At 70.4% G+C, this 115,343-nt stretch carries 94 protein-coding genes, 4 pseudogenes and 1 riboswitch (1 of these 99 running past the window's edge); of the genes and pseudogenes, 63 read left to right on the top strand and 35 right to left on the bottom strand.

Features of this window, described 5'->3' with window-relative positions; all coding sequences use genetic code 11:
• From lepB (ACFXKG_RS27605) to ACFXKG_RS27560, 10 genes and pseudogenes are all read left to right on the top strand, one after another.
• Positions 1-532 (top strand): annotated as a pseudogene (gene lepB / locus ACFXKG_RS27605) (signal peptidase I); its annotated part reaches 549 nt to the left of the window's first position; the annotation flags it as partial.
• A complete protein-coding gene (lepB, locus tag ACFXKG_RS27600) occupies positions 438-1,358 on the top strand; it encodes a signal peptidase I (protein ID WP_384844535.1) in 921 nt (306 codons plus the stop codon). The pseudogene lepB (ACFXKG_RS27605) and the gene lepB (ACFXKG_RS27600), both read left to right, overlap by 95 nt.
• 43 nt (positions 1,359-1,401) lie before the next feature.
• Positions 1,402-2,163 carry a signal peptidase I gene (gene lepB / locus ACFXKG_RS27595; protein ID WP_384844532.1) on the top strand — a complete coding sequence of 254 codons (762 nt, stop codon included), beginning with the start codon at positions 1,402-1,404 and terminating at the stop codon, positions 2,161-2,163.
• The gene (locus ACFXKG_RS27590; protein ID WP_384844529.1) at positions 2,153-2,674 is read left to right on the top strand and encodes an NUDIX hydrolase; all 522 of its coding nucleotides are present in this window, start codon (positions 2,153-2,155) and stop codon (positions 2,672-2,674) included. Before lepB (ACFXKG_RS27595) ends, ACFXKG_RS27590 begins: the two co-directional genes overlap by 11 nt.
• A gap of 54 nt (positions 2,675-2,728) precedes the next feature.
• Complete coding sequence (locus ACFXKG_RS27585; protein WP_014675276.1) at positions 2,729-3,037, top strand: DUF2469 domain-containing protein; 309 nt, start codon at positions 2,729-2,731, stop codon at positions 3,035-3,037.
• 193 nt (positions 3,038-3,230) lie between these two features.
• Entirely contained in the window at positions 3,231-3,608 is a 378-nt protein-coding gene (locus ACFXKG_RS27580; protein WP_384844524.1) for a YraN family protein, read from the top strand.
• Positions 3,608-5,233 (top strand): YifB family Mg chelatase-like AAA ATPase, encoded by a 1,626-nt coding sequence (locus tag ACFXKG_RS27575; protein ID WP_384844521.1) that lies wholly within the window; start codon positions 3,608-3,610, stop codon positions 5,231-5,233. Before ACFXKG_RS27580 ends, ACFXKG_RS27575 begins: the two co-directional genes overlap by 1 nt.
• Positions 5,230-6,405 carry a DNA-processing protein DprA gene (gene dprA, locus ACFXKG_RS27570; protein WP_384844518.1) on the top strand — a complete coding sequence of 392 codons (1,176 nt, stop codon included), beginning with the start codon at positions 5,230-5,232 and terminating at the stop codon, positions 6,403-6,405. The genes ACFXKG_RS27575 and dprA overlap by 4 nt, the downstream gene beginning before the upstream one ends.
• Positions 6,406-6,665: 260 nt before the next feature.
• The gene (whiG, locus tag ACFXKG_RS27565; RefSeq protein WP_384844515.1) at positions 6,666-7,502 is read left to right on the top strand and encodes an RNA polymerase sigma factor WhiG; all 837 of its coding nucleotides are present in this window, start codon (positions 6,666-6,668) and stop codon (positions 7,500-7,502) included.
• Between the two features lie 79 nt (positions 7,503-7,581).
• The gene (locus ACFXKG_RS27560; protein ID WP_384844598.1) at positions 7,582-8,121 is read left to right on the top strand and encodes a TetR/AcrR family transcriptional regulator; all 540 of its coding nucleotides are present in this window, start codon (positions 7,582-7,584) and stop codon (positions 8,119-8,121) included.
• 283 nt (positions 8,122-8,404) lie between these two features.
• Here ACFXKG_RS27560 and ACFXKG_RS27555 read toward each other — a convergent pair.
• A pseudogene (locus tag ACFXKG_RS27555) lies at positions 8,405-8,983 on the bottom strand (peptidoglycan DD-metalloendopeptidase family protein); the annotation flags it as partial.
• Between the two features lie 403 nt (positions 8,984-9,386).
• Between ACFXKG_RS27555 and rpsB the strand changes: the two are divergent.
• From rpsB to ACFXKG_RS27510, 9 genes are all read left to right on the top strand, one after another.
• Positions 9,387-10,304, top strand: coding sequence for a 30S ribosomal protein S2 (gene rpsB / locus ACFXKG_RS27550; RefSeq protein ID WP_384844512.1), 918 nt, complete (start codon positions 9,387-9,389; stop codon positions 10,302-10,304).
• A gap of 93 nt (positions 10,305-10,397) precedes the next feature.
• Entirely contained in the window at positions 10,398-11,234 is an 837-nt protein-coding gene (gene tsf / locus ACFXKG_RS27545) for a translation elongation factor Ts (protein ID WP_384844509.1), read from the top strand.
• A 179-nt stretch (positions 11,235-11,413) separates the two neighbouring features.
• Complete coding sequence (gene pyrH, locus ACFXKG_RS27540; protein ID WP_382892533.1) at positions 11,414-12,178, top strand: UMP kinase; 765 nt, start codon at positions 11,414-11,416, stop codon at positions 12,176-12,178.
• 130 nt (positions 12,179-12,308) lie between these two features.
• Positions 12,309-12,866, top strand: a complete 558-nt coding sequence (gene frr / locus ACFXKG_RS27535; RefSeq protein ID WP_351393766.1) for a ribosome recycling factor — start codon at positions 12,309-12,311, stop codon at positions 12,864-12,866.
• Entirely contained in the window at positions 12,866-13,933 is a 1,068-nt protein-coding gene (locus ACFXKG_RS27530; RefSeq protein ID WP_384844505.1) for a phosphatidate cytidylyltransferase, read from the top strand. Before frr ends, ACFXKG_RS27530 begins: the two co-directional genes overlap by 1 nt.
• 246 nt (positions 13,934-14,179) lie before the next feature.
• A complete protein-coding gene (gene rlmN / locus ACFXKG_RS27525) occupies positions 14,180-15,286 on the top strand; it encodes a 23S rRNA (adenine(2503)-C(2))-methyltransferase RlmN (RefSeq protein ID WP_384844502.1) in 1,107 nt (368 codons plus the stop codon).
• A 38-nt stretch (positions 15,287-15,324) separates the two neighbouring features.
• Positions 15,325-15,450, top strand: a riboswitch (TPP riboswitch).
• Positions 15,451-15,540: 90 nt separating this feature from the next.
• Positions 15,541-16,656 carry a thiamine ABC transporter substrate binding subunit gene (locus tag ACFXKG_RS27520; RefSeq protein ID WP_384844499.1) on the top strand — a complete coding sequence of 372 codons (1,116 nt, stop codon included), beginning with the start codon at positions 15,541-15,543 and terminating at the stop codon, positions 16,654-16,656.
• Between the two features lie 170 nt (positions 16,657-16,826).
• Entirely contained in the window at positions 16,827-18,440 is a 1,614-nt protein-coding gene (locus ACFXKG_RS27515) for an ABC transporter permease (protein ID WP_384844594.1), read from the top strand.
• Positions 18,440-19,531, top strand: coding sequence for an ABC transporter ATP-binding protein (locus tag ACFXKG_RS27510; protein ID WP_384844495.1), 1,092 nt, complete (start codon positions 18,440-18,442; stop codon positions 19,529-19,531). The genes ACFXKG_RS27515 and ACFXKG_RS27510 overlap by 1 nt, the downstream gene beginning before the upstream one ends.
• A 229-nt stretch (positions 19,532-19,760) precedes the next feature.
• Here ACFXKG_RS27510 and ACFXKG_RS27505 read toward each other — a convergent pair whose 3' ends face one another.
• Complete coding sequence (locus ACFXKG_RS27505) at positions 19,761-20,456, bottom strand: response regulator (protein ID WP_384844492.1); 696 nt, start codon at positions 20,454-20,456, stop codon at positions 19,761-19,763.
• Positions 20,450-21,748, bottom strand: coding sequence for a histidine kinase (locus ACFXKG_RS27500; protein ID WP_384844489.1), 1,299 nt, complete (start codon positions 21,746-21,748; stop codon positions 20,450-20,452). The genes ACFXKG_RS27505 and ACFXKG_RS27500 overlap by 7 nt, the downstream gene beginning before the upstream one ends.
• Before the next feature lie 166 nt (positions 21,749-21,914).
• Here ACFXKG_RS27500 and ACFXKG_RS27495 point away from each other — a divergent pair, with 166 nt between their 5' ends.
• The gene (locus tag ACFXKG_RS27495) at positions 21,915-22,661 is read left to right on the top strand and encodes a hypothetical protein (RefSeq protein ID WP_384844486.1); all 747 of its coding nucleotides are present in this window, start codon (positions 21,915-21,917) and stop codon (positions 22,659-22,661) included.
• 160 nt (positions 22,662-22,821) lie between these two features.
• On the opposite strand, the gene ACFXKG_RS27490 is transcribed toward ACFXKG_RS27495, so the two are convergent.
• A complete protein-coding gene (locus ACFXKG_RS27490; RefSeq protein WP_384844483.1) occupies positions 22,822-22,953 on the bottom strand; it encodes a hypothetical protein in 132 nt (43 codons plus the stop codon).
• A gap of 119 nt (positions 22,954-23,072) precedes the next feature.
• On the opposite strand from ACFXKG_RS27490, the gene ACFXKG_RS27485 reads away from it, so the two are divergent.
• A complete protein-coding gene (locus tag ACFXKG_RS27485) occupies positions 23,073-24,260 on the top strand; it encodes a glycosyltransferase family 4 protein (protein WP_384844480.1) in 1,188 nt (395 codons plus the stop codon).
• A gap of 18 nt (positions 24,261-24,278) precedes the next feature.
• Here ACFXKG_RS27485 and ACFXKG_RS27480 read toward each other — a convergent pair whose 3' ends face one another.
• The 5 genes from ACFXKG_RS27480 to ACFXKG_RS27460 all read right to left on the bottom strand — a co-directional run bounded on the left by ACFXKG_RS27480 (position 24,279) and on the right by ACFXKG_RS27460 (position 30,069).
• Positions 24,279-25,406, bottom strand: a complete 1,128-nt coding sequence (locus tag ACFXKG_RS27480) for an LOG family protein (RefSeq protein ID WP_384844476.1) — start codon at positions 25,404-25,406, stop codon at positions 24,279-24,281.
• Positions 25,407-25,748: 342 nt separating this feature from the next.
• Positions 25,749-27,140 carry a hypothetical protein gene (locus ACFXKG_RS27475; protein ID WP_384844473.1) on the bottom strand — a complete coding sequence of 464 codons (1,392 nt, stop codon included), beginning with the start codon at positions 27,138-27,140 and terminating at the stop codon, positions 25,749-25,751.
• Entirely contained in the window at positions 27,122-27,850 is a 729-nt protein-coding gene (locus tag ACFXKG_RS27470) for an ABC transporter ATP-binding protein (RefSeq protein ID WP_384844470.1), read from the bottom strand. Before ACFXKG_RS27470 ends, ACFXKG_RS27475 begins: the two co-directional genes overlap by 19 nt.
• A 303-nt stretch (positions 27,851-28,153) precedes the next feature.
• Complete coding sequence (locus tag ACFXKG_RS27465) at positions 28,154-29,533, bottom strand: aspartate aminotransferase family protein (RefSeq protein ID WP_384844467.1); 1,380 nt, start codon at positions 29,531-29,533, stop codon at positions 28,154-28,156.
• Positions 29,518-30,069, bottom strand: a complete 552-nt coding sequence (locus ACFXKG_RS27460) for an Lrp/AsnC family transcriptional regulator (protein ID WP_384844464.1) — start codon at positions 30,067-30,069, stop codon at positions 29,518-29,520. The genes ACFXKG_RS27465 and ACFXKG_RS27460 overlap by 16 nt, the downstream gene beginning before the upstream one ends.
• 179 nt (positions 30,070-30,248) lie before the next feature.
• Between ACFXKG_RS27460 and ACFXKG_RS27455 the strand changes: the two genes are divergently transcribed.
• On the top strand, positions 30,249-31,688 hold the full coding sequence (locus ACFXKG_RS27455; RefSeq protein WP_384844461.1) for a gamma-aminobutyraldehyde dehydrogenase: 1,440 nt from the start codon (positions 30,249-30,251) through the stop codon (positions 31,686-31,688).
• A 168-nt stretch (positions 31,689-31,856) separates the two neighbouring features.
• On the opposite strand, the gene ACFXKG_RS27450 is transcribed toward ACFXKG_RS27455, so the two are convergent.
• Both ACFXKG_RS27450 and ACFXKG_RS27445 read right to left on the bottom strand, forming a co-directional pair.
• Positions 31,857-32,618 (bottom strand): glycerophosphodiester phosphodiesterase, encoded by a 762-nt coding sequence (locus ACFXKG_RS27450; RefSeq protein WP_384844458.1) that lies wholly within the window; start codon positions 32,616-32,618, stop codon positions 31,857-31,859.
• Positions 32,619-32,635: 17 nt separating this feature from the next.
• Positions 32,636-33,661 (bottom strand): adenosine deaminase, encoded by a 1,026-nt coding sequence (locus ACFXKG_RS27445; protein WP_384844455.1) that lies wholly within the window; start codon positions 33,659-33,661, stop codon positions 32,636-32,638.
• 189 nt (positions 33,662-33,850) lie between these two features.
• Here ACFXKG_RS27445 and ACFXKG_RS27440 point away from each other — a divergent pair, with 189 nt between their 5' ends.
• Positions 33,851-34,615 carry a DUF4190 domain-containing protein gene (locus tag ACFXKG_RS27440; protein ID WP_384844452.1) on the top strand — a complete coding sequence of 255 codons (765 nt, stop codon included), beginning with the start codon at positions 33,851-33,853 and terminating at the stop codon, positions 34,613-34,615.
• Between the two features lie 242 nt (positions 34,616-34,857).
• Here the strand turns inward: ACFXKG_RS27440 and ACFXKG_RS27435 are convergent, their stop codons facing one another.
• Positions 34,858-35,430, bottom strand: a complete 573-nt coding sequence (locus ACFXKG_RS27435) for an NADAR family protein (protein ID WP_384844591.1) — start codon at positions 35,428-35,430, stop codon at positions 34,858-34,860.
• 272 nt (positions 35,431-35,702) lie between these two features.
• On the opposite strand from ACFXKG_RS27435, the gene ACFXKG_RS27430 reads away from it, so the two are divergent.
• From ACFXKG_RS27430 to ACFXKG_RS27400, 7 genes are all read left to right on the top strand, one after another.
• Positions 35,703-37,223 carry a gamma-aminobutyraldehyde dehydrogenase gene (locus ACFXKG_RS27430; protein WP_384844449.1) on the top strand — a complete coding sequence of 507 codons (1,521 nt, stop codon included), beginning with the start codon at positions 35,703-35,705 and terminating at the stop codon, positions 37,221-37,223.
• A gap of 103 nt (positions 37,224-37,326) precedes the next feature.
• Positions 37,327-38,592 (top strand): PotD/PotF family extracellular solute-binding protein, encoded by a 1,266-nt coding sequence (locus ACFXKG_RS27425; RefSeq protein ID WP_384844446.1) that lies wholly within the window; start codon positions 37,327-37,329, stop codon positions 38,590-38,592.
• A 202-nt stretch (positions 38,593-38,794) separates the two neighbouring features.
• Positions 38,795-40,087 carry an ABC transporter ATP-binding protein gene (locus ACFXKG_RS27420; RefSeq protein WP_384844443.1) on the top strand — a complete coding sequence of 431 codons (1,293 nt, stop codon included), beginning with the start codon at positions 38,795-38,797 and terminating at the stop codon, positions 40,085-40,087.
• Positions 40,084-41,028, top strand: a complete 945-nt coding sequence (locus tag ACFXKG_RS27415; protein ID WP_384844441.1) for an ABC transporter permease — start codon at positions 40,084-40,086, stop codon at positions 41,026-41,028. The genes ACFXKG_RS27420 and ACFXKG_RS27415 overlap by 4 nt, the downstream gene beginning before the upstream one ends.
• Positions 41,029-41,186: 158 nt before the next feature.
• Positions 41,187-42,020 (top strand): ABC transporter permease, encoded by an 834-nt coding sequence (locus tag ACFXKG_RS27410; RefSeq protein WP_384844438.1) that lies wholly within the window; start codon positions 41,187-41,189, stop codon positions 42,018-42,020.
• A gap of 95 nt (positions 42,021-42,115) precedes the next feature.
• The gene (locus ACFXKG_RS27405) at positions 42,116-43,540 is read left to right on the top strand and encodes an NAD(P)/FAD-dependent oxidoreductase (protein WP_384844435.1); all 1,425 of its coding nucleotides are present in this window, start codon (positions 42,116-42,118) and stop codon (positions 43,538-43,540) included.
• A gap of 272 nt (positions 43,541-43,812) precedes the next feature.
• Positions 43,813-44,328, top strand: a complete 516-nt coding sequence (locus tag ACFXKG_RS27400) for a hypothetical protein (protein WP_384844432.1) — start codon at positions 43,813-43,815, stop codon at positions 44,326-44,328.
• A gap of 252 nt (positions 44,329-44,580) precedes the next feature.
• On the opposite strand, the pseudogene ACFXKG_RS27395 reads toward ACFXKG_RS27400, so the two are convergent.
• A pseudogene (locus ACFXKG_RS27395) lies at positions 44,581-45,372 on the bottom strand (phosphatase PAP2 family protein); the annotation flags it as partial.
• A 298-nt stretch (positions 45,373-45,670) separates the two neighbouring features.
• The gene (gene gabT, locus ACFXKG_RS27390; RefSeq protein ID WP_384844429.1) at positions 45,671-47,005 is read right to left on the bottom strand and encodes a 4-aminobutyrate--2-oxoglutarate transaminase; all 1,335 of its coding nucleotides are present in this window, start codon (positions 47,003-47,005) and stop codon (positions 45,671-45,673) included.
• A 315-nt stretch (positions 47,006-47,320) separates the two neighbouring features.
• Between gabT and ACFXKG_RS27385 the strand changes: the two genes are divergently transcribed.
• The 5 genes and pseudogenes from ACFXKG_RS27385 to ACFXKG_RS27365 all read left to right on the top strand — a co-directional run.
• Positions 47,321-49,438, top strand: a complete 2,118-nt coding sequence (locus ACFXKG_RS27385) for an ATP-binding protein (protein ID WP_384844426.1) — start codon at positions 47,321-47,323, stop codon at positions 49,436-49,438.
• A gap of 226 nt (positions 49,439-49,664) precedes the next feature.
• A complete protein-coding gene (locus tag ACFXKG_RS27380; protein ID WP_384844423.1) occupies positions 49,665-51,323 on the top strand; it encodes a PucR family transcriptional regulator in 1,659 nt (552 codons plus the stop codon).
• Between the two features lie 389 nt (positions 51,324-51,712).
• Positions 51,713-53,158, top strand: a complete 1,446-nt coding sequence (locus ACFXKG_RS27375; protein WP_384844420.1) for an aldehyde dehydrogenase family protein — start codon at positions 51,713-51,715, stop codon at positions 53,156-53,158.
• A gap of 442 nt (positions 53,159-53,600) precedes the next feature.
• Positions 53,601-55,610, top strand: a complete 2,010-nt coding sequence (locus tag ACFXKG_RS27370; RefSeq protein WP_384844417.1) for an acyl-CoA dehydrogenase family protein — start codon at positions 53,601-53,603, stop codon at positions 55,608-55,610.
• Between the two features lie 123 nt (positions 55,611-55,733).
• Positions 55,734-56,122 (top strand): annotated as a pseudogene (locus tag ACFXKG_RS27365) (3-phosphoshikimate 1-carboxyvinyltransferase); the annotation flags it as partial.
• Positions 56,123-56,222: 100 nt separating this feature from the next.
• Here ACFXKG_RS27365 and ACFXKG_RS27360 read toward each other — a convergent pair.
• Entirely contained in the window at positions 56,223-57,455 is a 1,233-nt protein-coding gene (locus ACFXKG_RS27360; protein ID WP_384844414.1) for a glycoside hydrolase family 64 protein, read from the bottom strand.
• 483 nt (positions 57,456-57,938) lie between these two features.
• On the opposite strand from ACFXKG_RS27360, the gene dxr reads away from it, so the two are divergent.
• The 6 genes from dxr to ACFXKG_RS27330 all read left to right on the top strand — a co-directional run bounded on the left by dxr (position 57,939) and on the right by ACFXKG_RS27330 (position 65,557).
• Entirely contained in the window at positions 57,939-59,258 is a 1,320-nt protein-coding gene (gene dxr / locus ACFXKG_RS27355; RefSeq protein WP_384844411.1) for a 1-deoxy-D-xylulose-5-phosphate reductoisomerase, read from the top strand.
• Positions 59,255-60,556, top strand: coding sequence for a M50 family metallopeptidase (locus ACFXKG_RS27350; protein WP_382892593.1), 1,302 nt, complete (start codon positions 59,255-59,257; stop codon positions 60,554-60,556). Before dxr ends, ACFXKG_RS27350 begins: the two co-directional genes overlap by 4 nt.
• 163 nt (positions 60,557-60,719) lie before the next feature.
• Complete coding sequence (ispG, locus tag ACFXKG_RS27345; protein WP_384844406.1) at positions 60,720-61,874, top strand: flavodoxin-dependent (E)-4-hydroxy-3-methylbut-2-enyl-diphosphate synthase; 1,155 nt, start codon at positions 60,720-60,722, stop codon at positions 61,872-61,874.
• A 478-nt stretch (positions 61,875-62,352) separates the two neighbouring features.
• Positions 62,353-63,195 (top strand): GNAT family N-acetyltransferase, encoded by an 843-nt coding sequence (locus tag ACFXKG_RS27340; protein WP_384844403.1) that lies wholly within the window; start codon positions 62,353-62,355, stop codon positions 63,193-63,195.
• 15 nt (positions 63,196-63,210) lie between these two features.
• Entirely contained in the window at positions 63,211-63,792 is a 582-nt protein-coding gene (locus tag ACFXKG_RS27335; RefSeq protein WP_384844400.1) for a GNAT family N-acetyltransferase, read from the top strand.
• Between the two features lie 73 nt (positions 63,793-63,865).
• Positions 63,866-65,557 (top strand): proline--tRNA ligase, encoded by a 1,692-nt coding sequence (locus ACFXKG_RS27330; RefSeq protein ID WP_384844397.1) that lies wholly within the window; start codon positions 63,866-63,868, stop codon positions 65,555-65,557.
• Positions 65,558-65,771: 214 nt separating this feature from the next.
• Here ACFXKG_RS27330 and ACFXKG_RS27325 read toward each other — a convergent pair whose 3' ends face one another.
• The 3 genes from ACFXKG_RS27325 to ACFXKG_RS27315 are packed head-to-tail and all read right to left on the bottom strand — an operon-like array spanning position 65,772 to position 67,313.
• Complete coding sequence (locus ACFXKG_RS27325) at positions 65,772-66,674, bottom strand: aminoglycoside phosphotransferase family protein (protein WP_384844394.1); 903 nt, start codon at positions 66,672-66,674, stop codon at positions 65,772-65,774.
• Between the two features lie 43 nt (positions 66,675-66,717).
• Entirely contained in the window at positions 66,718-67,140 is a 423-nt protein-coding gene (locus ACFXKG_RS27320) for a DUF4439 domain-containing protein (protein WP_384844391.1), read from the bottom strand.
• Positions 67,137-67,313: a hypothetical protein gene (locus ACFXKG_RS27315; RefSeq protein WP_384844388.1), complete on the bottom strand. Its 177-nt coding sequence runs from the start codon at positions 67,311-67,313 to the stop codon at positions 67,137-67,139. The genes ACFXKG_RS27320 and ACFXKG_RS27315 overlap by 4 nt, the downstream gene beginning before the upstream one ends.
• A gap of 421 nt (positions 67,314-67,734) precedes the next feature.
• Here ACFXKG_RS27315 and ACFXKG_RS27310 point away from each other — a divergent pair, with 421 nt between their 5' ends.
• The 9 genes from ACFXKG_RS27310 to ACFXKG_RS27270 all read left to right on the top strand — a co-directional run bounded on the left by ACFXKG_RS27310 (position 67,735) and on the right by ACFXKG_RS27270 (position 76,684).
• Positions 67,735-67,941 carry a hypothetical protein gene (locus tag ACFXKG_RS27310; RefSeq protein ID WP_384844385.1) on the top strand — a complete coding sequence of 69 codons (207 nt, stop codon included), beginning with the start codon at positions 67,735-67,737 and terminating at the stop codon, positions 67,939-67,941.
• Positions 67,942-68,094: 153 nt separating this feature from the next.
• Positions 68,095-68,592, top strand: a complete 498-nt coding sequence (gene rimP / locus ACFXKG_RS27305) for a ribosome maturation factor RimP (RefSeq protein WP_384844382.1) — start codon at positions 68,095-68,097, stop codon at positions 68,590-68,592.
• Positions 68,593-68,594: 2 nt separating this feature from the next.
• The gene (nusA, locus tag ACFXKG_RS27300; protein ID WP_384844379.1) at positions 68,595-69,740 is read left to right on the top strand and encodes a transcription termination factor NusA; all 1,146 of its coding nucleotides are present in this window, start codon (positions 68,595-68,597) and stop codon (positions 69,738-69,740) included.
• 154 nt (positions 69,741-69,894) lie between these two features.
• A complete protein-coding gene (locus tag ACFXKG_RS27295; protein WP_382892611.1) occupies positions 69,895-70,173 on the top strand; it encodes a YlxR family protein in 279 nt (92 codons plus the stop codon).
• A gap of 149 nt (positions 70,174-70,322) precedes the next feature.
• Positions 70,323-73,436 (top strand): translation initiation factor IF-2, encoded by a 3,114-nt coding sequence (gene infB / locus ACFXKG_RS27290; RefSeq protein ID WP_384844376.1) that lies wholly within the window; start codon positions 70,323-70,325, stop codon positions 73,434-73,436.
• Positions 73,437-73,575: 139 nt separating this feature from the next.
• On the top strand, positions 73,576-73,872 hold the full coding sequence (locus ACFXKG_RS27285; protein ID WP_382892616.1) for a DUF503 domain-containing protein: 297 nt from the start codon (positions 73,576-73,578) through the stop codon (positions 73,870-73,872).
• A 233-nt stretch (positions 73,873-74,105) separates the two neighbouring features.
• Positions 74,106-74,585, top strand: coding sequence for a 30S ribosome-binding factor RbfA (rbfA, locus tag ACFXKG_RS27280; RefSeq protein ID WP_384844372.1), 480 nt, complete (start codon positions 74,106-74,108; stop codon positions 74,583-74,585).
• The gene (truB, locus tag ACFXKG_RS27275) at positions 74,582-75,481 is read left to right on the top strand and encodes a tRNA pseudouridine(55) synthase TruB (protein ID WP_384844369.1); all 900 of its coding nucleotides are present in this window, start codon (positions 74,582-74,584) and stop codon (positions 75,479-75,481) included. The genes rbfA and truB overlap by 4 nt, the downstream gene beginning before the upstream one ends.
• A gap of 249 nt (positions 75,482-75,730) precedes the next feature.
• Complete coding sequence (locus ACFXKG_RS27270) at positions 75,731-76,684, top strand: bifunctional riboflavin kinase/FAD synthetase (protein ID WP_384844366.1); 954 nt, start codon at positions 75,731-75,733, stop codon at positions 76,682-76,684.
• A 169-nt stretch (positions 76,685-76,853) separates the two neighbouring features.
• Here the strand turns inward: ACFXKG_RS27270 and ACFXKG_RS27265 are convergent, their stop codons facing one another.
• From ACFXKG_RS27265 to eccE, 8 genes are all read right to left on the bottom strand, one after another.
• Positions 76,854-77,873 carry an oligopeptide/dipeptide ABC transporter ATP-binding protein gene (locus ACFXKG_RS27265; protein WP_384844363.1) on the bottom strand — a complete coding sequence of 340 codons (1,020 nt, stop codon included), beginning with the start codon at positions 77,871-77,873 and terminating at the stop codon, positions 76,854-76,856.
• Positions 77,874-78,247: 374 nt separating this feature from the next.
• A complete protein-coding gene (locus ACFXKG_RS27260) occupies positions 78,248-79,270 on the bottom strand; it encodes an ABC transporter ATP-binding protein (RefSeq protein WP_384844360.1) in 1,023 nt (340 codons plus the stop codon).
• 14 nt (positions 79,271-79,284) lie between these two features.
• Positions 79,285-80,346 carry an ABC transporter permease gene (locus ACFXKG_RS27255; RefSeq protein ID WP_384844357.1) on the bottom strand — a complete coding sequence of 354 codons (1,062 nt, stop codon included), beginning with the start codon at positions 80,344-80,346 and terminating at the stop codon, positions 79,285-79,287.
• Positions 80,343-81,419: an ABC transporter permease gene (locus ACFXKG_RS27250; RefSeq protein ID WP_384844354.1), complete on the bottom strand. Its 1,077-nt coding sequence runs from the start codon at positions 81,417-81,419 to the stop codon at positions 80,343-80,345. Before ACFXKG_RS27250 ends, ACFXKG_RS27255 begins: the two co-directional genes overlap by 4 nt.
• Positions 81,420-81,422: 3 nt before the next feature.
• Positions 81,423-83,330 (bottom strand): ABC transporter substrate-binding protein, encoded by a 1,908-nt coding sequence (locus ACFXKG_RS27245; RefSeq protein ID WP_384844351.1) that lies wholly within the window; start codon positions 83,328-83,330, stop codon positions 81,423-81,425.
• A gap of 196 nt (positions 83,331-83,526) precedes the next feature.
• Complete coding sequence (locus tag ACFXKG_RS27240) at positions 83,527-87,327, bottom strand: SCO5717 family growth-regulating ATPase (RefSeq protein WP_384844348.1); 3,801 nt, start codon at positions 87,325-87,327, stop codon at positions 83,527-83,529.
• Between the two features lie 393 nt (positions 87,328-87,720).
• A complete protein-coding gene (locus ACFXKG_RS27235; RefSeq protein ID WP_384844345.1) occupies positions 87,721-88,461 on the bottom strand; it encodes a hypothetical protein in 741 nt (246 codons plus the stop codon).
• A gap of 116 nt (positions 88,462-88,577) precedes the next feature.
• Positions 88,578-89,858 (bottom strand): type VII secretion protein EccE, encoded by a 1,281-nt coding sequence (gene eccE, locus ACFXKG_RS27230; protein ID WP_384844342.1) that lies wholly within the window; start codon positions 89,856-89,858, stop codon positions 88,578-88,580.
• A gap of 201 nt (positions 89,859-90,059) precedes the next feature.
• Between eccE and eccB the strand changes: the two genes are divergently transcribed.
• The 4 genes from eccB (at position 90,060) to ACFXKG_RS27210 (ending at position 94,128) form a co-directional block, all read left to right on the top strand.
• A complete protein-coding gene (gene eccB / locus ACFXKG_RS27225; RefSeq protein WP_384844339.1) occupies positions 90,060-91,601 on the top strand; it encodes a type VII secretion protein EccB in 1,542 nt (513 codons plus the stop codon).
• A gap of 26 nt (positions 91,602-91,627) precedes the next feature.
• The gene (gene mycP / locus ACFXKG_RS27220) at positions 91,628-92,914 is read left to right on the top strand and encodes a type VII secretion-associated serine protease mycosin (protein ID WP_384844588.1); all 1,287 of its coding nucleotides are present in this window, start codon (positions 91,628-91,630) and stop codon (positions 92,912-92,914) included.
• A 493-nt stretch (positions 92,915-93,407) separates the two neighbouring features.
• On the top strand, positions 93,408-93,755 hold the full coding sequence (locus ACFXKG_RS27215; RefSeq protein WP_384844336.1) for a WXG100 family type VII secretion target: 348 nt from the start codon (positions 93,408-93,410) through the stop codon (positions 93,753-93,755).
• A gap of 64 nt (positions 93,756-93,819) precedes the next feature.
• On the top strand, positions 93,820-94,128 hold the full coding sequence (locus tag ACFXKG_RS27210; RefSeq protein WP_384844333.1) for a WXG100 family type VII secretion target: 309 nt from the start codon (positions 93,820-93,822) through the stop codon (positions 94,126-94,128).
• Positions 94,129-94,257: 129 nt separating this feature from the next.
• Here ACFXKG_RS27210 and ACFXKG_RS27205 read toward each other — a convergent pair whose 3' ends face one another.
• From ACFXKG_RS27205 to eccCa, 7 genes are all read right to left on the bottom strand, one after another.
• Positions 94,258-94,491, bottom strand: coding sequence for a DUF397 domain-containing protein (locus ACFXKG_RS27205; protein WP_384844330.1), 234 nt, complete (start codon positions 94,489-94,491; stop codon positions 94,258-94,260).
• A 115-nt stretch (positions 94,492-94,606) separates the two neighbouring features.
• Positions 94,607-94,936 (bottom strand): hypothetical protein, encoded by a 330-nt coding sequence (locus ACFXKG_RS27200; RefSeq protein ID WP_384844327.1) that lies wholly within the window; start codon positions 94,934-94,936, stop codon positions 94,607-94,609.
• A 284-nt stretch (positions 94,937-95,220) separates the two neighbouring features.
• The gene (locus ACFXKG_RS27195; RefSeq protein ID WP_384844324.1) at positions 95,221-96,045 is read right to left on the bottom strand and encodes a hypothetical protein; all 825 of its coding nucleotides are present in this window, start codon (positions 96,043-96,045) and stop codon (positions 95,221-95,223) included.
• Between the two features lie 23 nt (positions 96,046-96,068).
• Positions 96,069-96,635 (bottom strand): hypothetical protein, encoded by a 567-nt coding sequence (locus ACFXKG_RS27190; RefSeq protein ID WP_384844322.1) that lies wholly within the window; start codon positions 96,633-96,635, stop codon positions 96,069-96,071.
• A 35-nt stretch (positions 96,636-96,670) separates the two neighbouring features.
• Positions 96,671-98,095, bottom strand: a complete 1,425-nt coding sequence (locus ACFXKG_RS27185; RefSeq protein WP_384844319.1) for a hypothetical protein — start codon at positions 98,093-98,095, stop codon at positions 96,671-96,673.
• 29 nt (positions 98,096-98,124) lie between these two features.
• Positions 98,125-98,562, bottom strand: coding sequence for a hypothetical protein (locus ACFXKG_RS27180; RefSeq protein ID WP_384844316.1), 438 nt, complete (start codon positions 98,560-98,562; stop codon positions 98,125-98,127).
• 100 nt (positions 98,563-98,662) lie between these two features.
• Positions 98,663-102,613 (bottom strand): type VII secretion protein EccCa, encoded by a 3,951-nt coding sequence (gene eccCa / locus ACFXKG_RS27175; protein ID WP_384844313.1) that lies wholly within the window; start codon positions 102,611-102,613, stop codon positions 98,663-98,665.
• A gap of 163 nt (positions 102,614-102,776) precedes the next feature.
• Between eccCa and eccD the strand changes: the two genes are divergently transcribed.
• From eccD to ACFXKG_RS27145, 6 genes are all read left to right on the top strand, one after another.
• Positions 102,777-104,273, top strand: a complete 1,497-nt coding sequence (eccD, locus tag ACFXKG_RS27170; protein WP_384844310.1) for a type VII secretion integral membrane protein EccD — start codon at positions 102,777-102,779, stop codon at positions 104,271-104,273.
• Between the two features lie 183 nt (positions 104,274-104,456).
• Entirely contained in the window at positions 104,457-104,747 is a 291-nt protein-coding gene (gene rpsO / locus ACFXKG_RS27165; protein ID WP_319685150.1) for a 30S ribosomal protein S15, read from the top strand.
• 428 nt (positions 104,748-105,175) lie between these two features.
• Positions 105,176-107,401 carry a polyribonucleotide nucleotidyltransferase gene (locus tag ACFXKG_RS27160; protein WP_382892659.1) on the top strand — a complete coding sequence of 742 codons (2,226 nt, stop codon included), beginning with the start codon at positions 105,176-105,178 and terminating at the stop codon, positions 107,399-107,401.
• Positions 107,398-108,774, top strand: coding sequence for a M16 family metallopeptidase (locus ACFXKG_RS27155; protein ID WP_384844306.1), 1,377 nt, complete (start codon positions 107,398-107,400; stop codon positions 108,772-108,774). The genes ACFXKG_RS27160 and ACFXKG_RS27155 overlap by 4 nt, the downstream gene beginning before the upstream one ends.
• Before the next feature lie 49 nt (positions 108,775-108,823).
• Positions 108,824-109,576 (top strand): 4-hydroxy-tetrahydrodipicolinate reductase, encoded by a 753-nt coding sequence (gene dapB, locus ACFXKG_RS27150; RefSeq protein ID WP_384844303.1) that lies wholly within the window; start codon positions 108,824-108,826, stop codon positions 109,574-109,576.
• Positions 109,577-109,581: 5 nt separating this feature from the next.
• Complete coding sequence (locus ACFXKG_RS27145) at positions 109,582-110,034, top strand: hypothetical protein (RefSeq protein ID WP_384844300.1); 453 nt, start codon at positions 109,582-109,584, stop codon at positions 110,032-110,034.
• Positions 110,035-110,178: 144 nt separating this feature from the next.
• Here the strand turns inward: ACFXKG_RS27145 and ACFXKG_RS27140 are convergent, their stop codons facing one another.
• Entirely contained in the window at positions 110,179-110,727 is a 549-nt protein-coding gene (locus ACFXKG_RS27140) for a hypothetical protein (protein WP_384844297.1), read from the bottom strand.
• A 94-nt stretch (positions 110,728-110,821) separates the two neighbouring features.
• Complete coding sequence (locus ACFXKG_RS27135; protein WP_384844295.1) at positions 110,822-111,061, bottom strand: hypothetical protein; 240 nt, start codon at positions 111,059-111,061, stop codon at positions 110,822-110,824.
• A gap of 252 nt (positions 111,062-111,313) precedes the next feature.
• On the opposite strand from ACFXKG_RS27135, the gene thyX reads away from it, so the two are divergent.
• From thyX to ACFXKG_RS27120, 3 genes are all read left to right on the top strand, one after another.
• Positions 111,314-112,051 (top strand): FAD-dependent thymidylate synthase, encoded by a 738-nt coding sequence (gene thyX / locus ACFXKG_RS27130; RefSeq protein WP_384844292.1) that lies wholly within the window; start codon positions 111,314-111,316, stop codon positions 112,049-112,051.
• A gap of 276 nt (positions 112,052-112,327) precedes the next feature.
• On the top strand, positions 112,328-113,227 hold the full coding sequence (gene dapA, locus ACFXKG_RS27125; RefSeq protein ID WP_365819778.1) for a 4-hydroxy-tetrahydrodipicolinate synthase: 900 nt from the start codon (positions 112,328-112,330) through the stop codon (positions 113,225-113,227).
• Between the two features lie 178 nt (positions 113,228-113,405).
• Positions 113,406-115,091 carry a ribonuclease J gene (locus tag ACFXKG_RS27120; protein WP_384844289.1) on the top strand — a complete coding sequence of 562 codons (1,686 nt, stop codon included), beginning with the start codon at positions 113,406-113,408 and terminating at the stop codon, positions 115,089-115,091.
• Positions 115,092-115,343 lie beyond the last annotated feature (252 nt).

The raw sequence follows: 115,343 nt of genomic DNA, 5'->3' as shown, positions 1-115,343 counted from the left end.
ACCGAGCAGTACCTGAACCCCGGCAATGCGCCCTCGACCATTCCCTTCGAGGTGCAGGTCCCCGTGGGGCGCATCTTCGTCATGGGTGATCACCGCTCCAATTCGGCCGATTCACGCTTCCATCTCCAGGAGGAGTACAACGGGACGGTCTCCGAGGCGGGAGTCGTGGGCCGCGCGGTGGTCATCGCCTGGCCGCTCGACCACTGGAGCGGGCTGGAGCAGCGGTCGACCTTCGCTTCCGTACCCGACGCGCGTGCCGCGCCGACGACGGCGACGGGACCGTCGAATAGTCTGTCGTCCCAGGATCGAAACGGATTGGTCCGGCTCCCGACCCCTGCGGAACTCCCGCTCGTTATGGGAGTGGTGGGCCTGTCCCTCCTCCGGGGCAGGCGATCACACAGAGTATTCGCGCGGAGTAAGGAGTGGATGTGGGGGATGTGGCGGTCGGCGCACGATCCGGACACGACGATCCCGAGGAGGGACGCGAGCAGCTCGCCGAGTCGCCCGAAGCCGTGACGGACAAGCCGGCGGAGCAGCGGGGCGACAGCGGGGACGGGCCGGACGGAGACGGTGCGACGGCGCCGAGGAAGCCGCGTTCCTTCTGGAAGGAACTGCCCCTCTTGATCGGGATCGCGCTTCTGCTGGCCTTCCTGATCAAGGCTTTTCTGGTCCAGGCGTTCTCGATCCCCTCGGACTCGATGCAGGACACCCTGCAGCGCGGTGACCGGGTGCTGGTGGACAAGCTCACGCCGTGGTTCGGTGCCGAACCGCAGCGCGGCGAGGTGGTCGTCTTCAACGACCCGGGCGGCTGGCTGGACGGCGCCGAGACCCCCGAGCCGAACGCGGTGCAGTGGTTCCTCGGCCAGATCGGCCTGATGCCTTCTTCCGACGAGAAGGACCTGATCAAGCGGGTCATCGCGGTCGGCGGCGACACGGTTGAATGCAAAAAGGGCGAAAAGGTCCATGTCAACGGCCAGGCGCTGAACGAGACGGACTACATCTACCCCGGCAACACACCGTGCGACGACGAGCCGTTCGGCCCGATCAAGGTGCCCAAGGACAGCATCTGGGTGATGGGCGACCACCGGCAGAATTCGCTGGACTCCCGCTATCACCAGGAGCTTCCCGGCAACGGCACGGTCCTGAACAAGGACGTCGTGGGCCGTGCGGTCGTCGTCGCCTGGCCGGTCAACCGCTGGTCCCTGCTGCCGGTGCCCGACACGTTCGACCAGTCGGGGCTGAGCGCCGCGGCCTCCGTCGCGACGGCCGCCACACCCGGGGCGCTCGCTCTGGTCGGAGCCGTTCCGATCGTGCTGTGGCGCAGAAGGAGGCTGACCCGCCGGAGTACCGCCGGGTAGGGTGCCGTCCCAGATCGTTCTCCGAACCGGGGGGAGTGCTGGGATGAGCACAACAGAACGTAGGAACAGCGGCCACGGTCGGCTCGGCAGCGTGCTGTCGGGGCTGGCCGTGGCCGTCGGCTGTGTGCTCTTTCTCGGAGGGTTCGTCTGGGCCGCGGTCGAATACCGGCCCTACACCGTGCCCACCAATTCGATGGACCCGACCGTGAAGGCGGGGGACCGGGTGCTGGCCCAGCGGATCTCCGGCGGCGACGTGCGCCGCGGGGACGTGGTCGTCTTCAGGGACTCCGAGTGGGGCGACCTGCCGATGGTCAAGCGCGTGGTCGGCATCGGCGGCGACACGGTCGCCTGCTGCGACGCCTCCGGTCGTCTGACGGTCAACGGCAAACCGGTCGAGGAACCGTACGTGCAGGGCATGCTCGGCGGACGCGCTTCCACGACCGACTTCGACGCAACCGTGCCCAAGGGACAGCTCTTTCTGCTCGGCGACGAGCGCAGCGGCTCGCTGGACTCCCGTGTACACCTCCAGGACCCCACACAGGGCTCGGTACCGCGCACGGCCGTGGACGCGCGCGTGGACGCCGTGGCCTGGCCGCTGGGCGGCATGATCGGCCGGCCCGCGGCCTTCGCGGTGATGCCGGGCGGCGTGTCCGCGCCCGGGCCGCTGGAACCGCTTGTGGTGGCCGTGGTGGGCGGCACGTTGCTGATCTTCGGCGGTGCGGCGTACGTGCCGGTCGTGCGGTGGATCTCGCGTCGGCGCCGGAGTGAGCCCCGTGGCGAGGGGGCGTCCGCACATGCCGTCTGACGGCCGGCCCGGGGCGGAGGCGGACACACACCCGGTCAGGAAGGTGGCGCGGGTGGTGCTGCTCGACCCTGATGACCGCATCCTGCTGCTGCACGGATACGAGCCGGACCATCCCGACCGGCAATGGTGGTTCACGCCCGGCGGGGGCCTGGAGGGCGGCGAGAGCCGGGAGGAGGCCGCGCTGCGCGAGCTGGCAGAGGAGACGGGGATCACACGGGCGGAGCTGGGGCCTGTGCTCTGGCGCAGGGTCTGCTCCTTCCCGTTCGACGGCCGGCGCTGGGATCAGGACGAGTGGTACTTCCTGGCACGTACGGCGCAGACCGAGGCCGCTCTCGGCGACCTCACCGACCTGGAGCGACGCAGCGTCGCGGGGCTGAGGTGGTGGACCTCCGCCGAACTGTCGGCGGCGCGTGAGACGGTGTATCCGACCAGGCTCGCCGAGCTGCTGCGCACGTTGCTCGACGAGGGTCCCCCGGGCACGCCGGTAGACCTCGCGCCCGAGCACGTCTAGCGGCGCGGGGGCCGGAGCACAATAGGGGCACGTACGGCTGAAGGGGAACATGCCATGAGCGCCGAGGACCTCGAAAAGTACGAGACCGAGATGGAGCTGAAGCTCTACCGGGAGTACCGCGATGTCGTCGGTCTGTTCAAATACGTGATCGAGACCGAGCGTCGTTTCTATCTCACCAACGACTACGAGATGCAGGTGCACTCGGTTCAGGGTGAGGTTTTTTTCGAGGTCACGATGGCGGATGCGTGGGTCTGGGACATGTACCGGCCGGCCAGGTTTGTCAAACAGGTGCGGGTCCTCACGTTCAAGGACGTGAATATCGAGGAGCTGAACAAGAGCGATCTCGAACTGCCCGGCGGCTGAGACGCGCGAGTCGTCCCGTCGTCGGCGCTGCTCCGTGCCGTGCCGCTTCGTCCGGGGCTGATCATTCGGAACTGATTATTCGGAACTGATCACTCTGACGGGTGAGCGAGTTATCCACATCCCATAGGTTTTCCACCAAGATCCACTCGTATCGGGAGATCGCGTCAGAGTCGGTGCCGGAGGTGGTGCCGAGATGAACGCGACGGGGGCACTCGGAAGGTACGGCGAGAATCTGGCGGCGCGGCGGCTGGTCGATGCGGGGATGATCGTGCTGGCCCGCAACTGGCGGTGCGGCAGGACGGGCGAGATCGACATCGTCGCCCAGGACAACGACACGCGGGGCCGGGAGACGCTGGTCGTCTGTGAGGTGAAGACCCGCAGGGCGGGTTCGTTCGAACATCCGATGGCGGCGGTCACACCGGAGAAGGCCGACCGGCTGCGGCGGCTGGCCGCCTGCTGGCTGGACCGTCATGGCGGTCCGCCGCCCGGCGGCGTACGGATCGACCTGATCGGTGTGGTGCTGCCCCGGCGGGGCGCCCCCGAGGTCGAGCACGCACGGGGGGTGGCCTGATGGGGTTCGCACGCGCGTGTTCGGTCGCGCTGGTGGGTGTCGAGGGCGTGGTCGTCGAGGTCCAGGCCGATCTGGAGCCCGGTGTGGCCGCCTTCACCCTGGTCGGGCTCCCGGACAAGAGCCTGGTGGAGAGCCGCGACCGGGTGAGGGCCGCTGTCGTCAATTCCGGCGCGGAGTGGCCGCAGAAGAAGCTCACGGTCGGGCTCAGCCCCGCCTCGGTACCCAAGGGCGGCAGCGGCTTCGATCTCGCCGTGGCCTGCTCCGTGCTCGGCGCGGCCGAGCGTATCGATCCCAAGGCCATCGCGGACCTGGTGCTCATCGGAGAGCTGGGCCTGGACGGGCGGGTCCGGCCGGTGCGCGGAGTCCTCCCCGCGGTGCTCGCCGCGGCGGAGGCCGGGTACCACCAGGTCGTCGTCCCCGAGCAGACCGCGGGAGAGGCCTCACTGGTGCCGGGAGTCTCCGTCCTCGGCGTACGGAGCCTGCGCCAGCTCATCGCCGTGCTGACCGGCGAGGCGGTCCCGGAAGAGCCGCAGGAGCCCCGGCAGGGCCGTCCTGACGCCATGCTGGCGGGGCTCATGATGCCCGGAGCCGGAGTGGGCACCGGTCTCGCCGCGTGCGGGCCGGGAGGCGGGCACCGGTCGGACCTCGCGGACGTGGCGGGCCAGACCGCTGCCCGTACGGCGCTGGAGGTGGCCGCGGCGGGCGGACACCATCTGCTGCTCCAAGGGCCGCCGGGCGCGGGGAAGACCATGCTGGCGGAACGGCTGCCCGCCGTTCTGCCGCCGCTGACCAAACAGGAATCCCTGGAGGTCACCGCGGTCCACTCGGTCGCGGGCATCCTCCCGCCGGGCGAACCGCTCGTCCACACACCCCCGTACTGCGCACCGCACCACTCGGCGACCATGCAGTCACTGGTCGGCGGCGGGAACGGGCTGCCACGCCCCGGCGCGGTCTCGCTGGCCCACCGTGGGGTGCTTTTTCTGGACGAAGCGCCGGAATTCTCCGGGCGGGCGCTGGACGCCCTGCGGCAGCCCCTGGAGTCGGGCCATGTGGTCGTGGCGCGCAGCGCGGGGGTGGTGCGGCTGCCGGCGCGCTTCCTGATGGTGCTCGCGGCCAACCCGTGCCCTTGCGGTCGGCACACCCTGAACGGCGCGGGATGCGAGTGCCCGCCCTCGGTGATCCGCCGCTACCAGTCGCGGCTCTCCGGGCCGCTGCTCGACCGGGTCGACCTGCGGGTGAACGTCCAGCCGGTCACCCGGGCGGATCTGCTGGGGCAGGGCGGCCGGGGCGAGTCGACCGCCGCGGTCGCGGCGCGGGTGCAGGAGGCCAGAGCGCGGTCGGCTGCGCGGCTGGACACCACGCCCTGGTCGGTCAACAGTGAGGTACCGGGCCATGAGCTGAGAACCCGCTGGCCGGTCTCCGCCGGAGCGCTGGCCGCCGCGGAACGGGATCTGGAGCGCGGACTGCTCACCGCACGCGGTATCGACCGGATTCTGAGAGTGGCCTGGACGGTCGCGGACCTCGCCGGGTGCGACCGGCCGGAAGCCCGCCACGTGGACCTCGCCCTGGAACTGCGCACCGGCATCGCCCGAGGTGCCGGTGCCGTGGCGGGAGGTGCCTCATGACGCCCGTCAGCCCCCAGGAGCGACTGGCGCGCGCCGCACTCACCCGGATCCTCGAACCGGGAGACGAACAGGCCGGCCACTGGCTGCGCACCTGGGGCGCCGCGGGGCTGCTCGACCTGCTCTCGTCACCGGCCGGAGCCCGGGACGCCGCGCGCGGGCAGCTCACCGGAGCCACCGAGCGCCGGCTCGACGGCTACCGGGCCAGGGCGGCGCGGGCCGTCCCCGAGCGCGATCTCTCTGCGATCACCGCGGTCGGCGGCCGGTTCGTCTGCCCGGGTGACGCGGAGTGGCCCAGCCAGCTCGACGACCTCGGCGCGGCCCGGCCCATTGGCTTGTGGATCCGCGGCCGACCGGATCTGCGGATCTGGTCCCTGCGCTCCGTCGCCGTCGTCGGCGCCCGCGCGTGTACTCCATACGGGGCACATATGGCGGCGAGTCTCGGCTCCGGTCTCGCCGAGCGCGGCTGGGTGGTGACCTCGGGTGCCGCGTTCGGTGTCGACGGCGCGGCCCACCGCGGCGCCCTGTCGGCCGACGGGGCGACCGTGGCCGTCCTCGCCTGCGGCGTCGATGTGGTCTACCCGCCGGGCCACGCCGAACTCGTCAGCCGGATCGCGGAACAGGGCCTGGTCATCGGCGAATTGCCGCCGGGCGACCATCCGACCCGCAGCAGATTCGTGCTGCGCAACCGCGTCATCGCCGCGCTCACCAGAGGCACCGTCGTGGTGGAGGCGGAGTACCGCAGCGGCTCGCTGGTCACGGCGCGCTGCGCCCAGCGGCTGGGGCGGTTCACGATGGGGGTTCCGGGACCCGTCACCAGCGGGCTCTCGGCGGGCGTGCATGAACTGCTGCGCGGTGAAGGCGTGCTGGTCACGGACGCCGCCGAAGTGGCCGAACTCGTCGGGGACATCGGGGAGCTGGCTCCGGCCCGCCGGGGTCCGGTACTCCCCAGGGATCTGCTCGATCCGGTCAGCGCGCGGGTCCTGGAGGCGTTGCCGGCTCGGAGCGCCGCCGACGGGCGGGAGATCGCTCGGGACGCGGGCACGACGACGGACGAGGCACTCGGCAGGCTGTACGAACTCCACTCGTTGGGGTTCGTCGAACGGCACGGCGACCGGTGGCAGTTGGCCTCCCGGACCACACCGGGGACCGCCGCGCGGCGAGGCGGTGCTTGACCGGGGGCATTCGGGTGAAAAGGTGAGAGGGATGATCCTCGTACCGCTCTCGGTGGCCCCCGTCAGGTCGGCACCCGGACAGGTCCTGGCAGGGTCGGCACTCGATCGAATGCGTGGCCGACGGCATCCACCGGCGAGGGCCCGGCCGTCCGCTCCTCGCGCAGCGCGACGCTTCAGTCACGCTACGCTCACCTGGAATCAGGTCCAGGTCCAGCGAGATGTCCCCCCGCACTTCACGGCAGAACGGCTCAAGGCGACGCATGCCCCAGCACACCTCCGGGTCTGACCGCGCGGCAGCGCCCCCGGCTGCCCGGAGCGCCGTGCGTTCCCCCGCACCCTCGTCGCTCGACGAGTTGTGGCGGTCGTACAAGACCACGGGCGACGGCCGGCTGCGCGAGCAGCTCATCCTGCACTACTCGCCGCTGGTGAAATATGTCGCGGGCCGGGTCAGTGTCGGGCTGCCCGCCAACGTCGAGCAGGCGGACTTCGTCTCCTCCGGGGTCTTCGGGCTCATCGACGCGATCGAGAAGTTCGACATCGAGCGGTCGATCAAGTTCGAGACCTACGCGATCACCCGGATCCGCGGGGCCATGATCGACGAACTCCGGGCGCTGGACTGGATCCCGCGCTCCGTGCGGCAGAAGGCGCGAGCCGTCGAGCGTGCCTATGCCACCCTGGAAGCCCAGCTCAGGCGCACCCCTTCCGAGGGGGAGGTGGCCGCCGAGATGGGGATCGCCCTGGAGGAACTACACGCGGTTTTCAGCCAGTTGTCCCTGGCGAATGTCGTGGCACTGGAGGAGCTGCTCCACGTCGGCGGTGAGGGCGGCGAGCGGCTCAGCCTCATGGACACCCTGGAGGACACCGCCGCCGACAATCCGGTGGAGGTCGCCGAGGACCGTGAGCTGAGACGGTTGCTGGCGCGCGCGATCAACACCCTCCCCGACCGGGAGAAAACCGTGGTCACGCTCTACTACTACGAGGGACTGACCCTTGCCGAGATCGGCAACGTGCTCGGCGTGACCGAGAGCAGGGTCAGCCAGATCCACACAAAATCCGTCCTCCAGCTGCGGGCCAAGCTGGCCGACCTCGGACGCTGAGGCTGTGCCGCCGCAGCCTCATCCGTAAAGTGGAGGCGTGCCCAGGATTCGAGCGGCCTCCGTGGCCGAGCACCGGACCATGCAACGCGGCGCCCTGCTGGACGCCGCGCGCTCCCTCCTGTCCGAAGGCGGTACGGAAGCGCTGACCTTCCCCGCCCTCGCCGAGCGCACGGGCCTCGCCAGGTCCTCGGTCTACGAGTACTTCCGCTCGCGCGCCGCCGTCGTCGAGGAACTGTGCGCCGTCGACTTCCCCGTCTGGGCGGCGGAGGTCGAGGCGGCCATGGCCGGTGCGGACACCCCCGAGGCCAAGATCGAGGCGTACGTACGGCAGCAACTCGCCCTGGTCGGTGACCGGCGCCACCGTGCGGTCGTCGCCATCTCCGCGAGCGAGCTGGACGCCGGCGCCCGGGAGAAGATCCGCGCCGCGCACGGCGGCCTGATCGCCATGATCGTCGAAGCCCTGGCCGAACTGGGCCACGAGCAGCCCCGGCTGGCCGCGATGCTGCTCCAGGGCGTGGTGGACGCGGCGGTCCGCCGTATCGAACTCGGTGCTGCCGAAGCGCCCCCGGAGATCGCCGAGGCCGCGGTCTCCATGGCACTGCGAGGCGTACGGGGCTGAACCCGGCGAGCGCCTGGTGCCCCCGTACGGCGCGGCGGATGCTTGCCCCCGTACGCGCGAGCCGTACATGGCGGGGCGCGAGCTCACCTCGATCGCCGGGCGACCGGTGGTGCCCCCGGCGACGTGCCACCACCGCCGCCAGCAGGGCCAGCGCGAACAGCCCGTACGCCGGGTATGGCCCGTAGGAGGCGCCGTACGCACCGACCGGGACCGACTGCCCAGCCGACCGTGCGGGCCGCGTCGGCCGCGGTGTCCCGGCCGCGGTCCGGACCGTCGTCGCGAGCGGTTCCGGCACTCCCAGCACCGGCAGCAGCCGGGCAGGGCCCCGGCGGAGCAGGCTCGGGGGCAGCAGCGACAGCGGGTCCAGATAGGTCTCACCCCGAAGCAGTCCCCAGTGGAGGCACGTCGTCGGGCAGTGGGAAGGACCGGCCGCCAGCACTCCGACCACTTGGCCGGCCACGACCTGGTCGCCCTTCTTGACCAGCGGCTCCACCGGTTCGTAGGTGGTACGCAGCGGTGGGTCGCCCGTGCCCGGCAGGGTGATCGAGACCACCCCACGCCCCGCCACCGGGCCCGCGAAGGAGACCTGCCCCGACGCCGCCGCCCGTACCGGGGCACCCGCGGACGCCGCGAGGTCCACGCCGCGGTGACCGGGCCCGTACCCCGTGGCCGGAGGCTGCCAGCCGCGCAGCACGGTGGGGCGCGTCCCCACCGGCCAGGACCGGCGGCCGTCGGGAACGGCGGAGGAAACGCCGACCGGAACACCGGGCCGTACATCGGCGGGCGGCTCGGCCGGGGAAGGTGTCCCGGCCGGAGCGGGTGCCGAGGCGGGCGAGGCGGGAGTGGCCCAGACCAGCCCCACGACGAGGGAGAGCGCCAGCGTGAGGGCAGGGGTGAAGGACGGCTTGAGGACATGCGCGCCGGCGCGGGCGAGCAGGCGCGGGAACAGCGGACGGCGTGTGACGCGACGATTGATCATGCATACACGGTGGACCCGGCCAGCCCGACCGCGCTGATCATGAACCGGATCTGTGGACAACTGACCGGTTGTGGATAACGCCGTCACCCGAGGGTGCGAAGGTCCCGTACACTTCTTGTGGCGATCCGGGTCACCGGGTCGACTTCGCACGCCCCGTCATCGGCCTCTTCGTGCCGGTGCCAGCGCTTCTCGGTCTCGGACTGTCCCGTGGCACAGCGCAATCGGGGCGTCAGGCGCGACTGCCGTCCGGCGGACGCGACAACCGAGTACCTCAAGGAGTACGGCCATGGCCGTCGTCACGATGCGGGAGCTGCTGGAAAGCGGCGTCCACTTCGGTCACCAGACCCGTCGCTGGAACCCGAAGATGAAGCGTTTCATCTTCACGGAGCGCAACGGCATCTACATCATCGACCTGCTCCAGTCGCTGTCGTACATCGACCGCGCCTACGAGTTCGTCAAGGAGACCGTCGCCCACGGCGGTTCCATCATGTTCGTCGGTACGAAGAAGCAGGCGCAGGAAGCCATTGCCGAGCAGGCGACGCGCGTGGGCATGCCCTACGTCAACCAGCGCTGGCTGGGCGGCATGCTCACCAACTTCTCCACCGTCTACAAGCGCCTGCAGCGTCTGAAGGAGCTTGAGCAGATCGACTTCGAGGACGTGGCCGCCTCCGGCCTTACCAAGAAGGAGCTGCTGGTTCTCTCGCGCGAGAAGGCCAAGCTGGAGAAGACCCTCGGTGGTATCCGCGAGATGCAGAAGGTGCCCAGCGCCGTCTGGATCGTCGACACCAAGAAGGAGCACATCGCCGTCGGTGAGGCGCGCAAGCTCCACATCCCGGTCGTCGCGATCCTCGACACCAACTGCGACCCCGACGAGGTCGACTACAAGATCCCGGGCAACGACGACGCGATCCGCTCCGTCACCCTGCTCACCCGCGTGATCGCCGACGCCGTCGCCGAGGGCCTCATCGCCCGCTCGGGCGTCGCCACCGGTGACTCGAAGCCGGGGGAGAAGGCCGCTGGCGAGCCCCTCGCCGAGTGGGAGCGCGACCTGCTTGAGGGCGAGAAGAAGGACGACGCCGAGAAGCCGGCCGAGGCTGCTGCCGCTCCGGCCGCCGAGGCCGAGAAGCCGGCCGAGACGCCCGCCGAGAAGCCGGCCGAGACGCCCGCCGCCGACGCCCCGGCCGCGGACACCGAGCAGGCCTGACCCTCACCAGGTTCGGCAGTTGACGGCGGGGGCCCATCGGCCCCCGCCGTTCACCCGTAGATCTTTCAGACCTTCGAAAGAGAATTACAGATCATGGCGAACTTCACCGCCGCTGACGTCAAGAAGCTCCGCGAGCTCACCGGCGCCGGCATGATGGACTGCAAGAAGGCCCTGGAAGAGGCCGACGGCAGTGTCGACAAGGCCGTCGAGACGCTCCGCGTCAAGGGCCAGAAGGGCGTCGCCAAGCGCGAGGGCCGTTCGGCCGAGAACGGCGCCGTCATCTCTCTCATCTCCGACGACAAGACCTCCGGCGTCCTGCTTGAGCTGAAGTGCGAGACGGACTTCGTGGCCAAGGGCGACAAGTTCCAGGCCGTGGCCAACACGCTCGCCGCCCACGTCGCCGCGACGTCCCCGGCCGACCTCGCCGCGCTGCTCGCCTCCGAGATCGAGGCCGGCAAGACCGTCCAGGCATACGTGGACGAGGCGAACGCGAACCTGGGCGAGAAGATCGTCCTGGACCGCTTCGCGCAGTTCACCGGCGGCTACGTGGCCGCGTACATGCACCGCACCATGCCCGACCTCCCGCCGCAGGTCGGCGTTCTGGTCGAGCTGGACAAGGAAGACGCCCAGGTCGCCAAGGACGTCGCGCAGCACATCGCCGCCTTCGCGCCGAAGTACCTCAACCGCGACGAGGTCCCGGCCGAGACGGTCGAGAAGGAGCGCCGCGTCGCCGAGGCCACCTCGCGCGAGGAGGGCAAGCCCGAGGCCGCCCTTCCGAAAATCATCGAGGGTCGCGTCAACGGCTTCTTCAAGGAGAACGTCGTTCTGGAGCAGGCTTTCGCGAAGGACAACAAGAAGTCCGTCCAGAAGATCCTGGACGAGGCCGGCGTCACCCTGAAGCGCTTCTCGCGCATCAAGGTCGGCGTCTGAGTCCGTACGCGATCAACCAAAGACCCCGATAGGGTCGGAGGCAGTCGCTCGCGTGTGCCTGACGGCATTACTTCGCAGGCGGCCGGGCGACCGCAGATCTGACGAGGAGGCCATTGCCGCACAGGGAACCGTAAGGACCCCGGCAATGGCCTTCTTCGTATGTGCACGAGGAGATCTCCATGGAACAGGCCGACAAGAGCGTCGAGAAGAGCGACGACGGCAAGAAGCGACGCTTCATGCTGAAACTGTCCGGTGAGGCGTTCGCCGGCGGAGGGGCGCTCGGAGTCGACCCCGACGTCGTCCACGCCATCGCCCGCGAGATCGCCGCCGTCGTCCGTGACGGCGCCCAGATCGCGGTCGTCCTGGGCGGCGGAAACTTCTTCCGCGGCGCCGAACTCCAGCAGCGCGGCATGGACCGGGCCCGCTCCGACTACATGGGCATGCTCGGTACCGTCATGAACTGTCTGGCTCTCCAGGACTTCCTGGAGAAGGAAGGCATCGACTCCCGCGTCCAGACGGCCATCACCATGGGCCAGGTCGCGGAGCCGTACATCCCGCTGCGCGCCGTACGCCACCTGGAGAAGGGCCGCGTGGTCATCTTCGGCGCGGGTATGGGCATGCCGTACTTCTCCACCGACACCACAGCCGCCCAGCGCGCCCTGGAGATCGACGCGCAGGCGCTGCTGATGGGCAAGAACGGCGTGGACGGGGTGTACGACTCCGACCCCAAGACCAACCCCGACGCGGTCAAGTTCGACGCGCTCGAATACAGCGAGGTCATCGCCGGGGACCTGCGTGTCGCCGACATGACCGCGATCACGCTGTGCCAGGACAACCGGCTGCCGATCCTGGTTTTCGAATTGCTGAAGGAAGGCAATATCGCGCGCGCGGTCAAGGGTGAGAAGATCGGCACACTCGTGAGCGACCAGGGCACCCGGAGCTGATCCCGGGCTGCCCAGCACGGGGAGGATGGACAAAGCCCTGCCGGTCGGACACCGTGCAGGACAAGACGCGACGCAGGTTCCGCCGGCCGGCAAGCATGCCGGGCCCACTCAAGACACGCAGGAGCAAGTGGTGATCGAAGAGACCCTCCTCGAGGCCGAGGAGAAGATGGAGAAGGCCGTCCTGGTCGCCAAAGACGACTTCGCCGCGATCCGCACCGGGCGTGCGCATCCGGCGATGTTCAACAAGATCGTGGCGGACTACTACGGTGCCCTCACCCCGATCAACCAGCTCGCCTCGTTCGCCGTACCCGAGGCGCGGATGGCCGTGGTGACCCCGTTCGACAAGAGCGCGCTGCGCAACATCGAGCAGGCCATCCGGGACTCCGACCTCGGCGTCAACCCGAGCAACGACGGCAACATCATCCGGGTGGTGTTCCCCGAGCTGACCCAGGACCGCCGCAAGGAGTTCATCAAGGTCGCCAAGACCAAGGCGGAGGACTCGAGGATCTCGATCCGCGCCGTGCGCCGCAAGGCCAAGGAGACGATCGACAAGCTGATCAAGGACGGCGAGGTCGGCGAGGACGAGGGACGCCGCGCCGAGAAGGAGCTCGACGACACCACCGCGAAGTACGTCGCGCAGGTGGACGAGCTGCTCAAGCACAAGGAAGCCGAGCTGCTCGAGGTCTGATGAACGACTCTTCCCGGGGGGCCTCGCCGACAGCCGGTTACTGGGGACCGACCGACCAGGGGGCTGCCCCGGCGGGTCCCGCATACGATGAGCATCCCGCACAGCAGACTCGGCCCATGCCCATCGTGCCCGACGAACCCGCGAACGGCGGGGACCAGAATGACGACCGGGGGGCTGCTCGGCCGGGCGGCCCCCTGTTCCGTGACGAGACTCCGCAGGAGCCCATGGCCGCCCCCCCGCCGTCCCCGCCGAAGAAGCGGGCCGGTCGTGATCTGCGTGCGGCCATAGGGGTCGGTGTCGGGCTCGGCGCGGTGGTCGCCGCGTCGCTCTTCATCGTCAAGGCCGTGTTCGTCGGTGTCATTGCGATCGCCGTGGTCGTGGGGTTGTGGGAGCTCACCTCACGGCTCGACGAGAAGAAGGGCATCAAGGCACCGCTCGTGCCGCTGGCGGTGGGTGGCGCCGCGATGGTCGTCGCCGGATACGCGCGCGGCGCGGAGGGGGCCTGGGTCGCGATGGCCCTTACCGCGCTCGCCGTGCTGATCTGGCGGATGACGGAGCCGCCCGAGGGTTACCTCAAGGACGTCACCGCGGGGGTCTTCGCCGCGTTCTACGTACCATTCCTGGCGACCTTCGTCGCGATGATGCTCACGGCGGGGGACGGCTCGCAGCGCGTGCTGATGTTCCTCGTGCTGACCGTCGTCAGCGACACAGGCGCGTACGCCGTCGGCTGGCGCTTCGGTACGCACAAGCTCGCGCCGCGCATCAGCCCCGGCAAGACCTGGGAGGGGCTCGGCGGCGCCGTCACCTTCGCGATGGTGGCCGGCGCGCTCCTGATGGAGTTCCTGATCGACGGCGGCGCCTGGTGGCAGGGGCTGCTGATCGGCCTGGCCGTCGCGGCCAGCGCCACGCTCGGCGACCTCGGCGAGTCCATGATCAAGCGCGACCTGGGGATCAAGGACATGGGCACGCTGCTGCCGGGGCACGGCGGGATCATGGACCGGCTGGACTCGCTGCTGCCCACGGCGCCGGTGGTCTGGCTGCTCCTGGTGCTCTTCGTGGGGTCCTGACAGACAGCGGTCCAGGCAGAGCACAGGGGGCATCCTGGCAAGGCACACGGGCTTGCCAGGTGCGGCGCCGGGCGTGGCACCGGAGCCGGGCGCCCCGTACGGGGCCGGACGGCTCGGGGCTCGTGCGGTCGCGGAGCGCGCAGTAGAGGAGGGGGTAGGTCGCCCACGGGGCGGCGTACCCCCTTTCCCATGCCACCGAATACGGGGAACGGGCCACGGTGCGCCGTCTGCGACACTGGACGGACCATGCCTGCACCCGGAGAACTCACTTTCGTCGCGCCCCGCGGAGCCAAGAAGCCCCCGCGGCATCTCGCCGACCTCACCCCCGCCGAGCGCCGCGAGGCCGTCGCCGCCATCGGGGAGAAGGCGTTCCGCGCCAAGCAACTGTCGCAGCACTACTTCGCGCGGTACACGCACGACCCCGAGCAGTGGACCGACATCCCGGCCGCCGCGCGGCAGAAACTCGCGACGGAACTGCTGCCCGATCTGATGTCGGTGGTGCGGCACATCTCGTGCGACGACGACACGACCCGTAAGACGCTCTGGCGGCTGCACGACGGCACCCTCGTCGAGTCCGTGCTGATGCGCTATCCCGACCGGGTCACCATGTGTATCTCGTCGCAGGCGGGCTGCGGGATGAACTGCCCCTTCTGCGCGACCGGCCAGGCCGGTCTGGACCGGAACCTGTCCACCGCGGAGATCGTCCACCAGATCGTCGACGGGATGCGTGCCCTGCGCGACGGTGAGGTCGCCGGCGGCCCCGCGAGACTCTCCAACATCGTCTTCATGGGCATGGGCGAGCCGCTCGCCAACTACAAGCGCGTCGTCGGGGCGATCCGCCGGCTCACCGATCCCGAGCCGGACGGTCTGGGTATCTCGCAGCGCGGGATCACCGTCTCGACGGTCGGGTTGGTGCCCGCGATGCTGCGCTTCGCCGACGAGGGCTTCAAGTGCCGGCTCGCGGTCTCCCTGCACGCTCCCGACGACGAACTGCGCGACACCCTCGTGCCGGTCAACACACGCTGGAAGGTGCGGGAGGTGCTGGACGCCGCGTGGGAGTACGCGGAGAAGTCCGGCCGCCGGATCTCCATCGAGTACGCCCTGATCCGCGACATCAACGACCAGGCGTGGCGGGGCGACCGGCTCGGCAGGCTCCTCAAGGGCAAGAGGGTGCACGTCAACCTGATCCCGCTCAACCCCACTCCCGGCTCGAAGTGGACGGCGTCGCGCCCGGAGGACGAGAAGAAGTTTGTCGAGGCGATCGCGGCACACGGCGTACCGGTGACCGTACGCGACACACGGGGCCAGGAGATCGACGGTGCGTGCGGACAGTTGGCTGCCACGGAGCGCTAGTGCGGGCTGGGGGTAACCTTGGCCCGAAACACATTGCATTTTTCCGACAGGGGAGCGCCACAGCGCTGAGAGTGCGGCACATGTCCGTGAGAACGGGCAACGGCCGCAGACCCTCTGAACCTTGCCCAGGTCATTCTGGGTAGGAAGTTCGGACATCACTCAAGCTGTTGCGCCCTGCCCGGGGACCGGTCCGTGCCAGCGGCCCGCCCCGGGTGGGGCCGCGTCTTCTCCTGGACATCCCAGGAGGAAAACCAGTGGGCACCATCCGTACCCGTACCGGCGTCAGAAGCGCGGCGTCCGCCGCGATCGCCGCAGCGATCGGCGTCGCCACCCTTGCCGCGTGCGGCGGCTCCGCGTCGTCCGATGACGGGGGGAGCGGCGGCACGAAGTCCAAGACCGTCACCCTTGTCAGCCACGACTCGTTCAACGCCTCCCCCGCGGTGCTGAAAGAGTTCACCAAGGAGACCGGCTACACCGTCAAGGTCCTGAAGAGCGGTGACGCCGGCGAAGCGCTCAACAAGGAGATCCTCACCAAGGGGTCGCCCCAGGGCGACGTCTTCTTCGGCGTCGACAACACCCTGCTCTCCCGCGCACTCGACAATGGCCTGTTCACGCCGTACGAGGCGAAGGGCTTGAACCGCGTCGACGTGAGCGCGCGGCTCGACCAGGAGAAGCACCGGGTGACACCGATCGACACCGGTGACATCTGCGTGAACTATGACAAGAAGTACTTCGCGGACAAGAAGCTCGCTCCGCCGCAGTCCTTCGACGACCTGATCAAGCCCCAGTACAAGAACCTCCTCGTCACCGAGAACGCCGCGACGTCCTCGCCCGGCCTCGGCTTCCTCCTGGGCACCGTCGCGCGCTACGGGGATGGCGGCTGGCAGGACTACTGGAAGAAGCTCAAGGCCAACGGAGTCCAGGTCGTCGACGGCTGGGAGCAGGCGTACAACGAGAGCTTCTCCGGCTCTGCGGGCGGCCAGAAGGCCAAGGGCGACCGGCCGCTGGTCGTCTCGTACGCCTCCAGCCCGCCGGTCGAGGTGCTGTACGCGAAGCCGCAGCCTCAGCAGGCCCCGACGGGGGTCGCCACCGGGACCTGCTTCCGGCAGACCGAGTTCGCCGGGCTGCTCGACGGCGCGAAGAACCAGGCCGGTGGCAAGGCGCTGCTGGACTTCCTGATCAGCGAGAAGTTCCAGACGGACATGCCGCTGAACATGTTTGTCAATCCGGTGGTCGAGGGCGTCGCGCTGCCCGAGCTCTTCACGAAGTTCGGCGCGACGGTCGACCGGCCCGAGACCGTGGCGCCCGACCGGATAGCCGCCAACCGTGAGCAGTGGATCCAGTCGTGGTCCTCACTCGTAGTGAAGTAACCGCCGAGGACGAGGGCCGGGCCGTGGAGGACGGCCGGACCCGGCGGGGCGTTCTGCGACGACGGGGCGGCACACAGGGCGACGTACGGGGCGGTCTGTTGGGCAGCCTGTTGAGCCCTTCGCGGTGCCGGCGGCGGCGCGGGCACGGAGGCGCCGTACGCCTCGCCCTCATGGCCGGGCCTTTCGCCTTCTTCGCCGTCTTCTTCGCCTACCCCGTGGCCGCGATCGTCGGGCGCGGCCTCACGACGGACGGTGCGTGGCAGCTCGGCCGCGTCGGCGACGTACTGAGCCGCCCGGACATTCTCGGCGTCCTGCGGTTCACCACCTGGCAGGCGCTCGCCTCCACCGCCCTCACCTTGCTGATCGCCCTGCCGGGCGCCTATGTCTTCGCGCGGTTCGCCTTCCCGGGCAAGCAGCTTCTGCGCGCCGTGGTCACCGTGCCGTTCGTGCTGCCCACAGTCGTCGTCGGCACCGCCTTCCTGGCGCTGCTCGGACGCGGTGGACTCCTCGACGAACTGTGGGGCGTGCGGCTCGACACCACTGTCTGGGCGATCCTGCTTGCTCATGTCTTCTTCAACTACGCGGTGGTCGTACGCACCGTGGGCGGCCTGTGGTCACAGCTCGACCCTCGCCAGGAGGAGGCCGCGCGCGTACTGGGCGCCGGGCGTCTCGCGGCGTGGTGGCGCGTGACGCTGCCCGCGCTCGCTCCCGCCGTCGCGGCCGCCGCGCTGATGGTCTTCCTCTTCACGTTCACGTCTTTCGGCGTCGTGCAGATTCTCGGTGGCCCCGGCTTCGCCACCCTTGAGGTCGAGATCTACCGGCAGACCGCGCAACTCCTCGACCTGCCCACCGCCGCCGTGCTGACGCTGGTGCAGTTCGCGGCGGTCGGCGCCATCCTCGCCGTACACGCCGGAACCGTACGGAGGCGGGAGGCCGCCCTCAGGCTCGTCGACCCCGAGCAGACCGCGCGTCGGCCACGCGGCGCCGGGCAGTGGGCGCTGCTGGGCGGCGTACTCGTGACCGTTGCGCTGCTGATCCTGCTGCCGCTGGCGGTGCTCGTCGAGCGCTCCCTCGACAGCCCCGGCGGCTACGGCTTCGCCTACTACCGGGCGCTCGCCTCGGTGGACGCGAGTGGCGGCACCTTCCTCGTGCCGCCGCTGGAGGCCATCTGGAACTCGCTGCGGTACGCGCTGGTCGCCACGGCCATCGCGGTGGTGGTCGGCGGCACGGCCGCAGCCGCGCTGACCCGCCGCGCCGGACGCCTCGTACGGGGCTTCGACGCGCTGCTGATGCTGCCGCTCGGCGTCTCCGCCGTGACCGTCGGCTTCGGCTTCCTGATCACGCTCGACAAGCCGCCGCTCGATCTGAGGGCCTCCTGGATCCTCGTGCCGCTCGCCCAGGCGCTGGTGGGCGTTCCCTTCGTCGTACGGACCATGCTGCCGGTGCTCCGTGCGGTGGACGGGCGGCTGCGCGAGGCGGCGGCCGTCCTCGGAGCGTCCCCGCTACGGGTCTGGCGGGAGGTCGATCTCCCGCTGGTACGGCGGGCCACGCTCGTGGCGGCAGGGTTCGCCTTCGCCGTCTCGCTCGGTGAGTTCGGCGCGACGGTCTTCATCGCGCGCCCCGACCGGCCGACACTCCCGGTGGCCGTGGCGCGGCTGCTGGGCCGGCCCGGCGAGCTCAACTACGGGCAGGCGATGGCGCTGTCCACGGTTCTGATGGTGGTGTGCGCCGTGTCCCTGCTGGCGCTGGAACGTATCCGTACCGACCGCGCGGGAGAGTTCTGATGTCCTTGCTGACCCTGTCGGACGTCACCGTACGGTTCGGCGCCGCGGCGCACGCCGCGCTCGACGCGGTCGATCTGGAGATCGCCGAACACGAGATCGTCTGCGTTCTCGGGCCGAGTGGCAGTGGCAAGTCGACCCTGCTGCGCGTTGTGGCGGGTCTCCAGGCACCGGACGGCGGGCGAGTGTCCCTCGACGGTGCCGACCAGACCGGCGTGCCGGTGCACCGGCGTGGCGTCGGCCTGATGTTCCAGGACCACCAGCTTTTCCCGCAGCGCGACGTGGCGGGCAATATCGCCTTCGGCCTGCGGATGCGCGGCGCGTCACGCGACGAGCAGGCCCGGCGGGTCGAGGAACTCCTCGAACTCGTGGGTCTGCCAGGGGCCGGACGGCGGGCCGTCGCGGCACTCTCCGGCGGCGAACAGCAACGGGTCGCCCTGGCCCGGGCGCTCGCGCCGCGGCCGCGGCTGCTGATGCTGGACGAGCCGCTCGGCCAGTTGGACCGGAGCCTGCGCGAGCGTCTCGTCGTCGAACTGCGTGGCCTCTTCGGACGGCTGGGAACGACCGTACTCGCCGTCACTCATGACCAGGGAGAGGCGTTCGCCCTCGCCGACCGCGTCGTGGTGATGCGCGACGGCCGTATCGCGCAGAGTGGCACACCTCTGGAGGTCTGGCAGCGGCCCGCCTCCGCGTTCGTGGCGCGGTTCCTCGGCTTCGACAACATCGTGAGCGCGACCGTGGGCGACGGGGCCGCGGACACGGCGTGGGGCAGGATCCTTGTGCCGGACGGATCCGCACAGGGAGAACACCTGCTCCTGGTGCGCCCGGCCGGGGTACGGCTGGTTGACGCGGCGCAGGGCCTGCGCTGCACCGTCGAGGCCCGTACCTTCCGGGGCAGCCGCGTCGCCGTACTGCTGCGCCCCGAACGGCCCGGGGACGGACCCGTCCTGGAGGCCGAGTGCGGGCTGCACACCGCTCCCGCGGAGGGCGCCACGGTGGGGGTCGTCTTCACCCGCGAGGACGTGGTGGTCCTGGAAGGGCGGGAGGGACACCCCGTACCGGGGGAGCGCCCCGTACCGGGGATCCACGCGTAGAGCAGGCGCGCCCCGTACGGGGCGCGCGGGGCGTGAAAGCCGCGCCTTGAGGCTTTGGCCACGGAGTGCGGGCGGTCGGCGACGGCGAGGCTGTTCCCGTGAACGCCGTACCAGATGATCAAGCCGTACCAGGTGTTCAAGAGCCCTCCGCGGCCAGCCCTTTGGCGAGCGGCGAATGGAGCCCTTGGAGCCTGTCGGCCTCTGCCGCGTGTCCGCGGTGTCGACCACTTCACAGCCCAGGCCGACGCACCGTGGGTGGAGCGGCGGACGTGCCCGCCCGCACCAGGCCGAGTTCGTACGCCAGGATCACCGCCTGAGCCCGGTCTCGCAGCCGCATCTTCGCGAACAGCCGGTTGATATGTGTTTTGACCGTGTGATCCGAGATGGTGAGCCGTCCGGCGATCTCGGCGTTGGACAGACCGCGGGCGATCAGCACGAGGACCTCGGCCTCACGCGCCGTCAGCCCGTCCAGCGTGCGTACCGGCAGAACAGGGGGCCGCTGGCGTGCGAACTCCGCTATCAGCCGTTTGGTGACCTCCGGAGCGAGCAGCGCGTCCCCCCGCGCCACGATCCGTACGGCATGCAGCAGTTCGGGAAACGTTGCGTCCTTGAGGAGGAAACCTCCTGCCCCGGCGGCCAGCGCGTCGTACACGTACTCGTCGAGGTCGAACGTGGTCAGCATGAGGACCTTCGTCGCGCCGCCGGAGGCGGAGAGGATCTCCCGGGCCGCTTCGATGCCGTTCTTGCGTGGCATCCGGATGTCGAGCAGTGCCAGGTCGGGCCGGCGCTCGGCGGCGACACGCACCGCTTCCACGCCGTCCGCGGCCTCGCCCACGACGGAGATGTCGCCCTGCGTGGCCAACAGATTGACGAATCCGGTCCGTACGACCGCCTGGTCATCCGCCACGATCGCTCTGATCACCAAGGGAGTTCCGCCTCCACGAGAAAGCCGCCGTCAGGCCCTGGCCCGGCCGTGAGCCGCCCGCCCAGCAGCGCGGCGCGCTCCTCCATCCCCACCAGGCCGTGCCCCCGGGAACCGCCCGCCGCGGGACCAGGGCCGTCATCGCTGACCCGGATCGACAGCCGGTCGGCGAGATACCCGATTTCGACCAGGGTACGGGCGCCGGGCGCGTGCCGCCGCGCGTTGGTCAGTGCCTCCTGCACGATGCGGTACGCCGACAACTCCCAGGAGGCCGGCAGGCCGCCCCGTTCAGCGGCGTGTCCCCGCTCGCCGGTGACACGCAGGTCTGCCTCGCCGCCCACCGCACGGTGCTGCTCCAGCAGTTCGTCCAGCCGGTCGAGTGTCGGCTGCGGGGCGGTCGCCGCCTGTTCCTCGGGACGGGTACGCAGCACACCGAGCAGCCGGCGCAGTTCCGCCATCGAGGTGCGTGCCGTCCCGGCGATGTCCTGGAAAGCGGTACGGGCTTGGGGAGAGAGCCCCGGTGTGGTGTATGAGGCGCTCTCCGCCTGCACCGCGATCATCGAGACCGAGTGGGAGACCACGTCGTGCAGTTCACGGGCGATCGCCGCGCGCTCGGCCTCCGCGGCGCGGCGGCGTTCCATCGCGATCAGCCGCTCGTGCGCGAAGGTCCGTTCGCGCCGGGTCTCCTCCCTGGCGCGTACCGCGTCCCCGGCGCTGACGGCCCCCAGGATCATCGCCGTCACCACAAAGGTCTCGGCGAACAGACCGGGAGAGAGACCGGAGGCGAGCGCGGCGGAGAGCGGGCCGTCGGACCGCACCGCCGGGATGACATCGGGGGCGGTGCTCTGCCAGGCGCGGATATGGACCAGATTGACCGCGAGGCCCGCCAGCGCTCCGCCCCCGACGATCAGCGCGGGGTGCTGGACCCGTTGCCGGCCGAGGGTGTAGCAGCCAATCAGGAAAGCCGCCAACGTCGTGTAAGGGACATTGGAATGGGCGCTCGCGGCAAAGCTGATCAGAGTCGACGCCACGGTCACGATCGCCACCGCGGGCAGTGCCCGGCGCCACATGAGGGTCGCAGTGGAGACCAGCACCCCTGCGGAGATCGTCGTCCCTGTCGAGACCGTCGGACCGTTGGGCAGCACCCACAGCTCCACCGCCGCGCATCCCGTCAACGCGGCGCCGGTGACCCAGGGATAGGCGGCGGAGTCCACCGTACGGCGCAGACCCGCCCGCCGGGACCCTGCGGCCGGCGGTTCTCCCGTGACATTCGGGATCCGGAGATGGTCGCTCATGCCGCCGATTCTTCGGCACGGGGCGGTACGGCGCGTCGGAGCACGGGTTGATACGCCGCACGCGCCTCGTGCCACGGATTGACCTCCAGGACCGGAGCCACGGTTGACGTACCTCGGCCCGGTCCCTCCTAGCCTCCTGATCACAGTGGGAGAGGGGGCAGAGAGTATGACCGGCGAGGAGACGACGGCCGGGCCGACGGCGACGCGATCGGATCTCGCGGCGCGTGTACGTCGCGGCGTACGGGGCGTGCGTCCCGGCGTGCGGGTCCTGGCGGCGTGCGGCGTGGTGGCGCTGATCTTCGGCATGGTTTCCGGTCCCGCGCCGCACCGGACGTGGGGCATCACCGCTGCGCTCGGATACGGGGCAGCCGCGCTGGTCGCCGGGCGGCCGGCCGCGCGGATATCACCCGCCGTCGTAGCGGCGACCGGGGCGGTGGCACTGCCGCTTCTCCTCCTTGTCGCCACGGACCGAGCCCAGTTGGAAGCCGACGTCGTGCGGCGCTCCGGGGAACTGCTGACGGCCACTGGTAACCCGTACGTGCCGGAGCCCCGCGAACTCGCCGACTACAACCCGTATCTGCCCGGCATGGCCCTGTTGGGTGCCCTCCCGGGGGATGTCCGCTGGTGGCTCGGGGCCGCCTTTCTCGCGGCTCTGAGCCGCGCCGTACGCCGCGGGCCGATGGTGGTTGCCATCGCCGCCTGCCCCCTGGTGGCGCTGCCTCTGGCCGTCGGCAGCGCCGATCTGCCGGTCACCGGACTGATGTGCCTGGGCCTGGCACTCGCCGGTCAGGCCGGGCGGGCCGCGCAGGGTTGGTCCTCGGGGCGGCTGCCGCGCTCAAGTGGACCGCCTGGCCCGCGCTGCCCGTGGCCGTCGCCCTGCTCACCGTACAGGACGGCCGACGCCGCGCACTGACCTGCGGGGGCCTGGCACTCGCGGTCTGCGGGGCCCTTGTCGCTCCCGTCGCGCTCGTCGACGGCGACGGGCTCCTCCGGAACGTCGTCTCCTTCCCTCTGGGTCTCACCGCCACCGCGTCGCCCGCCGCCACACCGTTTCCAGGCCGGCTGCTGGCCGATCACGCGCCGGGCGGCGCCGTCGTCGCCACGGTGCTGCTCGCGATCAGTGCCGCTCTGCTCGCCGTGTCGCTGGTGACGCGCCCACCGCGCACCGTCGACGCGGCGGCCGGACGCCTCGCGCTGGGGCTCACTCTCGCCATCGCGTTCATGCCGGCGACCCGGTTCGGCTATCTCGTCCATCCACTGGTGCTGCTGGCCTGTTTCCCGGGCCCCGTTCTGCACGCCGCGCTCCACAAAGGAATGGGTTCTCATGCCCCGTACGCTCGTCATCACCAACGACTTTCCGCCCCGGCAGGGCGGCATCGAAACCTTCGTCCAAGCGATGACGGACCGCTGTCCCACGGACGAAGTGGTGGTGTTCACCTCGTCCGAGCCTGGAGGGACCGCGTTCGACGCCGCACTGCCCTATCCCGTCGTCCGTGACCGTGCAGGAATGCTGCTCCCGACGCCGCGCGCCACGTCCCGCGCCGTACGGCTCGCTCGGCGGTACGACTGCGATCGCGTGTGGTTCGGTGCCGCCGCGCCCTTGGGGCTGATGGCGCAGCGGCTGCGGCGCGAGGCGGGGATACGGCGATTGGTTGCCACAACTCACGGCCACGAGGTGTGGTGGGCACGCACACCGGGCGCGCGAGGGTTGTTGCGGCGCATCGGCGTGAGCGTCGACACCCTGACGTATCTGGGCCCGAGCACTCGCGAGCCGATTGCCGCGGCGCTCGGTCACAGCCGCTTTCGAGGGATGCCTCGCCCTGGAGCCCAGAAGATCCCGGCAACCGAGCGAACGGCCCGGCTGGAGCGCCTCGTACCGGGCGTGGACGCCACCGCCTTCCACCCCGGCGCCGCTGCGGGGGAGCGCGACGCTCTCCGGGAGAGGTACGGGCTGGGCGGCCGGCCCGTGGTGCTGTGCGCCGCGCGGCTCGTCGCACGCAAGGGCCAGGACGCACTGATTCAGGCACTGCCCCGCGTGCGCGCAGCAGTGCCGGGGACCCAACTGCTGCTGGTCGGGTCGGGCCCCTACGAGCGCGCGCTGCGCCGTACCGCGGCGGCGGAGCGAGTGCAGGACCATGTCGTTTTCGCCGGTGGGCACCCCCACGGTGCGATGCCGCGCTTCTACGCCGCGGCCGATGTCTTCGCCATGCCCTGCCGCACACGAAAGGGCGGCCTGGAAGTCGAGGGCCTGGGCATCGTCTACCTGGAGGCCGCGGCGGCGGGACTGCCGGTGCTGGCCGGCGACTCGGGCGGCGCGCCTGACGCGGTGCGCGACGGCGAGACGGGACACGTCGTGGACGGCCGTCGTGTCGGCGAAGTGGCCGACCGGCTCGTACGACTGCTCCGTGACCGCGAAACCGCCCGTGAGATGGGACGGCAGGGTCGCGACTGGGTTCGTACGGAGTGGGACTGGGATCGTTCGTACGAGCGGCTTGCCGCCTTCCTGGAGTGATCCGGCGGCGCCCTGCCCTCAGCTCGCGGAGAGCCTGGCGAGCGCTGCGGGGGCCTCGTCCACCGAGTCGACGAGCGCGATCCGAGCCTCCATCGGGCGTTCCTTCGCCAGTGCTTGGAGCAGCGGCCACGTCGGGAACCGCTCGGTCCAGTGGGCGCGGTCGACCAGGACCATCGGGGTCGGTTCGCCGCGCGACTCGTAGTAGTTCGGCGTCGCGTTGTCGAAGATCTCCTGGACGGTGCCCGCCGCGCCGGGCAGAAACACGACACCCGCGTTGGAACGGGCCAGCAGGCCGTCCTCACGGGTCGCGTTGGCGAAGTACTTCGCGATGTGGCCCGCGAAGGCGTTGGGCGGCTCGTGTCCGTAGAACCAGGTGGGGATACCGATAGAGTCCTCGCCCTCAGGCCAGCGCGCCCTGACGTCGAAGGCGGCCCGTGCCCACGCCGAGACGGAGGGAGCGAACGACGGCACCTCGGAGAGCACTTCGAGAGCCTTGTCCAGCATCTCGTCCGGGTGCGAGGCGGCGTACGCGCCGAGGTTCGCGGCCTCCATGGCGCCGGGGCCGCCACCGGTGGCCACGGTCAGTCCCGTACGGGTGAGGGCGCGGCCCAAGCGCGCCGCGCCGGCGTACGCGGCGGTGCCCCGTGCCATGGCGTGGCCTCCCATGACGCCGACGACGCGCGCGCCGGCGACCAGTTCGTCCAGGGCGTCCGAGATCGCGTCGTCGTGCAGCGAGCGCAGCATGGACGCGAATATGTCGCCGTCGGCCTTCGTCCGCTGGAACCAGGCGTAGGCACGGGCGTCGGGCGTAGCCTCGTACCCGCCCTCCGTCAGGCCCTCGAAGAGCTGGTCGGGCGAGTACAGGAACCCCCGATAGGGATCGAACGGCAGGTTGGGCACGGGCGGGAAGACCATGGCACCGTCGGCGCGCACCTTCTCCGCGGCGTCGGGCTCCATCGGGCAGCCGAGGAAAACGGCATCGGTGGTATCGGTACGGAGAAGCTCCGGCGTACGAGCCGTCAGATCGACGGACTGCACACGGTATCCGCGGAGCGTCCCCGCGGACTGCACGGTGCGGTCGAACTCGTCGAGGGACTCAATCTCGCGGTCCTGGCGGTACGCGGTGCGCTGCTCGTCGTTCGACATGGGCTCACGATAGGGGATCCCTCCGAGCCCGGTCCGGGATGTCGGTGAGACGGCTGCCGAGGCGAGCCCAGCGAGACGGTGCGGTGCGACGGGGCGGGATCGCGGACGCAACGTGGGGTCCGTGCGCGCCGTACGGGGCGGCGTCGCGGGGTGCTCGGCCGCACCGTACGCCGCGGTGGGCGGCCGCGCGCCCGCGGACCGGGCCCGGCGGCAAGGGCGCCTCCCTTGCCGCCGGGGCACGCGTGAGATGCCTGCCCCGCCCACTTCTCTCGCGCCGCCCACTTCCCCCTGCCAGCCCGTGCCCCGTGGCCCGGCCTGCCCGTCGGCCTTGCGCCTACTGGACTATCTGGACAGCGGAATCGCGGCGAGCGCCGCCACGGCCCAGGTCAAGGGCGTGAAGACCGCGACCACTGCGGCCGTCCTCACCACCACCGCGGTGCGCAGCAGTGAGGCCGGCGTACCTACGAGGCGGAGGTTTTCGGTAACAGATGTCCGCGCCTGCCGGGCTTCCAAGGCCGCGATCAGCACAGTGGCCGCCGTACAGCCGATGACAAGGGTCGCGCCGAGAGCGGTGAGCGGGCCGAAGGGGCGCGCGTCGGCAGGGCCGTACAGGGACGCCGCGGCGAACGTACCCGACAGCACGGCGCACAGCACGCCCAGTGGGCGGCCGATACTTCGGGACTCCGCCATCAGGGTCCGACCCGCGAGCAGCCGGAGCGCGCCGGGGCGCATGGCCTGGAGCAGCCAGCCGCAGAGGTACATCACGCCTGGACCTGCCAGCGCCAGGCCGACGGCGGTCAGCGACCAGCCTGCCAGGACCGCGGCGGGGCTGCCGTCGAACTGGCCGGGCAGTGGCAGCGCGGAGCCGCCTCCGGCCTGGCTCGCGTATGTCTCGACCGCGAGGCCGACCGCCGTGAGCGCGACGCCCCAGGGCAGTCCGCTCGGCGCGGTCACGGGATATGGCGCGATGACGAGCGGGGGCACCGCCATGGGCGCCGGTACGGACACTGGCGCCGACGTGGAAGCAGGCGCAGGCGCAGGGGAGGTCGTGGAGGTGGACGGGGACGTGAGCACCGCTACGGAGCCGTCCGCGGCGGCTGAGACACCATCCACGTCCGGTGTGTCCGAGACGGAGACGGCCACGGGGGAGGCACCGACGCCGACGCCGACGCTTGCCCCCACCCGGACTCTCGGAGCGGCCCGTACGGCCCCCGCGGCCTTCGCCTCGACGTATCCGCGGCGCCGTAGCGCGAGAGCTGTCGCCACGACCGCCACGACCGGAGTGGCCCCCAGCAGGGTGAACACCGCGCCGAGCGGCAGCGGCCGCCCCGCTGCCAGCAGTTCCGCCGCTTCGCCGTCGAAGGGCATGCCCGTCAGATCGCCGCGCAGATGCAGGAAGAACAGCAGCGCCACCGAACTGCCCAGCGTGCAGGAGATCGCTGTGGACGTCGCCGCCAGTACCGTGAGCCGCGCCGGGCCGAGGCCCACCGCCGACAGTCCCGACCGCGCGCGGGTGCGTGGCTCGGCGCGCGCCACCGCCACGGCCAACTGCACCGCCGCCGCGAGCGGGATCAGACACCAGACCAGCCGGATCGGCGACCCCGCCGGGTGGCCCATCGCCCAGCCGAGTGTGCACAGCAACAGGAAGCCGACACCCGCCGAGGCCGCGACGACCAGCAGCCGCCGGAACAGGACGACGGGGTGCGTGCCGCGGCCTAGACGGAGAGCGAGCACGCCGCCCGGCCTTCCGCCTCGGACGACCGCGGCGAGTTGTCGCGCCGTCCGTCGATCAGGGTGACCGTGCGGTCGGCGACCGTCGCGATCTCCGCGTCCAGAGTGGCGAGGACAACGGTGATCTGGTGCGAACGCGCCGCAGTGGTCAGCGTGCGGAGCACCTGTGCCCGGTCCGTACGGTGCAGCGGCGCGGTCGGTTCGTCGGCGAAGACCACCGAGGGCTCGGTGACCAGGGCACGCGCGACGGCGACGCGCTGCTGCTGCGCCCGGAAGAGGGCGTACGGACGCTTGCGGGCGCAGGCGCCGACGTCGAGGCGCTCCAGCCACTCCAGCGCGGCGGTCTTGGCGGCACGGTGCGGCGTACCGCGCATCAGCAGGGGCAGGGCCGCGTTCTCCCACGAGGTCAGTTCGGGAACGAGCGCCGGCTCGGGGCCGATCCAGCCGAAGCGGTCGCGGCGCAGCCGTTCCCGCAGCACCGGGCTCATGGTGTGCACCGGCGAGCTGTTGAACCAGACCTCGCCCTCCTGCGGGACCAGCTGCCCCGACAGGCACTGGAGCAGCGTCGTCTTGCCGCTGCCGCGCGGACCGTTCACGGCGAGGATCTCACCCTCGCGCACGCCGAGCGAGACCCCGTCGAGGGCGGGTGATCCGTTGTGGGAGTAGTTCAGGGAACGCGCCCAGAGCACGTCGTTGTCCGGCGGGGCCACCATGGCGTACACCTCGTGTTCTGATCGGATGTGGGTGCGCCTCGGCGCTTCCCTGCCATCCGTCGTCCGGCGGAACGAGGACGGCGACGATCGGTCATGGGGCACGCTAGGTTTTCGGAGCGGGGAGTGCGGACAGCACAGGCCCAGGTGCCGCCCTATCTCACCCGAAAGGGGGCACACCCGGCTGCTTGTTCGGCGCCGTACGGGTTGTGCGGCGCCGTACGGAGCGAGCACGGCGGACAGGGCGAGCACGGCGGACAGGGCCTCCGGATTCCTCATGCTCCGGGCAGGCCCCGTACCGTCCGCTCAGAGCTTCGTCCACGCCTCCGTCAGCACGGACCGGAGGATGCCCTCGATCTCGTCGAACGTGGACTGGTCGGAGATCAGTGGCGGCGCGAGCTGCACCACGGGGTCGCCCCGGTCGTCGGCGCGGCAGTACAGCCCGCTGTCGTACAGCTTCTTGGAGAGGAAGCCGTACAGGACACGCTCCGTCTCCTCGTCCGTGAACGTCTCCTTCGTGGCCTTGTCCTTCACCAGTTCGATGCCGTAGAAGAAGCCGTTGCCGCGGACGTCGCCCACAATGGGCAGGTCGTGGAGCTTCTTCAATGTGTCGAAGAACGCGCCCTCGTTGTCGAGCACATGCTGGTTGAGGCCCTCCCGCTCGAAGATGTCGAGGTTGGCGAGGCCGACCGCCGCCGAGACCGGGTGACCGCCGAACGTGTAGCCGTGCAGGAACGTGTTGTCGCCCTGGTAGAACGGCTCGGCGAGCCGGTCGGAGACGATGCAGGCGCCGATCGGGGAGTAGCCCGACGTCATCCCCTTGGCGCAGGTGATCATGTCGGGTATGTAGTCGAACTTGTCGCAGGCGAACATCGTGCCGAGCCGGCCGAAGGCACAGATGACCTCGTCGGAGACGAGCAGGACGTCGTACCGGTCACAGATCTCGCGGACCCGCTGGAAGTAGCCGGGCGGCGGGGGGAAGCAGCCACCCGCGTTCTGCACCGGCTCCAGGAAGACCGCCGCGACCGTCTCGGGCCCCTCGAAGAGGATCTCCTGCTCGATCTGGTCGGCCGCCCAGCGTCCGAACGCCGCCGGATCGTCCCCGTACAGCGGGGCGCGGTAGATGTTGGTGTTCGCGACCTTGTGCGCGCCCGGGACGAGCGGCTCGAACGGTGCCTTCAGGGCGGGCAGTCCGGTGATGGACAGTGCCCCCTGCGGCGTGCCGTGGTAGGCGACGGCGCGCGAGATGACCTTGTACTTGGACGGCTTGCCCGTCAGCCTGAAGTACTGCTTGGCCAGCTTCCAGGCGGTCTCGACGGCCTCGCCGCCGCCGGTGGTGAAGAAGACCTTGTTGAGGTCGCCGGGGGCGTGGTGTGCGAGCCGCTCGGCGAGTTCGACGGCCTTCGGGTGGGCGTACGACCACACCGGGAAGAAGCCGAGGTCCTGGCCCTGCTTGTAGGCGGCCTCGGCCAGTTCGTGCCGGCCGTGGCCGGCGTTGACCACGAAGAGCCCCGAGAGGCCGTCCAGGTAGCGCTTGCCCTGGTCGTCGTAGATGTAGGTGCCCTCGCCCCGCACGATGGTGGGCACGGGTGCGTTCTCGTACGACGACATGCGGGTGAAGTGCATCCACAGATGGTCGTACGCGGTCTTGGAGAGGTCCTTGCTCACGGCTATCGGGTTCCCCACATGTAGGTCTGCTTCTTCAGCTTCAGGTAGACGAAGCTCTCGGTGGAGCGCACGCCGGGGAGTGCGCGGATCCGCTTGTTGATCACTTCCAGCAGGTGGTCGTCGTCCTCGCAGACGATCTCCACCATCAGGTCGAAGGAGCCCGCGGTCATCACCACGTACTCGCATTCCGGCATCTCCGAGAGCGCGTCCGCGACGGTGTCCAGGTCGCCCTCGACATTGATGCCGACCATTGCCTGGCGCCGGAAACCGACGGTGAGCGGGTCGGTGACCGCGACGATCTGCATCACTCCCTGATCGAGCAGCTTCTGGACGCGCTGGCGTACGGCCGCCTCGGAGAGGCCGACCGCCTTGCCGATCGCGGCGTACGGGCGGCGTCCGTCCTGCTGAAGCTGTTCGATGATCGCGAGCGACACGGAGTCGATCGACGGCGAGGAGCCGTTCCCGGTCCTGGGCTCCGGCCCGGAGTGTGCCTGTGGGGGTGTCCGGGAGTCCGTCTTCGAGTTTTTTCTGGAGTCTGTGCTACGGCTGGCCACGCGCTTCACTGTGCACCGCGAGTCGTCCGTATCGCAACCCTGGATCGATGAAATTCGTTGTTCAAGAGGTTCAATCTCACCGAATCCGAAGTTGCGGGAGGTCGGGTCTGTTGAAAGCGTCGATCGAGCGATTAGGGTGGGTGTCTCACCCATCGGACATCTGACAGGGAGGGGTGGCAGTGACCACCGAGCTGCGCCGGCTGCGTAACTACATCAACGGGGAGTTCCGGGACGCCGCTGACGGGCGGACCATCGAGGTGACCGACCCGACGACGGGCGACGCGTACGCCACGTCCCCGCTCTCGGGGAAGGCCGACGTCGACGCGGCTATGGAGGCCGCGGCCGCCGCCTTCCCGGCCTGGCGGGACACCACACCGGCCGAGCGTCAGAAGGTCCTGCTGAAGATCGCGGACGCCTTCGAGGAGCGCGCGGAGGACCTGATCGCCGCCGAGTCCGAGAACACGGGCAAGCCGATCGAGCTCACCCGCACCGAAGAGATCCCGCCGATGGTGGACCAGATCCGCTTCTTCGCGGGCGCCGCCCGCATGCTCGAAGGCCGGTCGGCCGGGGAGTACATGGATGGTTTCACCTCCATCGTGCGACGTGAGCCGGTCGGTGTCTGCGCGCAGGTCGCGCCGTGGAACTACCCGATGATGATGGCCGTGTGGAAGTTCGCGCCGGCGCTCGCCGCGGGCAACACCGTCGTGCTCAAGCCGTCGGACACCACCCCCGCGTCGACGGTGCTGATGGCCGAGATCATCGGTGCGATCGTCCCCAAGGGTGTCTTCAACGTCATCTGTGGCGACCGCGACAGCGGCCGCGCCATGGTCGAGCACCCGACGCCCGCGATGGCCTCCATCACCGGCTCCGTACGGGCCGGGATGCAGGTCGCCGAGTCGGCGGCCAAGGACGTCAAGCGGGTCCATCTGGAACTGGGCGGCAAGGCGCCGGTCGTCGTCTTCGAGGACGTCGACCTGGCGAAGGCCGTCGAGGACATCGCGGTGGCGGGGTACTTCAATGCGGGGCAGGACTGTACGGCGGCTACGCGCGTTCTCGTCCACGAGTCGATCCACGACGAGTTCGTGACGGCGCTGGCGAAAGCGGCGGCCGACACGAAGACGGGCGCGCCGGACGACGAGGACGTGCTCTACGGGCCGCTCAACAACGCCCAGCAGCTTCAGCAGGTCTCCGGCTTCATCGAGCGGCTGCCGGCGCACGCGCGGGTCGAGGCGGGGGGCCACCGGGTCGGTGAGAAGGGCTACTTCTACGCCCCGACCGTCGTCTCCGGCCTCAAGCAGGACGACGAGATCATCCAGAACGAGGTGTTCGGCCCGGTCATCACCGTCCAGTCCTTCACGGACGAGGCGCAGGCTCTGCAGTACGCCAACGGTGTGGAGTTCGCCCTGGCCTCGTCCGTGTGGACGAAGGACCACGCGCGGGCGATGCGGATGTCGAAGGCTCTGGATTTCGGCTGCGTGTGGATCAACACGCACATTCCGCTGGTCGCGGAGATGCCGCACGGAGGCTTCAAGAAGTCGGGTTACGGCAAGGACCTCTCGGCATACGGCTTCGACGACTACACACGCATCAAGCACGTGATGACGTCGCTGGACGGCTGACGGCTGGCCCTCTCCACCATGGATGCGGGGCGCAGGGGTGCCGGCCCCCCGGCGTGGGCCCCGTACGCCGCGTAGGTGCCGTTGCGGCGAGGGCCCCGTACGCCGCGTCAGCCGACGGCGTCGCGTGCGCCGTCACGGCGCGTACGTACACCTTCGAACCGCTCCTGTTCAGCGGCGGACGGCTTCCGGCGCGCCGGGCGTTCCGTGGAGCAGGCCGGACAGTACGTCGATGCGGTTCGTGGTGATCGAATCCGCCCCGCGTTCGATCAGTCTGCGCATGCTGCGCCGCGTGTCCACGGTCCAGGCGGAGACCAGCAGCCCGTCCCGGTGGTTCCGGTCCGCCAGCTCACGGCTGACCAGTGCGAAGCGGTAGTTGAGCCAGCGTGGCCGAACCGCCGCGAGCAGTGCGGGGCGTGGCGGTGCGAGGGTCGTCCATGTCATCGCGATCTCGGCGTGCGGGTCGGCGGCGCGTACGGCGAGCATGGTGTCCGGACCGGCGCAGTAGTACACACGGTCCGCGGCGCCGCACTCTCGTACGGTGCCGACGACCGTGTGTACGGATGCCGCGGTGGCCCCCGGCAGATCGATCATGAGCCGGCCTTCCGCCGCACCGTCCGGGGGCGGGAGGAGCGCGTCGCGCAGGGGCGGTACCTGCCCGCGCGTCAGCTCGCGCAACTCGTCGTACGTCACCTCGGCCAGCCGCCGGTCATGGCCCCAGAGCCGAGCCAACGTGGCATCGTGCAGCAGTACGGGTACGCCGTCGCGGGTGAGCCGCACGTCGATCTCGACCGCGTCCGCGCCCCGTTGACGCGCGGAACGGACCGAGGGAAGCGTGTTCTCCCGTTCGCGGTACGGGTCGCCCCGATGACCCACGGCGACGACCCCCCGGCCCGTACCCGCATCGTGGCCACGGTCGCCGCCGTCACTCATGGCGCCGTCACTCATGGTCAGCGCGCGAGCCACTGGGCGGTGTACGTGTCGATCTCCTCGGCGAGCCGCTTCTTGCCCGCCGCATCGAGGAACGACGCCTCGACCCCGTTCTTCGCGAGATCCGCGATACCGCGCTCGTCCAGGCCGAGCAGCCGCGCCGCGACTCCGTACTCCTTGTTCAGGTCGGTGCCGAACATGGGCGGGTCGTCGCTGTTGACCGTCACCAGCACGCCCGCCGACACCATCGCCCTGATGGGATGCTCTTCGAGATCCGCGACGGCGCGGGTGGCGATGTTGGAGGTGGGGCACACCTCCAGCGGGATCCGGTGCTCGGCGAGATGCGCGAGCAGCTCCGGATCCTGGACGGAGCTGGTGCCGTGGCCGATGCGCTCGGCGCGCAGTTCGCGCAGCGCGTCCCAGACGGTCTCGGGTCCCGTCGTCTCGCCGGCGTGTGGTACGGAGCGCAGCCCCGCCGCGATAGCCCGGTCGAAGTACGGCTTGAACTGCGGCCTGGGCACACCGATCTCCGGGCCGCCCAGGCCGAAGCCGACCAGCCCCTCGGGGCGCAGGTCCACCGCGAGCCGGGTGGTCTCCTCGGCCGCCTTCAGCCCTGCCTCCCCGGGGATGTCGAAGATCCAGCGCAGTACGACGCCCAGCTCGGCCTCGGCGGCCTTCCGCGCGTCCTCGATGGCTTCCATGAAGGCGTGGTCGGGGATGCCGCGGCTGGTCGAACTGAACGGTGTGATCGTCAGCTCGGCGTAGCGGATGTTCTGCCGGGCCATGTCGCGGGCGACCTCGAAGGTCAGCAGCCGCACATCCTCCGGCGTCCGGATCAGATCGACGACGGAGAGATAGACGTCGATGAAGTGGCCGAAGTCGGTGAACGTGAAGAAGTCGACGAGCGCACCCGGGTCGGTGGGTACGGTGGAATCCGGGTGCCGGGACGAGAGTTCGGCGACGATGCGCGGCGACGCGGAGCCGACATGGTGGACGTGGAGCTCGGCCTTGGGCAGACCGGCGATGAAGGCGCTCGGATCGGTCATCGTGATCCTCCAGGGATGGGGCGGTACGGGGCGGGTACCGGCGGTACGGATACGGGAAGCGCGGCTTGGCCGGGGCCGCCCTGCGAGCCGCCTGCCGGACGGTTTCCGGGGCAGGGGTCATCGTAGGCCGGGCCGGTTCCGCGCGGTACGGAGGCCGTAGCATGACGGAATTACGAGTGGGGGAGGCCCATGTCAGACAAGAGCGAGCAGCCGTCGGGTGGCTACGAGCCGAGCGATCCCTGGGCGCCGCCGGAGCGCGGGGGACCGCTGGACAAGGCGTCGTCCGGGCAGTCGCACACCCCACAGGGCTCGCAGGCGCCACCGTCCGCCAGATCCGTGCACGATCAGCCGACGGTCACCGGGATGCCGGCCGCCGGCCCGGCCTCCGGCGGGAACGCCGGACCCGGCGCGGGCGTAGGACCGGGTGCCGGTGAGGGCGCCGTACCGCCGCCGCCGACCGCTCCCGGAGGACCTGCCAGGCCCACCCCGGGGCCGTACGGCTACCCCGGGGCCCAGGAGCCGGGCGCCTCGTACGGGGCCGGCGCGGGGGCGGGAGCGGGTGCCGGGTACGGCTATCCCGGCTACCCCAGCGGCGCGTATCCCGGTTACGGCCAGACCGGCTGGCAGCAGGGATCGTCGAACGGCATGGGGATCACGGCGCTCGTGCTCGGGATCCTCGCCGTTGTGACCTTCTGCTTCTGGGGTCTCGGCATCGTCCTCGGCGTGCTGGCCCTGATCTTCGGCTTCGTGGGCCGTGGACGGGCCCAGCGGGGCGAGGCGAACAACGCGGGGATGGCCTTGGCGGGCATCATCCTCGGTGCGATCGGCACCTTGATCAGCGCCGCGTTCCTCGGCTTCCTGATCTGGGCGCTTGTGAAGGGCGAGGAGCTTTCCGACAACACGGAGGATCCGTTCGCCACCTCACTCGTCGTCGGCGCCGCGTCCCACCGTTAGACCTGTCGGTCCCGACAGGCCCACGGGTCTACAGGGCTATGGGGCTATGGGACTAGCGACGGGGCTACGGGGCCGAAGTACCGGTTCTGTCAGACCTGCTGCCCGTCCCGATGGCCTGCGGGTTCTGATGGATCTGGGGGTTCCTCCCACCGCCCCGAGTTCCGGCCCGGACCTCGGACCTGGGCCGGGGCCTGAGGTTTACTCAAGGCGGGAAGCGCCCCGTACGGCGCGCGCTCCGGCCGTTACCGCCGGTCCGCGCGGAGCCGGTCGCGCGCCTCCATGAGTGCGAACCCCAGCAGATTGAGCCCGCGCCAGCGCGCCGGGTGCGCCGCCCGTTCGTCGTCCGAGGCGAGCCCGATGCCCCAGATCCGGTCCATCGGGCTGGCCTCGACGAGAACCCGCTCGCCCGTGGTCAGCAGATAGGTGCGCAGCGCCGCGTCACGCCCGAATTTGTGGACACTGCCCGCCACCACGATTCCGTACCGCTCGCGCTCCCAGACGGTCTGGTCGAACTCGCGCACCAGCCGCCCCGCCTTCTTGGCGAGTGCCGGATTCGTGGCGCACAGAGCCGCGCGCTCGGCCTCCTCGTCCCCGAAGAGCCGGGCCTTGTTCGCCATCATCCAGTGCTCGGCCGTCGCGTACTCGACCCCGTCGACCGTGAACGGAGAGGGCCACCACTGGCTCAGACAGCTCGGACCGAGCGCGCCGTCACGCCGTGGGGTGTGCCCCCAGAAGTGCAGATACTTGACAGTCTCGCCGCCCTGGATCCACTCGGCCAACTCGGCTGCGGTGCGTACGGAACTCCCCGATTTCATCCCCATGCCCGTGAGTCTGCCAGCCGCCACTGACAAGGCCCGTCGGCCGGCTCGCACAGCAACCGGCAGTGTGCGCCGCACGGAACCGGAATTCATACGGCGCAGGTTCGGATACGGTGCACAGCCGACCGATTCCGTCGCGTAACCAAAAGGAAACAACGGAATCCCTTGTTGAGATGGATTCGCTCTGTCAGGATCTGCACTCACATCAAGCCGGGACAACAGTTCGTACAAGGGTCGGCGCCCCGTCGGCCGGGACATCGGAGAGCGTCATGGGCAACCGCTTCCAGGTGCGGGACCGTTTCGCGGACGGCGCGCAGTTCATCGGCGGGCGGTCGTGGCCGGGTACCTCGGGACGTACGCACGCCGTCGTGGACCCGGCGACCGGCGAGGACGTGTACACGTACGAACTGGCCGGCCCGGCGGACGTGGATGCCGCCGTAGCCGCCGCGCGGGACGCCTTCCCAGACTGGGCCGGCACCACACCCGGTGAGCGCTCCGACGCCCTCCACCGCCTGGCGGACGTCCTCGCCGCCCAGGCCGACGACCTCGCGTACGCCGAATCACTCCAGTGCGGCAAGCCGATCAAGCTCTCCACCGAGTTCGACGTCCCCGGGACCGTCGACAACACCGCCTTCTTCGCGGGCGCCGCACGCCGCCTCGACGGCGCCTCGGCCGGTGAATACAGCGGCGGCCACACCTCCTCCGTACGCCGCGAGCCGATCGGTGTCGTCGGCTCCGTCGCACCATGGAACTACCCGCTCCAGATGGCCGCCTGGAAGATTCTCCCCGCCGTCGCGGCGGGGAATACGGTCGTCCTGAAGCCCGCCGAACTCACCCCCTTCACCTCACTGATGTTCGCGCGCGCCGCCCAGGAGGCCGGACTGCCCGACGGCGTGATCAACATCGTCACCGGTGCCGGCCCCGACGCGGGCGAACGCCTTGTCGGCCACCCGGATGTCGCCATGACGTCGTTCACCGGCTCCACCGCCGTCGGGCGGCGCGTCGCAGGGATCGCCACCGCCGCCGTACCCGTCAAGCGCCTCCACCTGGAACTCGGCGGCAAGGCGCCCTTTCTCGTCTTCGACGACGCGGACCTGGAGGCCGCCGTCCACGGCGCCGTCGCCGCGTCGCTCATCAACGCCGGGCAGGACTGTACGGCCGCCACCCGTGCGTACGTCCAACGCCCGCTGTACGACGCCTTCGTCAGCGGAGTCGCCGACCTCATGGCGAGCGTCCGGCTCGGTGACCCGTTCGACGAGGCGACCGACCTTGGACCGCTCATCTCCCACGCCCACCGCGACCGCGTCGCGGGCTTCGTCGACCGGGCCCGCGGCTACGCCCGCGTCGTCACCGGCGGGGAGTCGCCGGGAGGCGACTGGAAGAACGGCGCCTACTACCGCCCCACACTTGTCACCGACGCCGCGCAGAACAGCGAGATCGTGCAGTCCGAGGTCTTCGGACCCGTCCTCGTCGTGCTTCCCTTCGACTCCGACGGCGAAGGCATCCGGCTCGCCAACGACACGCCGTACGGTCTTGCGGCCTCCGCGTGGAGCCGAGACGTCTACCGCACCGGCCGCGCGGTGCGTGAGATCAGGGCCGGCTGTGTGTGGGTCAACGACCACATCCCGATCATCAGCGAGATGCCCCACGGCGGCTACAAGGCCAGCGGGTTCGGCAAGGACATGTCCGCGTACTCCTTCGACGAGTACACGCAGCTCAAGCATGTGATGTACGACAACACTGCGGTGGTCAGGAAGGACTGGCACCGCACCGTCTTCGGCGACCGGTAGCGCCGCTTTCCTGGCGCCCCGTACGGGGCGGTGAGCGCTGGGCCGTGTGGCCCCCCTTATACGCAGCAGAAGCCGTCGAACCATCAGCCGAAGGGCACAGTGCATGGATCAGGTGGAGCAGACGGAGCCGTACGAGCCCGGCCGCCCGTCCGCGGCACAGTGGGCCGCGATACGTCGCACCATGACCAGCGGGAGGGGCGTCCTCACCCGCCGCTCGATGCTGCGGGCCACCGGGGCCGGTGGCCTCGCGCTCGGCGGGCTCGCCGGACTGGGTGGTTGCGGTATCCCTCCCGCGAAGCGGGAAGGCGCGGGGCCCGCCTCCACCGACCGCTCGGCAGAGGAGAAGCGCGTCGTCTTCTCCAACTGGACCGAGTACATGGATGTCAGCGACGACGAGAAGCACTATCCGACGCTTGAGGCGTTCACGAAGCGCACCGGTATCACGGTCAAGTACACCGCTGACATCAACGACAACGTCGAGTTCTTCGGCAAGATCCAGCCGCAGCTCGCGGCCGGCCAGGACACCGGGCGCGACCTCATCTGCGTCACCGACTGGCTGGCCGCCCGCATCATCAGGCTCGGCTGGGCGCAGAAACTCGACCCGTCCCACCTGCCGCACGCGTTCGCGAACCTCTCGGAACCGTTCCGTTCGCCCGACTGGGACCCGGGCCGTGCCTATACGTACCCCTGGACCGGGATCCCGACCGTCATCGCCTACAACGCCAGGGCGACCGGCGGGCGCACCGTCGACTCGGTCTCCCAGCTCCTGGACGACCCGAAGCTCAAGGGGCGTGTGGCCTTCCTCTCCGAGATGCGCGACACCGTCGGGATGACCCTTCTGGACCTCGGCAAGGACCCCGCGGCCTTCACCGACGACGACTTCGACGCCGCCCTCGCCCGGATTCAGAAGGCCGTCGACCGGAGGCAGATACGCCGCTTCACCGGCAACGACTACACCGCGGACCTCGACAAGGGCGACATCGCGGCGTGCGTCGCCTGGGCGGGGGACATCGTCCAGCTCCAGAACGACAACCCGGACATCAAATTCGCCATCCCGCGGGCTGGCTACATGCTGTCCAGCGACAACCTGCTCGTCCCGGCCGAAGCGCGGCACAAGGCCAACGCCGAGCAACTCATCGACCACTACTACCGGCCTCCGATCGCAGCCCGGCTCGCCGCGTACATCAATTACGTCTGCCCGGTCGACGGAGTGCGCGCCGAGCTTTCCAGAATCGACAAATCGATGGCGGACAACACCCTGATCCTCCCGGACCCGGCGATGGCCGCCGCCTCGCACGCCTTCCGTTCTCTCAGCGCGAAGGAAGAGACGGCGTACGAGCAGAAGTTCGCCAAACTCATCGGCGCCTAGGGCTGTACAGGCCGCACCGTACGCCGCGGAGTGAAGTGCATTGGAGTGCTGGGGGAGTGGGGTGCTGGGGCAGGGCCTGATCCGAACGGCAGGCCCTACGCCCCGCCTCGTACATCCTTGCCCGCGTGGCTCCTTACGCCCCGTTGAGCTCCGCGCAGTACGCCCCGTCCGTCCACCTCTCTCATCCCCGGGACCGTGACCCATGACAGAGACCGCATCCACCAGCCGGGGCGGCGGCGACGTCCGCCTGACCGGGATCAGCAAGACGTACGGCTCCTTCCGGGCCGTACGGCCGCTCGACCTCACCGTGCCGCAGGGCTCCTTCTTCGCCCTTCTCGGCGCGTCGGGCTGCGGCAAGACCACCACCCTGCGGATGATTGCCGGCCTGGAGGAACCCACCTCCGGGACGGTCTTCCTGGGCGACACGGACGTTACGGGGCTCCCTCCGTACAAGCGCCCCGTCAACACCGTGTTCCAGAGTTACGCGCTCTTCCCGCACCTCGACATCTACGAGAACGTCGCCTTCGGGCTGCGCCGCCGCGGCATCAGGTCCGTACGCAAGCAGGTCGGCGACATGCTCGACCTCGTCCAGCTCGGCGATCACGCCAAACGCAAACCGCACCAGCTCTCCGGCGGACAGCAACAGCGCGTCGCGGTGGCCCGCGCGCTGATCAATCATCCGCGGGTCCTCCTTCTCGACGAGCCGCTCGGCGCGCTCGACCTCAAGCTGCGCCGCCAGATGCAGTGGGAGCTCAAACGCATCCAGACCGAGGTCGGCATCACTTTCATCCATGTCACCCACGACCAGGAGGAGGCCATGACGATGGCCGACACCGTCGCGGTGATGAACGCGGGGAGGGTCGAACAACTAGGCAGCCCCGCCGACCTCTACGAGAACCCGCAGACCACCTTCGTTGCCAATTTCCTCGGAACGTCCAACCTCATAGAGGCCGAGATCTGCGCCGTACGGGGCGACGAGATGGCGGTTACGGCGGGCGGCGCCACGCTCGTGCTCCCGCGCAGCCGGTGCTCCGCGCCGGCCACGCGGGGCGGCAGGCTGCTGGTCGGCGTACGCCCCGAGAAGATCTCCCTGACCCACGCGGACGACGCCGACTCGATCCCCGAAGGACGCAACCGCGTATCCGGCCGGATCGCCGACTCGAGCTTCATCGGCGTCTCCACGCAGTACGTGGTCGACAGCGCCGCCTGCCCCGAGCTGGAGGTGTACGCGCAGAACATCGAACGCGACAGCCGGCTCGCCCCCGGCGCCGACGTCGTTCTGCACTGGAACCCGGCGCACACCTTCGGCCTGGACGCCGCGCAGTCGCCCCTGGCCGGAGCAACGGGCGACGACGGCGTCAGCACGGCCCTGGACGGCGTCAGCATGGCTATCGACGGCGTCAGCGGAGCCCTCGACGGCGCCAGCACGGCCCTCGACGGGGGCGCCGCGCGCCCAGGTGCCGAGACGCGCGCTCCCGGAGGGGCAAGCGCATGACCGCCACGGCTGTCCCGCCCGGCGCGCCCGTCCCGCCGTCCGCCGGGGAGGCGGGACCCATTGTGGGCAAGTCCTCCATACGTCGGCGCCTCGTTCCGTACTGGCTGCTCCTGCCCGGCATTCTCTGGCTGCTGGTCTTCTTCGCGCTGCCGATGGTCTACCAGGCGTCGACTTCTGTGCAGACCGGATCCTTGGAGGAGGGATTCCAGGTCACGTGGCACTTTCCGACGTACTGGGACGCGCTTCGCGAGTACTCCCCGCAGTTCGTCCGCTCACTGTTGTACGCAGGCACCGCCACGCTCCTGTGTCTGCTGCTCGGGTACCCCCTTGCGTACCTCATCGCCTTCAGAGCGGGCCGCTGGCGCAATCTGCTGCTGGTCCTGGTCGTCGCGCCGTTCTTCACCAGCTTCCTGATCCGTACGCTCGCCTGGAAGACGATCCTGGCCGACGGCGGCGCTGTTGTCGGCGTACTGGACACCTTGCACGTCCTCGACGTGACCAGTTGGCTGGGCTGGACCGAGGGCAACCGCGTCCTGGCAACGCCCATGGCAGTGGTCTGTGGTCTGACGTACAACTTCCTTCCCTTCATGATCCTGCCGCTGTACACGTCGCTGGAACGCATCGACGGCCGGCTGCACGAGGCCGCCGGGGATCTGTACGCCAGGCCGCTGACGACCTTCCGGACGGTCACGTTCCCGCTCTCCATGCCTGGTGTCGTCTCCGGCACGCTGCTCACCTTCATCCCCGCCAGTGGGGACTACGTCAACGCGGAGCTGCTCGGTTCGACCGACACCAAGATGGTCGGCAGCGTCATCCAGACGCAGTTCCTGCGCGTCCTCGACTACCCGACGGCCGCCGCGCTCTCGTTCATCCTCATGGCGGTCGTCCTGCTGATGGTCACTTTCTACATCCGCCGAGCCGGGACGGAGGACCTGGTCTGATGAGTCCGAAGAGTTCGAAGGGTGTGAGGGCCCCGGAGGCGACCGGCTCGACGGGTTCGACGGGGGCAACTGGGCCCGCGGGGGCGACGGACCCTGCGCGGTGTACGGGGCGTATGCGGCGTACGGGGCCTTCGGCGCCGCCGGAGCCCGTGGCGCCGATGGGTGGTGCCCCGAGGGATGTCGTCACGGCTATGACGCGCTGGGTACGGCGCAATCTTGTCGTCATCGCGGGTGTGCTGACGCTCGGCTACATGGTCGTCCCCAATGTCGTCGTGATGGTCTTCTCCTTCAACAAGCCGAACGGCCGCTTCAACTACGCGTGGCAGCGATTCTCTTTGGACGCGTGGAAGGATCCGTGCGGCGTCGCCGACCTGTGCGGCTCGCTGTCGCTGTCACTGCGGATCGCCGCCTGGGCGACGCTCGGTGCCACTGTCCTCGGCACCATGATCGCCTTCGCTCTCGTCCGCTACCGCTTCCGGGCGCGGGGGGCGATCAACTCCCTGATCTTTCTGCCGATGGCGATGCCCGAAGTGGTGATGGCGGCCTCCCTGCTGACGCTCTTCCTCAACCTGGGTGCGCAACTCGGATTCTGGACGATCTTGATCGCTCACATCATGTTCTGCCTCAGCTTTGTCGTGACGGCCGTCAAGGCACGCGTCATGTCGATGGACCCGCGCCTCGAAGAAGCAGCGCGCGATCTCTACGCCGGGCCCGTGCAGACCTTCGTACGGGTGACCCTGCCGATCGCCGCGCCGGGTATCGCGGCGGGAGCACTGCTCGCCTTCGCGCTTTCCTTCGACGACTTCATCATCACCAACTTCAACGCCGGTTCGACGGTGACCTTCCCGATGTTCGTCTGGGGCTCCGCGCAACGCGGCACACCGGTGCAGATCAATGTCATCGGCACGGCGATGTTCATCATTGCCGTACTGGTGGTGGTCATCGGCCAGGTGGTCGGCAACCGACGGAAGAAGACCGCCTCGACGGCCTGAGCCGCTCCGGAGCCGGGCCGACTGCGGGGCAGTCCGCGCCCGGCGCCGTTCGAGTTAGTTCGAGCAGTTCGATCGATTCGAAGGAGTTGGCACACATGGCCGTCAGTTCCGGAGCCGTGCGCTCTGCCGCCGCGGCGTCCCTCGCCGGGGCGCGCCCCGTACCGTACTGGCTGGACGCCCCGGACCGGCCCGCCGCGCGCCCCGCCCTCGCCGGCGACGAGCTGTGCGACCTCCTGGTCGTCGGCGGCGGCTACAGCGGCCTGTGGACCGCCCTCCTGGCCAAGGAGCGGGCCCCGGACCGTGACGTCGTCCTGATCGAGGGCCACGAGGTGGGCTGGGCCGCCTCGGGCCGCAACGGCGGCTTCTGTTCAGCCTCCCTCACACACGGTTTCGCCAACGGGCTCAGCCGCTGGCCCGGTGAACTGCGGAAGCTGGAGGAATTGGGCGGGGACAACCTCGACGCCATCGAGGCGGCCGTCGCGCGCTACGCCATCGACTGTGCCTTCGAGCGAACCGGCGAGATCGACGTCGCCACGGAGCCGTACCAGCTCGCCGCACTCCGTGAGCTGTACGAAGAGCGGACGCGGCTCGGCGGCGGAGGGCTCGAACTCCTCGACCGGGACGCGGTGCGCGCCGAGGTCGACTCGCCCACCTTCCTGGGCGGCCTGTGGGACCGGCACGGCGCCGCCATGCTGGACCCGGCACGGCTCGCCTGGGGGCTCAAACGCGCCTGCACCGCGCTGGGCGTACGCATCTACGAGAACACCCGCGGCCTCGCACTGGCCCGGTACGGTGCGGGAATGGCCGTGCGAACTCCGTACGGACGGGTCTTCGCCCGGCGCGTCGCGCTCGGCACCAACGTCTTCCCGTCATTGGTCAGACGGGCACGCCCGTACACCGTTCCGGTCTACGACTACGCGTTGATGACGGAGCCGCTGACGGCGCGGCAACGGGGCTCGGTCGGCTGGCGGAACCGGCAGGGGCTGGCGGACAGCGCGAATCAGTTCCACTACTTCAGGATCACCGCCGACCACCGTGTCCTGTGGGGCGGTTACGACGCGATCTACCCGTACGGCGGCAGACTCGGGGCGGAGAACGAGCACCGTCCGGAGACCTACCTCAAACTGGCCGCCCACTTCTTCCGCTGTTTTCCGCAGTTGGAGGGCGTACGTTTCAGCCACGCGTGGGGTGGGGCGATCGACACATGCTCGCGGTTCTCGGCATTCTTCGGTACGGCGTACAGCGGCCGGGTGGCGTACGCCGCGGGCTACACCGGCCTGGGGGTCGGCGCGAGCCGATTCGGCGGTGACGTGATGCTCGACCTCCTCGCGGGGGAGCGGACGGAGCGCACCGAACTGGCCATGGTCCGCGACAAACCCCTGCCGTTCCCGCCCGAGCCGGTCGCCTGGGCCGGAATCGGCCTGACCCGGTGGTCACTGGCGCGCGCGGACGCTCACGACGGCCGGCGCAACATCTGGCTGCGGACGATGGACCGCTTCGGGCTGGGCTTCGACAGCTGATCCGGAGACGCGGGGCGGGGTGGGTGGGGGCGGGCCGGGTTCGGGGCGGGGTGGACCGGGGCCCCGGCCCGGCAGGCGGTTCGGGGCGTACGGACACGGGGCGCCGTACGGTGCGGCAGGTCAGGGCAGGGACACGCGTGCCTCCTCCCCGTGCCGGAACCTGTGAGTCGGATCACCGGAAGCTGGTGAACCGAACCCGCGTAATCCATCGGGCCCACCGCCGTCCCTCTTGTGGACAGACTGTCCAACAACACGGATGGGAGGCCAGGCGGATGACTGGCTCGGCTGCAAAGAGCGCGGCGGACTGGCTGGCATCAGTGGCACCGGATCCCGACGCCTGTCGGTGGGAATGGGAGCGCAGCCCGCACGGGGTGGCTCTCCTTCCGGCCGGCAGGCGCTGGGACGTACTGATCCTGCCGGGCGACCTCGGCTACCCGACGCTCGACGTGCTGACCAGGCTCGTCGACCGCCCTGGCCCGGTGCTCGCCGACTTCGGTGACGGCCGGATGGGCTTCTTCGTACCGCCCGGGACGGTCGCGCGCTGGATCGGCACAGGGGTACGGGGCGCGGGACGGGGCACCTGGATCGTCGTCCCGTACCCGGGCCGGGCGAGTGGCGGGGTGCGTTGGCTGATCCCGCCGGACGGTGCGGGGACCCTCACGGACGCGGCGCTGCTGGAACTGGCCATGCACGAGGCGGCGGCAGCGATGGTGCGCGGACGGGGCGGATGGGAGGAGGGCGACGGGTACGAGGACGGCCTCGGGTGTGAGGGCGGCGCCGACTGCTGAAGGGTGTGTGCCCGGCCCGAGCGGCCCTCACCGCCTCAGCCGGGACCTTCACACTCAACCAGGACCTTCGCGCTCGACGGCGCCATCACGATCGCCCCGAGGCTCCGGCGCCGCGCGACGTTCGGAGCGGGGCGCGACAGGGCCTTCGTCGGTGTCGCATCCGGGATCGCCTTCGCCGTCACGTTCGCGTGCAGCTGTGGATGTGTACTCGCGATGTGCGTATGCGTACTCGTGCAGGCGGAACCTGCGGACGACCGCCTCCACGAGGAGAAGCAGCATGCCGCACAGCGCCAGGCTCCCGAGGACGTCCACGGGCCAGTGATAGCCGCGCAGTACGAGGCCCACGCCCGTCGCGAGGGTGAGCAGCGCGGCGACGGGCAACATCCTGCGCCGCCCGGCGTACGGCGCGAGGAGCAGCGCGGCGCCGCCGTACGCGACCATCGCCGTCGCCGTGTGCCCGGACGGGTAGTAGCCGGTTGCGTCCGTGAGTGGGCCTGGCCGGTCGATCCACATCTTGAGCGGTACGACCAGGGCAGGGACGGCCGCCATCGCGACGACTGCCGCCAGTGGCCTTGCCCGCTGCCCCCGCCGGAACGCCTCACCGAGCGCGAGGGCCAGAACGGGCAGAGCGACCGGCATGCCGCCGAGGTCGGAGAGGAACTGCGTCAGAGGCTCCGGCCCTTCGCCCGCGAGCGCGAGACCGAGCCGCTCGTCGGCGGTGCGCAACGGCCCGTCGGCGGCTGTCTGCCATGTGAAGAGCGCGAAGAGGACGGCGCAGAGAACGAACGTCACGAGTGCGCGGCCGGAGAAAAGAGGCGGCCGCCCGGGAACAGGGGGGGTTGTTCCGGGGCGGCCGTCAGGACCGGTGTACCGCACGCCCCGGGGGGTTTGGGGCGGGCGGCCATCCGATCGGTGAGGAGATCCAGAGCCAGAAGCTCCAGTGGTGTGCGCGAAGGCACGACCAAAGCGACGCTGGGGATGCCCCGCATTGGTGTCGCCCACAGTTCGCTGTGCAGTCCCCTGTGAGCGGGGTGTTTCTCTCATCTGGCAAAACCGTACGTCAGGGTCCAGGGCTCCGACAGCCGGAACCCCATCCCGCCATGGGCCCCGCACACCTTCTTCACAGGCCCCGACCGGTGTGGTGGACCCGGTCGCGCCGCGTGAGTGATGGCAACAGAACGCGACGTCGCCGGTGCTCCGTGATGCGACATGGCGGGACATGAGGCCACGTAGTGGTCAGATGGTGGGCGATGTGACGCAGCAGGGAGACCCTGAAGTCCCGCCCGAAGACGCGCCCGGAGGCGTGTCAGGAAGGGCCCGGCGCTTTCGGGCGCCTGAGGGCTCAGAGAGCGGCGAGCGCCCGCTCGATGATGTCCAGACCCTCGTTCAGTAGTTCCTCGCCGATCACCAGGGGAGGCAGGAAGCGCAGAACGTTGCCGTACGTGCCACAGGTGAGGACCAGCAGCCCTTCCGCGTGGCACGCCTTGGCGAGCGCCGCTGTCGACTGCGGGTCCGGCTCCTTGGTGTCGAGGTCCTTCACCAACTCGATCGCGATCATTGCGCCACGCCCGCGGACGTCGCCGATGAGGTCGTACTTCTCCCGCAGCGTGGCGAGGCGGCCCTTCATGACCGCCTCGATGCGGCGTGCCTTCGCGTTGAGGTCCAGCTCCTTCATCGTCTCGATGGATCCGAGCGCGGCGGCGCAGGCCACCGGGTTCCCCCCGTACGTCCCACCGAGGCCGCCCGCGTGCGCGGCGTCCATGATCTCGGCGCGGCCGGTGACGGCGGCGAGCGGCAGGCCGCCCGCGATCCCCTTCGCGGTGGTGATCAGATCGGGGACGACGCCCTCGTCCTCGCACGCGAACCACTGGCCGGTGCGGCAGAAGCCCGACTGGATCTCGTCCGCCACGAACACGATGCCGTTCTCGCGGGCGAATCGCTCCAGGGCGGGCAGGAAGCCCTCCGCCGGCTCGATGAAGCCGCCCTCGCCGAGGACGGGCTCGATGATGATTGCCGCGACGTTCTCGGCGCCGATCTGCTTACTGATCTGGTCGATGGCCTGGGCGGACGCCTCCTCGCCGCAGTGCTCGGGGCCGGTCGGCCAGCGGTAGCCGTAAGCGACCGGTACCCGGTAGATCTCCGGTGCGAAGGGGCCGAAGCCGTTCTTGTACGGCATGTTCTTGGCGGTCAGAGCCATGGTGAGGTTGGTACGGCCGTGATAGCCGTGGTCGAACACGACGACCGCCTGGCGCTTGGTGTACGCGCGTGCGATCTTGACCGCGTTCTCCACCGCCTCGGCGCCCGAGTTGAAGAGGGCCGACTTCTTGGCGTGGTCGCCCGGCGTCAGCTCGGCGAGCTGCTCGCAGACCGCCACGTACCCCTCGTACGGCGTGACCATGAAACAGGTGTGGGTGAAGTCCGCGAGCTGCGCGGTGGCGCGGCGTACGACGGCCTCGGCGCTGGCGCCGACCGAGGTCACGGCGATACCGGAACCGAAGTCGATCAGCCGGTTGCCGTCCACATCCTCGACGATGCCGCCACCGGCGCGCGCGGCGAAGACGGGCAGTACGGACCCGACACCCGCGGCGACCGCGGCGCTGCGGCGGGTCTGCAGTTCCCGCGACTTGGGTCCGGGGATGTCGGTGACGACGAGGCGCTCCTGCGGAATGGCGGTCATGCGGGGCTCCTGGGGGTATTCCGGGTCTTTCTCCGCAGGCTAGGGGCGGGAGAGGGAAGCGGGCATGCTCCGATCGGGAGTGGTGGGGGGTGTGTCGTTGTCCGTGGCGGACATAGTGGCCTGGTTCCGCGCCGTACGGGGCGCCGCCCCAGGGCGGAAGTTCCGCACCGCACGGGGCGCTGCCCAGGGCGGAGAGCACGGACAACGGCGCCCCGTGGACGGGTCGGTGGCGGTGGGCCACCCACCCGATGTCCTGCGGTGGCAATACATTGAGCGGGTACAACAGGGCGGACCGCGCAGGGGGCAGGAGTTCACATGGACAGCGACGGCACGCACGACGCACGGGGCACACATGCCACCCCCCTACCGCGGCCGGCGGGGCCGCCGCCCATGCCGTCCTCAGCGCCGCTCGAATCCGCCCCGCCCCCCGCGCCGGGGCACGCGCCGCGCTCCGGTCCGACCCTGGCGGAGTGGCTGCGCGTCCCGCGCGTCGCCGACGCACCGGGAACCTGGGCATACGGCCACCGGGCCCGGCCCGCGGAGGAACCGGAAATGACGCCGCTGCGGCAACTCGTGAGCGGGGCGCTGATCTCGTTTCTGGCGGGTCTGCTGCTCTGGTCCTTGGTGTCGAACGGCTATCTCGGAGGCTTCTGGCTCTGGCCTCTCCTCTTGGTCACACCTGACTCCTGGCCCGGAACGCAGACCGGTGAGACCGCCGCACAGACCTACATCGTGGTGGTGATCGGCGGTGCGATGGCCTTCGTTTTCGGCCGCCTCGGCCGCTGGCCCGAACTGGCGCGGCGCGTGTTCGGCCGGGTCCCCGGCGCGGCTCCCCGGGAGGACGCCCTGCCGTCCCCGGAGCCCGAGGACGATCTCGCCGAGTGGCCCGAGCTGCGCACCGCGGGGCAGGGGGACATAGCCGTTCGCCTCGCGTCCGAGGTACGGGGCGGGCGGATGAACGACGTCGACTACGCCCGGATCCGCCGCGCGTGGCACTCCGTACGGGCCGACCCGTCGCGGCTGACGGCGTTCGCCGAGGCCGTACGGGGCGACGGTGCGGGCGCCTGCGTCCATCCCTCGGGCGAGCGCGACCTGCCCGTTCGCGCGGCCCGGCACGATCTGCTCGTACGGCAGGTCAGACTCGGTACCGTCCACGACGGCGAGCGCAACCCGTACCCGCGCAGGGGAACGGGACTCGCGCTGGATCCGGCTCTGCTGGGCACCTCACTGCTCGCCGTGGGCCCGCCCGGCGCCGGAAAGACCCACGCCCTGGTGCGCCCCGTCATCGAATCGCTGTCCCTTCAGGCGCTCGCCGGGCAGGCCGCCGTGATCGCCGTCTGCGCCACCGGCACACAGCTCGGGCCGGACAGCGCCTACGACGTCGTCGTCCGGCTCGGCGACCCCGATTCGGTGTACGACCTTGACCTCTACGGCGGCACCAGCGACCCGGACGAGGCTGCTGTCGTCCTCGCCGAGGGCCTCGTGGGCGATCTGGCGGACACGGACAGCCGCCGGGCCTCCACGGCCCTCGCGCAGCTCCTGGGGCCCTTCCGCTCCGCGCACGGCCGGCTTCCCGCCGTACCGGAGCTGCGCGAGCTGCTCGACGGCGAGCCTGCCGCGCTCGCCGCGCTGCGGGAAGCCCTCGACGCCGGAGGGCATACCGCCATGCGCCGCGAGCTCGACACCCGCGAGCGGCAGTCCGGAGCGTCCGGAGACCCGGGTCGGGCGCTCGCCGACCGGGTCGCCCTGCTCGACCGCCCCGCTTTCGCCGGGTTCTTCGACACCAGTGGGAAGACTCGGCCGTACTCCCTGCGCACTCTGGAGCACCCCCTGCGTGTCCGCATCGACCTGCCGGAGCGGGGGCACGCCGAGGCGTCGCGGATGCTGGCCAGGATCGTCCTCGCCCAGTTCACGGCGAACGCCGCGACCCGCGCCGACCGGTCGCTCTTCGCCTGTCTCGTCCTGGACGACGCCACCCGCACTCTCACTCCCGAGACCCTCCGCGGCGTGCAGCGCCTCCGTTCGGTCAACGCGGGCGCGTTGCTCACGCTGCGCACTCTCGACGACGTGCCCGAGGCTCTGCACACCGCACTGCTCGGTGCCGTCGGCTGCCGGATGGCCTTTTCCGGCATCACCACCTGGGACGGTAAGCGCTTCGCGGAGGCATGGGGTACCGAGTGGGTGGAGACCCGCGACGTCACCCAGCGCACCGTCTTCGCGGACCAGCCGCTGACCCGGGCCATCCATGCCTTCCGCAAGCTGGTCACCGGCAAGGCGGTGACCACGGACGCTGTGACCGTAAGGAAGGTCGAGCGTGAGCGATGGTCGGCTTCCGAACTGGCGCACTCGGTGCCGGCGGGCCACGCTGTCCTCTCCCTGCGGACAGTGAGTGGCGAGCATGCGCCGCCCCTCCTGGTCGACCTCCGGAGCTGAGCACAGGGGGCGGGCGGGGCGAGGCTAACTATTGCCATCAGGATGCCTGCACTTCGTACAGGCTGGCAGAATTGAAGTCAGCCGTTGGTACAAGACGGCAAAATGACAAGGAGCCCCTCCTTGGGCTCGATGCTCACGTCCTTGGGGCCGACGCTCACGTCACACTCCTGATGGGCTCGTGTCCGTCGCCCTGCCCGTCCGCTGACGAAGGCCCTACGGTTCCACCATGCCGCCCACCCTCGCCTCACTTGTCCAGCACTCGGCGCTCCATCTCACCGTGCGCGCGGGGGAGGACAGGCTGAGTACGCCGGTCCGCTGGGTGCACGCCAGCGAGCTGGCCGACCCCGTGCCGTACATGGAGGGCGGCGAACTGCTCCTCATCACGGCGACGACGCTGGATGCCGCGGACCCCGGTGCGATGCTGCAGTACGTACGGCGGCTCGCGGACGCCGGGGTGGCCGGGCTCGGCTTCGCCGTCGGCGTGAACTACGAGGACGTCCCCGAGGCTCTCGTCGGGGCGGCGCGCGAGGTGGGGCTGCCGCTGCTGGCCGTGCCGCGGCGTACCCCGTTCCTCGCCATCAGCAAGGCGGTCTCGGCGGCGCTCGCGGCCGACCAGTACCGCGCCGTCACCGCAGGCTTCGAGGTCCAGCGTGAACTGACCCGCGCGGCGCTCTCCGAGGGCCCAGCCGCGCTGCTGGAGCGGCTCGCGGCGCATGTGGACGGCTGGGCGGCGCTGTACGACGCGTCCGGAGCCGTCGTCGCCGCCGCGCCCGAATGGGCGGCGCGGCGGGCCGCCCGGCTGACGGCCGAGGTCGAGCGGCTGCGCGAGCGCCCCGCACCCGCGAGCGCGGTGGTCGGCGGGGCGGACGCGGGCGACGCCGCCGGCGACGCGGAAGACCGCGTCGAACTCCAGTCGCTCGGCACGGGCAGGCGCGTCCGCGGCGCCCTTGCGGTCGGTACGGGGGCGGCGCTGGGCACCGCGGAGCGGTACGCGGTGCACTCGGCGGTCGCGCTGCTGACCCTGACAACGGAGCGTTCGCGCGCCCTCCAAGCGGCCGAACAGCGGCTCGGCGCCGCGGTGCTCCGCATGCTGCTCTCCGGGCAACCGGACCACGCGCGAACGGTGGCGGGCGAGCTGTACGGGGGACTGCTCGACGCGCCCTTCCGGCTGTTGATCGCTGAATCCGCGGCGGGCGCGGGGGGCGTCGCCGCCGCCCCGCACGGGGCCACCGAGACCGATCATCCGATCCAGGCACTGACGGACGCCATCGAGGCGGTGGCCTCGCGAGGGGGCGAGGCAGTGCTCCTGGTCCCGGACGGCGAGGACCGCCTCGCGGTGGTGTCCCCCGACGCCGGGGCGGTGGTCGCCTCCATGGCGCGGTACGCGCTGCTGGAGGCGGAGGAGGCCGGCGTCGTCATCGGCCTCTCCGCGCCGACGGGGCCGATCGCGACGGCCGGGGCGTACAAACAGGCCGAGCAGGCGCTGTCGGTGGCCCGGCGGCGCGGCAGAGCACTCGTCGAGCACGAGGAACTGGCGGCGGGCTCGATCCTGCCCCTGCTGGCCGACGACGCGGTACGCGCCTTCGCCGAGGGGATGCTGCGGGCGCTGCGCGACCACGACGCGAAGGGGCGCGGCGATCTGGTGGCGTCGCTGCGCGCCTGGCTGTCCCGCCACGGTCAGTGGGACGCGGCGGCGGCAGATCTGGGTGTGCACCGCCATACGCTCCGCTACCGCATGCGCCGGGTGGAGGAGATCCTGGGCCGCTCCCTGGACGACCCGGACGTACGGATGGAGCTCTGGCTGGCGCTGAAAACGACAGCCGCTCCGGGGCCGCCGACGCCGCCGGCCACCGGGGCTCCGGAGCCCCGGGATCAGCGGGAGTAGCGGGGATCGCGAGCGCGGGCGAGGAGGCAAGGGGGTGATGGCGGGGCGAGTGGGCAACCGGCGAGGAAGCGAGTAGGCCTGCGGGGGCGTGACGGCGCGAGGGGGCGGAGTACGGTCCCGGTCCGATGCCAGGGACGAGCGGCAACCTTCGGCACCACCGCCGTACTCCCCTCAACCGTTGCCCCACTCCCGTCGACCGTTGCCGCACTCATCTCGCTGACAGAGGAACGGCGCTCCGTTACGCCGCCTTCTGTCTCTCCTCGACCGACGTATGACATTGCGTAGCACAGCCTGGTGCGCACCACTCCACCACGGACAATCCGCCGCATGCCTCCGCACCCCTACCGTGGGACGTACACGCCGTCTCTTCGGAAGGGCCCGGACTCGCAATGACTTCCACCCACGCTTTCTGGCTCGCCGGCCGCCAGGCCACCGGTGAGGACACCCTCGACGTCACCTCCCCTTGGGACGGCCGCCTCGTGGGAACCGTCTCCGTACCGACCGACGCGCAGGTCGAGGAGGCCGTCGCCGCCGCACACGCTGTGGTCGACGAGTTCGCCGCGACGCCCGCGCATGTCCGGGCCGCCGCCCTCGACCATGTGTCACGCCGTCTTGTCGAGCGCACGGAGGAGATCGCCCGGCTGATCTCCGCCGAGAACGGCAAGCCCCTGAAGTGGGCCCGGGGCGAGGTCGGCCGCGCCGTGTCCGTTTTCCGGTTCGCCGCTGAGGAGGCACGCCGCTTCAACGCCGGGGACGCCCAGCGGCTCGACACCGACGCGGGCGGTACCGGCCGCCTCGCCCTGACCCGCCGCTTCCCCCGTGGTGCCGTCCTCGGTATCGCGCCGTTCAATTTTCCGCTCAACCTCTGCGCGCACAAAATCGCCCCGGCCGTCGCCGCCGGCGCCCCGATCGTCCTCAAGCCCGCCCCCGCGACGCCGCTCTCCGGCCTCCTCCTCGGCGAACTGCTCGCGGAGACCGAGCTCCCGGCCGGTGCCTGGTCCGTCCTGCCCGTGCCCAACGACCGGATGCCCGCCCTTGTGCGGGACGAGCGGCTGCCGGTGATCTCCTTCACCGGTTCCGACAAGGTCGGCTACGCGATCATGGACTCCGTGCCGCGCAAACACTGCACCCTCGAACTCGGCGGCAACGGCGCGGCCGTCGTTCTCGCCGACTACGCGAGCGACCAGGACCTCGACTGGGCCGCGGCGCGGATCGCCACGTTCTCGAACTACCAGGGCGGCCAGTCCTGCATCTCCGTCCAGCGTGTGATCGCGGACGCCACGGTGTACGAGCGCCTCGTCCCCCGCATCGTCGCCGCCGTCGAGGCCCAGGTCACCGGCAACCCCGAGGACGACGCGACCGACGTGGGCCCCCTCGTCAGCGAGGACGCCGCCAAGCGTGTCGAGTCATGGGTCGACGAGGCGGTACGGGCGGGCGCGCACCTCCTCACCGGCGGCAAGCGCGACGGTGCGAGCTACGCGCCCACCGTCCTGGCCGAGGTCCCCGAGGGCACCACCCTCGCCTGCGAGGAGGTCTTCGGCCCCGTTCTCACCCTCCGTCGCGTCGAGAGCGAAACGGAGGCGTTCGAGCGCGTGAACGACTCGAAGTACGGCCTTCAGGCCGGCGTGTTCACCAACGACCTGAAGGCTGCGTTCCGCGCCCACCGTGCCCTGGAGGTCGGCGGCGTGGTCGTCGGTGACGTCCCGTCGTACCGCGCCGACCAGATGCCGTACGGCGGTGCCAAGCAGTCCGGTGTCGGCCGCGAGGGTGTGCGGTACGCGATGGACGACTACACGTACGAGCGCGTCCTCGTCCTCACGGGCCTGGACCTGTAGGCCCGCCTGGACGCCCCGTGCGCGCAGTACGCGGTCTCACGGGCCCCGTACTGCGCGCACGGGGCTCCGCGAGGCGCGTACACCCTTCTACGGCGGAGGCCGGAGCCCGGGCGGGTACACGGGGCTTCGGCCGCCGCCGTGCGTTCACGTCCGGGCAAGACTTCGCGGACGGGACGAGCCAGGACGGGACGAGCCAGGACGGGGCGGCGATGGAGCGGCGATGAGGGCGGCGCACTGTGTCCGGGGCCGCACCGCTTGCTCCACGACTGGTGCGGGTGGCGGGAATCGGGTAGATACGGACGAGTAGCAAGTATCGATATGGGCAGCAGTCGCTCTATCGACACTGTCGCCGGTACGTCGGCACCGCCCCACATCGCCCCGTACCGGCCCGCACTGCCCGGCATCGCCATTGGCCCCGACTCCGCGGCGAGGTGAGTTCCTCATGTCCGCCCCATCCGCACCCTCAGCAGCTTCTACGCCACAGGAACCCCAGAAGTCACAGAAAACTCAGGCATCGCAGGAACCGCACGGAAAGCCCAAGGTCTCCGAGCGTGAGGCGCGGCAGGTCGCCGAAGCCGCCCGCGAGCAGGGCTGGCGCAAGCCCAGCTTCGCGAAGGAGATGTTCCTCGGCCGCTTCCGCCTCGACCTCATCCATCCGCACCCGGTCCCGGCCCCCGAGGACGTCAGGCGCGGCGAGGAGTTCCTCGCGAGGCTGCGCACGTTCTGCGAGACGGGCATCGACGGCGCGCTGATCGAGCGCGATGCCAGGATCCCCGACGAGGTCATCAACGGCCTCAAGGAACTGGGCGCGCTCGGCATGAAGATCGACGTCAAGTACGGAGGCCTCGGCCTCACCCAGGTGTACTACAACAAGGCCCTGGTGCTCGTCGGCTCCGCCAGCCCCGCCGTCGGCGCACTGCTCTCCGCCCATCAGTCGATCGGCGTACCGCAGCCCCTCAAGATTTTCGGTACCCAGGAGCAGAAGGACCTCTTCCTGCCGCGCCTGGCCCGTACCGACATCTCGGCGTTCCTGCTCACCGAACCCGACGTGGGCTCCGACCCCGCCCGGCTGGCGACGACCGCCGTTCCCGACGGCGACACGTATGTCCTCGACGGTGTGAAGCTGTGGACGACCAACGGTGTCGTGGCCGATCTGCTCGTCGTGATGGCCCGCGTTCCCAAGGAGGAGGGCCGTAAGGGCGGCATCACCGCGTTCGTCGTCGAGGCCGACTCCCCGGGCATCACGGTCGAGCACCGCAACGCCTTCATGGGGCTGCGCGGGCTGGAGAACGGCGTCACCCGCTTCCACCAGGTCCGCGTCCCCGCCGCGAACCGTATCGGTCCCGAGGGATCCGGCCTCAAGATCGCGCTCACCACGCTCAACACCGGGCGCCTCTCCTTGCCCGCGATGTGCGTGGGCGCCGGCAAGTGGTGTCTGAAAATCGCCCGCGAGTGGTCCTCCGCGCGCGAGCAGTGGGGAAAACCGGTCGCCCGCCACGAGGCCGTGACATCGAAGATCTCGTTCATCGCCGCCACCACGTTCGCGCTGGAGGCGGTCGTCGACCTCTCCTCCCAGATGGCCGACGAGGACCGCAACGACATCAGGATCGAGGCCGCCCTCGCCAAGCTGTACGGCTCAGAGATGGCCTGGCTGATGGCGGACGAACTGGTTCAGATCCGCGGCGGCCGGGGCTTCGAGACGGCGGACTCGCTGGCAGCCCGCGGCGAACGCGCCGTGCCGGCCGAGCAGATGCTCCGCGATCTGCGCATCAACCGGATCTTCGAGGGTTCCACGGAGATCATGCATCTGCTGATCGCGCGTGAGGCCGTCGATGCCCACCTCGCGGTGGCAGGCGACATCATCGATCCCGACAAATCCCTCCAGGACAAGGCCAGGGCGGGGGCGCAGGCGGGGAAGTTCTACGCTCGCTGGCTGCCGAAACTGGTGGCTGGACCGGGGCAACTGCCCGGTTCGTACGCCGCGTTCCACCCGTCCGGGCACCCGGATCTGTCGTCGCACCTGCGCTACGTCGAGCGCACCGCCCGCAAACTCGCCCGTTCCACCTTCTACGCCATGTCGCGCTGGCAGGGTCGCATGGAGACCAAGCAGGGCTTCCTCGGCCGGATCGTGGACATCGGTGCGGAGCTGTTCGCGATGAGCGCCGCGTGTGTACGGGCCGAGATGCTGCGCATGAACGGTGACCACGGCCGCGAGGCGTACCAACTGGCCGACGCGTTCTGCAAACAGGCCCGGATCCGCGTCGAGGAGCTTTTCACGCGATTGTGGTCCAACACGGACGACCTGGACCACAGGGTCGTGGACGGCGTTCTGTCGGGTACGTACGCCTGGCTGGAGGAGGGCATCGTCGACCCGAGCGGCGAAGGGCCCTGGATCGCGGACGCGGCACCGGGCCCATCACCACGGGAGAATGTGCACCGCCCGATCCGGTGATCCGCTGAACCACGCCCGTGCGCGCCGTACGGGGCGCCACGGGGCCGTGTCACCGGCGCGGCCCAGGACATTCGCGACCTCCGCCGTGGGCCGTGAGCGCTCCGTACGGCAGGCGCCCGGCCCGCGGCGTACGACGCGGGCCGCGCCGTCACGGTGCCGGGGCTCGGCCACGGAGCACTCCAGGGCTACCTGCGGCTCATGGAGGTACTCGCCCTGTACGGCCCCGGCGCTCTCGGGACTCACCGTCAGCATGCACGACATCTCCGACACGAGGCCCACCCTCGAGGCCATCGCCCCCTGCGCGTCGGGTCCCGTCCGGATCGAGGACGTCGCCAGCACCCGCGTGAAGGCGTGCGACCGCCTGGAGGTCTACGCCCGCAATCTGCGCCGACCGGGCGTCACGGTGGAGACGGGCCCGGGACTGGACCGAGAACGACCCCGGTACGCCGCGCCCCGTGGAGATCACCACGCATGGCGGTGTTCGGCGCGTTCCAGCACGCGTGACGGCCGGGCCGAACGCATCTGTCGTGCTCGTTCCGCGGAACGACCTGCCGCTTGTCCCCCGGCCGCCGGACCGGGGGACAGCGGGAGGCTGACCCGTGGGGACGCCGCCTAGTTGAACGGATCGAGGGTGATGAACGCTTCCTGCGGGTTGCTGTCGGTCACCAGCGACTCGTGATTGCCGACATCGTCGAAGGCGAATGCGTACGCCTTGCCGTCCGCCATCTGTGCGTGGATCTTCCGGGCGTAGTGGTTGGTCACCGAGTCCTGGTAGAAACCGGCCGCATTGGTGTCGGGCTGGTTGGGGTTGGTCAGAAGGGTGGAGCGGTTGTATCCCGCGCACAGTGTGCGTGAGATCGGGCCGCGTACGGCGTCGTTCGGCGCGTCCAGGAGCTTGTAGCAGCCGAAGACGCTGTCGGCGTCCGGCTTCTGGAAAGAGGTGACGACCGCGCCCGAAGCATTGGTGAAGTTCATGACGTTCCCCGAGACCCGGCCGAAGTACTTGGTGTTCGGCTGGTCCGTGAACGGAGTCACCGTCAGGGTGGAGGATGCGTACTTGCTCCACACGCGATTGATGTAGTTGTCCATGACGGAAGCCGGCAGCGTGCCCGCGCCGATGCCGTGACCGGGTGCGAGAGCGCGCAGAACGGTGCCGTCGGAGCGCGTCTGGATGAGGTTGGCCCAGCCGCCCGACTGTTCCCTAAGAGAGCTGAAGAAGCCGTTGTAGCCGCCCGCCTTCAGGTGGCCGGTGTTCTTCGTCGTACCGTTCGGGAGCTTGACGCCCACGGCGTACGGCGCCGAGAACATGTCCACCTGGGTGCTGTTGATCCAGAGGCCGCTGCCGTTGAGCGTGTACTCGGTCCAGTTGAAGAGGATGTTCCGGTTCGGGTCGGACGGGTTCTGTACGGCGGGCTGCACGAGGCCGCCCGTGGTCAGCTTGAAGACGAGCTTCTGGCCGTACGAGAAGTAGACGCGGCCGGAGAACTGCGGCATCCGGATCGTCAACGACTGCCCGTTGGCCGGCCCGGCGATCGACGCGTCCGGAGCCGGGGTGGGCGGATTGCCCCCGGCGGGCCAGGGGTGGAACGTACCGTTCGCGTCGGCCCAGCCCTGCCGGCCCGTCGAGAGCTGCGTACCGATGTTGTAGATGTAGACCTGATCGCCGCGCGCGGAACTGTTCTTGATGGTGAGCGGGATGGTCGCGGGAACCGCGGCTTCGGCCGACGGTGCCTGCCTTTCAGCTGGGGCGGCGGTAGCGGCGGGCGCGGGGCCGGCGGCCGTGAACCCCGTCGCGAAGACCACGGTCGCGGCCAGGCAGGTCAGTACCTTCCGTAGGGCAGGCACGCTCTTCCTCCTTAGGAGGTGGATTCCAGTGGGGTGGAACGGGGAGTCTGAGAGCGCTCTCAGGATCGGGCCGCGCGGCAGGCGTGTCAATGAAAGTGGCTCAATGGGCCAGGGTTGGACACGGGGTTGACGTTCTGCGGCGCTTCCCCCGCTCGGCGCCGGCGCTCGGCTTCGGTCGGGACGCACTGGCCGCCCCGTACGGGGCGCCGTGCGGCGCCCCACGAGGCCGCTGTGGCCCTTGTCCGACCGGACAGAGAAAGAGAGCGCGCCGTACGCCCCCGTACGGCGCGGCCACGCCGTACGGCACGGATGCGCAGCGACGACGGGGCGGGGGTGCAGCGACTACGGGGCGGATACGGGGACACCACCGGGCGTCCCCGGGCCCTCTGCGGAAGGGGCGCGGCGTGCGCGGGACCGGCGCACGGAGACACCTGTGGGGGCGCGCTGTCCTCCCCGCTCTCGGATGAGGCAAGAATGGGGGGCATGAGCGACAGCCCAGCCCCTCTCGCCGATCCGCATATTGTCTTCGATCCGATCGAAGGCCGCCGTGACATCGTCGTCCTCGGCTCCACCGGCTCCATCGGCACGCAGGCCATCGACCTGGTCCTGCGCAACCCCGACCGCTTCCGTGTCACCGCCCTCTCCGCCGCGGGCGGCCACGTGGAGCTCCTCGCCGAGCAGGCGCGGCGGCTGCGGGTCCGTACCGTCGCCGTCGCGCGCGAGAGCGCCGTCCCCGCCCTTCGGGAGGCCCTCGGCGCGCGGTACGGGGCGGGCGAACCGCTCCCCGAGATCCTCGCCGGCCCCGACGCCGCGACCGAGCTGGCAGCCTCGGAGTGCCACACCGTACTGAACGGCATCACCGGATCCATCGGGCTCGCCCCCACGCTTGCCGCACTGACGGCGGGCCGTACCCTCGCGCTCGCCAACAAGGAGTCGCTGATCGTCGGCGGCCCCCTGGTGAAGGCTGTGGCCAAGCCTGGTCAGATCATCCCCGTCGACTCCGAGCACGCCGCGCTCTTCCAGGCGCTGGCGGCCGGGACCCGTGCCGATGTGCGCAAGCTCGTCGTGACGGCCTCCGGCGGGCCGTTCAGGGGCCGTACGAAGGCCGATCTGGCCCGTGTCACCCCCAAGGACGCTCTCGCGCACCCCACCTGGGCCATGGGCCCGGTGATCACGGTCAACTCCGCGACCCTCGTGAACAAGGGTCTCGAAGTGATCGAGGCGCATCTCCTCTACGACATTCCCTTCGAACACATTGAGGTGGTTGTCCACCCTCAGTCGTATGTTCACTCGATGGTGGAATTCAAGGACGGTTCGACCCTGGCCCAGGCGACCCCGCCCGACATGCGCGGGCCGATCGCCCTCGGTCTCGGCTGGCCGGAGCGGGTGCCCGACGCCGCGCCCGCGTTCGACTGGACCAAGGCTTCGACCTGGGAGTTCTTCCCGCTCGACGGTGAGGCGTTCCCGTCCGTGGGACTCGCCCGGCACGTGGGAGCCCTGGGCGGCACGGCCCCCGCGGTGTTCAATGCCGCGAACGAGGAGTGTGTGGACGCCTTCCTGGCGGGACGGCTGCCGTTCAACGGCATCATGGAGACGGTCACCGCCGTTGTCGAGGAGGCGGGGCACGACCGGCCCCGTACCCGCGAGGACGGAGCCTCGGGCGGCGCGGAGGGAACCTCGCTCACCGTGGCCGACGTCCTCGAAGCCGAGACCTGGGCGCGCGCCCGGGCGCGCGAGACAGCAGCGAAGTTCAGTGACGTACGTCAGCCAAGCGAAGAACAGCCAGCGGAGGCTCGCGCATGACGATTCTGTTGACGGTCCTCGGCATCCTTGTGTTTGTCGCGGGGCTGCTCTTCTCCATCGCCCTGCACGAACTCGGCCATCTCTCCACGGCCAAGATCTTCGGCATCCGGGTGCCCCAGTACATGGTCGGGTTCGGTCCGACCATCTGGTCACGGGTGAAGGGCGATACGGAGTACGGGCTCAAGGCCATCCCCATGGGTGGTTACATCCGCATGATCGGGATGTTCCCGCCGGGACCCGACGGGCGCCTGGAGGCGCGCTCCACGTCGCCCTGGCGCGGGATGATAGAGGACGCCCGCTCGGCCGCCTTCGAGGAACTCCAGCCCGGTGACGAGAAGCGCCTCTTCTACACACGCAAGCCGTGGAAGCGCGTCATCGTGATGTTCGCCGGCCCCTTCATGAACCTCGTACTCGCCGCCGTGATCTTCATCAGCGTCGCGATGGGCTTCGGTTTCCAGACCCAGACGACGACGGTCGCCGGTGTACAGAAGTGTGTGATCTCGCAGAGCGACAAGCGGGACGCGTGCGAGAAGGGCGACCCCGTCTCGCCTGCTCAGGCGGCCGGGCTCAAGGAGGGCGACAAGATCGTCGCCTTCAACGACAAGCGCGTCGACGACTGGTCCACGCTCTCCAACCTGATCCGCGGCACCATCGGCCCCGCCACCATCACCGTCCAGCGCGACGGTACGGAGCAGGTCCTGCACGCCACACTCGCCAAGAACATGGTGGCGGCGAAGGATTCGAAGGGCGAGGCCATCCCCGACAAATACGTGCCCGCGGGCTATCTCGGATTCGCCGCTTCCACTGAGATCATCCCGCTCTCCTTCCCCCAGTCGGTGGACCGGATGGGCGACATGATCGTGAACGGCGTCGACTCGATCATCGCGCTGCCTTCCAAGATCCCCGATCTGTGGAGCGCTGCCTTCGGGGACGGCCCGCGCAAGGACGACTCGCCGGTCGGTGTGGTCGGTGCGGCGCGCATCGGCGGTGAGGTGATGACGCTCGACATTCCGGCGCAGAACCAGATCGCGATGCTGCTCTTCCTGCTCGCCGGGTTCAACCTCTCGCTCTTCCTGTTCAACATGCTGCCCCTGCTGCCCCTCGACGGCGGCCATATCGCGGGTGCGCTCTGGGAGTCCCTGCGGCGCAGGCTGGCGCGGCTGTTCAAGCGTCCCGACCCCGGCCCCTTCGACGTGGCGAAGCTGATGCCGGTCGCCTACGTCGTGGCCGGGATCTTCATCTGCTTCACCCTGCTCGTCCTTGTCGCCGACGTCTTCAACCCCGTCAAAATCAGTTGATATCATCCGTTTCGCGGTGGCCGGACACTGTTTGTGTCCGGCCGCTTATCTTTGGGTGGACTTTTCGTCAGGATGTGCTCGCGCAGTGCACGGTGGCGTAATCTCGGGTGCTGGAGCCCGCCGATCTCGGGACCTTGATCCACACCTTGGGGTTGCTTAGCAGATGACCGCAATTTCTCTCGGAATGCCGTCCGTTCCGACGAAGCTCGCCGATCGAAGGGTCAGCCGTCAGATCCAGGTCGGATCGGTGGCGGTTGGTGGGGATGCGCCGGTGTCGGTGCAGTCGATGACGACGACGCGTACGTCGGATGTGGGTGCGACGCTGCAGCAGATTGCCGAATTGACGGCGTCGGGGTGTCAGATCGTGCGGGTGGCGTGTCCGACGCAGGACGATGCGGACGCGTTGGCGGTGATTGCGCGGAAGTCACAGATTCCGGTGATCGCGGATATTCATTTTCAGCCGAAGTATGTGTTCGCGGCGATTGACGCCGGGTGTGCCGCGGTGCGGGTGAATCCGGGGAACATCAAGCAGTTCGACGACAAGGTGCGGGAGATCGCGCGGGCGGCGAGTGAGGCGGGGACGCCGATCCGTATCGGGGTGAACGCGGGTTCGCTGGATGCGCGGCTGCTGGCGAAGTACGGAAAGGCGACGCCGGAGGCTCTCGTGGAGTCGGCGTTGTGGGAGGCGTCGCTGTTCGAGGAGCACGGGTTCCGGGACATCAAGATCTCGGTGAAGCACAACGACCCGGTGGTCATGGTGAACGCCTACCGGCTGCTCGCGGAGCGGTGTGACTATCCGCTGCATCTGGGGGTGACGGAGGCGGGTCCGGCGTTCCAGGGGACGATCAAGTCGGCCGTCGCGTTCGGTGCGCTGTTGGCGGAGGGGATCGGGGACACGATCCGGGTGTCGTTGTCGGCGCCTCCGGCGGAGGAAGTGAAGGTCGGTATCCAGATTCTGGAGTCCCTGAACCTGCGGCAGCGGCGTCTGGAGATCGTGTCGTGTCCTTCGTGCGGGCGGGCGCAGGTGGATGTGTACAAGCTGGCCGATGAGGTGACGGCGGGGCTGGAGGGTATGGAGGTTCCGCTGCGGGTGGCGGTGATGGGGTGTGTGGTGAACGGTCCGGGTGAGGCGCGTGAGGCTGATCTCGGGGTGGCGTCGGGCAACGGCAAGGGGCAGATCTTCGTGAAGGGCGAGGTCATCAAGACCGTTCCCGAGTCGAAGATCGTGGAGACCCTCATCGACGAAGCCATGAAGATCGCCGAACAGATGGAGAAGGACGGCATCGCCTCGGGCGAGCCCCAGGTCTCCGTGAGCTGACCTCCTGAGGCCTCACGACTCCTGCGCTTCCAGGACCCCGCTTCTCCCGCCTCCCGCTCTCGCGTGAGGTCTTCGTACGCGGCCCCGCAGCCACCGCCCGTCCGGGCGCCGGTCGCGGGGCCGCGGCTGTTGCGGGCGACAGTGGTACGAGCCGACCATCAGCGGAACACACACCCCGTACGGCCCGTGCGCGTTTGCCCACTCCGCCCCTTACGCCACGGTCACGCCCCCGCCCCGTACGCCGCCAACCGGTCCCGTACACAGCGCCCGCCCCGTACGCCGCCCGGCTCACGCGGCCTCGTACGGGCGCTTGCGCCGCCGGCCGGCAAACAGCCCCGCACGTCGCGCCACGGCGCTACGACGCCACCACTGCGGCGCCGTAGCGGGCCGCTCGGGCCCCGCATCCTCTCGCGGGCGGCGTATCACAGGGCCGCCGGGTACAGTGCGGAGATCGGCATACGTATGGTGAGGCCCCCTCGTGTTGACGCAGACCACCACCCGGGTCCTCGAACCCAGTGAACTCGGCGCCGCGCTCGCCATTCTGGAGAGCGAGCCCGTCGCCAACGCCTTCGTCACGGCCCGCGTCCAGGTCGCCGGACTCGACCCCTGGCGCCTCGGCGGCGAGATGTGGGGCTGGTACGCGGACGGCCGGCTCCGTTCCCTCTGCTACGCAGGAGCCAATCTCGTCCCGATCTGCGCTACCCCCGAGGCCGTCCGCGCCTTCGCCGACCGCGCCCGCAGGACCGGCCGCCGCTGCTCCTCCATCGTCGGCCCCGCCGGGCCCACCGCGGCGCTGTGGCGCCTTCTGGAGCCGAACTGGGGCCCCGCCCGGGAGGTCCGCGCCCACCAGCCGCTGATGGCCACCGAAGAGCTCCCCGCCGTCGCGCCCGACCCCTTCGTACGCCGCATCCGCAAGGACGAACTCGACGTGATCATGCCCGCCTGCGTGGCCATGTTCACCGAGGAGGTCGGTGTCTCCCCGCTCGCGGGCGACGGCGGGCTGCTCTACCAGGCACGCGTCGCCGAACTCGTCGGCTCGGGGCGCTCGTTCGCCCGCATAGAGGACGGCAGAGTCCTCTTCAAGGCCGAGATCGGCGCGGCCACCCCGCAGGCCTGCCAGATCCAGGGCGTCTGGGTCGACCCCGAGTTCCGGGGCCGCGGCCTCTCCGAGTCCGGCATGGCGGCGGTCGTACGGTTTGCGCTCGCCGATGTGGCGCCCATAGTGAGCCTTTACGTGAACGACTACAACACCCCCGCGAGAGCCGCCTACCGGCGCGTCGGATTCCACGAAGTGGGTGCCTTCATGAGCGTGCTCTTCTGAAAGTAGGGTTCGGCCATGCCGAGCATCCCCGGGGGCGCCCCCCGTACCCCCGACGTACAGGTAGGGCCGGTCGATCTCGCCGCGCGCGTAGACGAGGCGCTCGCCGTGCAGGCCCTGGCCTTCGGCCTCAGCGACGACGAGGTCGGCGTACGGCGCCACATCGTGCTCCGCCACGTGCTGCACCGCGGCTGCCGCGCACTCGGCGCCACCACCGCCACGGGGCGGCTCGTAGGGTTCGTGTACGGCATGCCAAACGACCGCGCCCACTGGTGGTCCACAATCGTCGAACCGTATCTGCGCGCCAACGGCTCCGAGGGCTGGCTCGACGACTCCTTCGTGATCACCGAACTCCATGTGCACCCCGAATTCCAGGCCCGCGGCATCGGCCGCACCCTGATCACCGCGATCACGGACGCCGCCGCCCAGCCGCGCTCGATCCTGTCCGCCATCGACATCGAGAGCCCCGCCCGCAAGCTGTACCGCACCCTCGGGTACGAGGACCTCGCCCGCCAGGTGCACTTCCCCAGCGCGCCCCGGCCGTACGCCGTGATGGGCGCCCCGCTCCCACTGCGCCGTACGGCGCGGCGCAGATACTGATTTCCGCCTGCTGGCGGACCCCGGCTAACCTCCTGGCAACACCCGAGAGAAGCAGAACGCAGGAGTGCTCCCCATGTCCCAGGTCCAGCGCATGTCCCGGTTGATGGTCAAGACATTGCGCGACGACCCGGCGGACGCCGAGACCCTCAGCCACAAGCTGCTCGTCCGCGCCGGTTACGTCCGCCGTACGTCCGCCGGTATCTGGAGCTGGCTGCCGCTCGGCAAGAAGGTCCTCGACAACATCTCGCGCGTCGTCCGCGAGGAGATGGACGCCATCGGCGCGCAGGAAGTGCTGCTGCCCGCGCTGCTGCCCAAGGAGCCGTACGAGGCGAGCGGGCGCTGGGATGAGTACGGCGACCTCCTGTTCCGCCTCAAGGACCGCAAGGGCGCGGACTACCTGCTGGGCCCCACGCACGAGGAGATCTTCACCCAGGTCGTCAAGGACCAGTGCACGTCCTACAAGGACCTGCCGGTGATGCTCTACCAGATCCAGACGAAGTACCGGGACGAGGCGCGTCCGCGCTCCGGCGTGCTGCGCGGGCGTGAGTTCCAGATGAAGGACTCGTACTCCTTCGACACCACGGACGAGGGCCTGGCCGAGTCGTACGCGCTGCACCGCGCCGCGTACCAGAAGATCTTCGCCAGGATCGGCCTTGACTACCGCATCGTCTCGGCGGTCTCCGGCGCGATGGGCGGCTCGGCGTCCGAGGAGTTCCTGGCCCCCGCCGCGGCGGGCGAGGACACCTTCGTCGACTGCCCCGCCTGCGACTACGCCGCCAACACGGAAGCCGTCACCTTCAGCGCCCCGGCGGTGGAGCCCGTCGAGCACGGCCCCGTCGAGGAACTGGACACCCCCGACACCCCGACCATCGAGACACTCGCCGCGCACCTCGGTGTGCCGGCCTCCGCGACCCTGAAGAACCTGCTGGTCAAGGTCGACGGTGAGATCACCCTGGTCGGCGTACCCGGCGACCGCGAGGTGGATCTCGGCAAGCTCGGCGAGCACCTCGCGCCCGCTGTCGTCGAGCTGGTGACGGCCGAGGACTTCGCGGACCGGCCGGAGCTGGTACGCGGCTACGTCGGCCCTCAGGGGCTCAAGATCCGCTACATCGCCGACCCGCGCGTCGCGGCCGGCACTGCGTGGGTCACCGGCGCCAACAAGCCCGACACCCACGCGCGCAACGTGGTCGCGGGCCGCGACTTCGAGGTCGACCAGTACCTCGACGTGGTCGTCGTCGAGGAGGGCGACCCCTGCCCCGCCTGTGGTTCGGGCCTCAAGCTGGACCGCGCGATCGAGATCGGCCACATCTTCCAGCTCGGCCGCAAGTACGCCGACACCTTCCAGCTCGACGTGCTGGGGCAGCAGGGCAAGCCGGTGCGCGTGACCATGGGCTCGTACGGCGTCGGTGTCTCGCGCGCCGTGGCCGCCGTGGCCGAGCAGAGCGCCGACGAGCAGGGCCTGTGCTGGCCGAAGGAGATCGCCCCGGCCGATGTCCACGTCGTTGCGGCGGGCAAGGCGCTCCAGACGGAGCTGGCACTGGACGTCTCCGAGCAGCTTTCGGCGGCCGGGCTGCGCGTGCTGGTGGACGAGCGCCCCGGGGTCTCCCCGGGGGTGAAGTTCACCGACGCCGAGCTGATCGGTGTTCCGCACATCCTGGTGGCGGGTCGCCGCTCCGCGGAGGGTGTCGTGGAGCTGAAGGACCGCCGTACGGGGGAGCGCGAGGAACTGACGGTCGCGGAGGCGATCACCCGCCTGACGGCCTGAGGACCCTACCGGCCGGTGGCCGACTGCTGACCCGCCGGCCGCAGCGCTGCGCGCCGTACGGGGCGCGTCTTCGCCCCGTACGGCGCGCAATTCGGTACGTACGGGGCGCGAGTGCAGCGCCTACGGAGCAGCAGCGCCGCGTGGGCAGGGCGCCGCACCGTACGGGGCGCCTCGCGGGGCGTACGGCGCGGCGCACCGTACGCCGCGCGGGGCCTCAGAGCCAGCCCGCGAACTCCAGCAGTGATTCGGCGCTCTGGCGGTGGCCCGCCTCCAGAGCGCGCGTGCCGGACTCCACCGCGCGGAAGAGCGTCCAGCCGCGCAGCCGCTCCCGGTCGAGGTCCAAGGAGTCGGCCAGCCGGTTGACGCGGCGACGCGCCGAGGAGGCACCGGACGAGGCCGCCACGAGATCCTCCACCCGGTCGCGTACCAGCCGCGCCAGATCGTAGGCGCGCTCACCGACGAGGGGCTCGGGACCCACCGCCAGCCAGGGCACACGGTCGCCCGCCAGCACCTTGCCCTGACGGAACGCCCCGTGCAGCAGCATCTCCTCGGAGGACGTGGCGCACAGTGCGTCGCGTGCCGTCAGCGCGGCGGAGACGAGCGGCGCGAGGCTCCCGTCCGACGACGCGTCCAGTCGCACCGCCTCGGAGGCGGTCCGTTCGGCCACCGTGCCGAAGCCGTGGTCGGCAGACGGCTCGACCCACAGCCGGCGCACCGTGCCCGCCGCTTCGAGCAGGGCCTTGGCCTCCGGCAGCGAACGGAGCGACATCTCCGGGTGCAGACGCTCCAGGAGCAGTGCGCCGTCCCCCGCGTCCGTGGCGTCGAGGACCCTGACCGCCCCCCAGCCCTGCCAGTGCGCCAGCGCCGCCCGTTCCAGCTCCGGTGCCACGAACGGCGGCGCGATCTTGAGCGCGGCGGGCGCGCCGTCGGGCCGCCGTACGAGCAGCACCAGACCGCTCCGGCCGCCCGGTGCGATCACGCGCTCGACCTCAAGGCCGCGCCGTGCGACGGCCTCCGCGGCGAGCGCGGGCAGCCGGCCGAGCCATTCGGCGGCAGCGGCGTCCCCGGTCAGCTCGCCGAGCGTGCGCCTCAGACGCTGCGGCGGTTCGAAACCCATACGCGCGTAGATGCCTTTCGGAGCCATGGGGACGTGTCGGGGCTCACGCTCTCTCCGCGAGCCCAGGAAAGGCTACGCCGCTCCCGCGCCAGCGCACGGCCCGTACCGCCGCCTCGCGCAGCGCCCCCGCCGCCTCGCGTCGCAGGGGCCCTTCCGAGGCGCGTACGAGATCCGAGTAGACCCCGGCGACCCGGTCCTCCAACTCGGCGGCGAGCCGGACGGCCGCGGCGCCGTCCGGCACATCGAAGGGCAGCGCGTAGGCCGCGGCCGCGACGGCGGGCCTGCCGCCCATGTCGCGCACGGTGCGCGCCAGCGCGTCGCGCCGCGCACGGTGCGCGGTGTACGCGGCGGTGGCCTCGGAACGGCGCGCGAGGCCGACGCGCCCGCCGACGACTCCGTACCCGTAGACGGCGGCGTGCTCCGCGGCGAGTGCGGCCTGCGCGGCCTCCAGCGCACGGGTGGTCACGAGCGGGGTCCTTCCGTCAGCAGGTAGGCGTGGGCGGCGCTCGCCGCGGCGAGGGAAGCGAGCAGCCGGGCGAGTTCCGGTGGCGCTTCCATGAGTGTGGCGGTGTGCGTGTCGCAGGTACGGCGCTCGGCTGCGGCCAGTTCCTTGAGCGCCGCGGCGGGATCCGCGGCCACGGTGGCGGCGGTCGCGTCAGCGGCGGAAGGTGTGTCAGCGGGGGCGGACGTGGCAGACGTGGCGGCTGACCCCGGAGCTCCATGGGCTCCCTGGGCTGACTGTGCACCCCGAGTTCCGCCCGTCCCCGGAGTGTCCGCCCGCCCCGGCGGGGCAGGGGAGGCGGAAGGTTTTTGCGGCGCCCGCGGCGCCCCGTCGGACGCCCCGTCCGTAGCCTCGCGCTCCGCCCCGTACGCCGCGTCGGACGCTCTTGTCCCTTCCTCCTTGCGAGCCTCGCCCCCATGGGCGTCGTCCTTCTTGTGGCCCTCGGACGTCAACACCGCGATGTGCCGCGCCACTGCGTCGCGCAACGGCGCCAGCCGAGCGTCCTGTCCTGGATGGCGCTTCCGTACCGCGTCGTACCGCGCGAGCAGCGCCCGGCTGGTGTCCGCGGACCGCCGTCGCAACGCCTTCTCCACGCGCGCGACCCGCGCCGCCGCCTTCTCCGCCGCGGTGGAGGTCCCTCCGTCCGTCGAGTCCGAGGAGGAGCACGCCGCGGTCAGCAGACCGGCCGTCGCGGCGCCGGCGGCCAAGAGGGCATGTCTGCGTGTCGTCCCCGTGCGCCCCACGCGTCTCTCCTCGGGCTCGTGAAGATCTCCATGATCATCGCGTGCGAGCGTACCCGCGGGTCACCCGTTCGTGGACGGCAACACCCCTGGAGACCGGATACCCTTTGATCCGACACACGACTGATCTGACACGCGACGATCCCACAACAGCACACGCGGCCGAGGAGTCACCCGGATGAGCACCACCCAGAGCGAAAGGCTGCGCGGACTGCTGGAACCGCTCGTCAGCGCCAAGGACCTGGATCTGGAAGAGATCGAGGTGTCCCGGGCCGGCCGGCGTCGTGTGCTGAGGATCGTGGTCGACTCCGACGAGGGTGTGGACCTTGACGAGTGCGCCGAGCTGAGCCGCTCCATCTCGGAGAAGCTCGATGAGACGGACGCGATGGGCGAGGACGAGTACCAGCTCGAAGTCACCTCCCCCGGGGCGGAACGCCCGCTCACCGAACCGCGCCACTATCTGCGCGCCGTCGGCCGGCTGGCCCGGATCCACCTCCGCGAGGGCGACGAAGTGGTGGCGCGCATCCTCACCGTGGATGACGGCGGGCTCGACCTCGAAGTGCCGGGCGTGAAGGGGCGCAAGCCCACCGCCCGCCGGGTCGAGTTCGCGCAGATCGCGAAGGCGCGCGTCGAGATCGAGTTCAGCCGCAAGGACAAGAAGGAAGAGGAGGCGTAGCCGTGGACATCGATGTGAAGCTCCTGAAGGGCTTGGCACAAGAGAAGGAGATCCCCTTCGATCTGCTGGTCGAGGCGATCGAATCCGCCCTCCTCATCGCCTACCACCGCACCGACGGCAGCCACCGGCGCGCCCGTGTCGTCCTCAGCCGCGAGAACGGCCATGTCACGGTCTGGGCCAAGGAGGACCCGGCCGATCTGGAAGAGGGCCAGGAGCCCAAGGAGTTCGACGACACGCCGTCGGACTTCGGCCGGATCGCCGCGACCACCGCCCGCCAGGTCATCCAGCAGCGGCTGCGCGACGCCGAGAACGACGTCACCTTCGGCGAGTACGCGCGCCGTGAGGGCGATGTCGTCGCCGGCATGGTGCAGCAGGGCAAGGACCCCAAGAACGTCCTTGTCAAACTGGACGACAAGCTCGAAGCCATCCTCCCCGTGCAGGAGCAGGTGCCGGGCGAGGAGTACACGCACGGGCTGCGGCTGCGTACGTACGTGGTCCGCGTGGCCCGCGGCGTACGGGGCCCCTCGGTGACGCTCTCTCGTACGCACCCCAATCTGGTCAAGAAGCTCTTCGCGCTGGAGGTCCCGGAGATCGCGGACGGCTCCGTGGAGATCACGGCGATCGCCCGCGAGGCCGGTCACCGCACCAAGATCGCCGTGCGCTCGACACGTTCCGGTCTCAATGCCAAGGGCGCCTGCATCGGCCCGATGGGTGCGCGTGTGCGCAATGTCATGGCCGAGCTGCTCGGCGAGAAGATCGACATCGTGGACTGGTCGGACGACCCGGCCGAGATGGTGGCGAACGCGCTGTCGCCGGCCCGGGTCAGCAAGGTCGAGGTCGTCGATCTGGGCGCGAGGTCCGCGCGGGTGACCGTGCCGGATTACCAGCTCTCCCTGGCCATCGGCAAGGAAGGGCAGAACGCCCGGCTCGCCGCGCGGCTCACCGGCTGGCGCATCGACATCCGCCCCGACACGGAGCAGCCGGACGACGACGGAGACCGTGACCGCGGGGGTGACCGCGACCGAGGCGGGGACCGCGACCGTGGCGGAGCCGACCGATCCAGGAGTGACGACCGGCCCCGGGGTGACGACCGGCCCCGTACGGGCCCTCGGGGCGGCAATCGGAGCGGGAACGGCGAGCGCGGCTGATACCGGCTGGTAACGATCCGGGAGTGGTCTTCCGCGGGTCTTCCGCATGCCCGGCGGCGGAATCCCGCCGGACACCGTCGCGCCCTTTTGTGTACGTGAGTGTTCGAACGTTGCCCCAAAGGGGTGAGGTCGGCGCGGGGAGGTAGACTTGAAGGTGTCTGGCCGGACGAGCGACCGACGCTGCCCTGAGCGAACGTGCGTGGGCTGCCGGAAGCGAGCGGCCAAGAACGATCTGCTGCGCATCGTGGCGATGGGTGAACACTGTGTTCCCGATCAACGCGGTACGCTGCCCGGCCGGGGTGCGTACACGCATCCCGCCTTGATCTGTCTCGACCTGGCGATCCGCCGCCGGGCGTTCTCCAGGGCCTTCAAGGTCCAGGGGCCGCTCGACAGCACGGAACTGCGCCGGTATGTCGAGCAGTCGGCACTGTAAGAAGAAGTACGGCACGGGCCCCCGTGCGGTTCAGGTACCTCGCGAGTTGGAAGTAGGTCGAGATTGCGATGAGCACTCGATGAGTACGCGATGAGTACGCCCATGAAGTAGCGACGGTCCGGCGGTAACCCGGACCTAAAAGGAGCGAAGTGGCTAAGGTCCGGGTATACGAACTCGCCAAGGAGTTCGGTGTGGAGAGCAAGGTCGTCATGGCCAAGCTCCAGGAACTCGGTGAATTCGTCCGTTCGGCGTCCTCGACGATCGAGGCGCCGGTCGTGCGCAAATTGACTGACGCTTTGCAGGGGCCCGGCGGCAACGCCGGCCGGCCCGCTGCCAAGCCCGGGGCGCCCCGTAAGGCGACCCCCGCAAGGCCCGCCCCCCCGTCTCCGGCCTCCGCGGCCCAGGCGGCACGTCCCGCTGCGCCGAAGCCCGGTGTCCCGGCCCCCAAGCCGGCCGCCGCCGAGGCCCCCAGGAGCAGCACCCCCTCTCCGGCGCCGAGCCCCGGCCCGCGTCCGGCACCGGCCGCCCCGCGGCCCGCCGCGAGGCCCGCCCCCGCCGCCCCGGCGGCCCCGGAGTTCACCGCGCCTCCGTCGGCCCCGGCCGCCGGTCCCCGGCCCGGTGCCACCCCCGGCCCGCGTCCCTCCAACCGCCCCGCGGGCGGTCAGGGAGACCAGCGCCAGGGCGACCGTCAGGGTGACCAGCGCGGCGACCAGCGCCAGGGCGGCCGCCCCGGCGGCGCGCGTCCCGGCCAGGCCCCGCGTCCCGGTGCCCGCCCCGCGGGCCCGCGTCCGGGCAACAACCCCTTCACGTCCGGCGGTTCCACCGGCATGGCGCGCCCGCAGGCGCCCCGTCCCGGCGGCGCCCCGCGTCCCGGCGGCCCCGGTGCCCCCGGCCCGCGCCCGCAGGGTGCCGGTCAGGGCGGTCCCCGTCCGCAGGCAGGCCCCGGCGGTCAGGGCGGCGGTCGTCCGACCCCGGGCGGAATGCCGCGTCCGCAGGCCCCGCGCGCCGCGGGTCCCGGCGGTGGCCCCGGTGGTAACCGTCCGAACCCGGGCATGATGCCGCAGCGTCCCGCTGCCGGCCCGCGTCCCGGTGGTGGCCCCGGCGGTGGCCGTGGTCCCGGCGGCCCCGGTCGCCCGGGTGGCGGCGGCGGTGGCGGCGGTCGTCCCGGTGGCGGCGGCTTCGCCGGTCGTCCGGGTGGCGGCGGCGGTGGCGGCTTCGCCGGTCGCCCGGGTGGCGGCGGCGGTGCCCCGGGTCGTCCCGGTGGCGGCGGCTTCGGTGGCGGCGGTGGCCGTCCCGGCTTCGGCGGACGTCCGGGTGGTCCCGGCGGCCGTGGTGGCACACAGGGTGCGTTCGGCCGTCCGGGCGGGCCCGCCCGCCGTGGCCGCAAGTCGAAGCGGCAGAGGCGCCAGGAGTACGAGGCCATGCAGGCCCCGTCGGTCGGCGGCGTGATGCTGCCGCGCGGCCAGGGCCAGACGGTCCGGCTGTCGCGCGGTGCGTCGCTCACCGACTTCGCGGAGAAGATCAACGCCAACCCGGCGTCGCTCGTCGCCGTGATGATGAACCTCGGCGAGATGGTTACGGCCACGCAGTCCGTATCCGACGAGACGCTTCAGCTCCTCGCCAGTGAGATGAACTACGTCGTCGAGATCGTCAGCCCCGAGGAGGAGGACCGCGAGCTGCTCGAGTCCTTCGACATCGAGTTCGGCGAGGACGAGGGCGGCGAGGAAGCACTCGTGTCCCGTCCGCCGGTCGTCACCGTCATGGGTCACGTCGACCACGGTAAGACCCGGCTGCTGGACGCGATCCGCAAGACGAACGTCGTCGCGGGCGAGGCCGGCGGGATCACGCAGCACATCGGTGCGTACCAGGTCGCCACGGACGTCAACGGTGAAGAGCGCAAGATCACCTTCATCGACACCCCGGGTCACGAGGCGTTCACCGCCATGCGTGCCCGTGGTGCGAAGTCCACCGACATCGCGATCCTCGTGGTCGCGGCCAACGACGGTGTGATGCCTCAGACGATCGAGGCGCTGAACCACGCCAAGGCGGCCGACGTGCCGATCGTGGTCGCGGTCAACAAGATCGACGTCGAGGGCGCCGACCCGACCAAGGTGCGCGGTCAGCTCACCGAGTTCGGTCTGGTGGCCGAGGAGTACGGCGGCGACACCATGTTCGTCGACATCTCCGCCAAGCAGGGCCTGCACATCGACAGCCTGCTGGAGGCCGTGGTCCTCACCGCGGACGCCTCGCTCGACCTGCGGGCCAACCCGGAGCAGGACGCGCAGGGTATCGCCATCGAGGCCCACCTCGACCGCGGTCGCGGCGCCGTCGCCACCGTGCTCGTCCAGCGCGGAACGCTGCGCGTCGGTGACACGATGGTCGCCGGTGACGCGTACGGCCGTGTCCGGGCGATGCTCGACGACAACGGCAACAACGTCGACGTGGCGACGCCTTCGACGCCCGTCCTGGTCCTCGGTCTCACCAACGTCCCCGGCGCCGGCGACAACTTCCTCGTCGTCGACGAGGACCGTACCGCCCGGCAGATCGCGGAGAAGCGCGCCGCTCGCGAGCGGAACGCGGCCTTCGCCCGCAGGGGCGTCAGGTTCTCCCTGGAGAACCTGGACGAGGCCCTCAAGGCCGGTCTGGTGCAGGAACTCAACCTCATCATCAAGGGCGACGCGTCCGGTTCGGTGGAGGCCCTCGAGTCCTCGCTGCTCCAGCTCGACGTCGGCGAAGAGGTCGACATCCGCGTCCTGCACCGCGGCGTGGGTGCGGTCACGGAGTCGGACATCGACCTGGCCATGGGCTCCGACGCCATCGTGATCGGCTTCAACGTGCGCGCCGCCGGGCGTGCCGCGCAGATGGCCGACCGCGAAGGCGTGGACGTCCGCTACTACTCGGTCATCTACCAGGCGATCGAGGAGATCGAAGCGGCCCTCAAGGGCATGCTCAAGCCGGAGTACGAAGAGGTCGAGCTCGGCACGGCGGAGATCCGCGAGATCTTCCGCTCGTCCAAGCTGGGCAACATCGCGGGTGTTCTCATCCGCTCCGGCGAGGTCAAGCGCAACACCAAGGCCCGGCTCATCCGCGACGGCAAGGTCATCGCGGAGGACCTCAACATCCAGGGTCTGCGCCGCTTCAAGGACGATGTCACCGAGATCCGCGAAGGCTTCGAGGGCGGTATCAACCTCGGAAACTTCAACGACATCAAGATCGACGACGTCATCGCGACGTACGAGATGCGGGAGAAGCCGCGCGGCTGACGCGTGGCAGCCGGTCCGGGGCCGGTCGACGGGACGTATTTCCGTCGATCGGCCCCGGCCGTTCCGTGTACGGTTCTTGTGCCCCTGCCAAGCGTCGGCAGGGCCTTCGAACCCGTACCGGCGGGACATCCGGACATACATGTATGTGGGGACACTGTCCTTCGATCTGCTTCTCGGCGACGTACGGTCGTTGAAGGAGAAACGCTCCGTCGTCCGGCCGATCGTCGCCGAGCTGCAGCGGAAATTCGCGGTGAGCGCGGCGGAGACCGGCGACCAGGACCTGCATCGCAGGGCCGAGATCGGCCTCGCGGTGGTGTCCGGGGACTGGGGGCATCTCACCGATGTGCTGGACCGGTGCGAGCGTATGGTCGCCGGCCGGCCCGAGGTGGAGCTGCTGTCGGTACGGCGCCGGCTCCACGGCGACGACGAGGAGTGACCGGCCCCCGGTGGTGCCTCGTACACCCGGCACGCCCCGTATCCCCGTACCGCCCGGTGCGGCGCCGTACGGGGCGGTACGGGGCGGGGCGCGGGGCGTGCCAGGGCGCTACGGCCCGGGCTGTACGACACAGAGGCTCGGTACGAGACTCAGGTGGAGAACGAGTAAGGCAAGCCAGCTGGAGAAGCAGCTGGAGAACCAGCAAGAACCCCAGAAGGAAGAGTGACGGACCGGTGACCGACAACGCGCGGGCCCGCAAGCTGGCCGATCGCATCCAGGTCGTGGTCGCGGAGACCCTGGACCGGCGTATCAAGGACCCGCGACTCGGCTTCGTGACCATCACGGACGCCCGCGTCACAGGCGACCTGCGGGAGGCCACGGTCTTCTACACGGTCTACGGCGACGACGAGGAGCGCGCGGCCTCCGCGGCGGCACTGGAGAGCGCCAAGGGCATCCTCCGCTCCGAGGTGGGACGCCAGACCGGCGTCCGCTTCACCCCGACGCTGGCGTTCGTACCCGACGCCCTCCCGGACAACGCGCGCACCATCGAGGACCTCCTCGACAAGGCACGCGCCAAGGACGCCGAGGTGCGGAACGTGTCGACCGGCAAGACCTACGCGGCCGGGGCCGACCCGTACCGCAAGGCCGACGCCGACGCCGACGGGGCCGACGGCAGCACGGACGGCAGCACGGACGGCGCTGCCGCGGAATGACTCAGCAGACCAAGACGCCCGACGGCCTGATCATCGTGGACAAGCCGTCGGGCTTCACCTCGCACGACGTCGTCGCCAAGATGCGCGGCATCGCCCGAACGCGACGCGTCGGACACGCGGGCACCCTCGACCCGATGGCGACCGGCGTCCTCGTCCTGGGCGTGGAGCGCGCCACGAAGCTCCTCGGCCACCTCGCGCTGACCGAGAAGGAGTACCTCGGCACGATCCGGCTCGGCCAGGACACCGTCACGGACGACGCGGAGGGGGAGATCACCTCCTCCACCGACGCCTCCGCGGTGCGCCGCGAGGCCATCGACGCCGGGATCGCCGCCCTCACCGGCGCGATCATGCAGGTGCCTTCCAAAGTCAGCGCCATCAAGATCGACGGCAAGCGGTCGTACGCGCGGGTGCGCGGCGGTGAGGAGTTCGAGATCCCGGCCCGGCCGGTGACCGTCTCGTCCTTCCGGCTCTACGACGTCCGCGAGGCCGTGGCGGAGGACGGTACCCCGGTCCTCGACCTGGTCGTCTCCGTCGTCTGCTCCTCCGGTACGTACATCCGCGCCCTCGCCCGCGACCTCGGCGCGGGGCTCGGGGTGGGCGGCCATCTCACCGCGCTGCGCAGGACCAGGGTGGGCCCGTACGCGTTGGACGGCGCGCGGACCCTCGACCAGCTCCAGGAGGAGTTGACAGTCATGCCGGTCGCCGACGCCGCGGCCGCGGCGTTCGCGCGCTGGGACGTGGACGAGAAGCGCGCCGGGCTCCTGCTCAACGGCGTACGGCTCGACATACCCGCGTTCAGCACGGGGCCGGTTGCCGTCTTCGACCCGCAGGGCCGCTTCCTGGCGCTCGTGGAGGAGCAGCACGGCAAGGCGAAGAGCCTCGCGGTCTTCGGCTGACCCGGCGGCCGGGTTCCCGGCCCGGATTCCGGGCCCGGTTCCCACCGTGGGACGGACAGGCTCACCTGTCCGTCCCACGGTCCCCCTCCGAGAAGGATCTCTGTCCACCCGTGACCTCCCGGTCACCCCTTCAGCGGGGCGTGCGGAGTGCACTACGGGGGCATTGGGGAGCGCAAGCGCGGGGCATGGCAGTCTTAGCATTGCGTGACTGGAAAAGACGTACACGGGTTCGGGCGAGGAGCGGTCTCAGTGCAGCGCTGGCGTGGCTTGGCGGACATCCCCCAGGACTGGGGGCGCAGCGTCGTCACCATCGGCTCCTACGACGGAGTGCACCGCGGGCACCAGCTCATCATCGGACGTGCCGTCGAGAGGGCGCGCGAGCTGGGCGTACCGTCGGTCGTGGTGACCTTCGACCCGCACCCCAGCGAGGTTGTACGTCCCGGCAGCCACCCGCCGCTCCTCGCCCCGCACCACCGGCGCGCGGAGCTGATGGCGGGACTGGGTGTGGACGCGCTGCTGATCCTGCCCTTCACACTGGAGTTCTCGAAGCTGTCGCCCGCGGACTTCATCGTGAAGGTGCTGGTCGACAAGTTGCACGCCCGCGCCGTCATCGAGGGCCCGAACTTCCGCTTCGGCCACAAGGCGGCGGGCAATGTCGCCGTCCTCTCCGACCTGGGCGCGACGTACGACTACGAGGTCGAGGTCGTCGACCTGTACGTGAGCGGTTCGGCGGGCGGCGGAGAGCCCTTCTCCTCCACCCTGACGCGCCGCCTCGTCGCCGAGGGCGACGTCGAGGGGGCGGCGGAGATCCTTGGCCGGCCGCACCGTGTCGAGGGCGTGGTGGTGCGCGGTGCGCAGCGCGGACGTGAACTCGGCTTCCCGACCGCCAACGTGGAGACCCTGCCGCACACCGCGGTCCCGGCCGACGGCGTCTACGCGGGGTGGCTCACGGCCGACGGCGAGCGGATGCCCGCCGCGATCTCCGTGGGCACGAACCCCCAGTTCGAAGGCGTCGACCGGACGGTCGAGGCCTACGCGATCGACCGGGTGGGGCTGGACCTGTACGGGCTCCACGTCACGGTGGACTTCTTGTCGTACGTACGCGGCATGCGCAAGTTCGAGTCCATCGACGCGCTGCTCGAAGCCATGGCGGACGATGTGAAACGGGCCCGGGCCCTGACGGAGTCGTACGACGCGTCGTAGCGCCGTGCGGGGCTTGTTCCGTGCGCCGTACGGCGCATGTGCGCCCCGTACGCCGCGTGAGGCAGGGCTCCGTACGGGGCCTCTGTACGGAGGCCCCGTACGGAGCGGTGACGCGGCCCCTGCTCAGCGCGGCGGCGCGATGCCCCACCCCGTAAGGAGACCCCGTATGTCACCCCGTAGCGCGCGCCGTCTGCGCGGCGTGGCAGGCGACCTGCGCCCCGGAGCCGCCCGTCAGTACCGGCAGCGGCGCCGTACGGCAGCGGTCCGCGACACCTGCCCGCTCCGCGGCGCCCGATGCGAGCACCTGGCACCGTGCGTGGAAGCGGCAGCCCTGCGGGATACGGGACGGATCCGGCGGCTCGCCCGTGAGGACGACCGGGACGCCGTCCGACTCGGGCAGCACGGAGAGCAGCGCCTGCGTGTACGGGTGCTGAGGCGCCGTCAGGACGTCCTCGACGGGGCCGGTCTCCACGATCCGGCCGAGGTACATCACGGCCACCCGGTCGGCGATGTTCCACGCGAGTCCCAGGTCGTGCGTCACCACCAGCGCGGAGAGCCCCAGTTCGTCGCGCAGTGAGAGCAGCAGCGCCAGGATCTCGCCCCGTACGGAGGCATCCAGGGACGCCACCGGCTCATCCGCGACGATCAGTTCGGGCTTCAGGACCAGGGCGCCCGCGATGACGACGCGCTGGCGCTGTCCGCCGGACAGCTCGTGCGGGTAACGCAGGAAGAAGCGCTCGGGCGGTCGCAGTCCCGCGCGGGACAGGGCCTCCGCCACGGCCGCGCGCTCGTCGCCCTGGTGGCCGTGGATCCGCAGGCCCTCGGCCACCGCGTCGTACACGGTGTGGCGCGGGTTGAGTGAGCCGCTCGGGTCCTGGAGCACGAGCTGGACACGCCGGCGGTACGCCTTGAGGGCGCGCGAGCCGTATCCCAGGGGCTCTCCGGCGAAGGCGACCGTGCCCGTCGTGGGGGACACCAGACCGAGCAGCGAGCGGGCCAGTGTCGTCTTGCCGCAGCCGGACTCGCCGACCAGGGCGACGATCTCCGCGGGAGCAATGTCGAGGTCGACCCCGTCGACGGCGCGGGCGGGCGCCGCGCCGCGCCGCCCGGGGAAGGTCACGCTCAGCCCGGTGGCCGAGAGCAGCGGCGTCCGCGGCAGGGGTGCCGACGGCGCGGGGATGGTCGTCATGGCTGGCTCCTCGGAGATGGCAGCCCGGCGGCGTTACGGGCCACTGTGGTGCGTTGCCCGCCCGTACGGTCCGTACGGAGCGTGCGAAGGGGACGGCGTCGGGCGGGTCGTGTGCGCGGATCGGTACGGACACGTTGTGTCGCGCGCCGCGTGCCGCCCCGTATCCGCGTCGTACGGCGCGCGGGTAGGGGGCAGCAGGGCAGCGGACAGCGCGCCGTACGGGGCGCCCCATAGAGCGGCGTACGGGGCGGCCCACAGAGCAGCGCACGGCGCGACGCGCGCGGCCGGTCGATCACGCGTCACCGGCGCGGGCACAGCTGCGGCTGCGGCCACGTGAACCATGGCCGTAGCGCCGCGGCGTACGGTGCCCGATGTCATGGCGGGGAGTCCACGGCGCCCGCGGCGATCGGCGCGCCCGCCCGTACGCACGCCGCGCGGTGCCCGGGGCCCACGTCGCGCAGCGTCTGGTCGTCGCGGGCGCAGGAGTCCAGCGCGACGGGACAGCGCGGATGGAAGGTACAGCCGGACGGCAGCGCCGCCGGGTCGGGCGGGTCGCCGGGCAGCCCGCGCGGCGCACGGCGCGACGCGAGGTCCCCGATCCGCGGGAACGCGGCGGAGAGGGCGCGGCCGTACGGGTGCTCAGCCGCGTCGTACATGCCCCGTGCGGGGCCCTCCTCGACGATCCGGCCCGCGTACATCACGGCGAGCCGGTCGCAGGTGTCCGCCAGTACGGCCAGGTCGTGACTGATCATCAGCAGGCTGATGTTCTGGTCGGCGACGAGCTGTTCGATCAGCCGCAGGATCTGCGCCTGGATCATCACGTCGAGCGCCGTGGTCGGCTCGTCCGCGACGATCAGGCGCGGGTCGCAGGCGAGTGCCATCGCGATCATGACGCGCTGGCGCTGGCCGCCGGACAGCTCGTGCGGATACGCGTCGGCGCGGGCGGCCGAGAGCCCGACCTGCTCCAGCAGCTCCGCGGCGCGCGCCCGCGCGGCACCGGGCGTGGTCCGCCGGTGCAGCAGCACCGGTTCGGCGATCTGGTCCCCGATCCGGTGCACCGCGTTGAGCGAGTGCATGGCGCCTTGGAAGACGATCGACGCGCCCGCCCACCGTACGGCGCGCAGCCGGCCCCACTTCATGGTGAGGACGTCCTCTCCGTCGAGCAGGATCTCCCCGGAGAGCTTCGCCGCGGGTGGCAGCAGCCGGAGCAGCGCCAGGGCGAGGGTGGACTTGCCGCACCCCGACTCGCCCGCGATGCCCAGCTTGCTGCCGGAGCCGACGGTCAGGTCGACGCCCCGTACGGCGGGCACGGCGGTGGGCCCCGTGCCGTACGTCACCTGTAGGTTCCTGACCTCCAGCAGGCTGACGGCGCCACCCGCGCCCGCCTCGGTTGGCACGCCTGTCGTGGTGGTCAACGGGAAACCCCCAGCTTCGGGTTGAGCACGGCCTCGACGGCACGGCCGCAGAGCGTGAAGGCGAGCGCGACGAACGCGATCGCGATACCGGGCGGAGCCAGGTACCACCAGTGCCCGGACGAGACGGCGCCCGCCTCGCGCGCGTCCTGGAGCATGCCGCCCCACGAGATGATGACCGGGTCGCCGAGACCGAGAAAGGCGAGCGTGGCCTCGGTCAGGATGGCGCTGGAGATGCCCAGCGTCGTCTGGGCGAGCACCAGCGGCATCACATTGGGCAGCACGTGGCGCGTCATGATGTGCCGGTGCCCGCCGCCGAGCGCACGGGCGCGCTCGATGTACGGGCGGGACTCGACGGCGATCGTCTGTGCCCGGACCAGCCGTGCCGTCGTCGGCCAGCTCGTGACGCCGATCGCCAGGATCACCGTCCAGATGGACCGGGACATGACCGTCGCCAGCACGATGGCCAGCACCAGGGTCGGCATCACCAGGAACCAGTCAGTGATCCGCATGACCACGGTGGCGAACCAGCCCCCGTAGTGACCCGCGACGACGCCGACCAACGTGCCGATGGCCACGGAGAGCGCGGCGGCCAGCAGACCGACGGTGAGCGAGACCCGTGAGCCCCAGATCAACAGCCCCAGCAGCGACCGGCCGAACTGGTCGGTACCGAGCGGGAACTCACCGCTGGGCTTCTCCAGGGCCGTGCCCGGGGCGTCCGTCACACTCGCCACGTCGCTGCCGACGAGCAGCGGCGCGAGGAGTGCGAGCAGCGCGATGAGGGCGAGCCCCGCGAGGCCGAACAGCCCCGCACGGTGCGCGCGGTACTGCGCCCAGAAGCGGACCACCGAGCCGCGCCGCCGGGCCCAGCTGAGGGAGGCGGCCGACGGCCCCGCGGCCGGCGGCTCCGCCGCTGCGGAGGCTGCTTCAGCAGGCGCAGTCGCCTCAGCCGCCGCATCGACAGTCGCCTTGGCGGCAGCCTCAGCCGCCGCCTCAGCAGTCGTGGCCGCCTCCCCCGAGGCGGACGGATCGGGCGACGGCGGTGTCTTCTCCAGAGTCATCGGCCCACCCGGGGATCGAGCAGCGGATACAACAGGTCGGCGAGGAGGTTCATCACGATCATCGCGCCGGCGAAGACGACGAACAGCCCCTGGACGAGCGGCAGGTCCGGCACGCTGAGCGCCGCGTAGAACAGCCCGCCGAGCCCCGGCCAGGAGAACACCGTTTCGACGAGGATCGAACCGGCAGCCACATGGCCCAGATTGATGAACACCATCGTGACAGTGGGCAGCATCGCGTTGGGCACCGCGTGGCGGCGGCGGACCAGATCGTCCCGCAGCCCCTTCGCGCGCGCCGTCGTCAGATAGTCGCTGCCCATCTCGTCCAGCAGCGAGGACCGCATGACGAGCAGCGTCTGCGCGTAGCCGACCGCGACCAGTGTGGTCACCGGCAGCACCATGTGGTGCGCCACGTCCACGACGTACGCGAAGCCGGTCGTGTCACCCGACTCCATCCCGCCGGTCGGGAACATCCCGGGCACCGGTCCGATGCCCACCGAGAAGAAGATGATCAGCAGCAGCCCGAGCCAGAAGGCCGGCACGGACCACAGCGTCAGCGCCACACCGGTGTTGAGCCGGTCGCCGAGGCTTCCGTTGCGCCACGCGGAGCGCGTACCGAGCCAGAGCCCGAGCGCCGAGTAGATCACCACAGCGACGCCCGTGAGCAGCAGCGTCGCGGGCAGCTTCTGGACGATCAGCTCGCCCACCGGCGCGTGGAACTGGTACGAGGTGCCCAGATCGCCGCTGAGCGCCTTGACGCAGTAGTCGGTGAACTGCTGCCACAGCGGCAGATCCAGACCGAACTGCCGGCGCAGCGTCGCCAACTGTTCGGCGGACGTCGGCACCCCATGGGTCATCGCCTTGACCGGGTCACCGGGGATGATCCGGAAGAGGAAGAAGCTGGTGACGAGGACGGCGAAGAGCGACACGAGCGCCCCGCCCAGCTTCCCCGCCACATAGAGCGGGTACGCGGTCCTGGTTCCCGAGGCGGCGCGCGGGGCGGGGCCGGACGGCCCGGTCTCCACCGGGCCGTCCGCCGCGTCCCGCACCGTACGGGGCGTGCTCGCGGTGCTCACGGCCTATTCACGGTCTTCCGCGGTGGAGCGGCGCCGCAGCATGAGGAAGCCCCCGAGCGCCGCGGCGACCACGACGACGGCGCCGACCCCGATCAGGACACCGGTCGACGAGGACCCACCGGCGTCGGAGCCTTCCCCACCGCCGTCGGCGGGCACCGCGGACCACCAGCTCCAGTAGCCGTCCTGGCCCCAGATGTTCCCGGCGGCCTCCGGCATCGTCGTGATCGACTTGATCTGGTCGGTGCGGTACGCCTCGACCGCGTTCGGATACGCCATGACGTTCATGTACCCGGTGTCGTACAGCCGTGACTCCATCTGCTTGACCAGTTCCGCCCGCTTGGCGGTGTCGTACTCCGCCGACTGCTGCGCGTACAGCTCGTCAAGCCGCTTGTCGCAGATGAAGTTGTCGGTCGCCCCGGTGTCCTTCGGCGTGGCGGGGAGCGCACCGCAGGTGTGGATGGAGAGGACGAAGTCGGGATCGGGGTTGACGGACCAGCCGTCGAAGGCGAGGTCGTAGTCACCGGCCATCCAGGGGTCGGAGACGTTGTCGAGGCATTCGACCTTCAGCCCGATGCCCAGCGTGCCCCACCACTCCTGGAGGTACTTGCCGATCGACTTGTCGTTCGGGTCCGTGGCATGGCAGAGGATCCGGAAGTTGAGCGGTTTGCCGTCCTTGCCCAGACGTTTGCCGTCGCCGTCCTTCCGATAGCCGGCGGTGTCGAGCGTCTTCGCCGCCGCGGCCGGGTCGTACGCGATCTTCTGACTGCCCGAGGGCTGCCAGAAGTACGGGGCGAAGCGGGGCGGGATGTAGCCCTGGCCCTCGACGGCGTACCCCTGGAACACCTTGTCGACGATCGTCCCGCGGTCCACGGCCTGGAAGAGCGCCTTGCGTACGGCGGGGTCGAGGAGCGCGGGGTTTCCGTTGCCGAACTTCTTTCCGTCCTTCGACCGGGCGCCGGGGTTGGTGGCGAGCGCGTAGAAGCGCCGCCCCGGGGCGTTGTTCACCGTGATGTCCTTGGCGCTCTTCAGCGCCGTGGCCTGGGCCGGGGTCAGGTTGGAGGTGAAGGACACCTCACCCTTCTGGAGCGCCGCGACGGCCGCGTCCCCGTCCTTGTAGTACTTGAATACCAGCTCGTCGAACTTGGGCGCGCCGCGCCAGAAGTCCTTGTTGGGCTTGAGCTTGACGTACTGGTCGACCTTGTAGTCCGTGATGACGAACGGACCATTGCCGACGATCGGGAACGTCTTGTCGTTGTTGAACGTGGAGAAGTCGCCGACCTTCTCCCAGATGTGCTTCGGCAGGATCGGCACGTCGAGCGCGGTCATGGTGGCCTGAGGCTTTTTCAGCTCGATGACCAGCGTGGCCGGATCGGGCGCTGTGACCTTGGCGAAGTTGGCGGTGAAGCTGCCGTTGGCGGTGGCGGCGTTCGGGTCCGTCATCATCTTGTTGAACGTCCAGGCGGCGTCCTCGGACGTCGCCTTCCGGCCGTCGGACCACTTCGAGTCCCCACGGATGGTGAACGTCCACGTCAACTTGTCGGCGGACGGCTGCCACGCGGTGGCGAAGCCGGGGACCGGATGGGCGTCCTTCGGGTCGTAGTTGACGAGGTACTCGTACGCCAGCCGGTGGATGCTGGTACTGGTCAGCCGCTGTGCCAGGAACGGGCTGAGCGAGTCGATGCTCTGACTCACCGCGACGGTGAGGACGTTCTTGCCGTCGGCTGCCCGGGCCTCCTGCGGCGCCGGGAGCAGCGGACCGAGCGGGACCACCGATCCGGCCACCAACGCGACGGAGGCGGCGACGGAGGCCGGCAGATGACGGAGGCGGGAACGGCGGCGCTGCCGTACGGGCCGGTGTACGGGCCGGGGCGCGGCCCGTCGCGGCGTACGCGGCGGAACTCTTTCGACCATGGGACGGTGACCTCGCGTTATCACTCGCACGGAGAAGCCGGGTTGATGCTGGTTCGCCAACTGGTGAAGCGAAGGTTTATCAGCGCTCGTCGGCCGCGTCAACGGTCGCCCAAACCGCGTGTGGTCTGCGGGAATGCGCTGAGGGGCCGCACCGTGAAGACGGTGCGGCCCCTCATTGGTCTCTACCTCTGACGCCCTACTGCTGAGGCGCTGGCGGAGCTGCCGGCGGCGGCTGCTGAGGCCATCCGCCCGGCGGGACGGGGTGCTGCGCGTCGGGCCTTTCCGCGGGGTCCGGTGCCGGGGCGTGCGGCGGCTGCAGACCGTACGAGGCGGGCTGCTGTCCTGGTGGGACGGCCTGCCCGGGCTGGGGCTGCGGGGGCCCCGCCGGGCTCGCGGGGGACTGCGCCTGGGAGGGCGGCGACTGCTGCCAGCCCTGCTGGACGCCGGGCCCCGGCTGCGGTCCGCCGTACGGCTGCTGCGGGTACGGCTGCGGGTAAGGGGTGGCCGGAGGCTGCTGCCGGCCGTGGTGCGGTTGCTGAGGCTGTGGCTGCTGGGGCACCGGCGGCTGCGGGTACTGCTGAGGCGGGTACGGCTGTCCGTGGACGGGCTGCCCCTGGTGCGGCTGTCCCGGTTGCCCCGGCTGCTGGCCGTGCTGGCCTGGCTGTCCGTGCTGCGCGGGGTGCGGCGCCCCGTACGGGGGCTGACCGTGCATCGGCTGCCCGTACGGCGGACCCTGCGGCGGCAGCCCCTGGGCGGGCGCCCCATACGGCGCCTGCCCCTGCACCGGCATGCCCGGGTAGCCCGGCATCGGCGGCGCGAGGTGCGGCGGCGGCTGGCCGTCCGCGGTCCACAGCCCCTGCGCCTGCTGGGCCCGTACGAAGTCCTCCGCGACCAGCGCCGAGAGATGGAAGTACGCCTCGCGTGTCTTGGGACGCATCATGTCGAGGTCCACCTCGGCGCCCGCCGAGAGGTGCTCGTCGAAGGGCACCACGACGACGCCGCGGCAGCGGGTCTCGAAGTGCTGCACGATGTCGTCCACCTTGATCATCTTGCCGGTCTCGCGGACCCCGGAGATGACCGTCAGGGACCGCTGCACCAGGTCCGCGTAGCCGTGCGCGGAGAGCCAGTCGAGCGTCGTCGACGCGCTGCTCGCGCCGTCCACGGAGGGCGTCGAGATGATGATGAGCTGATCGGCGAGGTCCAGCACGCCGCGCATCGCGCTGTAGAGCAGACCGGTGCCCGAGTCCGTGAGGATGATCGGGTACTGCTTGCCGAGGACATCGATCGCGCGCCGGTAGTCCTCGTCGTTGAACGTCGTCGAGACGGCCGGGTCCACGTCGTTGGCGATGATCTCCAGCCCGGACGACGCCTGCGAGGTGAACCGGCGGATGTCCATGTAGCTGTGGAGGTGCGGGATCGCCTGCACCAGGTCGCGGATGGTCGCACCGGTCTCGCGCCGTACGCGGCGGCCGAGCGTACCGGCGTCGGGGTTGGCGTCGATCGCCAGGATCTTGTCCTGCCGCTCGGAGGCCAGGGTCGAGCCCAGCGCGGTCGTCGTCGTGGTCTTGCCGACGCCGCCCTTGAGACTGATGACCGCGATCCGGTAGCACGAGAGCACCGGTGTACGGATCAGTTCGAGCTTGCGCTGCCGCTCCGCCTCGGCGGCCTTCCCGCCGATCTTGAAGCGCGAACCGCCGGAGGCATTGCGGCTGCTCTTGGGCTTCTGCTTGTTGTTGCGCAGCAGACGGTCCGAGGACAGTTCAACAGCCGCCGTGTAACCGAGCGGAGCGCCCGGTACGGAGCGTTCGCGGTGGTCGTGCGCGACGGCGGAGGGCCACGCCGCGCCGGTACGGGGGTCGACGGGCGGCGCACCGGGCGCGGCCTGCGGCAGCGCCTGGTGGAGCTGCGGCGGCTCGTCGGCCCGGGGTCGTGGCGTCTGCCCCGGGTACGGCTGCGGGGGCTGCTGGGCGGGCAGGTGCGGCGCGGCGGGCACCGGCAGATGGGGCGCCGACGGAGCCGGCGGTACGGGGACGGGGGCATCCGCGCCCGGCCGGCCCTGCTGCTGCGGGAACCCGTAGCCGGCCTGCGGGGGCTGCTGTGCTCCGGGAGCGCCCGGAGCGCCCGGAACGCCGGGAACGTTCGGGGCGCCCGGAGCCCCGGGAGCGCCCGGCTGGGGGAAGCCGTAACCGCCCTGCTGCGGCACGGGTGCGGGAACCGGGAGGCCCGGCTGCCCCTGTTGCGGGAAGCCGTAACCGGTGGGTGGTACGGGGGCGTTCGGGGCCGGCGGATTCGGCCCGGTGCCCGGAGCCGAAGCGGAGGCCGCGGGCGGCAGAGCGGCCGGCGGCTGAGCCGCGGGCGGCACGGGGGCGGGCGGGACGGGAGCGGGGGGCACCGGTACGGCGGCGGCGGACGGGCCGGGTCCGGCCGGCCCCGTCTGCTGTGGGAAGCCGTAGCCGCCCTGGGCCTGCGGGGCGGCGGGCAGCGCGGGCCACGCGCTCGCACCCTGGGGCGATCCCTGAGGCGCGGCCGGCGGCCGGTCCTGGGGCTGTGCCTGCGCGGGGACCGCCGGCGCCTGGCTCTGCGGTGTGGCCGACTGCTCGGCCGACTGCGCCGATACGGGCCACTGCGGCGCGGGCCCCGGCGCGGCCGGCTGGAACGCGGGCGGCAACGGGGGCAGTCCGGCGCCCGGAACGGCGCCGGGCCGGGGCGCCCAGGGCTGCGCCGGTGCGGGGACCGGAGGAGCGTCCTGGGGCTCGTCGGCGGGCACCGCGTCCTGCGGGACGGCGTCGGCGACGACCACGGGTGGCACCGCGTCCGCCGGTTCGGCCACGGGAACCTCGTCGGACGGCTCGTCGTCGGCGGCCTCGGCCCTCGGGGACGCCAGGATCGCGTCCGCAATACCGTCGTCGGGGGTTTCGGGCGCGGCCTCGGACGGCGACTCAGGCTCGGGGGCCGGCTCGGCCGCCGCGGCGGGAGCGGGCGCGTCGTCGGCGGCACCGTCCTGCGCCACGGGCGCGGCTGGTGCATCCGGTACATCCGGTGCGGTCGTTGAGGTCGGCGCGGCGGATGCACCGGATTCACCGGGCTCCCCGGACTCCACACGGCCCGGCGCGTCGTCCGTCGTCACGATTCCGTCGGCCGCACCGTCAGGCGCCCCGTTCTTGGCCGCCCCGTCCGCGCCGTACGGTGCGTCCGCCCCGTACGGCGCGGCGGACGTCTCCTCGGACGCCGGCGGTACGGGCGGAACGCTTGTGCTCTCCGCCGCCCCGTCGTCCGCCCCGGTACCGGGCACGTCGCCCGCGCCGCTCGACCGCACGGCGGCGGACGGGTCCGCCGCCGCGACACCCGCACCAGCCTCCGGGGCAGCACCGGCCTCGGAGACCGCGCCTGTGCCCGAGCCGGTGTCCGCGTCCTGGCCGACGACCGTGTCCTTGCCCGCGGCCCCGGTCGGGCCGGCGTCGGCCGCCGGGTCCGTCCGGGCCTCGGCCGGCTCCGGCGCGCCGTTCTTCGCCGCCTCGTGCTTCTCCATCTCGCGCTTCAACGCCTTCGGGGAGAACCGCATCGTCGCTCCGCTCTCCACGTCGCCGCCGCCGAACGGCTCCGGCGCTCCGGGCGCGGCCGCCGATGCCGCCGGTTCCGCGGCGCGAGCGGGCTCGGCACCGTCCTGCGACCGCTGCGAGGGCTGAGCCGGAGCCGCCTGGGACGCGGACTGCGGTGCGGACGGGGGCTGCGGTGCCCAGTTGGGCTCGAAGCCGCTCCCCGCCGGCAGCCCCGGCACCGCGACGGGCGCGCCGCCGGGCGGCGGGGGAGAGTTGGTGAAGGCCGGTGCGCTCGTGGCGCCACCACCGGTCGTGTCCCCCGGCGCGTTCTGCGTGTACCAGGCGGGCGGGGTGTAGTCGATGGTGAACTCACCCGTCATCTCGGGCTCCGCGTCGGACTGATCGTCCGCGGCAGGCCGGTTCCAGCCGCCACGGATCTCGTCCCGATCGCCGTTCACTTTGCCTCCTGGTGTGGTCGAGCACCCTTGTGCCGTGGTGGGTGGGGGCGGCCGAATCCGTCACTCCGGTCCGCCCGGCTCTTCCCCTGGCGACGCGGCCGGGCTGCCCGCAGGTTCTCTGCTCCCGCGCCTGTACCCACCCTAATCGCCAACGCCGCCGATACGGCAGGGTGGACCGCCCCGTCAACGCCCGTCCCGTACGCCCCGTCCCACCTCCACGTGGTCTCGGCCGCGTGGAGCGTGCGCCTCCGGCACCGTACGGGGCGGCACACGGGTCCGTGAGAACGGTGCAAGCTTGGCCAAATCCCTACATCCGCCCGCGTGATGGCGGGCGGAACCGCACCGGGCGCACCGCACCGGGCGTGTACCGCACCCGGTGCGTACCGCGCGCCCTCAGTCCATCCGGCGCGCGCTGCCCAACAATCCGGTCTCGGCGTCCGTCGCCTGCGTCATCACGAACTGCCGGTCCCGCGGGGTGCACCAGAGCGTCACCCCGTCGGAGAGCGTCGACAGCGCCTCCGTCTCGACGCGCGGCAGGCTCATGATCCGGCCGATCTGCGCCGCCTCGTCCGGCGACACCCGCTGAAGGCCGACGAGCGCCGACTTCTCCATCAGACGCGGCGCCACCGGGCTGAGGTAGGGCAGGAGCGTCAGCACCGACTGCCACGGCGCCGACACCACACGCCCACGCGGCGGCCGCATGCCGCAGTCCCGCACCACTATCACCGGGCTGCCGGCGGAGGCGCCCTGGGGCGGCACCCGTCCCACGTCGTGCAGCGTGACGCAGGGAGTGCCCCCGCCCGCCGCCTGCGCGAGCCCGGTCCAGACATGTGCCCGGCCCGTCTCCACGGCGATACGCGCACCGGTCGCGGCGGCCCGCAGCACCAGCACCTGCGCCGTCCACAGGCCACCGATCAGCGTGATGTCGTACGGAGTGGGCCGGTTGACGCCGAGAACGGCGGGCCGGTTCCCCGCGTCCACGCCGATGACCACGCCGTCGTCCCCGACCGGCAGGGCCAGCGCCTCCAACTGGTCCACGGAGAGCGCGTGGCGCTCACGGCGGGGCCCGATCAGCCCGAAACCGATCCGCGGCCTGCCCCGGCCCCTCACCGGCTCCCGCATCATCGCGGGCATCGAAGCGGGAGCGAGGCCCCCTGCCGGAGCCGAAGCCGGCCCGGGAGCCGCTCCCGGAGCCGCCGTCACCGGAGCGGGCCCCCGCACGGACGCGGGCCCGGTGGTCGGTACGGACATCAGCGAGTACCCCCGAGCGGAAGAGTGGCGAGCATCGCGGGCACCTGCTCGCGGTCCAGACGCACCAGCCCGGTCTTCACCCCGCGGGCCGCGCGCTCCAGTTCATGACGGGCGGTCACCAGCTCCTCGTCGCTGCGCCCCGTGATCCGTACGTGCCCGCTGACCGTCACCCCCTGCCGCTCACCGCGCCCCAGCGTGAGGCTGAAGGTCGTCGCGAGCGCCGGGATCGAGGTCAGCAGCGCGACGAGCTGCGGCATCGGCGCCCCGCCGCCGAGCTCCGGCCAGCGGGCCACCCAGTACGAGGTGTGTCTGCGGTCGTCGCAGCGCCACGTACGCGACGTCTCCATGGTCCGCCGCACCGGTGTCTCCGTACGCCCCGCCTGCGCTATGGCCAGCGGGTTGGCGCATGACGAGACGGCTATCGCCGCGGTCAGCTCCTGCTCGGTCAGCACCGAGGCCCGGAATCCCGCGCCCGCCAGCCGGCTGGAGAGCTGGTCCGCGGCGCGCACCACACACTTCTGGGCGCCCCGCAGACCGCCGCCCCGTGCCGCCACCGCTTCCGGGCAGAGCTCGGGGTCGAGCTTGAGCGCTATCCACGTGATCCGTACGGCGGGGGAGCCCGTCAGGGCCTGCAACGGCGCGTAGTTGCGGGCCGCCACCGACTGCTCCGGCAGATGCGGGGCGGGCGCGGGCTGCGTGTGCTGCACGATCTGGGCGGACTCCAGCCGTACGTCGTCCACGTCGAGCGCGTCCCGTACGAGACGGACGGGGAGCGGCCTGGCCGCGCGGTCGGGCCGCAGCGCCGTGGCGTCCGACTCGACCTGCAGCACCACCGTCAGGAACGTGCCGTCACCGATCAGCCCGATCGGGCGCCGGTCACGGTCGCTGTACGCGTACGTGCGCAGCGCGGGATCGCACTCCACGGCGGGCGCCAGCCCCGGCTCCGTACCGGCGGGAATCACCAGGGAGGCGGCCCTGCGCGTGCGGGCGCGCAGCGCGAGAACCGTCGCGAGCCAGTCGGGCAGCGCACGCCGGTGCCTGCGCACCAGGGCCAGCAGCACCAGCAGCGTGGCGAGCACACCGGCCGGGACCAGCAGCAGGGGGCTGATGACCCACGCCACCAGCAGCACGGCCGCGGCCAGCTCGATCAGGACGAGTTGTTGCATTCGAAACGGTCCGAAATGCCCCGGCCGCGCTTTCAGTCCGGGCGTCGCCTGACCTGGGGAGGCGGCGGCGGACGGCGCGGTCGCGACAGGCCGCGTCTGCGTCGCTGAAGCCATGATGGAGAAACCCCCCAATTCGTCCCGATCACCCTGGCCGACCAGGGTGTTGGCAGCTGGATCACCCTACCCGCCCCACCAGCACGCCCGGCCTACAGGCATAGTAGGGGGCCGGTCCGACACTCAGGCAGGGCCCGGGGGCCATGCCGACGTGCCCTGTCCCCGGGAGGAGACCGAGCCTTTTTTCATCGATGGGGACTCATGGCATCACGGCGGGATGAGCTCAACGCGTACACCTTCGCGAAGAAGCGCACGGTGGCCGCATTTCTCCAACCCTCGGCCACCAGCACGGAGGAAGGCGCACCCAGACCGTTGCGCGCCGTCGTGCCCGGACTGATCGCCGGCGCGCTGATCCTGGCGGGGTTCGGGGCCTGGGGGATGTTCAAGCCCACCGCGCCCAAGGACTGGGCGGAGCCGAACACCAAGGTGATCGTCGGAAAGGACTCCACCACACGCTACGTGGTGCTGAGCACCGGTGAGGGGAAGCAGAAGGAGACGCTCCTCCACCCCGTGCTGAACCTCGCGTCGGCCCGGCTCCTGCTCACTCCGAAGCAGTTCGCGGTCATCCAGGTGCCCGACAAGATCCTGGACGCGGGCAAGCCCCCGCGCGGCCCCGTACTGGGCATTCCGTACGCGCCCGACCGGCTGCCCGGCGAGAAGGACGCGGGCGAGCCCAAGCGGTGGGCCGTCTGCGAGCAGCCGGGCGCCGGCAAGGGCGGCAGCGTCCAGAAGGCCGCGTTCCTCTTCGCCGAACGCGATCTCGGGAGGACGGAGGGCGGACAGCGGCTGACCGGCGCTCAGGTGCTGTACGTGAAGGGCCAGAAGGGCGAGCGTTATCTCGTCGACGCCGACGGCACGAAGTACCTGGTGCGCGACAAGCAGAGCGACAACCTCACCCGGGCGCTCGTCGGCGACCGGGAGCCGCAGTCCGTCACCGACGACTGGCTGGACACCCTGCACACCGGCAGCCCCGTCGACTTCCCCGAGGTCCCCGGAGAGGTCGCCTCCGACGCGGGGGTCGGAGGCGGACTCACCGCGGAGCAGGACCGGGTGGGGAAGGTGCTGCTCGCCCAGACCGGCGCGGGACCGCAGCATTACGTCGTCCTCCAGGGCAAGGTCCAGCCGGTGTCGGAGTTCACCGCCTGGCTGCTGATCAACTCCCCGCAGACCGGCGACCTGGAGATGGGCGGCGAGGCCGACACCGTGGACGCGCAGTCGCTCACGCCGGACACGGAGACCTTCGGCGCGGATAACCGCTGGCCCGAACGGCGCACCACCCAGGTCAACACGGAGCGCGGCGAAGGCGCCCGCGACACGGTGTGCAGCGTGCTGCGCTCCGTCGACGACAAGGGCCGCGCGACGCTCTCCACCTGGGCCGGCGCGGCGTACCCCGCGGACATCACCGCCGGAGGCACGAGCACGTACGTCACCCCCGGCAGCGGGCTGCTCTACACGCAGGTGCGGGGGCGGCAGACCAACCCCGACGGTTCGCTCTTCCTGGTGACGGACACGGGGCTGCGATACGCGGTCCAGGCGAACGGCGACAGCGACGCGGCGCGGTCGGACATCGGCGCGGGGGAGCGGCAGGAGCAGCAGGACGGCCGCCCCGAGCCCAGCGAGGCCCAGATAAGGCTCGGCTACGAGAAGGTCACTCCGGCCCTGGTCCCGATCGCCTGGTCGGAGTTCCTGTCGAAGGGACCGCGCCTCGACACCAACAGCGCGCGTCAGCCGCAGGGCTCGTGAGGAGGGACCGGGACCTGATGGCTGCCATGCCTCACGTACGCGCGAAAACCGCCCTGGCGGCCGCCGGGGCGGCTCTGACGGCTTTCACGGCCCTGACCGGGTTCCGGGTCGCCGCCGCCGCGGAAGGGCCCGGTACGGGGCGCGGGGAAGCCTCCTGGAACTTCGGGATAAACGGCAGCGGCGAATGCTCCTTCCCCATGAAGCAGCAGATCGCGGGCACCCCGTGGCCGCTCCAGCGCGTGATACTCGACGAACTGTGGGCGGACACCAAGGGCAAGGGGGTGAACGTCGCGGTCATCGACACCGGGGTCGACAACACCAACCGGCAGCTGAGGAAGGCTGTCGACACCTCCGCGGGAACCGAGTTCCTGGCCAAGGAGATGGAGAAGGGCAAGGACGGCGACGGTACGGACGACAAGGTCGGCCACGGCACCAAGGTCGCCGGGATCATCGCCGCGCGCCCCCGTAAGGGCACCGGATTCGTCGGACTGGCCCCCGAGGCCACCATCATCCCGATCCGCCAGAACGACGAGAAGAACAGCGGCCAGGACACCACCATGGCCAAGGCGATCGACCACGCCGTCGCCCGGAAGGCCGACGTCATCAACATCTCCCAGGACACCACGAAGCCGCTGACGGAGGACTCCACCCTGGGCCGCGCCGTACGCCGCGCCCTCGACAACGACATAGTCGTCGTCGCCTCGGCGGGCAACGACGGTGTCGACGGAAAGCGCAAGAACACCTACCCCGCCGCTTTCGACGGCGTTCTCGCCGTCGCCGCCTCCGACCGCAACAACGAGCGCGCGCCGTTCTCCCAGTCCGGGACGTTCGTGGGGGTGGCCGCGCCCGGTGTGGACATCGTCTCCACCGTCCCCGGCAACGGCCAGTGCGTCGACAACGGGACGAGCTTCTCCGCCCCGTACGTCGCGGGGGTCGCCGCGCTGCTGCGCGCCAAGCACCCGAAGTGGAAGGCCCACCAGGTCGTCGCGCAGATCGAGCAGACCGCCGAACGCAGCGTCAACGGCCATGACGACTTCGTCGGTTGGGGTGTCGTCGACCCGGTCCGCGCGCTCACCGAGGACGACCGCGCGCCCGAGTCCCCGCGCCCCGACCCGGGCCCGCCCAAGCCGCCCGCGCCGGAACCCGCGCATCTCGCGCTCTCCGAGACACCCCAGGAACGCTCGGAGCGGTACGCCACGTACGCCCTGGGGATCGGCGGCGTGCTCGTCGCGGTCGTCGCGGGCTCGGCCACCGTGCTGCGGGACCTGCGGCGCCGGGACACACGACGCGGGGCCTCGCGCCGGCGGCCATGAACACACCACGGCGGCCACGAGCACACGGCGGCGGGCGGGAGACACCGGAGCGAGCGGGAGAGACCGCGGAGGGTGGTCGGGACCGCCGCGCGCTTTGCTGCGAGTTCCGATGAATTCCGGTGAGTGAACTCGATCTCTCTCCCGAAACCGGTGTTGGGGCCGGGAGGGGATATGGCTAGAGTGACCATGGCTTCACGAGTGCGATGAGGTCCATGGGGTCGACGGGGGTCATGGGGGACCTGACATGGCGGGGGACATGCTGGACGGCGGAGAGGATTCCCGCCGCCCGGACAGTGACGCGTACCGTCCCGTCCCACCGGAAAGCCACCCCCACCCATTGCTTCCCCCTCTTCTGAGACACGGGGGCAAGCGCGACGTACGTACGGGGCCGTCCTGGGAACACACCACGGCCGGTTCCGGCGGCGCGCGCGAAGAGAAGAAGCCCGGCGGCGACCGCGTGTGCCGGGCTGGGAACCGATAGATAGGACTCCGGATGAGCAGCCCCACAGGTGGGTTCGGACTTTCTGACGACCCGGTCGTCCAGGCGAAGAACAAGATCACGGAGACCAAGGAGCAGGTCTCCAAGCAGGCCCGGGAACTGGCCGACATCATCGCGACGGTCAGCGCCGGGTGGACGGGTGTCGGCGCCTCGGGCTTCGTCTCGGCCCAGGTGATGATCAACGAGGACCACGACTCGATCCTCCGCCTGCTCACCGTCCTGGAGAACGCGGTCGGTCAGACCAAGAACCTGAGCAACGAGCAGGACGACGACGTGCGCGCCCAGTTCGCCGCCGCCAAGTCCGAGGCCAACCAGAACACCTCGGGCCTCAACAACATCTGACACGACCGACCCGTTCGCGGCCCCAGGGCCGACCGATCACACTTCGAGCTTCGAGGAGAACAGCATGGCCGGCACAGATCCGGGGACCCGGGTTCGGTACGAGAGCGTCCAGGAGATGGCCAACCGCATCCGGACGGTGTCGAAGAACATCATCCAGGACCTTCAGGAGATGGACCAGGCACTCAAGGTCGTCACCGACACGTGGGACGGTGAGGCGCACCGGGAGTACGAGGCCCTCCAGCGCAAGTACAAGGGCAACGCCACGCACATGAAGGACCAGCTGGAGAAGGTCGCCAAGCTCATCGAGGGCGGCAAGGAAGGCTACCGGGCCACGGACAAGAAGGCGTCGGGTTACTTCACCGAGGCGTACTGACCCGGCACCACCGACCGGCCCGCGCCGGGGAACACGGGAGGGGCACGCACCGTACGTACCGGGCGTGCCCCTCGGCCGTCTCCTCCGGCGGTCCTCCGGCGGTCCTCCGGCCCTACCGCCGATCCCCGCTCACTTCAGGTCGAACTCGCCGTCCCTGGCCCCGAGCACGAACGCCCGCCACTCGGCCTCGGTGTACCGCAGCACGGTCTCGTGATCCATGGACGACCGCATCGCGACGGCCCCGCCCGGGAGATACGCGATCTCCACCCGCTCCTCGTCCGGACTCGTGCCGGGAGCGCCCTGCCACTCCACGCCACTGATGTCCAGCGCGTACAGCTCGTCCTTCTCCTGCTGAGTACCCATCAGGGGCCTCCCCTTCTTCGTCACGGTACGGAGTTGCAGACCAAAGTATCCGTAGTCGGCGCCGTCCCTCGCCCCGGATCGGGCGGCTCGTCCCTCCCGCCACGGACGCGGAACGTCAGGAGGCGAGGTCCAGAAGCCTGGCCGCCGTGGATCTGACGGCCCCTCCCAGGGTGAGGTTGGCCCTGTTGACGCCGGTGAAGACAACGGCGATGGAGATGTCGGCGGGCTCGGCCGGTCCGCTCACCTCGACGACCTGACGCCTTCCGCTCCCGCGACCCTTCCGGGAGACCGCGACGCGCACTCCCTCACGAGCCAGGACGTAGCTCTTCCCGCCCCTGCCGGCCGTGCAGATGTACGCGTGTCCGCCATGGGCGAGCCGCAGCGAACGCCCCTTCTTCGTCAGGGCCCACCGTCTTCTGCTCCGTGCGACGGGCGTGCTGCCCACGCGCAGTTCCATGAGGGACAGGGACGGGCGGCTCCCGTCCGCGAATCCCTCGAACGAAGACCCGGGTACACGTTCACCCTCCACCCCGACACAGGCCCGGGTGTTCTGGCGTCTCAGGGGGTAGGTCACCGTCACGGTGCCGAAAACCTCCGATGTGCCGCGCCAGCCGTACCGATGGGTGCTGCGATGGCCCTGCCGGGTCTCCCACCGGTCAAGTGCGAACGAGGTTCTGTCTCCTGCTCTCATGGGCCCCTTTCTCGTGGATCTTCCGATATGGAGTCCGATCAGTGGCGGGTGATTTCCGTTTCCTCGGGGAGAATGTCGGTGATCATTTCCCATACCCTCTTCGCGCGTACGGGGATGAGCCGCAAGGGGTTTTCGGGCCCGACCTGGCCCTCCAGTACGGGTTCCGCCGGCAGTTCGCGATGCCAGTAGCCGAGCGGCCCGCAGTCCCAGATACCGAATCCGCGCACCTTCATGCCGCTTTTTCCCTCGTCCTCGCCGTGCCAAGCAGCGGTCATGCGCCAGCTCGACCGGAGCTCGGTGATCATGTTGGCGAGGAGGGGGAGCGTCGGACCCTGCAGGCTCCCAGCTGCGTCCAATGCCTTCGCGACGTGCTCGGCGGGATCCTCGGCGTCGGTCGGCACGGTGCTCAGGCTGTCGAGCCCCGCGTCAAGCACTCCGACCGTGCTCTCCACGGACGGGACTCCGGTGCTGAGGGGATCGGCACGCTGGAGATTCACCATGTGAGCCAGAGCCCATACCAGCATCTGCGGCTCGACCTGGGTATAGGTCGACTCGGTCTCGCCCGGCCAGGACTCACGGGAGAAGACGTATCCGTTACCTATGGTCACCGCGTGGTCGAGTTTTCCGTTGCCGCCGATCATCTCGACGGTGACGACGGCTGTCGGGTTCATCAGCGTAGTGATCAGCGGGGCGACCCCGTCGGAAATCTCGCCTGCATCATTGATCAGCCCGCATTCGTTCAGTTCTCGCTCTGCGGAACGCAGAGCGACGGGTATCGGCTCAGCCATGGCCAAGTGACTGAAGACTGCGATGTGTTCGTCCGAGAAACGAAAGCGTGCTCGGGACATGTCATGCGACGGCATGTTTCAAATCCTCGCCATTTTATTCAGGACAGCATGTCAAAAAATCTTGCCACCGCAGACTTGATGGCTCCACCCAACGTGAGATTTGCTCTGTTGACGCCGGAAAAAATGACCGCCAGGGAAATATCGACGGGTTCGGCCGTTCCGTCCACGTCGACGGTGAGGTGTTTTCTGCCGCCGGTCCCCTTGCTCGCTACTTTGATCCGCACCCCGTCGTGTGATACGAGGTAGTCCTTGCCGCGCCGCACCGCCACGCAGGTGTATTTTCTTCCGTCGTGCTCGAACCGCAGCGCACGACCCCGTTTGGTGAGGGCCCAGCCCCTCCTCTTCACAGTTACCGGCGTCGTACCGATGCGGAGCTTCATGAGGGACAGGGAGGGACTTTTTCCCTCTCCGAACCCCTCGAACCACGTCTCCGGGATGCGATCCCCTTTGGCTCCGACCAGGACGGTGAGGTTCTGGCGCGCCACCGGGTAGGTCACCACTACCTCACCGAAATCCTCCGAATCGCCACGCCAGCCGAACTGGTGGGTTGCGCGCTGGCCGTTGCGAGTCTCCCAGGGCTCTAGCCTGAAGGTTGTCTTGCCCACCGCTTGTACGACCCTTCCGGTGCTGATTGGTTTCTCTAGTCGAACGGATTGAGGAATTTTCCGACGCTCTTCGCACCCGAGGAAATCTTCGAGCCGACCTCGCTCGCCGTATCGCCGACCCACTCGGTCGCCTTGCCCGCCCCGCTCTTGATGGAGTCCCAGTTGTCCCATACGAGTGCCCCTCCGTAAGCAATTCCCGTTCCCACGGCGAGCCCGACCGTGACGGGATTGGGAGCTACCATCGCTGCGGTGAGGGAGGCATTGAATGCGGTTCCGGTGAGATCGGACGCAAATTTGGCAGGGTCGTTGCTGATTTTTTCGGAATCGTATGTGGCGAGGTTGGCGACTCCCCACACTGTTGCTCCGGCAGACCCTACAACCCCCAGTCCGCGCATGGCGCCGGCGGCCTTTGCAGCATTGGCGAGGCCGCCATTCTTCGCTACGGTCAGCAGATTTGCCTCCGAGGCCGCCGGCATGAAGAACGTGCCATTCTTCATATACCCACCGAGCATCGCTGCCTCGTCAGATCCCGCGATTGCGCTGATCGCCCCGCTGGGCAGCCGGTTGAGGAGTCCTCCGGCGCTCAGCAACCGAGTGCCATGCTTTTGAAGGAGCCGCCCCTTGAATGTTCCCGGGGCATTGAGGATCCGTGTGGGATCCTTGAAGTGCTTGAACAAGCTGATTCCGGTGCCGATGGAAACGCCGGCTGCCATGGAGAATCCCGCGAGCGTGGTGGTCCCCGAGAGGTAGCTCTTCAGCAGATTGCCGAACTGCTCGCTCCCGGTGACCCTCGTCGCCACCTGCCCCTGAAGGCGGAGAAGGTAGTCGTTGAGGGTTTCGTCGTCCCTCATCTTCCACGCGTTGAGATTTGTCTGCGTACCGGAGTCGAGCGCTCCCTTGGCGTCGCGATTGAAGCCGTTGCCGCCGTTGGTTCCCTCGGCCGCGGCTTCAAGGGCCTTCTTGATCTCTTGATCATAATCATTGACGGCCTTGACGCGGTCCTTGATGAGCTTGGCCCACGACTCCTCCGACTCGCGCACACTGGTCATGTAGTCGGGATCGTGACGCATGGCGTTCTTCTCACCGGCGGTGAGCTTCTCGTAGTCGTACGCCACGTCCCCCTGCGCGGAGACCTTCATTCCCGCGGCGATGGCATCGTCGCGCGCAGACTCGACCTTCTTCCTGAGGTCGACGAATTCCGTATGGGCCAGACGCAGCAGGCTTGCTATCGCCTTGGCCTCCGTCTGGGCGCCCGAGTACTCGCCGCGTGTGGCGGCCGACCGTATCGAGGCGGCGTCGGCGCTGGCGCCGCTCCAGGCGGGGCCGTTGGTGACCTTCTGGACCGTCTCTTCGTAACGGTCGTCCACCTTCTTGAACTCGCCCGCCATGCCCTGCCACTTGTCGGCGGCAGTGGTGAGCTTGCCGAGGTCGGCCGTCAGGACGTCGTGATACGTCAGCATGGTTCACTCCCCGTGTGTGAGCCGACCAACTACAGGTTGTTGAGCTTCGACCTGAGCGGAGCGAAATCAGAGTCGATCTTGATGTCGTTCTGCACGAAGAGGCCGGACGTGGCGCGCAGCGCGCCCTTCTCCGCCGAGAGACGTCCCATGAGTGCCTTCACCTGCTTTTCCCAGGTCTCCTGCACCTTTTTCAGCCCCAAGGCCGTCTCCCAGCCCTCCAGGGCCGTGACCACACTCCCTGAGGACTCGTCCGCCCAGTCGCCGGCCTTTTTGGTGTTCGGCTCCAGTTCCGTCTCTATGGTGTTCGCCGCCGACGACTTCTGGGCGGGTGTCGCCGCCAGGTCCTCGGTTCCGGCGGGCAGCGACGACGGCGCCCCGCCGGCGTCGGCACTGTTCAGCCGCATGTCCGTCGACCGGCTCTCCGCGGCGTCGGAGCGCAGTCGGCCCCACTCCTCGTCAAATCCCATGGTGTCTCTCCCCGTTGTGACTTCGGTTCAGGCGCGCGCCCGGCGCGCGCCCAGCTCATGCGCCTCACACACACTCATGCGTCTCACACGCCCGTGCGTCTCACACGCCCGGCAGCCGGCCCGTCTGTACCAGCGGATTGCCGCGCCGCCGCGACGCGAAGTAGCCGCGGCCCGGCGGCATCGGGGTCGCCCGTACGCGGCCGATCAGGTCGCCCTCCGACGGGTCGCCCGACAGGACCACGCCCTGGGCGCCCAGTTCCAGCACGCGCTGCATGAACGGCTCGTACAGGGCGCGGGAGGCGCCTGCGGCGTTCCGCGCGATGATGAAGCGGACCCCGGTGTCCCGGGCGAAGGGCAGGTATTCGGCCAGTGGGGCCAGCGGGTTCCCCGAGTTGGTCGCCACCAGGTCGTAGTCGTCGATGATGATGAAGATCTGCGGCCCGGTCCACCAGCTCCTGTCCCTGAGCTGCTGCGGCGTGACGTCCGTCGGGGGCTGGCGGCGTGAGAAGACGCCGCTCAACGCCTCCATGTGCATCTGCAGGGACGAGGCCATCGGCGCGTACTCCAGCAGATGCTGCTCCGACAGCGCACCCAGCAGCGTCCGCCGGTAGTCGCCGACCACGAACTTCGCCTGGTCGGGTGTGTACCGCTCGGCGAGCTGCTTCGCGATCAGCCGCAGCAGGTTGGTCTTGCCCGACTCGCTCTCGCCGAAGACCAGGAAGAACGGGTCGGTCTCGAAGTCGACGAACACCGGCTCCAGATTGGTCTCGTCGATCGCGACCGCGATGCCGGACTGCGGGAACTCGAACCCCTTCGGCAACTGGTCGGCGGGGAGCTTGCGCGGCAGCAGCCGCACCGTCGGGGCCGACGGGCCCGCCCAGTGCGTCCGCGCCGCCCGTACGAACGACGCCGTCCCCTCCGAGAGGTCCGCCGCGTCGCTCACCCCGTCGACCCGCGGCAGCCCGCTCATGAAGTGCAGCTTCTGCGGCACCTGCCCGCGGCCCGGCACCCCCTGCGGGACGTTCGCCGCGACCTTGCGGTCGAACTCGGAGTCCATGACATCGCCGAGCCGCAGCTCCAGCCGGCCGAGCATCTGGTCCTTGAGCGCCGCCCGCACCTCCATGTAGCGCGCGGCGGTGACCACGACGTGGACGCCGTAGCCGAGACCGCGCGCGGCGATGTCGGAGATGATCGGCTCCAGCATGTCGTAGTCGTTCCTGAAGCCGCCCCAGCCGTCGATGACCAGGAAGACATCGCCCCACGCCTCGCCGGGCAGCTCTCCAGCCGCCCGCTTGCGCCGGAAGGTGGCGATCGAGTCGATGCCGTTCGCGCGGAAGAACTCCTCCCGCCGGTTGAGCACGCCCAGCACCTCCGCGACGGTGCGCCGCACCCGCTCCGGATCCAGCCGCGAGGCGACCCCGCCCACATGCGGCAGCTCCGCCAGCGAGGAGAGCCCGCCACCGCCGAAGTCCAGCGCGTAGAACTGCACCTCCCGCGGCGTATGGGTGAGCGCGAACGACGAGATCAGCGTGCGCATCAGCGTCGACTTGCCGGACTGCGGACCGCCCACCACCAGCATGTGACCGGCCGCCCCGGAGAAGTCCCGGTAGAGCACCTCACGGCGCTGCTCGAAAGGCTTGTCGATCAGACCGAGCGGCACGGTCAGCCCGCCGGGACGCGAGTACTCCGTCGCGTTCAGCCCGCGCGCCTCCGTCACCGCGATCCCCGGCAGCAACTGGTCCAGCGTCGGCGCCTCGTCCAGCGGCGGCAGCCACACCTGGTGCGCCGGCACCCCCTGCCCGTCCAGCCGGCGCACGATGACGTCGAGCACCGTGTCCGCCAGCGCGTCGTCCTCCGACGCCGGTACGAACACCGCCGCCGGGTCCGGCGCCGCGTACACCACCGGCACCGGCGCCGCCGTGAACAGCACCGGCCGCCGCTCGACGGGAAGCTGCCCCACCGACAGGTCCGGCCCGCCCGCGCGGTACGTACCCGAGACGTACGCCGCCTTGAACCGCGTCATCTCGTCCGTACCGAACTTCAGATACCCCGAGCCCGGCACCGACGGCAGGTGGTACGCGTCCGGCACCCCCAGTGCCGTACGGGACTCCGCCGCCGAGAAGGTGCGCAGACCGATGCGGTACGAGAGGTACGTGTCGAGACCGCGCAGCTTGCCCTCCTCCAGCCGCTGCGAGGCCAGCAGCAGATGCACGCCCAGCGAACGGCCGATCCGGCCGATCTGGATGAACATGTCGATGAAGTCGGGCTTCGCCGTCAGCAGCTCGGAGAACTCGTCGATGACCAGGACCAGCGAGGCCAGCGGCTCCAGCGCGGCGCCCGCCGCCCGCGCCTTCTCGTAGTCATGGATGTTGGCGTAGTTGCCGGCCGAACGCAGCAGCTCCTGACGGCGCTGCAGCTCACCGCGGATCGCGTCCCCCATGCGGTCCACCAGCGTCAAGTCGTCCGCCAGGTTGGTGATGACCGCCGCCACGTGCGGCATCTGCGACATCCCCGCGAACGTGGCACCTCCTTTGAAGTCGGCGAGAACGAAGTTCAGCGTCTCCGAGGAGTGCGTGACCGCCAGCCCCAGCACCAGCGTGCGCAGCAGCTCCGACTTCCCCGACCCCGTCGCGCCGACACACAGCCCGTGCGGCCCCATGCCCTCCTGCGCGGCCTCCTTCAGGTCCAGCATCACCGGACCGCCGTCCTCACCGACCCCGATCGGCACCCGCAGCCGCTCCGCCGTCGAACGGGGCCGCCAGGTACGGGCCACGTCCACGGCGCCCGCGTCGCCCAGACCGAGCAGATCCGTGAAGTCCAGGTTGGCCAGCAGCGGTTCGTCGTCGTCGCCCCCGCCCGTACGCAACGGCGCGAGCTGGCGGGCCAGCGCCTCCGCCGCGGGCAGCGAGATCCCGTCGGGCATCCCCTCGTACGCCACGCCCCCGCCGGACTCCAGCCGCAGCCGCCCGGGCCGTACGACCACCGAGAGGCCGCCCCGCGGCTCGTCCAGCTCCCCCGGCACCACCTCGACGATCGTCACGCCCTGGACGCCCTCGGCCGCCGCGAAGAGCGAGTCCGGCGGCACCATCCCGCCATCGAGCACGACGACCACATGCGGCTGGTCGAGCACCGGCGACGCGTCCCTGCCGAACCGCCCCCGCCCCTCCAGACGGCTCCGCAGCAGCTCTTCGAGCTCCCCGAGGTCGTCGCCGAACAGCCGCTTCGTACCGGCCCCGTCGATCTGCCCCGGCGCCTGCGTGTGGGGCAGCCACTTCGTCCACTCCCAGCGCCCCGCCGCGCCCGGCGACACCACCACCGCGACCATCAGGTCCTCGCAGGAGTGCAGCGTCACCAACTGGGCGACCAGCGCCCGCGCCGCGGCCTGCGCCGACTCCTGCTCACCGGAGACCGTCACGTGGTAGAAGGCGCGCATCGACACCGCCATGGGCAGCCCGTCCAACGAGCCGTGCACCGCGAGGAACCGCTGCATCGCCCCCGCGCACAGCGGCTCCAGCTCGTCCACCGGCGCCGTGTCCGGCGCCACCAGCGGCGTCGCGAGCTGCTGCGCCCCCAGCCCGATCCGTGCCTGGCCGAAGTCCTTGTCGCCGACGCGGCGTTCCCACACCCGCGACCCCTCGGCAACCACCGACCACAGCTGCTCGGGGGAGGGGTGCAGATAGAGCTGCGCGTCGCGCTGCGCCCGCGCCGTCCTGCGCACCGTACGCCGCGTCTGCGCCAGATACTTGAGATAGTCGCGCCGTACGTCGGCAATTTGCCCCTGCGTACCCCGGCGGTATCTGACGATCTGCGCGCCGATCATCGCGACCGTCGAGAACAGCATCAGAACGCCCATGATCCGCATGAACGGCGGCGCTTGGGGCGAGAAGAAGAAGACCACCGACGAGCCCATGCCGAGCACCGGCAGGATCTGCATCAGCATGCCCTCCTGCTGACCACGCGGCAGTTCGGGCGGCGCTTCCAAGGTCAGCGCATCCGAGGGCACTTCCGGCGGAAGGGAACGTGGCGGGCGTTTGACAATGATCTGGCTCACCGGCGTATCAATCCCTCAAGACGGACGGGCGATTCCGTACCGGCGCCCCCGTGGCGACGGCGTCGCTCCGCGCGACCGTGATCCTACGTGCAGCCGCACCGCACCCCTCCCGGTAGGGTGACGCGCGCACCGTGCGCAACCGCGAATCAGGGGGAACAGACACGTGAGTACGACCGCAGCGACCGGCTTCTGCCGCGTCACTGTCGTGGCGCCGGACAGCAGGATTGATGTCGCGCTCCCGGAGGACATCGCCGTCGCCGACGTCCATCCGGAGATCCTGCGGCTCACCGGCCAGACCCAGACGGCGGGCACGCCCACCGGCTACCACCTCGTGCGGCGCGACGGCACCGTCCTCGACGGCGCCCGCACCCTCGCCGCGCAGCAGGTGCTCGACGGCGAGATCCTCAGCCTGCGCCCCTTCGCCGAGTCCCTGCCGCCCGCCGTCTTCGACGACGTCTCGGACGCCGTCGCCTCCGCCGTACGCCGCGACCGCCACCTCTGGAGCGACGACCTGCTGCGCGGCGCCGGCCTCGTCGGCGGGGTCCTGCTCCTCGTGCTCATGGGCTTCGTCCTGTGGTTCGCCGACCCCGTACGCCACGACATGCACGGCCTGCCCGGCATCATCGCGGGCGTCGCCGGCGTCCTGCTGACCGCCTTCGCGGGCGTACGGGGCCGGGTGTACGCGGACCGCGCCTCCGCCGTCGCGCTCGGCCTCGGCGCGCTGCCCCTGCTGCTCATCGCGGGCTCCGGCATCCTCGCCCCCGACCCGGGGCAGGGGCCCGGCCGGCTCCAGTTCCTGCTCGGGTGCGTCACCGTCCTCGTCGCGTCCGTCATCCTCGTCGCGCTCACCCCGAGCGGCGACGCGCCCTTCGTCGCCGCCACGTTCCTGGCGACCGTCGGCACCCTCGCCACGTTCGTCATGATCCTCACCGAGGCGTCGGCCACCGACACCGCGGCCGTGTGCGTCCCCGTCGCCGTCGGCCTCGTCGCCTTCCTGCCCGGCCTCTCCGCGCGCTTCGCCCGCCTCCCCATCGGCTACGCCTCGCCGCGCGCCGCCGGGGACGGCGCCTCCGACGGCATGTCCGACGCGTACGACCCGGCCGGCGACCCGGACACCGCCCCCGACGCCGAGCCCGTCGACGCCGCGCGTATCGCCGCACAGGCCCGCCGCGGCCACGAGATGCTCCTCGGCCTGGTCGGCGGCTGCGCGGCGGTCGTCGTAGGCTCCGCCGCGGTCCTCGGCTTCTCGGACAGCGTCTGGGCCCAGCTCCTCGCCCTCACGGCGGGCCTGGCGACCCTGCTGCGCGCCCGCCTGTTCCGCTACACCTCCCAGGTCGTCTGCGCGCTCACCGCGGGCATCGCCGCGATCGCCCTGCTGGTCCTGGGGCTCTCACTGAACCCGCCCGCCGACCACGTCAGGGAACTGCTGATGTACGGGGACCGCGGCGCCCTCGACATCCGTACGATCTGGCTCACCGCGAGCGTCGCCGCCGGCGCCGCCCTGATCACCGCGATCGGCCTGATCATCCCGCGCAAGGGGCTCTCCCCGTTCTGGGGACGCCTCCTCGACCTCGCCGAGGGCGCGGTGCTGCTCTCGCTGGTCCCGCTCTGCCTCGCCGTGCTCGACGTCTTCAGCGCGGCCCGCGCGCTCACCGGCTGACCGCCGCGAGCATCCCACCCCGGGGCTGATACCCTGGGCAACGGCCGTTTGTGTATGTGACCGCTGAAGCCCCTGGCCCGGCGGTCGGCGCGCAACGGATCTCCCGCCTCCCGAGTAACGGAAGCTCCCCAGAGTATTCGACCTGGGGCACTCGGTGGCCAAGAAGACTCACGAGGAGTACGCGTGTCGCTCGACGCCGCTACGAAGAAGCAGATCATGACCGAGTTCGGCACCAAGGAAGGTGACACCGGCTCCCCCGAGGTCCAGGTCGCCATGCTGTCGCGCCGGATCTCGGACCTGACCGAGCACCTCAAGCTCCACAAGCACGACCACCACTCGCGCCGTGGCCTGCTCATCCTGGTCGGGCAGCGCCGCCGCCTGCTCCAGTACCTGGCCAAGAAGGACATCCAGCGCTTCCGTGCGCTGGTCGACCGCCTGGGCATCCGCCGCGGTGCGGCCGGCGGCGCCAAGTAGCACGCCGTGAGAGGGAGCGGTTCCCCCGTCCAGGGAACCGCTCCCTTCGCCGTATGTACGGGGTTGTACGTACCGGCCATCACGCCGTACGTACGAGTCCTCACGGGGACGCTGCCTTCCGCGGCCACCGTGGACCCCGTACCGGAGGCGGAGCGGACGCCTCGCCGGGGACGGCCGGAATGCCATCCCGCGGCCGGGCTCAGTAACCTGGACGCACGAGCACAACCGAAGAGCACGAGCGCATGAGCGCAAACTGAAGAGGGGGAGCGATCTCCACCGCCGCCGGTCCTCGGTAGTGGCGCCCGGAAAGGCGCGGCCCATGCCACCGCCCCGGGAGCTTCGATCGAAGACCGGCCCGCACCAAGGAGCGCTCCTCCGCCACGTCCCCTGCCACACGGGCACCGGACGAAGACGAGGAGAAATCACTAGTGGAGAACGAGACCCACTACGCCGAGGCCGTCATCGACAACGGAACCTTCGGCACCCGCACCATCCGCTTCGAGACGGGCCGCCTGGCCAAGCAGGCCGCCGGTTCCGCCGTCGCGTACCTGGACGACGACACCATGGTGCTGTCGGCCACCACCGCCTCCAAGAAGCCCAAGGACCAGCTCGACTTCTTCCCCCTCACGGTGGACGTCGAGGAGCGGCAGTACGCGGCCGGCAAGATCCCCGGCTCCTTCTTCCGCCGTGAGGGCCGGCCCTCCGAGGACGCGATCCTCACCTGCCGCCTCATCGACCGCCCGCTGCGCCCCTCCTTCAAGAAGGGCCTGCGCAACGAGATCCAGATCGTCGAGACGATCATGGCGCTCAACCCCGACCACCTGTACGACGTGGTCGCGATCAACGCCGCCTCCTGCTCCACGCAGCTCGCGGGCCTGCCCTTCTCCGGCCCGATCGGCGGCACCCGTGTCGCGCTGATCAAGGGCCAGTGGGTCGCCTTCCCGACCCACACCGAGCTGGAGGACGCCGTCTTCGACATGGTCGTCGCCGGCCGGGTCCTGGAGGACGGCGACGTCGCGATCATGATGGTCGAGGCCGAGGCCACCACGAAGACCATCCAGCTCGTCAAGGACGGCGCCGACGCGCCCACCGAAGAGGTCGTCGCCGCCGGTCTGGAAGCCGCGAAGCCCTTCATCAAGGCGCTCTGCAAGGCCCAGGCCGACCTCGCCGCCAAGGCCGCCAAGCCCACCGGCGAGTTCCCGGTCTTCCTCGACTACCAGGACGACGTCCTGGAGGCCCTCACCGCGGCCGTCCGGTCCGAGCTGGCCCAGGCGCTCACCATCGCGGGCAAGCAGGACCGCGAGGCCGAGCTGGACCGCGTCAAGGAGCTCGCCGCCGAGAAGCTGCTCCCGCAGTTCGAGGGGCGCGAGAAGGAGATCTCCGGCGCCTACCGCGCGCTGACGAAGTCCCTGGTCCGCGAGCGCGTCATCAAGGACAAGGTCCGCATCGACGGCCGCGGCGTCACGGACATCCGTACGCTCGCCGCCGAGGTCGAGGCCATCCCGCGGGTGCACGGCTCCGCGCTGTTCGAGCGTGGCGAGACGCAGATCCTGGGCGTCACCACCCTCAACATGCTCCGCATGGAGCAGCAGCTCGACACCCTCTCCCCGGTGACGCGCAAGCGCTACATGCACAACTACAACTTCCCGCCGTACTCCGTCGGTGAGACCGGCCGCGTCGGCTCCCCGAAGCGCCGCGAGATCGGCCACGGCGCGCTCGCCGAGCGCGCCATCGTGCCGGTGCTCCCGACGCGCGAGGAGTTCCCGTACGCGATCCGCCAGGTCTCCGAGGCGCTGGGCTCCAACGGCTCGACGTCGATGGGCTCGGTCTGCGCCTCCACCATGTCGCTGCTGAACGCCGGTGTGCCGCTCAAGGCCCCCGTCGCCGGTATCGCCATGGGCCTGATCTCCCAGGAGATCGACGGCAAGACCCACTACGTCGCCCTCACCGACATCCTCGGTGCGGAGGACGCCTACGGCGACATGGACTTCAAGGTCGCCGGTACGAAGACGTTCGTCACCGCGCTCCAGCTCGACACCAAGCTCGACGGCATCCCCGCCTCGGTCCTGGCCGCCGCGCTGAAGCAGGCCCGCGACGCCCGCCTCCACATCCTCGACGTGATGAACGAGGCCATCGACGTCCCGGACGAGATGTCCCCGAACGCCCCGCGGATCATCACCGTCAAGATCCCCGTGGACAAGATCGGCGAGGTCATCGGCCCCAAGGGCAAGATGATCAACCAGATCCAGGAGGACACCGGCGCCGACATCACGATCGAGGACGACGGCACGATCTACATCGGTGCCGCCGACGGACCGGCCGCCGAGGCCGCCCGCGCCACGATCAACGGCATCGCCAACCCGACCATGCCGGAGGTCGGCGAGCGCTACCTGGGCACGGTCGTCAAGACGACCACCTTCGGCGCGTTCGTGTCGCTGCTCCCGGGCAAGGACGGACTGCTGCACATCTCGCAGATCCGCAAGCTCGCGGGCGGCAAGCGCGTCGAGAACGTCGAGGACGTCCTCGGGGTGGGCCAGAAGGTCCAGGTCGAGATCGCCGAGATCGACCAGCGCGGCAAGCTCTCCCTCATCCCCGTGATCGAGGGCGAGGAGTCCACCGAGTCCGAGGACGCGAAGGACGACGCTTCCCAGTGACATCCAGCTCCAGGACGACGGCCCGCACCTCCTCCGAGGCGCGGGCCGTCGCCCGTACCCAAACCCTGCTCAAGGGCGAGAACGGGATCGGTACGGTCCGCCGTACGACCCTCCCCGGCGGCCTGCGCGTGGTCACCGAAACCCTGCCGTCGGTGCGCTCCGCGACCTTCGGCATCTGGGTACAGGTCGGCTCCCGCGACGAGACCCCCGCCCTCAACGGCGCCACGCACTATCTGGAGCACCTGCTCTTCAAAGGCACGGAGCGGCGCAGTGCCCTCGACATCTCCTCCGCGATCGACGCGGTCGGCGGTGAGATGAACGCGTTCACCGCCAAGGAGTACACCTGCTACTACGCGCGGGTACTCGACACCGACCTGCCCCTCGCCATCGACGTCGTCTGCGACATGCTCACCGGCTCGCTCATCGAGGCGGCGGACGTCGACGCCGAGCGCGGTGTCATCCTCGAAGAGATCGCGATGACCGAGGACGACCCGGGCGACTGCGTGCACGACCTGTTCGCGCAGACCATGTTCGGCGACACCCCCCTCGGGCGCCCCGTCCTCGGCACCGTGGACACCGTCAACGCCCTGGACCGCGACCGGATCACCCGCTTCTACCGGAAGCACTACGACCCGACACGCCTCGTCGTCGCCGCGGCGGGCAACGTCGACCACGCCACGGTGGTGCGCCAGGTCCGCAAGGCGTTCGACCGGGCCGGCGCGCTCTCCCGTACGGACGCCGTCCCCGTCGCGCCGCGCGACGGCAGCCGCGCCGTACGGGCCGCGGGCCGGGTCGAGGTGCTGAACCGCAGGACGGAGCAGGCCCATGTCGTCCTCGGCATGCCGGGCCTCTCCCGTACCGACGAGCGCCGCTGGGCCCTCGGCGTACTGAACACAGCGCTCGGCGGTGGCATGAGTTCGCGCCTCTTCCAGGAGGTACGGGAGAAGCGCGGGCTCGCGTACAGCGTCTACTCGTACACCTCGGGCTTCGCCGACTGCGGCCTCTTCGGGGTCTACGCGGGCTGCCGCCCGAGCCAGGTCCACGACGTCCTGAAGATCTGCCGCGACGAGCTGGACCGTGTCGCGGCGGACGGCCTCGCCGACGAGGAGATCGGGCGCGCCGTCGGCCAGCTCTCCGGCGCCACCGTCCTCGGCCTGGAGGACACCGGCGCGCTGATGAACCGCATCGGCAAGAGCGAGCTTTGCTGGGGCGCCCAGATGTCCGTCGACGAGATGCTGACCCGGATAGCGGCGGTCACCCCCGACGAGATACGCGCGGTCGCCCGCGATGTACTGGGACAGCGTCCCTCGCTGTCCGTCATCGGACCGCTGAAGGACAAGCAGGCCGCCCGCCTTGACGAAGCGGTCTCCTGACCGGGCCGCCCGGCCGGGCCGTACCCCCGAAGGTGAAGGAAACAGAGCAATGAGCAAGCTGCGCGTGGCCGTTCTGGGCGCGAAGGGCCGTATCGGTGCCGAGGCCGTACGGGCCGTCGAAGCCGCCGAGGACCTCGAACTGGTCGCGGCCCTCGGCCGGGGCGACCGGCTGGAGGGCCTGGTGGAGGCCGGCGCCGAGGTCGTGGTGGAGCTGACCACCCCGGCCTCGGTGATGGGCAACCTCGACTTCTGCGTACGCCACGGCATCCACGCGGTCGTCGGTACCACGGGCTGGACCGACGAACGGCTCGCGCAGCTGCACACCTCGCTCGACGCCTCCCCGCGGACGGGGGTGCTGATCGCGGCGAACTTCTCCATCGGCGCGGTCCTCACCATGAAGTTCTCCGAGACGGCCGCCCGTTACTTCGAGTCCGTCGAGGTCATCGAGCTGCACCACCCGAACAAGGCAGACGCGCCCTCCGGGACCGCCACCCGCACCGCGCAGCTCATCGCCGCCGCCCGCGCCGAGGCGGGCAGCGCCCCGCAGCCCGACGCGACGGTCACCGCGCTGGACGGGGCGCGCGGCGCCGACGTCGACGGCGTACCGGTGCACTCCGTACGGCTGCGCGGCCTCCTCGCGCACCAGGAGACCATCCTGGGCGGTGAGGGCGAGACCCTCACCATCCGCCACGACTCGCTGCACCACAGCAGCTTCATGCCGGGCATCCTGCTCGGCGTACGGCGCGTGGGGAGCACCCCGGGGCTCACCGTCGGGCTCGAACACTTCCTCGACCTGGGCTGACCGTCATGCGCGCGAAGATCACCTACTGTGTCACGGCCGCCGTTCTGGTCGTCTATTTCGTCCTGGTCGGCAGCCGCGGCGTGCTGCTGATCGAGCACGGCACGGTGCTCACCGTCACCTTCGGTGTCGCGGTGCTGATCCTGCCCGTCATCGGCGTCTGGTTCCTCTGGATGAACACCCGGTTCGTCCACCGCGCGAACCGGCTCGCGGCGAAGCTGGAGGCCGAGGGCGGGCTGCCCGTCGACGAGCTGGTCCGTACGGTGGGCGGGCGCATCGACCGGGACTCGGCGGACGCCGTCTTCGCGGCGCGCCGCGCCGAGACGGAGGACGCGCCGGACGACTGGCGCTGCTGGTTCCGGCTGGCGGTCGCCTACCACGACGCCCGGGACACCCCGCGCGCCCGCAAGGCGATGCAGCGGGCCATCGCGCTCCACGACGGCCGGCCCGTCCAGGCCTGACCGCCCGCGCCCCGTACGGCGCGGCTGACCTGCGCGTACGGCGCCGCCGGTACCCCGTACGCCGCGTACGCGACGGAGCGGGGCCCGGCCACAGTGGCCGGGCCCCGCTCCGTCGCTCCGTCATGCGCGGGGCGTCGTTTCCGCTCAGGCTCCGCGGTACTCGTGGCCCCACGCCTCGACCGTGTCGGCCGCCCGGTCGAACGCCTCCGTACGGGACAGGAAGTCGGCGTTGTGGTCGGTGAGCAGCGGCAGGGGTTCACCCTGACGGCGTACGACGACCAGCGCCTGTCCCTGGACGGTGCGGGGCAGCCCGAGCCAGCGCACCGGCTGCTGGACCGTCCGTACGGCGGTGGCGTGGTTCCACGGCAGGGTCGTCGTACGGAGCAGGGCCACGCGCCGTACGCCGTGGCGGCTCACCCACGCGCCGACGCGCAGCAGCCGCAGTGCGACGGCGATGCCGACGGCGGCGAGTCCCAGGCAGAACGCGGCGCCCGACATCTCGCCCGCGAAGGCGGTGACCATCGCCGCGAGCAGAACGAACGAGGCCAGCAGCAGAAGCAGCGCGGACGCCGCCACCCGCCACGGGCCCGGGCGGTACGGACGCCGCCAATGATCATGATCGTCGAAGGGCAGTGCGACATCGTCGGTGGTCGCGTCAAACGCCCGGTCGGCCGTCAGGAAGGGCAGGGGCACGACTGATCCTCACTCACAAGCACGCTCGATTGCTGTGCCCGGTGAGGTTATCGATCAGGCCCCTGCCCGGACCACCCCAGGGGGGCCGGATGTGTCAGCGGCCCTGTGAGGCTTCCGACTGCTGGGAATGGCCGGACGACTGGGCCGTGTCCAGCGACGGCATCCCGAGGAGCAGCGCACCGGCGAAGCCGGCCGCGACCGTGAGCCCGATCAGCGTACGGCCGACGAGCTGCGAGGTGCTGGCGCGTTCTCTGGGCGGGGGAGTGACATTACTGCGGAAGCGGTCGGCCTCGGCGACGAATGTGAACGGGACGGCCTCTCGCCGGCGGAACATGGAGGGACTCCTCCTTGTGGTCTGGTGCGGTCGTGATGCGTAACGCCGCTGGTGTGTCGATTGCTACTTCTTCTGACGAACAACAGCGCCAATCGGTGCCCGAATTCCCCGGATTGGCCGAGGAGCACCGCCCGTGGCCGACGCCGCGTGCGGCTGGCGGACCGCCGCGCGCGGCGGTCGGCGCCGCCCGGTGTCGGTGCCGCGCCGTAGAGTGGGCGCCGCCCGAGCGACGCGACTGGAAGGACCCCGCCGGTGAGCGACACCCCCACCGAGACCAAACCGAGCTTCCGCAGCGATGTCACCGTGGAGCTCGTGAAGCACGCCGCGGGCGACTCCGACGTGCTGTGGGCCGCGCGCGTCTCCACCGCGGGCGAGCACTCCCTCGAGGAGCTGACGAAGGATCCCGAGCGCTCGAAGGGCCTGATCAATTTCCTGATGCGGGACCGCCACGGCAGCCCGTTCGAGCACAACTCGATGACCTTCTTCATCAGCGCCCCGATCTTCGTCTTCCGCGAGTTCATGCGCCATCGCGTCGGCTGGTCGTACAACGAGGAGTCCGGCCGTTACCGGGAGCTGCAGCCGGTCTTCTACGTCCCGGGGGAGGACCGCAAGCTCGTCCAGCAGGGCCGCCCCGGAAAGTACGAGTTCGTGGCCGGGAGCGAGGCCCAGCAGGCCCTTACGGAGCGCACGCTGGAGAACGCGTACGTCCAGGCGTACGAGGCGTACCAGGAAATGCTGGCCGCGGGAGTGGCCCGCGAGGTGGCCCGCGCGGCGCTGCCCGTCGGCCTCTTCTCCTCGATGTACGCGACGTGCAACGCACGCTCGCTGATGCACTTCCTCGGCCTGCGCACCCAGCACGAACAGGCGAAGGTTCCCTCCTTCCCGCAGCGGGAGATCGAGATGGTCGGGGAGCGGATGGAGGAGCACTGGGCGAAGCTCATGCCGCTCACCCACGCGGCTTTCAACATGAACGGCCGTGTCGCGCCGTAGGGGAGCCGCACCGGAGCCACTCCCCTTGGGAGGACCGGGATCCAGCGGGTTTCCCCGGTCGCCGGATATCCGTCCGGGGTGCGTACGCGAGCCGCCCGGGGCACAGATGTACGGTCGGTCGGGTGAAGTGTCCGGATTGCGGCGTTTCGAGAAGTTCATCTAGGCTGATCAAACGGACCCGGCACTGCCTGAACCCCCGAGCAGGCAGTGCCGGGCTCCTCTTGTCCCGTCCCCCAAGGGGACACGGCGAGCTGAGCAGCGAGTAGCGTGTTACCCATGGCTCCGATCTCCACTCCGCAGACCCCCTTCGGGCGGGTCCTCACCGCCATGGTCACGCCCTTCACGGCTGACGGCGCACTCGACCTCGACGGTGCGCAGCGGCTCGCCGTCCATCTGGTGGACGCAGGCAACGACGGCCTGATCCTGAACGGCACCACCGGTGAGTCGCCGACCACCAGTGATGCGGAGAAAGACCAGCTCGTACGGGCCGTGCTGGAGGCCGTAGGAGACCGGGCCCACATCGTCGCCGGCGTCGGCACCAACGACACCCGGCACAGCCTGGAGCTGGCCCGCGCGGCGGAACGCGCCGGAGCGCACGGCCTCCTCGCCGTGACCCCGTACTACAACAAGCCGCCGCAGGAAGGACTCCTGCGGCACTTCACGGCCATCGCCGACGCCACCGGCCTGCCGGTCATGCTCTACGACATCCCAGGCCGCAGCGGTGTCCCCATCGACACCGAGACCATCGTCCGGCTCGCGCAGCACCCGCGGATCGTCGCCAACAAGGACGCCAAGGGCGACCTCGGCCGCGCCAGCTGGGCCATCGCGCAGTCCGGCCTCGCCTGGTACTCCGGCGACGACATGCTCAACCTCCCGCTGCTCTCCGTCGGCGCGGTCGGTTTCGTCTCCGTGGTCGGCCACGTGGTCACCCCGGAGCTGCGCGCCCTGCTCGACGCCCACCTCACCGGTGACGTCCAGAAGGCCACGGAGATCCACCAGAAGCTGCTCCCGGTGTTCACCGGCATGTTCCGCACACAGGGCGTGATCACCACCAAGGCCGCCCTCACCCTGCAGAAGCTGCCGGCCGGCCCGCTGCGTCTCCCGCTCGTCGAGCTGTCGGCCCATGAAACGGCTCAGCTCAAGATCGATCTTGCCGCGGGCGGGGTACAGCTCTGATCACAGACTTCACAACTGAATACATGAACACAGCAGATCAAGATCAAAGGCCACGACCGGTAACCGCGGGTCGTGGTCAACACAGGTACATCGGTACACACCGACAACTGCAAGTGCACGAATGTCACGCGCGCCACGTGCCTCAGCGGTACGTGGCGTGTGTGGTGAGGAGAGTCTTTTGAGTCATCCGCATCCTGAACTCGGCGCCCCGCCGAAGCTGCCCAAGAACGGCCTGCGCGTCACGCCGCTCGGCGGTCTGGGCGAAATCGGCCGCAACATGACGGTCTTCGAGTACAACGGCCGTCTACTCATCGTCGACTGCGGCGTCCTCTTCCCGGAGGAGGAGCAGCCGGGCATCGACCTGATCCTGCCGGACTTCAGCACCATCAGGGACCGTCTCGACGACATCGATGGGGTCGTGCTCACGCACGGCCACGAGGACCACATCGGCGGCGTCCCCTACCTGCTCCGGCTGAAGCCCGACATCCCGCTGATCGGCTCCAAGCTGACCCTCGCGCTGATCGAGGCGAAGCTCCAGGAACACCGCATCCGCCCGTACACCCTTGAGGTCACCGAGGGTCACCGCGAGCGCGTCGGGCCGTTCGACTGCGAGTTCGTCGCGGTCAACCACTCCATTCCGGACGCCCTGGCGGTCGCGATCCGCACGCCCGCCGGCATGGTCGTCCACACGGGCGACTTCAAGATGGACCAGCTCCCGCTGGACCGCAGGCTGACCGACCTGCCCACCTTCGCCAAGCTCGGCGAGGAGGGCATCGATCTGCTGCTCTCGGACTCCACCAACGCAGAGGTGCCGGGCTTCGTCCCGCCGGAGCGGGACATCTCCAACGTCCTGCGCCAGGTCTTCGGCAGCGCGCAGAAGCGGATCATCGTGGCGAGCTTCGCCAGCCACGTCCACCGCATCCAGCAGATCCTCGATGCCGCGCACGAGTACGGGCGGAGGGTCGCCTTCGTCGGCCGTTCGATGGTCCGCAACATGGGCATCGCCCGTGACCTGGGCTACTTGAGGGTCCCGCCGGGCCTGGTCGTCGACGTCAAGACGCTCGACGACCTCCCGGACCACGAAGTGGTCCTCGTCTGTACGGGTTCGCAGGGCGAGCCGATGGCCGCGCTCTCCCGGATGGCCAACCGCGACCACCAGATCCGGATCGTCCAGGGCGACACGGTGATCCTCGCGTCGTCACTGATTCCGGGCAACGAGAACGCGGTCTACCGCGTGATCAACGGCCTGACCCGATGGGGTGCGAACGTCATCCACAAGGGCAACGCCAAGGTCCATGTCTCCGGCCATGCCTCGGCCGGCGAACTGCTGTACTTCTACAACATCTGCAAGCCGAAGAACCTGATGCCGGTCCACGGCGAATGGCGCCATCTACGGGCCAACGCCGAACTGGGCGCGCTGACGGGGGTTCCCAAGGACCACATCGTCATCGCGGAGGACGGCGTCGTCGTCGACCTGGTCGACGGCAAGGCCAGGATCGTGGGCAAGGTCCAGGCCGGTTACGTCTACGTCGACGGGCTCTCGGTCGGCGACGTGACGGAGACATCCCTCAAGGACCGCCGCATCCTCGGCGACGAGGGCATCATCTCGGTCTTCGTGGTGGTCGACTCCACCACCGGCAAGGTCGTCGGCGGTCCGCACTTCCACGCCCGCGGCTCCGGCATCGAGGACTCCGCGTTCTCGGCCGTGCTGCCCAAGGTGGAGGAGGTCATCGCCCGGTCGGCCTCGGACGGCGTGGCGGAGCCGCACCAGATCCAGCAGCTCGTCCGCCGCACGGTCGGCAAGTGGGTCTCCGACACCTACCGCCGGCGCCCGATGATCCTCCCCGTGGTGGTCGAGGTCTGACGGTTCGACGCGGTACCCGGAGCGGGGGGCCTCGATTTGCTTCGAGGCCCCCCGCTCCAGTACGTTTACGGCTCCACCTGAACGGGAAGCCCGGGTTATCCATGTGCCTGGAGCTTGCGCCGGGGGGTGGGAATCCGACTGGAAGAACTTCTGATAAAGTCGGAATCGCCGGAAAGGGAAACGCGAAAGCGAAGAACTGGAAAGCGAACCCCGCTCCGACGGGGAATCGGACACGAAAGAGTCTGATAGAGT

The organism is Streptomyces sp. NPDC059255 (genome assembly GCF_042752355.1).
GTDB lineage: Bacteria > Actinomycetota > Actinomycetes > Streptomycetales > Streptomycetaceae > Streptomyces.
The sequence above is the reverse complement of the archived record's forward strand: the minus strand, read 5'-3'. Positions and strand labels throughout refer to the sequence as shown.

What these genes read in the sequence shown, in the direction of transcription:
- ACFXKG_RS27235 (WP_384844345.1), bottom strand. Translation starts at nt 88,461, where the DNA reads ATGCCCGCGATGATGCGGGAGCCGGTGAGGGGCCGGGGCAGGCCGCGG.
- ACFXKG_RS27590 (WP_384844529.1), top strand. Translation starts at nt 2,153, where the DNA reads ATGCCGTCTGACGGCCGGCCCGGGGCGGAGGCGGACACACACCCGGTC.
- eccE (WP_384844342.1), bottom strand. Translation starts at nt 89,858, where the DNA reads ATGGCTTCAGCGACGCAGACGCGGCCTGTCGCGACCGCGCCGTCCGCC.
- ACFXKG_RS27560 (WP_384844598.1), top strand. Translation starts at nt 7,582, where the DNA reads ATGCAACGCGGCGCCCTGCTGGACGCCGCGCGCTCCCTCCTGTCCGAA.
- ACFXKG_RS27575 (WP_384844521.1), top strand. Translation starts at nt 3,608, where the DNA reads ATGGGGTTCGCACGCGCGTGTTCGGTCGCGCTGGTGGGTGTCGAGGGC.
- ACFXKG_RS27245 (WP_384844351.1), bottom strand. Translation starts at nt 83,330, where the DNA reads ATGGTCGAAAGAGTTCCGCCGCGTACGCCGCGACGGGCCGCGCCCCGG.
- dapA (WP_365819778.1), top strand. Translation starts at nt 112,328, where the DNA reads ATGGCTCCGATCTCCACTCCGCAGACCCCCTTCGGGCGGGTCCTCACC.
- ACFXKG_RS27510 (WP_384844495.1), top strand. Translation starts at nt 18,440, where the DNA reads ATGTCCTTGCTGACCCTGTCGGACGTCACCGTACGGTTCGGCGCCGCG.
- ACFXKG_RS27405 (WP_384844435.1), top strand. Translation starts at nt 42,116, where the DNA reads ATGGCCGTCAGTTCCGGAGCCGTGCGCTCTGCCGCCGCGGCGTCCCTC.
- ACFXKG_RS27495 (WP_384844486.1), top strand. Translation starts at nt 21,915, where the DNA reads ATGACCGGCGAGGAGACGACGGCCGGGCCGACGGCGACGCGATCGGAT.
- ACFXKG_RS27215 (WP_384844336.1), top strand. Translation starts at nt 93,408, where the DNA reads ATGAGCAGCCCCACAGGTGGGTTCGGACTTTCTGACGACCCGGTCGTC.
- ACFXKG_RS27530 (WP_384844505.1), top strand. Translation starts at nt 12,866, where the DNA reads ATGAACGACTCTTCCCGGGGGGCCTCGCCGACAGCCGGTTACTGGGGA.
- ACFXKG_RS27135 (WP_384844295.1), bottom strand. Translation starts at nt 111,061, where the DNA reads ATGTTCCGCCGGCGAGAGGCCGTCCCGTTCACATTCGTCGCCGAGGCC.
- ACFXKG_RS27285 (WP_382892616.1), top strand. Translation starts at nt 73,576, where the DNA reads ATGTATGTGGGGACACTGTCCTTCGATCTGCTTCTCGGCGACGTACGG.
- ACFXKG_RS27415 (WP_384844441.1), top strand. Translation starts at nt 40,084, where the DNA reads ATGACCGCCACGGCTGTCCCGCCCGGCGCGCCCGTCCCGCCGTCCGCC.
- dapB (WP_384844303.1), top strand. Translation starts at nt 108,824, where the DNA reads ATGAGCAAGCTGCGCGTGGCCGTTCTGGGCGCGAAGGGCCGTATCGGT.
- ACFXKG_RS27145 (WP_384844300.1), top strand. Translation starts at nt 109,582, where the DNA reads ATGCGCGCGAAGATCACCTACTGTGTCACGGCCGCCGTTCTGGTCGTC.
- ACFXKG_RS27410 (WP_384844438.1), top strand. Translation starts at nt 41,187, where the DNA reads ATGGGTGGTGCCCCGAGGGATGTCGTCACGGCTATGACGCGCTGGGTA.
- ACFXKG_RS27205 (WP_384844330.1), bottom strand. Translation starts at nt 94,491, where the DNA reads ATGGGTACTCAGCAGGAGAAGGACGAGCTGTACGCGCTGGACATCAGT.
- ispG (WP_384844406.1), top strand. Translation starts at nt 60,720, where the DNA reads ATGACCGCAATTTCTCTCGGAATGCCGTCCGTTCCGACGAAGCTCGCC.
- rpsB (WP_384844512.1), top strand. Translation starts at nt 9,387, where the DNA reads ATGGCCGTCGTCACGATGCGGGAGCTGCTGGAAAGCGGCGTCCACTTC.
- ACFXKG_RS27180 (WP_384844316.1), bottom strand. Translation starts at nt 98,562, where the DNA reads ATGGGATTTGACGAGGAGTGGGGCCGACTGCGCTCCGACGCCGCGGAG.
- ACFXKG_RS27335 (WP_384844400.1), top strand. Translation starts at nt 63,211, where the DNA reads ATGCCGAGCATCCCCGGGGGCGCCCCCCGTACCCCCGACGTACAGGTA.
- pyrH (WP_382892533.1), top strand. Translation starts at nt 11,414, where the DNA reads ATGGAACAGGCCGACAAGAGCGTCGAGAAGAGCGACGACGGCAAGAAG.
- ACFXKG_RS27400 (WP_384844432.1), top strand. Translation starts at nt 43,813, where the DNA reads ATGACTGGCTCGGCTGCAAAGAGCGCGGCGGACTGGCTGGCATCAGTG.
- ACFXKG_RS27195 (WP_384844324.1), bottom strand. Translation starts at nt 96,045, where the DNA reads ATGCCGTCGCATGACATGTCCCGAGCACGCTTTCGTTTCTCGGACGAA.
- ACFXKG_RS27585 (WP_014675276.1), top strand. Translation starts at nt 2,729, where the DNA reads ATGAGCGCCGAGGACCTCGAAAAGTACGAGACCGAGATGGAGCTGAAG.
- ACFXKG_RS27265 (WP_384844363.1), bottom strand. Translation starts at nt 77,873, where the DNA reads ATGACGACCATCCCCGCGCCGTCGGCACCCCTGCCGCGGACGCCGCTG.
- ACFXKG_RS27350 (WP_382892593.1), top strand. Translation starts at nt 59,255, where the DNA reads ATGACGATTCTGTTGACGGTCCTCGGCATCCTTGTGTTTGTCGCGGGG.
- ACFXKG_RS27450 (WP_384844458.1), bottom strand. Translation starts at nt 32,618, where the DNA reads ATGAGTGACGGCGGCGACCGTGGCCACGATGCGGGTACGGGCCGGGGG.
- ACFXKG_RS27435 (WP_384844591.1), bottom strand. Translation starts at nt 35,430, where the DNA reads ATGAAATCGGGGAGTTCCGTACGCACCGCAGCCGAGTTGGCCGAGTGG.
- rimP (WP_384844382.1), top strand. Translation starts at nt 68,095, where the DNA reads ATGAGCACCACCCAGAGCGAAAGGCTGCGCGGACTGCTGGAACCGCTC.
- ACFXKG_RS27480 (WP_384844476.1), bottom strand. Translation starts at nt 25,406, where the DNA reads ATGTCGAACGACGAGCAGCGCACCGCGTACCGCCAGGACCGCGAGATT.
- ACFXKG_RS27255 (WP_384844357.1), bottom strand. Translation starts at nt 80,346, where the DNA reads ATGACTCTGGAGAAGACACCGCCGTCGCCCGATCCGTCCGCCTCGGGG.
- dprA (WP_384844518.1), top strand. Translation starts at nt 5,230, where the DNA reads ATGACGCCCGTCAGCCCCCAGGAGCGACTGGCGCGCGCCGCACTCACC.
- tsf (WP_384844509.1), top strand. Translation starts at nt 10,398, where the DNA reads ATGGCGAACTTCACCGCCGCTGACGTCAAGAAGCTCCGCGAGCTCACC.
- ACFXKG_RS27210 (WP_384844333.1), top strand. Translation starts at nt 93,820, where the DNA reads ATGGCCGGCACAGATCCGGGGACCCGGGTTCGGTACGAGAGCGTCCAG.
- mycP (WP_384844588.1), top strand. Translation starts at nt 91,628, where the DNA reads ATGCCTCACGTACGCGCGAAAACCGCCCTGGCGGCCGCCGGGGCGGCT.
- truB (WP_384844369.1), top strand. Translation starts at nt 74,582, where the DNA reads ATGACTCAGCAGACCAAGACGCCCGACGGCCTGATCATCGTGGACAAG.
- rlmN (WP_384844502.1), top strand. Translation starts at nt 14,180, where the DNA reads ATGCCTGCACCCGGAGAACTCACTTTCGTCGCGCCCCGCGGAGCCAAG.
- ACFXKG_RS27445 (WP_384844455.1), bottom strand. Translation starts at nt 33,661, where the DNA reads ATGACCGATCCGAGCGCCTTCATCGCCGGTCTGCCCAAGGCCGAGCTC.
- ACFXKG_RS27500 (WP_384844489.1), bottom strand. Translation starts at nt 21,748, where the DNA reads ATGAGCGACCATCTCCGGATCCCGAATGTCACGGGAGAACCGCCGGCC.
- whiG (WP_384844515.1), top strand. Translation starts at nt 6,666, where the DNA reads ATGCCCCAGCACACCTCCGGGTCTGACCGCGCGGCAGCGCCCCCGGCT.
- ACFXKG_RS27420 (WP_384844443.1), top strand. Translation starts at nt 38,795, where the DNA reads ATGACAGAGACCGCATCCACCAGCCGGGGCGGCGGCGACGTCCGCCTG.
- lepB (WP_384844532.1), top strand. Translation starts at nt 1,402, where the DNA reads ATGAGCACAACAGAACGTAGGAACAGCGGCCACGGTCGGCTCGGCAGC.
- ACFXKG_RS27580 (WP_384844524.1), top strand. Translation starts at nt 3,231, where the DNA reads ATGAACGCGACGGGGGCACTCGGAAGGTACGGCGAGAATCTGGCGGCG.
- dxr (WP_384844411.1), top strand. Translation starts at nt 57,939, where the DNA reads ATGAGCGACAGCCCAGCCCCTCTCGCCGATCCGCATATTGTCTTCGAT.
- ACFXKG_RS27440 (WP_384844452.1), top strand. Translation starts at nt 33,851, where the DNA reads ATGTCAGACAAGAGCGAGCAGCCGTCGGGTGGCTACGAGCCGAGCGAT.
- eccB (WP_384844339.1), top strand. Translation starts at nt 90,060, where the DNA reads ATGGCATCACGGCGGGATGAGCTCAACGCGTACACCTTCGCGAAGAAG.
- ACFXKG_RS27485 (WP_384844480.1), top strand. Translation starts at nt 23,073, where the DNA reads ATGCCCCGTACGCTCGTCATCACCAACGACTTTCCGCCCCGGCAGGGC.
- ACFXKG_RS27425 (WP_384844446.1), top strand. Translation starts at nt 37,327, where the DNA reads ATGGATCAGGTGGAGCAGACGGAGCCGTACGAGCCCGGCCGCCCGTCC.
- ACFXKG_RS27330 (WP_384844397.1), top strand. Translation starts at nt 63,866, where the DNA reads ATGTCCCAGGTCCAGCGCATGTCCCGGTTGATGGTCAAGACATTGCGC.
- gabT (WP_384844429.1), bottom strand. Translation starts at nt 47,005, where the DNA reads ATGACCGCCATTCCGCAGGAGCGCCTCGTCGTCACCGACATCCCCGGA.
- ACFXKG_RS27515 (WP_384844594.1), top strand. Translation starts at nt 16,827, where the DNA reads ATGGCCGGGCCTTTCGCCTTCTTCGCCGTCTTCTTCGCCTACCCCGTG.
- ACFXKG_RS27325 (WP_384844394.1), bottom strand. Translation starts at nt 66,674, where the DNA reads ATGGGTTTCGAACCGCCGCAGCGTCTGAGGCGCACGCTCGGCGAGCTG.
- ACFXKG_RS27375 (WP_384844420.1), top strand. Translation starts at nt 51,713, where the DNA reads ATGACTTCCACCCACGCTTTCTGGCTCGCCGGCCGCCAGGCCACCGGT.
- ACFXKG_RS27430 (WP_384844449.1), top strand. Translation starts at nt 35,703, where the DNA reads ATGGGCAACCGCTTCCAGGTGCGGGACCGTTTCGCGGACGGCGCGCAG.
- ACFXKG_RS27470 (WP_384844470.1), bottom strand. Translation starts at nt 27,850, where the DNA reads ATGGTGGCCCCGCCGGACAACGACGTGCTCTGGGCGCGTTCCCTGAAC.
- ACFXKG_RS27185 (WP_384844319.1), bottom strand. Translation starts at nt 98,095, where the DNA reads ATGCTGACGTATCACGACGTCCTGACGGCCGACCTCGGCAAGCTCACC.
- ACFXKG_RS27380 (WP_384844423.1), top strand. Translation starts at nt 49,665, where the DNA reads ATGCCGCCCACCCTCGCCTCACTTGTCCAGCACTCGGCGCTCCATCTC.
- ACFXKG_RS27370 (WP_384844417.1), top strand. Translation starts at nt 53,601, where the DNA reads ATGTCCGCCCCATCCGCACCCTCAGCAGCTTCTACGCCACAGGAACCC.
- ACFXKG_RS27385 (WP_384844426.1), top strand. Translation starts at nt 47,321, where the DNA reads ATGGACAGCGACGGCACGCACGACGCACGGGGCACACATGCCACCCCC.